The sequence below is a fragment of the Amycolatopsis stemonae genome, from assembly GCF_054781455.1.
In genome coordinates this window covers 1-111,630 of the sequence record NZ_BAAGUJ010000010.1, presented here as the reverse complement: position 1 = coordinate 111,630, position 111,630 = coordinate 1, and the positions used below count along the sequence as shown (strand labels likewise).

The window sequence follows — 111,630 nt, the reverse complement described above, 5'->3', positions numbered from 1 at the left end:
TCGGTGCGCCAGGGCGACACGGTCGGGCGGTTCGGCGGCGAGGAGTTCGTCGTGCTGCTGCCGGGGATCGGTCGTGCCGACGTGCTCGGGATCGCCGAGCGCGTGCGGGTGGCGGTGGGGGAGCTGAACGTCGTGATCTCGACGGGCAGCGGCACCGTCCGGGTGAGCGGCCTGTCGGTGTCCATCGGGGTCGCGCAGTACCCGGACGCCGGGCCGGCGCTGGATGACGTTCTGCGGGCCGCCGATGCCGCTTTGTACCGCGCCAAGGAGGCCGGGCGGAATCGCGTGGCGGTGTGAGAGGCGTGGCAGGTTGGTGACGCCGAGTGGGTTGCCGACGCCGGGTGGGTTGGCGACGCCGGGTGGGTAGTAACGCCAGGTGGGCTGGCGACGCCGGGTGGGTGGCGACGCCGGGTGGGTTGGCGAGGCCAGGCGGGTGGTGACGCCAGGCGGGGTGGCAACGCCGGGTGGATGGCGACGCCAGGGCTGAGCCGTGTGATGTACGGCGCGAAATACCCTCGGCTGTGGGCCGTTGGACTCGTCATGGGCGGTGCGGATCACGAGACCGATGTGGTGGTGATCGGTGCCGGGCAGGCGGGGCTCTCGGCGGCCTACCACCTGCGCCGGGCCGGGTTTGGCAATGGCTCCGGGTTCGTCGTGCTCGATCACGGCAAGCGGGCCGGGGGTGCGTGGCAGTACCGGTGGCCGTCGCTGGTGCTCGGCAAAGTGCACGGCATCTACGACCTGCCGGGCATGGCCTTCGGCAGCCCGGACGTGACGCGTCCGGCTTCCGAAGTCGTCTCGGAGTACTTCGCGCGCTTTGAAAGCGTCTATGACCTCCCGGTTTTCCGGCCCGTCGACGTCCAGTCCGTGACGCGTGCGGGGGAGCGGTTGCTGGTTTCGAGCCCGGCCGAGTCGTGGGCGGCGCGGGCCGTGATCAGTGCGACCGGGACCTGGGACCGGCCGTTCTGGCCGCACTACCCCGGCCAGGAGACGTTCGCCGGCCGGCAGCTGCACACGGCCGACTACACCGGGCCGGAGGACTTCCGCGGCCGGCGGGTCGTCGTGGTCGGGGGCGGGGCTTCAGCCGTTCAGCTCCTCATGGAGTTCGCTCCTCTCGCCCGCGCGACGGCGTGGGTGACTCGGCGTCCGCCCGTGTGGCGCGACGAACCCTTCAGCGAGGACTGGGGACGCCACGCCGTCGCGAAGGTCGACGAACGTGTGCGAGCCGGGCTGCCGCCCGAAAGTGTCGTCAGCGTGACCGACCTCGCCGTGACGCCGGAGGTGCGGGCCGCGCGCGCTGCCGGGATCCTCGACCGGCGGCCGATGTTCGAGCGCATCACGCCCGGCGGGGTCGTCTGGGCCGACGGCTCGCGGTTCGACGCCGACGTCATCCTCTGGGCGACGGGTTTCCGGGCCGCGATCGAGCACCTCGCGCCGTTGCACGTGCGCGAGCCGGGTGGCGGGATCCGGGTGGACGGCACGCGCGTGGTGCGCGAGCCGCGGCTGCATCTGGTCGGGTACGGGCCTTCGGCGAGCACAGTCGGGGCCAACCGGGCGGGGCGCGCCGCGGTGTCGGAGATCCGGAAGCTGCTGAGCTGAGTCGGTCATACATCCGAAGCTACCGAACAACTGTGCGAAAGATCATCACCGGATCGGGTGAAGCGCGGGGCCCGATTTTTGTTGTGCGACAACGGGAAGCGATGGGCGCTGCCCCCGGTTCCCATGCTACCGGCGACCACCGACAGAACGGGAAAGGTCGGAGGGTTCCGCCGGGCGATCCCGGGCGGCGGGGCAGTGCGCCGCTGAGTGAGAACGGTTCTGAGCTGGGGAAACCCGGTGAAACTCACTCTCTTGACCGATTCAAGGGCCGGACACGTCTTGTCAGTCGAATCCGATCATCGCTACTCTTCCAGTAGTTAGGAAACTTTCCTAACAGTTCAACTCCCGTTCACCAACGCCGCAGCCCACCCAGCCCTCCGCCAGGCCCAGAAGGAGCGCGACGTGCCGTCGACCCGCCTACGCACATTCACCCGGCTCACGCCCGTGATCGCGGCGATCACCCTGCTGCCCTCCGCGATCGCCGCGGCCAGTACCGCCGATGCCCCAGCCGATGTCCTGCTCTCGCAAGGAAAACCGGTCGCCACCTCGACCGTCGAGAGCTCGTCCTACGCCGGTGCCAAAGCCGTCGACGGCAATGCCGCCACCCGGTGGGCCAGCGCCGAAGGCGCCGATCCGCAGTGGCTGCGGATCGATCTCGGCCAGTCCGCCGCCGTCCACCGGGTGGTCCTCACCTGGGAAGCCGCCTACGCCAAGAAGTACCGCATCGAGGTCTCCGACGACGGCACGCAGTTCACCCCCGCCGCCACCGTCGACAACGGTGACGGCAAAACCGACGACCTGACCCTGAACGCGCACGGCCGGTACGTGCGCTTCGTCGGCGTCACGCGCGCCACGAACTACGGCTACTCCTTCTGGGAGATGCAGGTCTTCGGCAGCACGGACTCCTCCGGCGACACCCAGCCCCCGACCACCCCGGCCGGTCTCACCGCCGGTGCGACCACCGCCACCAGCGCGGCCCTGACGTGGAGCGCCGCGACGGACAACGTCGGTGTCGTCGGGTACGACATCCTGCGCAACGGCACGCCCGTCGCGACCAGCACGACCACGTCCTACACCGACACCGGCCTCACGCCCGACACGAGCTACACGTACGCGGTCCGCGCGCGGGACGCCGCCGGGAACGCCTCGGGCGCCAGCGCCCCGATCACCGTGAAGACCCAGGCCGGCAGCGCGAGCGGCTTCGTCCTCGCCGCGGCGGGGGACATCGCCGAACGCTGCACCTCGAGCAGTTCGAGCTGCGCCCACGTCAAGACCGCCAAGCTCGTCGAGACCATGAACCCCGCGGCCGTGATCACCATGGGCGACAACCAGTACGACGACGCCCACCTGGCGGACTTCAAGTCCTACTACGACAAGACGTGGGGCAGGTTCAAGAACATCACCCACCCGATCCCGGGCAACCACGAAACCTACGACGACACGCCCTACCAGGGGTACGACGACTACTTCGGCGCCATCGCCAAGCCGCAGGGCCAGCGCTACTACAGCTGGGAAATGGGCAACTGGCACTTCATCGCCCTGGACTCCAACGACTTCGCCACCCACGAGTTCGGCCCGAGCGAGCAGCTGGCGTGGCTGAAGCAGGACCTGGCGAACAACAAGAAGGGCTGTGTCGCCGCGTACTACCACCACCCGCGGTGGAGTTCCGGCGACCACGGTGACAACCCCGACAGCATCGAGCTGTGGAACCTGATGGTGGCCAACAAGGTCGACCTCGTCCTCAACGGGCACGACCACGACTACGAGCGGTTCCTCCCGCAGAACGCCGACGGCAAGGCCGACGCGAACGGCCCGGTCGAGATCGTCGGCGGCAGCGGCGGCGCGAGCCTGTACGACATCCACGCCGCGCACCCGACGACGGCCAAGCTGCTCAAGACCTACGGCGTCCTCAAGCTTTCGATGACCGACACGTCGTTCCAGACGCAGCTCCTCGGCGTCGACGGCAAGGTCCTCGACAGCAGCCCGACCTACATCTGCCACTAGGAGCCGGCATGTACATCGCGGCAAGCCGTACCTCGGACCTGGCGGCGGGCGAAGACCGGAAGCCCGCGTTGAAGCGGGTTTCCGCCAACGTCGTGGCGCTCGGCATGGTCAGCCTGGTCACCGACGTCTCCTCGGAGATGGTCACCGCCGTCCTCCCGCTCTACCTGGTGCTCGGCCTCGGCCTGAACCCGCTGCAGTTCGGGCTGCTCGACGGGCTCTACGCCGGCGCCACGGCCCTCGTGCGGGTGCTCGGCGGGCACCTGGCCGACCGGTGGCGGCGGCTCAAGGCTGTCGCCGGGTTCGGGTACGGCTTGTCCGCGGTGGCCAAGCTCGGGCTGATCGCGGCCGGCTCGTCGGTCGCCGCGATCGGCGTCGTCCTCGCCGCCGACCGCACCGGCAAGGGCCTGCGCACCGCCCCGCGCGACGCCCTGATCTCGCTCAGCAGCGAGCCCGGCGCGCTCGGCCGGTCGTTCGGCGTGCACCGCGCGCTCGACACGGTCGGCGCGTTCCTCGGCCCGCTGGTGGCCATGGCGGTGCTCGCGCTGAGCCTCGGCAGCTACACGAGCGTGTTCTTCACCAGCTTCTGCGTCGCGGCGATCGCCGTGCTGCTGCTGGCTTTGTTCGTGAAAGACCACGCCGGATCGGTCGAACGCGCGGCCGTCTCCGCGCGGGCCGCGTTCGGGCTGCTGAAACAGCGCGACTTCCGGCGCGTGACGCTCTGGGCCGCGCTGCTCGGCCTGGTGACGGTCGGCGACTCCTTCGTCTACCTCGTCCTGCAGCGGCGCTGGGAGATCGCGGCGACGTTCTTCCCGCTGCTGCCGCTCGGCACGGCCGGCGTCTACCTGGTGCTGGCCGTGCCGCTGGGCAAGCTCGCCGACCGCGTCGGCCGCTGGCCGGTGTTCCTCGGCGGGCACGTCGCGCTGTGCCTGGCCCTGCTGCTGCTCTGCGGCCCGGCCGCGCTGCCCTTCGCGGTCGTCGCGCTCGGCCTGCACGGCGTGTTCTACGCGGCCACCGACGGCGTCCTCATGGCCGCCGCCGGCCCGCTCATCCCGGCCGGCCTGCGCGCCACCGGGATGGCGGTCGTGCAGACCGGGCAGGCGGGCGCGCGCATGCTCTCGTCCGTCCTCTTCGGACTGGCGTGGACGGTCTGGGACCTGCGGCCCGCGGTGCTCGTCGCCGCGGGCTGCCTGGCCGCCGTCGCCCTCGCCGCCGCTCTCGTGAAACCGGTGCGCCCGTGAAGAAACTCGTCCTCGCCGTCACCGGCACGGTCCTCCTGGTGGCCGCGGCCGTCACGTACACCGTCAGCGCCCGCCACGACACCGCCGCCGCCGAACCTGCCGCGCAGCTCACGCTGAGCCCCGGACAACTGTTCTTCCGCGACACGGCCACCGGCCGCGTCGGCGTCGAGAACCAGGGAAAACGCCGGCTGAGCGGCCTGAAGTGCGACCGGTTCGCGGTCGCGAAGCAGACCGCGGTGTGCCTCGCGGTGCAGCCGGGCACGCTCCCGGCCGTGACCGACGTCCTCGTCCTCGACGACCACCTCGACGTCCGCCACACCGAAACCCTGCCGGGGACGCCGAGCCGCGCCCGGGTCTCCCCGGACGGCAAGCGCGTCTACTGGACGTTGTTCGTCACCGGCGACTCCTACGCGCAGACGGGGTTCTCGACGCGCGCAGGACTGTACGAAGTGGACACCGGACGCCTGGTCAAGACGATCGAGGAGCTGCCGGTCTTCCTCGACGGCAAGCGGTATTTCGCCGCGGACGTCAACTACTGGGGCATCACCTTCGCCCCGGACGGCAACCGCTTCTACGCCACCCTCGGCAGCAAGGGAAAGACCTACCTCGTCGAAGCCGACTACGCGCGTTACCGCGGGAAGGTCCTCAGGGAGAACGTCGAATGCCCGTCGCTGTCCCCGGACGGCACGCGGGTCGCGTTCAAGAAGAAGGTCGGCGAAGGCGTCTGGCGGCTGTCCGTGCTGGACCTGAAGAGCATGGAGGAGACCGCGCTGGCCGAACAGGGCAGCGTCGACGACCAGGCGCTGTGGCAGGACGACCACACCGTGCTCTACGGCCGGGACAACGCCGTCTGGGCGATCCCGGCGGACGGCTCCGGCGCGCCGCGGAAGCTGGCCGACGGCGCCGCCTCGCCGGCCGTCACGGGGTGACGCCGACCGCCGCGAACAACGTCCGCACGCACAGGTCGCGCAGCTCCTCCTGGGTGACTTTCGGCTGGTCGAGCCACTCGAGGATGGTCGTCGCGACGAACGCGAGCCAGCCGCGGACGGCCAGCCGCGTCACCTCGGTGACCGGGGTCAGCGGGCTCACGGCGTCGAGGATGCGGGCGGCGTTCGCGGCCTTCCCGGCCTCGCGGATCTCCCGGATCTCGCGGTCGGCGTCGCCCGCGGCGCGGTGCACGACCCGGTAGCCGTCCGGGTGGGTGCGGGCGAACTCGAGGTAGACGTCCAGCCCCCGGCTGAGCTGCTCGGCGACGGGCAGCGCCGGGTCGGGCTCGCTCATCGCCAGGAGCTGGTCGCGCTGGGCGCGGACGATCGAGGCGAAGAAGTCCTTCTTGGTGGGGAAGTAGTGGTACAGCAGGCCGCGCGAGACCTGCGCGATCTCGGCGACCTCTTCGATCCACACCTCGTCGTACGGCCGCTGCGCGAACAACCCGGCCCCGATCGTCAGGAGTTGCTCGCGCCGCTGTTCGGTGCTCAGCCTCGTCCGCATCCCCCGACCTTACTTGACACGGGTTCAGCAGCGGGGGATCGTGACCCTATTGGATCCGGGTTCAATAGGGGGTACGTCGTGGACACCACCGGGATTCCGCACCGGCCGGGCCGGTTGCCGGTGATCGGCGACCTCATCGGCGCCAACCCGCGCACGCCGCTGCAGGACACCCTGCGCATCGGCAAGCGGATCGGCCCGATCTTCACGCGCAAGATCTTCGGCTTCGAGATCGTCTTCGCCGGCGGGGTCGACCTCGTCACGCAGCTGAACGACGAGACCAAGTTCGGCAAGCACGTCGGCATGGGCATCGAAAACCTGCGCGCGCTCGCCGGCGACGGCCTGTTCACCGCCCACACCCACGAACCGAACTGGCGGCTCGCGCACGACATCCTGCAGCCGGCCTTCTCGGCCGAGGCGATGCGCCGCTACCACCCGGTCATGCTGGACGTCGCCCGCGAGCTCGTCGCGAGCTGGGACGCCGCGACCGGGCCGGTCGACGTCTCCGCCGACATGACCCGGCTGACCCTCGAGACGATCGGCCTCGCCGGGTTCGGCTACCGCTTCGGCTCGTTCGAACGCGCCGAGCCGCACCCGTTCGTCACGGCGATGCTCCGCGCGCTGCGGTACGCGCAGATGCAGAACGTCAAGCTGCCGTTCGTGCGGCGCGCGTTCGCCGGCACGGCCGAGCAGAACCGGGCCGACCTCGCGACCATGACGAACCTGGTCGACGAGGTCATCCAAGCCCGCCGCGAAGACGGCGGGGAGAGCCGCGACCTGCTCGGCCTGATGCTCACCGAAGGCCACCCGGCCACGGGCGAGCGCCTCGACCCGGTGAACATCCGCAACCAGGCCATCACGTTCGTCGTCGCCGGCCACGAGACGACGTCCGGCGCGCTGTCGTTCGCGTTGTACTACCTGACGCGCCATCCCGAGCTGCTCGCGAAGGCACGCGCCGAGGTCGACGCGGTGTGGGGCGACCGCGAGCCCGCCTTCGGGGACGTCGCGAAGCTGCGTTACGTGCGTCGCTGCCTCGACGAGGCGATGCGGCTCTGGCCGACCGCGCCCGGCTACGCCCGCGAAGCGCGCGAAGACGTCGTGCTCGGCGGGAAGTACCCCATGGCCAAGGGCGATTGGGTGCTCGTGCCGCTCCCGCTGGTGCACCGCGATCCCGCGGTCTGGCCGGACCCCGAGCGGTTCGACCCGGACCGCTTCGAGCCCGCCGCGGTGAAGAAGCGGCCGGCGCAGGCGTACAAGCCGTTCGGGACGGGCGAGCGCGCCTGCATCGGCCGGCAGTTCGCCCTGCACGAAGCCGTGCTGGCGCTCGGCATGGTGCTGCAGCGCTACGACTTCGACGTCGACCCGGCGTACGAGCTGGAGATCGCCGAGTCGCTGACGCTCAAGCCGAGCGGCTTCACCTTGCGGCCCCGCGTCCGCGCCGCCGTCCTTCAGGGCTGCAGGTAGCGCACCTGCCCGGGCTTTTCGCGCGCGTACTCGTCGTGCCCGGCGAGGTGCTCGGGGACGCCGACCTCCCACCAGGCGCCCGCTTCGGTCCACGACGACGGCTGCGTCTTCACCACGACCACCGCCGGACGGCGCTCGGTCACGGCCGCCTCGCGCGCGGCTGCGTACGAGGTGCGCAACGAGTCCACTGTGGATGCCGAGAACGTCAGGCAGCCCAGGGACTCCGCGTGCCGTGCGAAGTCGACTCGCGGTGGCGAAGCGTGCGAAGTCGTGCAGTCGGCGTAGAAGTTGTTGAACGGCTTCCCGCCCTGTCCCTCCTGGAGCCGCGCGATCACCGCGTAGCCGTCGTTGTCGCACACGACCGCGACGAACGGGTGGCCCGCGAAAGCCGCCGAGAACAGCTCGGAGTTCAGCATCAGGTACGAGCCGTCGCCCAGCAGCGTCGTGACCAGACCCGGGTGCGCGATCGCCGCGCCCCACGCGCCGGACAGCTCGTAGCCCATGCACGAGAACCCGTACTCGACGTCCATCGAGAGCGAGCCGGAGCCGCGCCAGCCGCCGATCAGCTCGCCCGGCAGGCCGCCGGACGCCGTCATGACGTAGTCGTCCGCCGCCGACAGGTCGTTCACCACGCCCACGACCTGCGCGTACGACGGGATTTCGGCGGCTGCGGAACGCAGCGAGTCGATGTGCGCGTCCCACTTCGCGCGTTCGGCCGAGGCTTGCGACGTCCACGACGGGTCGACGCGCCAGCTCTCCAGCTGGGCGGCGAGGTCGGTCAGGCCCGCGTCGGCGTCGCCGACGACCGCCAGCGCGCCGTGCTTGACCGCGTCGAACCGGGCCGCGTTCAGCGTGACCAGCCGGACGTCGGGGGAGAAGACCGTCCAGGACGCCGTCGTGAAGTCCTGCAACCGTGTGCCGACCGCGAAGACCACGTCGGCGGCGGCCGCGACGGCGTTCGCCGACGTCGAGCCGGTGATGCCCAGCGGTCCCGCGTGCAACGGGTGCGCGTGTGGCACCAGCGTGCGACCCGCGGTCGTCTCCACCAGCGGAATGCCGTGCCTCTCGGCGAAGTCGAGGGCGCGCCGGCCGGCGCCGGAGTACCGGACGCCGCCGCCGAGCACCATGAGCGGGCGGCGGGAAGCGCGAAGGACGCTCGCCGCCTCGGTGACCGAGCGCCGGTCCGGGCGCGGCCGCAACGGCCGGTGCAGCACGGGTTCGAACAGCGCGTCCGGGAAGTCGTACGTCTCCGCCTGGACGTCCTGGGGCAAGGCGAGGACGACCGGTCCGGCGTCGGCCGGGTCGGTGAGCACCCGCGCGACCTGCGGCAACGTCGAGAGCAGCTGCTCGGGCCGGGTGATCCGGTCGAAGTAGCGCGAGACGGCGCGGAAGGCGTCGTTCACCGTCGCGGTCGCGTCGCCGAACGGCTCGATCTGCTGCAGCACCGGGTCCGGCGCGCGGCCGGCGAACGTGTCGCCGGGCAGCAGGAGCACCGGCAGCCGGTTCGCGTGCGCGACCCCGGCCGCGGTGACCGTGTTCAGCGCGCCCGGCCCGATCGACGTCGTCACGACGCCGACCTGCCGCCGGTGCGTGGCCTTCGCGTAGCCGACCGCCGCGAGGGCCATGCCCTGCTCGGTGTGCCCGCGCCACACGGGGATCTCGCCGCGGTGCTCTTCGAGCGCGGTGCCGAGGCCGAGGACGTTGCCGTGCCCGAAGATCGCGAACACCCCCGGGAACAGCGGGACTTCGCGGCCGTCGAGGGTTTCGGAGCGCTGCGCCAGGAGCCAGCGGACCAGCGCCTGCGCCGTCGTCAGCTTCACCGGACCCGCCCTTCGTGGCTCGTCACCGGGCAGCGCGGGTCGAGGTCCTGGCCGGCCCACGTGTCGCGGACCCAGCCGTGCGCGGGGTCGTCGCAGAACGCCATCGAGCGTTCGCCGGCCGGCCCGGCCAGGACGTTCAGGTAGTACATCGGGTAGCCCGGCGCGGCCACGCACGGTCCGTGGTAACCGCGCGGGATCAGGAAGACGTCGTGGTCGCGCACGGCGACGTCCTCGTCCAGGTCGCCGTCCGTCGTGTACGTGCGGTGCAGGCCGAAGCCTTCGCGAGACGGCGTGACGCCGTCGCGGCCCGCGATGCGGAAGTAGTAGATCTCCTCGTTGACGACCTCGCACTCGGTCGCTTCGTCGTGCTTGTGCGGCGGGTAGGACGACCAGTTCCCGCCCGGCGTGACCAGCTCGCACGCGTTGAGTTTGTCGGCGTGGTCCCACACCCCGGGCACGCCGAAGTTGGTCACCTGCCGCGTCGCCTGCCCGGCGCCGCGCACTTCGACCGGCACGTTCTCGGCCGGGCCGTAGCGCGCTTCGAGGCGACGCGTGCAGCGCGCCATCGGCAGCGCGACCGTCAGACCGTCCACTGTCGACAACTCGACTTCGGCGTCGCGCGGCACGTACGCGAAGTCCGTGACGCGCGTGAACACCGACTCACGGCCTCGCAGCTCGAAGACCTGGCCGTCGACACGGACCGTCGCCGAACCCGACAGCGGCAGCACGAACGCCTCGAACTCGCCGGTGTGCAGGATCCGCACTTCGCGTGGGGCCAGGGTCAGCACCCGCAGGCCGCAGTAGGTCCAGCCCGCGGTGTCGGGGGTGAGCCGGACCGGGTCGGCGTCGTCGGACAGCGTCCCGAACGGGCGGTGCAGTTTGCTCACTTCGCGGCCTCCAAGACCTTTCGCGGCGGCACGGGCGTTTCCGTCGGGCCGGGGGAGCGGGGTGCGGACGACCTCGGGCGGCGGCAGCGCGGTTCGCGCCGGCGTTCGTCCGTGCGGATCACAGCAGCTCCTCGATCTCCTCGGCGGTCGGCATCGCGTCGGCGCAGGCCAGCCGGGACGCGACCAGCGCGCCCGCCGCGTTCGCGTACCCGGCGAGGCGCACCGGGTCCCAGCCCGAGAGCAGGCCGTGGATCAGGGCGCCGCCGAAACCGTCGCCGGCGCCGAGCCCGCAGACGACCTCGACGCGTTGCGGCGGCACGGTCCAGCGCCCGTCCGGGGTCGCCACCAGGACCCCGTCCGCGCCCTTCTTGATCACCGCGAGCCGCAGCCCGCGCTCGAGCATGCGGTCCGCGGCGGTGTCCGGGTCGGCGGTGCCGACGGCGACCTCGGCCTCGGTCCGGTTGCCGACCGCGACCGTGACGTGGTCGAGCAGCCCGCCGATCTCTTCGCGCGCCTGGTCCACCGAAGGCCAGAACATCGGCCGGTAGTCGAGGTCCAGGACGGTGTGCTCGCGGCGGCCGCGGGTTTCGAGGATCTTCCGCTGGGTCGTCCGGGCGGGCTCGGTCGAGACACCCGTGCCGGTGACCCACAGCAGCGGCACCGACTCGACGACGTCCCACGGCACGTCCTCGTCGGTGAGCGTGAGGTCGGGCGCGATGGGGGAGCGGTAGAACAGCAGCGGCGGGTCCGCGGGCGGGTTCAGCTCGCAGAACACCACCGGCGTCTGCAGGTCTTCCGACGTGCCCACGAAGGCCGGTGAGACGCCGAAGCCGCCGAGGGCCTGCCGGACGTAGTCGCCGAAGCCGTCCGGGCCGACCTTCGTGAGGACCGCGGTCGACCGGCCGAGCCGCGCGGCGGCGACCGCGACGTTGGTCGCGGTCCCGCCGAGCGACTTGGCGAACGTGCTGACCCCGGCCAGGGGCACGCCGCTCTGCTCCGGGTAGAGGTCCACCCCGACCCGGCCGATCGTCAGTGCTTCCAGGTTCACGCCTTTTCCACCTGGCGCAGTTCGTGTTCGAGGGCTTCCAGTTCGGCACCGCCCGCCATCTGCCGGGTCAGCTCGTTGATGCCGATCTCGGACTTCTCGTACGACCCGAGCGCGGCACCCCGCTTGAGCAGCAGGAACCGGTCGGCGACGGGGTAGGCGTGGTGCGGGTTGTGCGTGATCAGCACGACGCCGAGCCCGCGGTCGCGAGCCTGCGCGACGTACTTGAGCACGACGCCGGCCTGCTTGACGCCCAGCGCGGCGGTCGGCTCGTCGAGGATCAGCACCTTCGCGCCGAAGTACACCGCCCGCGCGATCGCGACGCACTGGCGCTCGCCACCCGAGAGCGTCCCGACGGGCTGCTCGACGTCGCGCAGGTCGATGCCCATGTCGGACAACGCCTTCTTGGTCGTCTCGCGGCCCTTGCGCCGGTCCAGGAACCGGACCGGGCCGAACCCGGCCGTCGGCTCCGAGCCGAGGAAGAAGTTCCGCCAGACGCTCATCAGCGGCACCACCGCGAGGTCCTGGTACACGGTCGCGATGCCGTGGTCCAGGGCCTCACGCGGGGAGGAGAACCGCACCGGCTGCCCGTCGACGAGGAACTCGCCGCGGTCGTGCTGGTGCACCCCGGCCAGGATCTTGATCAGTGTGGACTTCCCGGCGCCGTTGTCGCCGAGCACGCAGGTCACCTCGCCCGCGTTGACCACAGTGGACACCTCGCGCAGCGCGATCACGCTGCCGTAGGTCTTCCCGATGTCCTTCACTTCGATCAAGCTCATCGGCGTACCCTCTCCGCGCGCCGCCGGAAGGCGTTGTTCACCAGGACCGCGGCCAGCAGCATGATGCCGAGGAACAGCATGAACCAGTCGCTGTTCCACTGCGCGAACACGATGCCCTGGCGCGCCATGCCGAAGATCAGCGCGCCGATCGCCGCGCCCACCGCCGAGCCGAACCCGCCGGTGAGCAGGCAGCCGCCGATCACCGCCGCGATGATGTACTGGAACTCCAGCCCGATGCCCTGGTTGGCCTGCACGCTGGTGAACCGCAGGATGTTGATCGAGCCGACCAGCCACGCGCCGAGCGCGGTGCCCATGAACAGCAGGATCTTCGTGCGCACCACCGGCACGCCGACCGAGCGGGCCGACACCTGCGACCCGCCGACCGCGAAGACCCAGTTGCCGAACCGGGTGCGCACGAGCAGCACCGCCGCGATCGCCGTGACGATCACCCACCACACGATCGACGCCTGGAACTCGGTGCCGCCGATGGTGAACGTGGACGCGAAGAGCGCGCCGGCCGACTCGTAGCCGCTCGTCGAGCGCATCCCCGACACCTGGACGGTGCCGGTGACCAGCCGCGTCACGCCGAGGTTCAGCCCCTGCAGGGCCAGGAACGACCCCAGCGTGACGATGAAGCTCGGCAGCCCGGTGCGCATCACCAGCCAGCCGTTGAACGCGCCCACGCAGAGCGCGAACACCAGCGAGGCGGCCAGCGCCGCCCAGACGTTCCAGCCCGCCTGCGTGGCCAGCGTCGCGGTGACCAGCGACGTCGACGCCGTCATCACGCCCGCCGAAAGGTCGAACTCGCCCCCCACCATGAGCAGCGCGACCACCACGGCCATGATGCCGAGCGTCGCCGAGTCGTCGAGCCAGGTCGCCACCCCGAGCGGGCTGAGGAACTGGCCGGTGACCACGGAGAAGAAGACGAAGACGAGCACGGCGCCGAGCAGCGCGCCGATCTCGGGCCGGACGACCAGCCGGTCGGTCAGGCCCTTCTTCCCCACGCGTTCGTCGGGCTGGGCTTGGATCGCCGCGGTCATCAGCGGGTGCCGCGCTGCGCGTACGGGGCCACGGTGTCGATGTTGGTCTTGTCGACGAAGCCGGGGCCGGTCTGCACCGGATGGCCGCCGCCGATGGTGTTGCCGTTCTCCTTGTACAGCTTGAGGAACACGATCGGCAGGTAGCCCTGCTCGTACTGCTGCTGGTCGACGGCGAAGAGGATGCTGCCGTCCTTGATGGCCGCGACGACGTCGGCGTTGAGGTCGAAGGTCGCCACCTGCGCCTTGGAGCTCGCCTCCTTGGCCGCGCTCACCGCGCGGGCCGCGACCTGCGAGTTCAGCGCCAGCACCGCGTCGATCGACGGGTCGGACTGCAGTGCGCCGCGGATGCGCGCCTGCGCGTCGGTCGGGTTGGAGATGTCGACCTGCAGCGTGGTGACGTTGCCGAAGGACTGCTTCGCGCCGTCGCAGCGCTGGTTCTGGCCGATGTTGCCGGCTTCGTGGATGACGCAGAGCAGCTTCGTCTTGCCCGCGGCCTTGAGCCGCTGCCCGGCGCCCTGGCCCGCGAGGCCTTCGCTCTGCCCGACGTGCGCGATCGCGCCGAACGCCGCGCTGGAGTCTTCGCCGGAGTTGATGGTGATCACCGGGATGCCGGCCTTGACCGCGTTCTGGATCGACGTCTGTAGGGCCTGCGGGTTCGCCATCGAAACGACCAGGCCGCCGACCTTCTGCGCGACGGCGTTGTCGATCAGCCGGGCCTGGTTGCCGGGGTCGCCGTCGGCGAAGTAGTCGACGCCGACGTTGAGGTCCTTGCCCGCCTGCTCGGCACCGTTCTTCACGACGTTCCAGAAGGCGTCACCGGCGGTGCCGTGCGTGATCACGGCGACCTTGAGCGGACCACCGGAACTCGGTGCCGCCGCCGGTGAACTCGAGCTGGAGCTGTTCGAGTTGTCGGCGCTCGGGCCACTGCAGGCGGCCAGTACGAGCCCGGCGGCGGCGATCGCCGCCGCCATCTTTTTGCCAGAGAACTTCGCCGCCATCTTTTTGCTGGAGAACACAGTCACTCCTTTGGGACCGATTACAGGGAGTCGATGATCGTCGAGAGGTGGGCCAGGCTGCGCTCGGTGTCCCGCCGGGGTACGTCGTCGGGGCTCGAGTCGCCGAGGGCGGTGTCCTGTTCGAGGACGTACCAGCCGTCGTAGCCGGCCGCCTGGACGGAGCGCACCATCGACGCCACGTCCACATCCCCCTCGCCGAGCGGGGTGTAGATGCCCCGTCCGACCGCTTCGGTGTAGGCCAGCCGGCCGCTTCGGACGTCGGCCGCCAGGTCTTCTCGGACGTCTTTCAAGTGCACGTGCCCCACTCGTTCGGGAAAGCGCTTCGCCAGCTCGACCGGATCCGTCCCGCCGATCATCAGGTGCCCGGTGTCCAGGCACAAGCCGAGATCGGAGTCGCGCAGGAACCGCTCGACCTCCGCCTGCTGCTCCACGTGCGTCCCGACGTGCGGGTGCAGCACGGTGCGCAGGCCGTGGCGGGCGGCGATGTCGCGGATCCTGCCCGCCGTGTCGACGAGCGTCGCCCATTCGGCGTCGGTGAGCTTCGGGCGTTCGTCGTAGCCGTCGAGCCCGGTCGCGGCGGCGAGCACGAGGACGTCACCCCCGCACGCGGCGAACAGCGCGGCCGACTCTTCGGCTTCCTTCAGCGCGTGGTCCTGATCGGCGTGCAACACGACGGCGAGGAAGCCGCCGACGAGCGTCAGGTCGTGCTTCCCGAGCAGCTCCCGCAGTTCGGCCGGGTCGCGCGGGAGGTACCCGGGCGGGCCCAGTTCGGTGGCCTGGACGCCGAGGGCCGCCATCTCGCCGAGCACGGTCGCCGCGTCCAGCACCCGGCCCCAGCCCGGGACTTCGCAGACGCCCCAGGAGATCGGGGCGGCCGCCACGCGGATCGTCGCTGTCACAAGGGGCCTCCGGTGGTCCGTTGGAGCGCTCTATTGATTAGAGCGCTCTAATCTTGTAGCGTCCGTCACACCAAGTCAAGGCCGAGTTTCCGGTGATCAGGGGAGGTGCACCGCATGCGTCCGACGATGGAGGACGTCGCCGCGCGAGCGGGGGTTTCCCGCGCGCTGGTCTCCCTGGTGATGAGGAACTCCCCGAAGGTCTCCGACGCCCGCCGCGCGGCCGTCCTGCGTGCGGCCGAGGAGCTGGGCTACCAGCCGCACGTCATGGCGCGGTCCCTGGCCAGCCGGACGTCGACGGTGCTCGGGGTGATGGTCAACGACCTGCGCAACGCCTTCTTCGCCGACGTCGTCGAGGGATTGGACGCGGCCGCGCAAGCGGCGGGCTTCGACCTCGTGCTGAACACCGGCGGCCGCAGCCCCGCGCGGGAGGGGAACGCCCTGCGCAGCCTGCTTTCCTTCCGCCCGGCCGGGGTCATCCTGCTCTCGCCGGTCGTGCCCGCGTCGGCCATCGAAGCCGCGGCGCGGCAGTGCCCGGTGGTGCTGGTTTCCCGTACGTCGCGGGCGTCCGGTGTGGACACGGTGAACGACGACGGCGAGGCGGGGTCGGGGCTGGCCGTCGACCACCTCGTCGGCCTGGGGCACCGGCGCATCGCGCACCTCGACGGCGGCGGCGCGGCCGGGGCGGCCCAGCGGCGCCGCGGGTTCCAGGCGGCGATGCGGCGCCACGGCCTCGAGCCGGTCGTGGTGCGCAGCGAGCACACCGACACCGCGGGCGAGAAGTCGGTGCGGGAGCTGCTGGCGACGTATTCACGCGCCGAGCTGCCGACGGGTTTGGTGGCGGGCAACGACTTCAACGCCGTCGGGGCCATCTCGGCCCTGGAGGAAGCCGGGCTGCGCGTGCCCGAGGACGTCTCGGTCGTCGGCTACGACAACACCTCGCTCGCGGCGCTGCGGCACCTGTCACTGACCACAGTGGACCAGCCGCGCACGGAAATGGGCCGGCTGGCCTTCGAAGCGCTGATCGAGCGCGTCCGCGGGGAGCGCACGGAGCCGGTCCGGCACCTGCTGCACCCGTCCCTGGTGGTCCGCGCGACCACCGCCGGGTTTTCTGCTACAGGAGGAGCACCACGATGAGGTTGGGACTGGCGGGCACCGGCCGGATCGGCACCGCGCACGCGGAGACGCTGAAGGGCTTCGAGGAGGTCGAGTCGGTCGTCGTGGCCGACGTCGACCCGGCGCGGGCCGCGTCCGCCGCCGCGAAGCTGGGCGTCGAAACGACTTCCCTCGGCGAGCTGTTCACCGCGGGGCTCGACGGGCTGGTCGTCACGGCGGCCACCGACGCGCACCCGGGCCTGATCATCGCGGCGGTCGACGCGGGCATCCCGGTGTTCTGCGAGAAGCCGGTCGCCGCGGACATCCCCGGCACCCTGGCCGTGATCGACCGCATCGACGCCTCGGACGTCCCGGTGCAGATCGGCTTCCAGCGCCGGTTCGACGCGGGCTACGCGGCGGCTCGCGCGGCCGTCGCGTCCGGCGAGCTGGGCTGGCTGCACACGCTGCGCGCGACGACGTTCGACCCGGCGCCCCCGCCGGCGGAGTACGTCGCGCACTCGGGCGGGCTCTTCCGCGACTGCGGCGTGCACGACTTCGACGTCGTCCGCTGGGTCAGCGGCCGCGAGATCGACGAGGTCTACGCGATCGGCGCCAATCGCGGCGAGCGGTTCTTCGCCGACGCGGGCGACGTCGACACGGCGGCGGCGACGCTCACCCTGGACGACGGCACCCTGGCGACGGTGTCCCTGACCCGCTACAACGGCGCGGGCTACGACGTGCGGCTGGAGGCGCTGGGCTCGGTGTCCGGCGTGGTGGTCGGCCTGGACGACCGCGCCCCGCTGCGGTCGGTCGAGCCGGGCGTCGCGCCGCTGCCCGGCCCGGCGTACCCCGGGTTCATGGAGCGGTTCCGCCCGGCGTACACGACGGAGCTGCGGGCGTTCCTGGACGTCGTCGCGGGCCGTTCGCCTTCGCCGTGCGTCGCGGCGGACGCGCTGGAGGCGTTCTACATCGCGGAGGCCTGCGAGGTGTCCCGCCGCGAACGGCGGCCGGTGAAGCTGACCGAAGTCCGGCGCTGATCAGGGCGCGGGAGCAACGTCCGCGGCACGCCCGAAACCCGCCTGGGCCGGTGGCGGCGCGACCCGCCTCTACAGCCGGGCCTGACCCCGCTCGCCGGCCCCGGCCAGCCGCGGCAGGATCTCCGTCCGGACGTACTCCAGCGCGTCGCGGTCCGGCAGGATGTGCGGCCCCTGCACCCAGCGCACGCCGTGCCGCACGGCCGCCGCCGTGACGCGCTCGCGCAGCGGGCCCGCCACCCCCGCGCCCAGGACCAAGGCGTCCACCAAGCCCAAACGCGAAAGGACAGCTTCCTCCGAAGCGACGCCGTCCGCGGCGAGACCCGCCGCGGACAGCGCCGCCGTCACCCTCGAGACCGTGGCCGGGTTGCGGCCGAACAGGAGCACCTTCATGCTCCCGAGCCTCACACCTCAAGGGCACTCGAAGTCAAGACAGCTGCAGCTCCGGCCGGTACATGTCGATCCAGTGGTACAGGTCGAGCAGCCGGTCCAGGCCGATGCGCATCGCCGGGTCCATGGTCGCCGAGTCCACTTCGGACGCGCGGTGCGCCCAGGCGCGGTCGACCAGGTCGAACACCTGGTGGCCCGGCTCGGCCAGCACCTCCTTGACCTGCTGCTGCAGCGCCGCCGCGTAGCCCGGGTCCTGCGTCGAGGGGTACGGGCTCTTCACGCGGTCGCGCACCGAGTCCGGCAGCACGTGCTTGGTCGCGTGGCGCAGGAGGCTCTTCTCCCGGCCGTCGAACGTCTTCAGCGACCACGGCGTGTTGTAGACGTACTCGACCAGCCGGTGGTCGCAGAACGGCACGCGGACCTCCAGGCCCACCGCCATCGACGCGCGGTCCTTGCGGTCGAGCAGCATCCGCACGAACCGGGTCAGGTGCAGGTTGCAGATCGTCCGCATCCGGGCTTCCCGCTCCGACTCGCCGTCCAGGTGCTCGACGCCCGCGACCGCGGTCTTGTACTGGTCGGCGATGTAGGACTCGACGTCGAGGTTCTTCACCAGCTCCGGCGTGTAGAGCGACGACCGCTCGTCCATCATCGAGTTCCGGAACGCCAGCCACGGGAACGTGTCCGCGTTGACGGCCTTCTCGTCGTGGAACCAGCGGTAGCCGCCGAACACCTCGTCGGCCGACTCGCCCGACAGCGCCACCGTCGACTCGCCGCGGATCGCCTTGAACAGCAGGTACAGCGACGTGTCCATGTCGCCGAGCCCGGCCGGGATGTCCCGTGCCCGCAGCACCGCGCGCCGGACCTCGGGGTCGGTCAGGTCGCCCGGGTTGAGCACGACGTCCTTGTGCGCCGAGCCGACCAGGGACGCGACGTCGCGCACGAACGGCGAGTCCGCGGTGTCCCGCATCTCGTCCGGCTTGAAGTTCTCTTCCTGGCCGAAGAAGTCGACCGAGAACGTCCGCAGCCGCTCGCCCTGCTCGGCCAGCCGCGCGGCGGCGAGCCCGGTGACGGCACTCGAATCGAGGCCGCCGGACAGCAGCACGCACCGCGGGACGTCCGCGACGAGCTGGCGGTGCACGATGTCCGTCATCAGCTCGCGGACGCGCGCGACCGTGGTCTCCTGGTCGTCGGTGTGCTGCTTCGCGTCGAGCTTCCAGTACGTGCGGGTCCTGATGCCCTCGCGGGACACCGTGACGAGCGTGCCCGGCTGGACCTCTTCCATGTCCTTCCACAGCGACCAGCCCGGCCGCTTGGTGAAGCCGGCCAGCTCGCGGAAGCCGTCGAGGTCGACGACCTTCTTCGAGATCGGGTTCGCCAGGATGGCCTTAGGCTCGGAACCGAACAGCACGCCGTCGGGGGTCGGGTAGTAGTAGAACGGCTTGATGCCCATCCGGTCGCGGATCATGACGAGCTTGTCGTCGCGCTCGTCCCAGATCGCGAAGGCGTACATGCCGTTGAGGTGGTCGACGACCTCGTCGCCCCACTGCAGGTAGCCGTGCAGGACGACCTCGGTGTCGCTGTCGGTCTCCCACTGGTGGCCGAGCTTCGTCAGCTCTTCCTTCAGCTCGGTGAAGTTGTACGCCTCACCGCTGTAGACCATCGCGACGTCGCCGTTCGGGGTGCGCACCGACATCGGCTGCCGCCCGCCGGGAAGGTCGATGATGGCCAGGCGCCGGTGCCCCAGCGCGACGTGCGTGCGCACCCAGGTGCCTTCGTCGTCCGGGCCGCGGCAGGACATGGTCGCGGTCATGGCGTCGACCACGTCGCCGCGGCGGGTGAGGTCGGCGTCGAAGGAAACCCAGCCGGCGATACCGCACATAGTTGCCCCTCCCTGAATTTGCTTAGCCAATACAACTATCGGTAACACAGGTGTAACACGCTCTGTCGATCTTGTCTGCCCGAATTGCACTTTCCGCACTTGTTCGGTCACGCGGTGTGTCGCGAGTCACTGACCAACTGCATACAGTGATTAATCGGCAAACGTTTGCGTGACCGGCGCCACCGGCCATAAAGACGCCGTAAACGCGTGTCAGGAACGCATCAAGGCACCATCAGCCGCAGGTCGCGACCGGGTCCCGGAGCCGCACAGTGAACGCGTCCGGTCACCGAACCCGGTGACCCGTCTTGAGAGGTGCCTGTGGCCGACTTGCTCTACGCCGTCCTGCTGATCGGCGTGTTCGTGGTGCTCGCACTGGCGCTGCGCGGGCTGGAGAAGCTGTGAGCGGCGCCGGAACTCCTGCCAACGTCGTCGGCGGACTGCTGGCGCTGGGCCTTCTCGTCTACCTGTTCATCGCGCTGATCCGGCCGGAGAAATTCTGATGTCCGACACCGCGGCCGGGCTCATCCAGCTCGGCCTCCTCCTCGCCGCCCTCGCCGCGGTCTACAAACCGCTCGGCGACTACCTGGCGCACGTCTTCTCGACCGAGAAGCACCTGAAGTTCGAGAAGGGCCTGTACAAGCTCTTCCGCGTCAACCCGGACTCCGAACAGCGGTGGCCGACCTACGCCGCGGGCGTGCTGGGCTTCTCGTTCGTCTCGATCGTCCTGCTCTACTTGCTGCAGCGGCTGCAGCCGCTCCTGCCGTGGAACCTGGGGCGCGGCTCGGTGAGCCCGGCGGTCGCCTTCAACACGGCGGTCTCGTTCGTCACCAACACGAACTGGCAGTCCTACGTCCCCGAGACGACGATGGGCCACTTCGTGCAGATGGCCGGGCTGACCGTGCAGAACTTCCTGTCGGCCGCCGTCGGCCTCGCCGTGGCGATCGCCGTCACGCGCGGGTTCGTCCGCGCGAAGACCGACCGGCTCGGCAACTTCTGGGTGGACCTCACGCGCGGCACGATCCGCGTGCTGCTGCCGATGGCGTTCGTCTTCGCGATCGTGCTCGTGGCCCTGGGCGTCGTGCAGAGCCTCAAGGCCGGCGTCGCCGTCACGAACCCGGACGGCAGCCACAGCACCCTCGCCCTCGCGCCCGCCGCGAGCCAGGAGGCGATCAAGGAACTGGGCACCAACGGCGGTGGCATCCTCAACGCCAACTCCGCGCACCCCTTCGAGAACCCCAACGCCTGGACCAACCTCATCGAGCTGTTCCTGATCCTGGTGATCCCGGTCAGCCTCACCCGCGCGTTCGGCAAGCTCGTCGGCAAGCCCAAGCAGGGCTACGTCCTGCTCGGCGTGATGGGCCTGCTGTGGGCCGCCTCGCTGGTGATCATCTGGTTCTCCGAAGCCAAGGCGAGCAACCCGGCGGCCCTGGCCGCGGGGGCGAGCATGGAGGGCAAGGAGCAGCGGTTCGGCATCGGCCTGACGTCGATCTTCGCCGACACGACCACGGGCACGTCGACCGGCGCGATCAACGGCGCCCACGACAGCCTGTCGAGCCTCGGCGGCGGCGGACCGCTGCTGAACATGCTCTACGGCGAGATCTCGCCGGGCGGCGTCGGCACCGGCCTCTACGGCATCCTCGTGATGGCGATCATCGCGATGTTCCTGGCCGGCCTGATGGTCGGGCGGACGCCCGAGTACCTGGGCAAGAAGCTCGGCAAGCGCGAAGTCACGGCAGCGGCCATCTCGATGCTCGCGATGCCCACGGTGGTGCTGCTCGGCGCCGGGATCGCGTTGCTGCTGCCGGACACCGCCGGTGCGCTGGGCAACGGCGGCGCGCACGGGCTGTCCGAAATCCTCTACGGCTACGCGTCCACCGGCAACAACAACGGCAGCGCGTTCGGCGGCCTGACCGCGACGAACGACTGGTTCCAGTCGTCGTTCGGCGTGGCGATGCTGCTCGGCCGGTTCGTCCCGATCATCGCCGTGCTCTGCCTGGCCGGGTCCCTGGCCGAGCAGCGCAGGGTGCCGGAAACCGCCGGCACCCTGCCCACCACCGGGCCGCTGTTCGCCACCATGCTCACCGGCACGGTGGTGCTCGTCGCGGCCCTCACGTTCATCCCGGCGCTCGCGCTCGGGCCAATCGCGGAGGCACTCGCATGACCGTCACCGAAGAACGACCCCAGGTGACTCCCCCGTCCGAAGCCACCGGCCGCGTCGGCGCCGGGGTGTTCAGCCCCCGCCAGCTCTGGACGTCGCTGCCGGACGCCTTCCGGAAGCTCAACCCGAAGCACCAGCTCGGCAACCCGGTGATGTTCGTGGTGTGGGTGGGCTCCGCGCTCACCACCGTCTTCGCGATCACCGACCCGAGCGTCTTCACCATCCTCATCGCCGTGTGGCTGTGGTTCACGGTCCTGTTCGCGAACCTCGCCGAGGCCGTCGCCGAAGGGCGCGGCAAGGCGCAGGCGGAAAGCCTGCGGCGGTCGAAGAAGGAGACCGTCGCCCGCCGGCTCACCGACGCCGGCGAGGAGCAGGTCCCGGGTGTCGAGCTGAAGATCGGCGACCTGGTCGTCGTCGAGGCGGGGCAGGTCATCCCGGGTGACGGCGATGTCGTCGAGGGCATCGCGACCGTCGACGAGTCGGCCATCACCGGCGAGTCCGCGCCGGTCATCCGCGAGTCCGGCGGCGACCGCAGCGCCGTCACCGGCGGCACGACCGTGCTGAGCGACCGGATCGTCGTGAAGATCACGACCAGGCCGGGCGAGTCCTTTGTGGACCGCATGATCGCGTTGGTGGAAGGCGCTTCGCGGCAGAAGACGCCGAACGAGATCGCGCTGACCATCCTGCTCTCGACGTTGACGATCATCTTCCTGCTCGCCGTCGTCGCGCTGCAGCCGATGTCCCGCTACTCCGGGTCCGAGCAGTCGGTGATCGTGCTGACGGCGTTGCTCGTGTGCCTGATCCCGACGACGATCGGCGCGCTGCTGAGCGCCATCGGCATCGCGGGCATGGACCGGCTGGTGCAGCGCAACGTCCTCGCGACGTCCGGCCGCGCGGTAGAAGCCGCGGGCGACGTCTCGACACTGCTGCTCGACAAGACCGGCACCATCACCTTCGGCAACCGCCGGGCCACCGAGCTGATCCCGGTCGGCACGGCCACCCCGGACGAGCTGGCCCGGGCCGCGCGCCTGGCGAGCCTCGCCGACGAGACCCCCGAAGGCCGCAGCGTCGTCGAGCTGACGTCGGAGTACGCGGACCAGGACGTGCGCGGCGAGTTCGTCCCGTTCACCGCCCAGACCCGGATGTCCGGCCTCGACGTCGGCGACCGGCGGATCCGCAAGGGCGCCGCGTCCGCGGTGCGCGCGTGGGTGCGCGAAAACGGCGGCGACTACCCCGACGAGACCGAGCGCGTGGTCGACGAGATCAGCGCCCAGGGGGGCACCCCGCTGGTCGTCGCCGAGGACTCCGTGGTGCGCGGCGTGATCCGGCTGTCCGACGTCGTCAAGCCGGGCATGAAGGAGCGCTTCGGGGAACTGCGCACGATGGGCATCAAGACGGTGATGATCACCGGCGACAACCCGCTCACGGCCAAGGCCATCGCCGAGGACGCGGGCGTCGACGACTACCTCGCCGAGGCCAAGCCCGAAGACAAGATGGCGCTCATCAAGAAGGAGCAGGAGGGCGGCCGCCTGGTCGCGATGACCGGCGACGGCACCAACGACGCGCCCGCGCTCGCGCAGTCCGACGTCGGCGTCGCGATGAACACCGGCACGTCGGCCGCGAAGGAGGCCGGCAACATGGTCGACCTCGACAGCGACCCGACGAAGCTGATCGAGATCGTCGAGATCGGCAAGCAGCTGCTGATCACCCGCGGCGCGCTGACGACGTTCAGCGTCGCCAACGACCTCGCGAAGTACTTCGCGATCCTGCCGGCGATGTTCACCGGCATCTTCGCCCAGCTCGGCGCGCTGAACATCATGCACCTGGCGACGCCGAAGTCGGCGATCCTGTCGGCGGTCATCTTCAACGCGCTGATCATCGTCGTGCTCATCCCGCTGGCCCTGCGCGGCGTGCGGTACAAGCCGTCGTCGGCCTCGGCCCTGCTGCGCCGCAACCTGCTCGTCTACGGCCTCGGCGGGATCGTCAGCCCCTTCCTCGGGATCTGGCTGATCGACCTGCTCGTGCGCCTCATCCCTGGAATCGGGTGACCCGAAGTGAACACTCTCGTCAAGCAGACCTGGGCCGGGCTGCGCGTCCTCGTCGTGCTGACCGTCCTGCTCGGCGTCCTCTACCCCCTGGCGGTGTGGGCCGTGGCCCGGATCCCGGGCCTGGAGGGCAACGCCGAAGGCTCGGTCGTCACGCAGAACGGCCAGGCGGTCGGGTCGTCGCTCATCGGCGTCGACCCGGTGCCCGCCAACCCGGCGAAGGACCCGTGGTTCCACAGCCGCCCGTCGGCGGTCACCCCCGAGATGCCGTCCGGCGCGTCCAACAAGGGCCCGTACGACGAGGGCCTGGTGAAAACCATCCAGGAGCGCCGGACCGCCATCGCCCAGCGCGAAGGCGTGTCACCCGACCAGGTGCCACCGGACGCCGTGACCGCCTCGGGCTCGGGTCTCGACCCGGCGATCAGCGTGGCCTACGCGGACCTCCAGATCGCCCGCGTGGCCCGCGTGACCGGCCTGCCGGCCGACCGCGTGCGCCAGTTGGTCGAGCAGAACACCTCCGGAGCGGGAATCGGCGTCCCCGGGGTGAATGTGCTCCAGCTCAACTTGGCCGTGCAAGCCGCGGCCGGAGGGGCACACTGACAGCGTGACCAGTGCAAAGAAGCCGCGCCGGGGGGAACTGCGGATCTACCTCGGCGCGGCTCCGGGCGTCGGCAAGACCTTCGCGATGCTCGGCGAGGCGCGGCGGCGGCTGGACCGCGGCACCGACGTCGTCGTCGGGCTGGTGGAGACCCACGGCCGTGAGAAGACGGCCGCGCTGCTGAACGGCCTCGAGACCGTCCCGCGGCGCCACGCCGAGCACCGCGGCCGCGCCTTCGACGAGATGGACGTCGACGCCGTGCTGGCCCGCGCGCCGGAGGTCGCCGTCGTCGACGAGCTCGCGCACACCAACGTGCCCGGCTCGCGCAACGCCAAGCGCTGGCAGGACGTCGAGGAGCTGCTCGAAGCCGGCATCGACGTGCTGTCGACGGTCAACGTGCAGCACCTGCAGAGCCTCAACGACGTCGTGGAGCGGATCACCGGCGTCACCCAGCAGGAGACGGTGCCGGACGAGGTCGTCCGCCGCGCCGAACAGCTCGAGCTCGTCGACATCACGCCCGAGGCCCTGCGGCGGCGGCTCGCGCACGGCAACGTCTACCCGGCCGAGCGGATCGACGCCGCCCTCGGCAACTACTTCCGCCCCGGCAACCTGACCGCGCTGCGCGAACTCGCCTTGTTGTGGGTGGCCGACCAGGTCGACGTGGCGCTGCAGCGCTACCGCGCCGAACAGCGCATCACCGACACGTGGGAGGCACGCGAACGCGTCGTCGTCTCCATCACCGGCGGCCCGGAGAGCGAGACGCTCATCCGCCGCGCCAGCCGGATCGCCACCCGCGCCGGCGCCGAGCTGCAGGTCGTCCACATCCTGCGCGGCGACGGCCTGTCGGGGCTCGGACCGGCCGCGATCGCCCGCTGCCGGACGCTCGCCGAAGAGGTCGGCGCGACCTTCCACACCGTCGTCGGCGACGACGTCCCGACCGCGCTGCTGGACTTCGCGCGCGGCGTCAACGCGACCCAGCTGGTCATCGGCACCTCACGGCGTTCGCGCGTGGCGCGGCTGTTCGACGAAGGCATCGGCGCCGGCGTCGTGCGGCACTCCGGGTCGATCGACGTCCACATGGTCACCCACTCCGAGGCCGGCGGGAAGCTGCGGGCCCGGCTGAGCGCGAGCCCGCTGGGCCTCTCGCGGCTGGTCGCGGGCTGGGTGCTCAGCGTCGTGCTGCCGGTCTTGGTCACCGCCATCGGCTTCTTCGTCCCGACCGGGCTCGACTTCGCCACCGACGTCATCTCCTACGTGCTGGCGACGGTCGTCGTGGCGCTGGTCGGCGGCCTCGGCCCGGCGCTGGTCGCCGCCGTGCTCGGCGCCGGGCTGCTCAACTTCTTCTTCACCCCGCCGCTCTACACGCTCAACGTGCACACCCCGCAGAACCTCGTGACGCTGATCGCGATGGTCGTGGTCGCGGTGCTCGTCGCGCTGGTCGTCGACCAGGCCGCGCGCCGGGCCACGCAGGCGGCGCGGGCACGGATGGAGGCGGCGCTGCTCGCCTCCTACGCCCGGACCGTGCTGACCGACCCGAACCCGATCGAGCGGCTGCTGCAGAAGGTGCGGGAGAACTTCGCCCTGACTTCGGTGACGCTGTTGGAGAAGCAGGACGGCGAGTGGCGCGCGGTGGCGACCGCGGGGGAGCACCCGTGCGCCGACCCGGACGAGGCCGACGTCGACATCGCCGTCACCGCCGACGTCCACCTGACCCTGCGCGGGCGGGCGCTGCCCGCGGCCGACCGGCGGGTGCTGGAAGCCGTGGCCGGGCAGGCGCTGCTCGCCCTGCGCCAGCAGCGGACGGCCGCCGCCGCGGCCCGCGCCGAGCGCAAGGCCGAGGCGACCGAGCTGCGCACGACGTTGCTCTCGGCGGTCGGGCACGACCTGCGCACGCCGCTGACGTCGATCAAGGCGTCGATCGGCAGCCTGCGCGCGCCCGATCTCGAACTGTCCGAAGAGGATACGGCCGAACTGGAAGAGGCGATCGAGCTGTCGGCCGACCGGCTGGCCGGGCTGATCGACAACCTGCTCGACTCGTCGCGGCTGGCCACCGGCGCGGTCAAGCCGCACCTGCGGCCCGTCGGCTACGACGAGGTCGTCGCGCACGCTCTGTCCACTGTAGACTCCTCCGGTGCGGTCGAGGTGGCGGTCGACGACCGGCTGCCGTCGGTGCTCGCCGACCCCGGCCTGCTGGAACGGGTGGTGGCGAACGTGCTGGACAACGCGATCCGCCACGGCGGGGGCGTGGTGTCCGCGCGGGCCAGCGCGCACTCGGGCCACGTCGAGCTGCGGATCGTCGACCACGGCAAGGGTCTGCGCAAGGGCGCGGCGGAGTCGGCGTTCGCGCCGTTCCAGCGCCTCGGCGGCGACCGGGACACGACGCCGGGCGTCGGGCTCGGGCTGTCGGTGGCGAAGGGGTTCACCGAGGCGATGGGCGGCACGATCCGCGCCGAGGACACCCCGGGCGGCGGGCTGACGGTCGTGGTCTCGCTGCCCGCATTCAGCGTCGAGTTCCAAGAGGAGGGGGTGCGATGAGCGACCCGGGCGCCACCGTGCTGGTGGTGGACGACGAGCCGCAGATCGTGCGGGCGCTGCGGATCAACCTGAACGCCCGCGGCTACAAGGTGATCACCGCGCACGACGGCACGGCGGCGTTGAAGGCGGTGGCCGAGACCAAACCGGACGTGGTCGTCCTGGACCTCGGCCTGCCGGACCTGGACGGCACGGAGGTGATCGCCGGCCTGCGCGGCTGGACGACGGTCCCGATCATCGTCCTGTCCGCGCGCGGCGACTCGGCGGACAAGGTCCAGGCGCTCGACGCGGGCGCGGACGACTACGTCACCAAGCCGTTCGGCATGGACGAGCTGCTGGCCCGCCTGCGCGCGGCGGTCCGCCGCTCGGCGGTGGCGGGCGCGGACGGCGCGGACGCGGTGGTGGAGACGTCGTCGTTCTCGGTCGACCTGGCGGCGAAGAGGGTCCGCCGCGCCGACGGCACCGAAGTCCACCTGACGAAGACGGAGTGGGGCGTGCTGGAGCTGCTGGTCCGCAATCGCGGCCGGCTGGTGGCGCAGAAGCAGTTGCTGCACGAGGTGTGGGGCCCGTCGTACGAGACGGAGTCCCACTACCTGCGCGTGTACCTGGCCCAGCTGCGGCGCAAGCTGGAGCCGGAGCCGTCCCGGCCCCGGCACCTGCTCACCGAACCCGGGATGGGCTACCGCTTCGAGGCCTAGCCGCGGCAGCCCCTAGAACCAGAAGGTCGGCTGGTCGATTCCGAAGCGCAGCTTGGCGTACCGCTTCGACGCCGCCGCGGAGAAGTAGATGTGCTGGGATGCCGCGTGGAGGTCGCGGAAGCAGCGCTGCATCGGCTGGTCCGCGTGCAGCGCGCCCGCGCCCGCGAAGCCGAACGCGATGTTCACCGCACTCAGCGAGGCGCGCATCGCCTGCTGCGTCGACAGCAGGAACTGCCCGCGCTGCCGCACGTCCGGCACGTCGCCCGCGCACGCCGTGTCCCACAGCGAGCCGAGGGCGTCGAAGACGAACGCGCGGGCCGAGCACAGCCGTCCTTCGGCGCGGGTCAGCGCGATCTGGACGTCGCCGTCCTTGGCGATCGGGCCCGGGCCCGGCGGGCGGATCTTCGCCGGCGCGAACGCGGTGAACTCGTCCAGCGCGCGCCGCGCGATGCCGAGCGGGACACCCGCCATCAGCGTGCCGATGAAGGTGAAGAACGGGAACCGCCACAACGGCCCGTCGTGGCGCGCCGGGGTCGTGAACGGCGAGATCGTGTGCTCCGCCCGTACGACGGCCTCGATCTCGACGTCGTGGCTGCCCGTGCCGCGCAGGCCGCTGACGTCCCAGTTGCCGACCACCCGCACCCCGGCGGCCGGGACGACGGCCAGCCGCCAGTCGCGCGGGTCGCCGTCGGCGAAGGCGCCGTTGAAGAACAGGTCGGCGTGCGGGCTGCCGCTGCAGAACGCCCAGCGCCCGGCGAGCCCGAACTTGCCGGTGCCGTCCGAGGTGAGCCGGCCCGTCGGCGCGAAGACCCCGCCGCCGACCGGGTCCGGGACGCCGGTCAGCAGGTCCGTCGCGACGGCCGGGTCGAGCCAGGCGAGGAACGCCGACCCGTTGCCGATCGTGATCGTCCAGCCCGCGGAGCCGTCCGCGCGCGAAAGTTCTTCGATCACCTCGACGAGCGTGGCGGGCGGCAGTTCCTGCCCGCCGAGCGCCCTGGGCGTCGCGAGGCGGAAGAGCCCGGCTTCCCGCGCTCTTTCGACCAGGTCGCGCGGCAGCGTCCGCAGCTGTTCGGCTTCGACCGCGCGCGCACTCAGCTCGGGTGCGAGCTCCCGCGCGGCGGTCACGGCGTCGGTGGTGGCTTGTCCCATCATGGTCAACGCCCCCTCAGGGTGTCATGATAGATGGACGTCTATTCGATAGAGGAGTCTCTACTTAAATGGCCGAGCCTGTCAAGCGCCGATACGACACGTCGCGGCGTCAGGAGCAGGCGCGCGAGAACCGCCGCCGGATCCTGACGGCGGCGTCCGGGCTCTTCCGGGAGAAGGGCTACGCGGGCACGGCGATGCCCGAGGTGGCGAAGGAGGCGGGCGTCGCGGTGCAGACGGTCTACAAGGCCTTCGCCAACAAGGCGACCCTGCTCAAGGCCGTCTTCGACATCACGGTGGCGGGCGACGACGAGGACGTCCCCATCGCCGGCCGCGACTTCATCGCGGCGATCCAGGCCGAGCCGGACGCCGCCCGGAAGATCGAGATGTACCTCGAGCACCTGGTCACCGTGGTCCCGGCCGTGACCCCGGTGCAGCTGCTGGCCCGCGACGCGGCCGCCGCCGACCCCGCCGCCGCCGAGGTGTGGGCGCAGATGCGGCAGGAGATGCTGACGGCGATGACGTACTTCTCGGCCGACCTGATGGCCACCGGCCAGGTCCGCGCCGGGCTCTCGGCCGACGACGTCCGCGACATCCTGTGGACCTACCACGGCCCGGAGCAGTACGAGCTGCTGTGCCTGGAGCGCGGCTGGCCGCCGGAGCGCTACGGGCGGTTCCTGCGCGACGCGATCATCGCCGCCGTCCTGGTCTAGACACGCCGAAGGCCACCGCCGCGGCGGTGGCCTTCGGGGAGCTCACTGGGCGTGCGTGGGGCCCGCGGTCGAGGCGGTGGCGCCCCCGGAGGCGGACGTGCCCGTCGTGGTCGGCGACGGCGAACCCGCGGTGCTCGTCCCGCCGCCGCTCGGCGGGGTCGAGGTCGGCGCGGGCGACGTCGTCGGGTCGGGCGACGAGGTCGGCGGCGTCGTCGTCTTGGTCGTCGTCGGCGGCGGCTTCTGCGACGAGGGCGGCGGCGAGTTCGGCGGCGGGTTGCCCGTGTCGTCGCGGGGCGGGGGCGGCGGCTGGGTGACGAGGGTGGTCGTCGTCTTGCCGTCCGGGCTGACCGACACCACCGTGGTCGGCACGCTCGACGGCGTCGTGGCCGGTGCGCTCGTCGGGATGCCGCCCAGCGTCGACGGGGTGGCCGACGACGGGGTGTTCGACACCGTCTGCAGACCGCCGAGGGAGGTGCCCTGGCCACCGGTGCCGCCGGTGCCGCCCGCGGTGCCGGCGATGTCCGGGCCGGCCAGCTCCGCGACCGCGGCGAACGCGGTCGCGACCACCAGTCCGGCCACCCCGAGCACGACGTACCCGGTGCGGTTCGGTTTGCTGCTCTTCGGCGGTGCGGTGTCGATCCTGGTCACGGGGGAGTTCGAGGCGGACCCGTCGGGGCGGGGCATTGCAGGCTCCTCGGGGGTTCGGGAAAGCGCGGGGTGAGGCCGTGAATCGATCACTGCCTTCCCGGGTGGGGGAACCCCGGGAGGACGACCTCGGCGCGGAGGTTATCACCGTCGGTGCCCCATTCGCCCAGGTAGTGGGCCTGTGCGATCACTGTGCGCAGTCGATCTGTCCGGAAAGGATGAAAGCGTGAGTGAGGAACAAACGAACACCCGGTTGACAGCGTGGGTGCGCGGACGCGTCCAGGGCGTCGGTTTCCGCTGGTGGACCCGGAGTCGGGCGCTCGAGCTCGGGTTGGTCGGCAGTGCCCGCAACATGCCTGATGGGCGTGTCGAGGTCATAGCGGAGGGTGATCGAAACCACTGTGAGCGGTTGCTGACCGCCCTGCGGTCCGGAGAATCACCCGGAAGTGTGGAGAACGTCGTCGAGCGCTGGTCCGACCCGAAAGGGGGACTCAGCGGGTTCGTCGAGCGGTAGCGGACGCCTTGGTACATCCGGGGCCGGTGTGGTTCGTGAGGTTGCTGGGACCGTCCGGCCTGTGCTAAGGCGCGCCGATGAGGGGGCGCGTCCGGCGGTCCCCGGAGACCCCCAGGTAGCCTGGGACGATTGAAACGCCAGTAATCGCGGCCGGAGGGGTCAGCACCCAGTGCACCTGAAAAGCTTGACGCTGAAGGGCTTCAAGTCCTTCGCCTCGGCCACCACGCTGCGCTTCGAACCGGGCATCACCTGCGTGGTCGGGCCGAACGGCTCGGGCAAGTCCAACGTGCTGGACGCGCTGCGCTGGGTCATGGGCACCCAGGGCGCGAAGGACCTGCGCGGCGGCAAGATGGAAGACGTCATCTTCGCCGGCACCGCGGGCCGCGCGCCGCTCGGCCGCGCCGAGGTCACCCTCACCATCGACAACGCCGACGGCGCCCTCCCCATCGAGTACGCCGAGGTGTCGATCACCCGCCGGATGTTCCGCGACGGCGCCAGCGAGTACGAGATCAACGGCGACCGCTGCCGCCTGATGGACGTCCAGGAACTGCTCTCGGACTCCGGCATCGGCCGCGAGATGCACGTCATCGTCGGGCAGGGCCAGCTCTCCGCGATCCTCGAGTCCAAGCCCGAGGAGCGCCGCGCCTTCATCGAAGAGGCCGCCGGCGTCCTCAAGCACCGCAAGCGCAAGGAACAGACCCTGCGCAAGCTGGCCAACATGCAGGGCAACCTCGACCGCCTCGGCGACCTCACCACCGAGTTGCGGCGCCAGCTCAAGCCGCTGGGCAAGCAGGCCGAGATCGCCCGCAAGGCCCAGTCCGTGCAGTCCGAACTGCGCGACGCCCGCCTCCGCCTGCACGCCGACGACCTCGTCACCCAGCGGGACGCCATCGCGCGCGAAGAGGCCGACGAGAAGACGGCCCGCGCCCGCCGCGCCGAGGTCGAGCAGACCCTCGAGGTCGTCGCCGCCGAGGAAGCCGAGCTGGAGTCCTCGCTGGCCGAGGACGCGCCGCTGCTGCAGACGGCCCAGGAGACCTGGTACAAGCTTTCGGCCCTGGCCGAGCGCCTGCGCGGCACCGTCCGGCTCGCGATCGAGCGGCAGCGCCACCTCTCGGCCGACGTTTCGACGTCGACCGGCGGCCGCGACCCCGAAGAGCTGCTCGAAGAAGCCGAGCGCGTCGCGGAGCAGGAAGAGGAGCTCAACGAGGCCGTCATGGAGGCCCGGGAGCTGCTGGCCCAGACCGTGCTGCGGCGCGAAGACCTCGAACAGCGCGTCCAGGCCGCCGAACGCGCGCACTGGGCCGCCGTCCGCGCCATCGCCGACCGCCGCGAGGGCATGGCCAAGCTGACCGGCCAGGTCGAGGCGCTGCGCAGCAAGAACGGCGCGACCTCCGACGAGATCGACCGCCTCAGCGTCTCCCTCGAAGAGGCCGCCGAGCGCGCCGAGATCGCCGTCGAAGAGCTGGAAATGGCCAAGGCCGAAGGTGGCGTCGAGGAGTCCGACGACGCCGGCCTGATGGACCGCCACGACCGCGCGGTCGAGGCCAACAACGCGGCCAAGGCGCGCGTCGAAGAGCTGGTCAAGGCCGAGCGCGCCGCCGAGCGCGAGATCGCGTCGGAGAAGGCGCGCGTCGAGGCGCTGTCCATCGGGCTCAAGCGCAAGGACGGCGCGGGCGCACTGCTCGGCGCGTCCCACGAGCTGCCGGGCCTGCTCGGCTCGGTCGCCGCGCTGCTGACCGTCGAGCCGGGGTATGAGGTGGCACTGGCCGCGGCCCTCGGCCCGGTCGCCGACGCGGTCGCCGTCACCGGCGGCGAAGACGCCCTGCGCGCCCTGAAGTACTTGAAGGACACCGACTCCGGCCGCGCGGGCATCCTGCTCGGCGGGCCCGAGTCCACTGTGGACACCTACGCGTGGCCGTCGCTGCCGGACGGCGCGCGCTGGGCGCGTGAGGTCGTCACGGCGCCCGCGCAGCTGCGGCCCGCCGTCGAGCAGGCCCTCGACAGGCTGGCCGTCGTCCGCGACCTCGAAGCGGCGCGCCACCTGGTCGCGGTGCACCCGGAGGTCCGCGCGGTCACGGCCGAAGGCGACGTCTTCGGCGCCCGCTGGGCGATCGGCGGCTCGGGCAAGCGCGAGAGCGTCATCGAGGTCCAGGCCGCCGTCGACGAGGCGGGGGAGCGGCTGCGCACGGCCGAACGCTCGCTGGAGCGCTACACGGCCGAGCTGGAAGGTGCCCGCGCCGAGCAGCAGGCGCGCCGTGAAGAGGTGTCGCAGGCCAAGGACGCCCTCGGCGAGGCGAAGGTCCGCAAGGCCCGGTCGTCGGAGCGGCTCAACCGGCTGCAGCAGGCGGCCCGACAGGCCCAGGCCGAGGTCGAGCGCTTCACCGGCCAGCGCGCGAAGGTCGAGCAGAGCCGTGAACAGGCCCTGGCCCAGCTCGCCGAGCTGGAGGAACGGCTCGCCGCCGTCGCCGAGCAGCCGGTCGAGGACGACCCGGACACCGCCGAGCGCGACGCCGCCGCCGAAGAGCTGGCCGTCGTCCGGCAGGAGGAGATGGAGGCGCGGCTCGCGCAGCGCACCGCCGAGGAGCGGGCGCGCAGCATCGCGGGCAAGGCCGAGGGGCTTCGCCGCGCCGCGCACGCCGAACAGCAGGCCCGTGAACGCGCCGAGCGCGCCGCCGCGGCCCGCAAGCGCGGCGCCGAGATCGCGAACGCCGTCGTCAACGGCGGCGAGATCGCGCTCGAACGCATCGAGCAGTCGGTGCAGCGCGCGGCCGCCGAGCGCGACCAGGTCCAGGCCCGCCGCCAGAGCCGTGAGGCCGCGCTGACCGGCGTCCGCGCGAAGGTCCGCGAACTGACCGGCGAGCTGGAAAAGCTGACCGACGCCGTCCACCGCGACGAGGTCCTGCGGGCCGAGCAGCGGCTGCGCCTGGAGACCCTCGAAGCGAAGATCGCCGAGGACTTCGGCATCGGCCTGACCGACCTGGTCCAGGAGTACGGCCCGGACGTCCCGGTCCCGCCGAGCGCGGGCGAGATGGCCGAGTACGAGGCGGCGAAGGACCGCGGCGAGGACGTCACCCCGCCGCCGCCCATGCCGTACGACCGCGACACCCAGGCCCGCCGCGCCAAGCGCGCCGAGAAGGACTTGTCCTTGCTGGGCAAGGTGAACCCGCTGGCGCTCGAGGAGTTCGCGGCCCTGGAGGAACGGTACAAGTTCCTCTCGACGCAGCTGGAAGACCTCAAGGACACCCGCAAGGACCTCGAAGCCGTCATCAAGCAGGTCGACGAGAAGATCCTCGAGGTCTTCGCCGGCGCCTACGCGGACGTGGCCCGCGAGTTCGAGACGGTTTTCGGCGTCCTCTTCCCAGGCGGCGAAGGCCGGATGGTCCTCACCGAGCCGGACGACCTGCTCTCGACGGGTGTCGACGTCGAGGCGCGCCCGCCGGGCAAGAAGGTCAAGCGGCTTTCGCTGCTGTCGGGTGGCGAGAAGTCGCTGGTCGCGGTCGGCATGCTGGTCGCGATCTTCCGCGCCCGGCCCTCACCCTTCTACGTCATGGACGAGGTCGAGGCCGCGTTGGACGACACCAACATGCGCCGGCTCATCGGGCTGCTGGAGCAGCTGCGGGACTCGTCCCAGCTGATCATCATCACCCACCAGAAGCCGACCATGGAGATCGCCGACGCGCTCTACGGCGTGAGCATGCAGGGCGACGGCATCACGAAGGTGATCTCGCAGCGCCTGCGCACGGCCGAGGAGGAGCCGGTCCCGGCCGGCTGAGGCGTCACATCTCGTCTTCCCGCGGTGCGCGGCGGTCTTCGCCCCGCACGCGTGGTTCGTAGTGCCTGAGGTCGTTGCCGACGCCGCCCGCGTCGCCGATGGTCGGACGCCGCCCGCCCGGGCGGAGCATGCCGTGCTTGACGCCGCGCTTGCGGTCGAGCCGGTCCATGACCAGGGCGATGACGAGCAGGGCGGCGAGCACCCCGCCGATCCCGATGAAGAACCCCATGTGATCCCCCTCCCGCGCCCAGGCTACGGGAGGGGGCCGCACATCCGCTTATCCGGCGACCCAGAAGGCGTAGTCGGCCGAGTAGCGCACCGCGGTCTGCGCGCCGTCGGTGCAGGTCCCGGCCGGTGCCACCCCGCCTCGCGTGTTCAGCCGCTGGACGTAGGTCACCTTGCCGAAGATCCCGTCACCGGTGTTCAGGTTCGCCTTGAGCAGCAGCTCCGGGATCGCGCCCGCCCGCGGCGCGTTGGCCACCGCGGCCGCCCCGACCGTGCTGCCGTCCACGATGGACGTCCAAACCGGACCCTTGCTGTGCAGAGCCACCGGCCTGCCGTGTTTCGACAGCACCGCGGCGGGCTGGAGCAGCGTCCAGGCACCCGCGGTGCAGCCGTAGATCTGCACGCCTTCGGCCGGGTAGCTCGCCAGCGCCACGTTGCCCGCCGGCACCTTGATCGCGTCCGGCACCTTCGGGCCCGCCGGGCTGGCCGAAGCCGTCGCCGCGCCGCCGAGGACCAGGGCGCCGACCGCGAGCGCCACCGTCATCCGTTTCATGAACCCACCTTCGATCCTTCCCGCCGCTTCCCGGCGGGCACCCGATCACCGACACGGGCGCCCGCCGGAAACGGTTCAGAAGGATCAGGCGGTGGTGACCTCTTCGGCCTCACCGGCTTCGGCCTCGGCCGCCTTCGGGTCCGGCGTCCGGTGCCGCAGCGCCAGCAGCCCGCCCACGACCAGCGTGATCACCACGCCCAGCAGCGTGTACCACGGGTAGGCCAGCGCGACCTTGTCCCCGGCGGCCTTGCTGAAGTCGACACCGATCAGGTCGCCGGTCTTCGCGCTGAACTTCACGCCGAGGATGACGAACGCCATCACGACGACCGTCGCCACGAACGCGATGATCGCGTCCACCTGCCGGGCCTTCTTGATCAGCAGGCCGAGCACGAACGCGCCGAGCAGCGCGCCGTAGGTGTACCCGGTGATGGCGAGACCCAGCTCGATGACCGAGTTCTTCGTGGTGGAGAACAGCGACGCGAACACCGCGAAGACGACCGCCCAGATCAGTGTCCACATGCGACCGTGCTTGAGCAGCTTCGAATCCTCCGGCGACCGCTTGGTGAAGCGCTGGTAGAGGTCGGCCACGGTGGACGTCGAGAGGGCGTTGAGCGCCGAGGCCAGCGCGCCCATGGTCGAGGCGAGCACACCCGCGATGAGCAGGCCCGACACCCCGACCGGCAGGTCGTCGATGATGAACCGCGAGAACACGTCGTCCGGGCTCTGCAGACCGAGCTGCGCCACCGACTTGCGGCCGTCGAACACCCACAGCATGGCCCCGACCAGCAGGAACAGCGCGAACTGGATGGTCACGATGATGCCGCTGCCGATGAGCGCCTTCTGGCCGTCGCGCAGGCTGCGGGTGGCCATCAGCCGCTGCGCGATCAGCTGGTCGGCACCGTGCGACGCCATCGAGAGCGCCGCGCCGCCGAGCACCGCCGTCACGAACGCGTACGGGCTGGTCAGCAGGTTCTTCGTGAAGTCGACGAGCATGAACTTGCCGTCCGCGGACGCCTGCGAAGCCCAGTCGCCGGGCAGCTTGTTCAGCAGCACGATCGCGGCGACCGCCGCGCCGCCCAGGTACAGCGTCAGCTGGATGACGTCGACCCAGACGACCGCCTTGATCCCGCCGATGTAGGCGTAGACCAGCGTCAGCGCGGTCAGGATCACCACGATCACCCAGTAGTCCAGGTGGATGTTGTAGTGCCCGAGGATCACCTTGATCGGGATCGCGCCGGCGAACAGGCGCACGCCCTCGGCGAGCAGCCGCGTGATCACGAACGTCACCGACGCGGTGCCCTGCAGGCCCGGCCCGAACCGCTTGCCCAGGAACGCGTACGCGCTCACGAGGTTGCCCTTGAAGTACCGCGGCAGCAGCACGAACGCGGCGATGGTCCGGCCGATGATGTAGCCGAAAGCCAGCTGCAGGAACAGGAACGCGTTGCCGAAGACCAGCCCCGGCGTGCTGATCACGGTGAGCGTCGAGGTCTCCGTGGCCACCACGGACAACATCACCGCGCCCCACGGGAGGCTGCGCTCGCCGACGAAGTAGTCGGCCGCCGACCGTTGCTTCCGGCCGACGAGCACGCCTATCAGCGGCATCGCCGCCAGGTAGACCACGATGATGGCGAGGTCAACACCGCGCATGGACTTCTCCTACTGTCATGTCATCCGGCCTTCTCCGCGATTCGCAACCGCGTCACGGTGCCCCCCAGCGGGGCGGGAAGGATCAGGGGACCGGCGCCCGGGACGAGCGCGCCGAGCAGGCGCGGCCCGCGGGCGCCCGTCGCCGACGGCACCGTACCGGGCACGCCGCACCAGGTCAGCCAGCCGAGCAGCGCGGTCAGGTACGCCTCCTTGCCGGCGCCGGGCAGGCCGAGGTCGTCGCTGGTCTTGAGCACGGCTTCCGGGAGGTTGCGCGCCAGCGCCGCCATCAGCGCCGGGTTCGCGACGCCCCCGCCGGACGCGATGACCGTCGTGACGCCGTGGCGGAGGCACTGGTCGGCGACGGTCACCGCGGTGAACTCGGTCAGCGTCGCCAGCAGGTCGCCGGGATCGATCGGCTGGAGCCCGTCGAGGGCGGCGTCGAGGTAGGGCCCGTTGAAGTGCTCCTTGCCGGTGGACTTCGGTGGCGCGGCGGCGAAGTACGGGTCCGCGAGCAGCCGCAGGAGCAGGTCGGAGCGCACCGACCCGCCGAGCGCGAGCCGTCCGTCGACGTCGCTGCGCCGCCCGGTGACGCGGTGGGCCGCGAGGTCGAGCAGCGCGTTGGCCGGGCCGGTGTCGTAGGCGATCGCCGGTTCGCCGTCGGCGACGACCGTGATGTTCGCGATGCCGCCGAGGTTGAGCGCGGCCACCGTCCGGCCGGTGTCTTCGGCGAGACCGCGCAGCCACAGCTGGTCGAGCGTGCCGGCCAGGGGAGCGCCGTGGCCGCCCGCGGCGACGTCGCGGACGCGCAGGTCGGCCACCACCGGCAGCCCGGTGCGCTCGGCGATCCACGCGGGCTGGCCGAGCTGGAGGGTGCCGCGGACCTCGCCGCCCTCGACCCAGTGGAACACCGTCTGGCCCAGCGACGCGACGAGGTCCGCGCCGCCCAGCTCTTCGGCGCCGCGCGCGGCCGCGCCGGCGAACGCCTGGCCGACGCCGGTGTCGAGCCGCGTCAGCTCGCCGGCGGTGCACGGGTTCGGCGGCAGCGCGGCGAGCAGGCCCTCGCGCAGGGGTTCGGGGTAGGGGATTTCGAGCTCGCCCAGCGGCGTCAGGACGACCGTGCCGTCCTCGGCGTGCAGGTCGGCCGCGGCGACGTCGATGCCGTCGACCGACGTGCCCGAAAGCAACCCGATCACCCGGAATCCGTGACTCGCGCTTTTCCCCATCCGGTGGGGTTTAGTGCAGCCCCCGGGGTGGCGCAACCCCGCGTGGTGAAGTCTTGTCCCGATCGGGACCAAGGTCGTGATGAATTGCCTGTGCGGACGGGGTGTCCGGGCCCGGCGGACGCGGATGAAAGGATGGGCGGGTGTCGAGCACCTGGTTCCTGTTCGTAGTCGTCGCCGTCGTCGTGCTGGTCGCCCTCCTGGTGACCGGCCTGCTGGTCGCGCGCAAGCGCCGGATCAGCCTGGACGCCCAGCGCGAGGTCGAGGAGAAACCGAAGGGCGGCTCGTACGCGGCCAGCGGGGGCATCGCGCTCGCGCCCGGCGGCACCGAGGTCGAGCACCCCGTCGAGGACCGGCCGGAGACCGACGGCCAGCCCGCGGTGGGCGACGACGCCGCCGTGCCGCGCGACTCGCCGCAGCGCACGGTCAAGGACGTCAAGCTGCCCGACGAGCCGGCTCCCGTCGTCGAGGAGATCGAGCCCGCGACCGGCCGCATGGAGCGGCTGCGCGGCCGGCTGTCGAAGTCGCGCTCGGTGTTCGGGACCAGCCTGCTCGGCCTGCTCGGCGCCGGCGACCTGGACGAGGACTCCTGGCAGGACGTCGAGGACACGCTCCTGATGGCGGACCTGGGCGCGGCGACCACGACCCAGATCGTCGACCGGCTGCGCGACGAGCTCTCCCGGCGCGCGGTGCGGTCATCGGCCGAGGCGCGCGAGGTGCTGCACGAGGTCCTGACGGCGCAGCTGTCAACCGACTCGGAGCGTTCGGTGCGGGCCCTGCCGCACATCGTGGACGGCAAGAAACAGCCCGCGGTGGTGCTGGTGGCGGGCGTAAACGGCACGGGCAAGACGACCACGACGGGCAAGCTCGCGCGGGTCCTGGTGGCCCAGGACAAGTCGGTGGTGCTGGGCGCGGCGGACACGTTCCGCGCGGCGGCGGCCGACCAGCTGCAGACGTGGGCCGAGCGCGTGGGCGCGGAGGTCGTCCGCGGCAAGGAAGGCGCGGACCCGGCGGCGGTGGCGTTCGACGCGGTCAAGCGCGGCGTGGACACGGGCGTCGACGCGGTCCTGGTCGACACGGCGGGCCGGCTCCACACGAAGACGGGCCTGATGGACGAGCTGGGCAAGGTCAAGCGCGTCGTGGAGAAGCAGGCGAAGGTCGACGAGGTCCTGCTGGTCCTCGACGCGACGACGGGCCAGAACGGCCTGATGCAGGCGCGGGTGTTCGCCGAGGTCATCGACGTGACGGGGATCGTCCTGACCAAGCTGGACGGCACGGCCAAGGGCGGGATCGTGTTCCAGGTCCAGCGCGAGCTGGGCGTGCCGGTGAAGCTCGTCGGGCTCGGCGAGGGCCCGGACGACCTGGCGCCCTTCGAGCCGGGCGCCTTCGTGGACGCCCTGCTCGGCTAGAGCCGGAAGAGCGGCGTCCCGTCCGTCTTCCGCAGGCCCAGCTGGAAGATCACCTGCGCCGACGGGCGCTGGGCCGGGATGACCAGCGGGCACGTCCGCCGGGCCCCGACCGCGAGCTTGGACCAGCCGATCCCGTCGAGGGTGCGGCGCGCCGGGTCGACGACCATCGCCGCCCCGAAGTAGCGGCCGCCCGGCATCGTGATGCGGGCCGTGTGCCCGAGGACCACCGAAAACGCCGTGCCGGTGCGGCTGTCCTCCTCCTGCAGCGTGAGGATCACCGGCGTGCGGACCTTCGCCGCCGAGTGGTGGCGGACGGTGATCTCGACCGTCCCCGCGGCCGTCTTGGGCGGGTGCGGCCACACCGCCGGGGACGGCAGGCCGTCGAGCGCCCGGTCGACGAGCCGGTCCACGTGCGCGGCGGCGAGCCAGGTCAGCTGCGGTTCCATCGAGGGCTCCCTCCGGCGGAATCCAGGTGACGAGCCGGGCCCGGCGGCGCAGAATCCGGGTATGCCCGGTTGACGCACTTCCGCTCGTGCCCCTCCTCGTAGCAGACGCCCCGAAGCCGTCGTCCGCTACAAGAGTGAGGAACCATCATGACTGCCATCACCGGCGAACGGGTGCGGCTGCGCCCGATCGTCGCAACGGACCGCGCCCGCGTCCGGGAGATCCTGGCCACGCCGGAGGTCGCCCGCTGGTGGGGCGACCCGGACCGCGAAACCGAAGGCCTGTACGTCGCCGAAGAGGGCTACACGGTCTACGTCATCGAGTTCGACGGCGAAGTCGTCGGCCTGATCCAGAGCTGCGAGGAGCTGGACCCGCAGTACCGCCACGCGGGCATCGACATCTCGGTCCACCCGCACTTCCACGGCCGCGGCCTGGGCACGGACGCGGTCCGCACCCTGGCCCGCCACCTGCTCGACCAGGGCCACCACCGTCTGACGATCGACCCGGCGGCATCCAACGAGACGGCGATCCGGGTGTACACGAAGGTGGGTTTCCGCCCGGTGGGCCGGCTGCGCGACTACGAGCGCGCCCCGGACGGCACCTGGCGCGACGGCCTGCTGATGGACCTGCTGAAGGGGGAGCTGACCTGAGTCAGTCCTTGTCGACGACCTGCTGGAGGAGCTGGGAGATCCGGTCCGTGCTGACGTTGATCTTGGTGAAGCCGCTGTCGACTTTGGTTTCCAGCTGGTCGAACCTGGCGTCGAGGCCGTCGAGACGCTGCCCGTGCTCGATCTGCGTTTCGCGCAGGGCGTTCAGCACTTTGACCTGGGCGTAGAAGAGCTGCTTGAACTCGGAGACATCGCGGTCCGCCGCGCCGGCGAGCACGCGAGCCGCGGTGGCGTCCTCGCGGGACTGGCGCACCTGCTCCTCCAACGCGGTCACGCGGGCTTCGAGATCTTCGAGGCTGGCCATGTCGCGTACTTTACCGGCGGCCTCGGAGCCCTCAGCATCGGGGTTACGTTCAGTCACGAGATATCACCTAGGGTCACACTGATAGGGGTGCCTGGGAAAGGCTCGCACCCAGGGCCTCCGCCACCCGCTGCACCGCCGGGGCGATGTGCGACACCGCCTCGGCGGTCAGCCGCCCTGACGGCCCCGACACCGAAACCGCCGCCGGGACCGGCGCGCCCGGCACCGCCACCGCGACGCATCGCACGCCCAGCTCCTGCTCGGCCTCGTCCAGCGCGTACCCCTGCGAAGCGATCCGCGAAAGCTCCACGGCCAGTGCGTCCGCGTCGGTGAACGTGTGCTCGGTGTACGCGGGCATGCCCGTCCGGGAAAGCAGCTCGCGGACGTCGTCCGCCGGCAGGTGGGCCAGCATCGCCTTGCCCACGCCGGTGCCGTGCGGCAGCAGGCGGCGGCCGACCTCGGTGAACATGCGCATCGAGTGCTTCGAGGGGACCTGGGCCACGTACACGACCTCGTCGCGCTCCAGGACCGCCAGGTTGGCCGTCTCGCCGACCTCGTCGACCAGCTCCGCCAGCAGTGGCCGCGCCCAGGCGCCGAACTGCATGCTCGCGTTCTCGCCCAGCCGGATGAGCCGGGCGCCCAGTGCGTAGCGGCGGTTGGTGTTCTGCCGGACGTACCCCAGGTCGACCAGGGTGCGGATGAGCCGGTGGATCGTCGGCATCGGCAGCCCGGACAGCGTCGCCAGCTCGGACAGGCTGGCTTCACCGCCGGTGTCCGCGAGGTGTTCCAGCAGCTCGAAGGCGCGCTGCAGGGACTGGACGCCACCGTCGCGCCCGTTCTTCTCCGCTGCCACCGGTGGTCCTCCTTACGTCGGCGTTGAGGTTCCGCTATGCAGAAACTATAGTCCGGCTGGTAGAAAACCGTAGGGCCGTTATCCAAAGATCCGAACCCTCGAGGTGTTCCACTATGTCTTCTGAAGTCCAGGTGCTGGGCGGCGCGGTCGAGCGCGGCGACGAGATCCTCACGCCGGAGGCGCTCGACTTCCTCGCGGGCCTCCACGACGCCTTCGCCGGCCGGCGCGACGAACTGCTCGAAGCCCGCGGCAAGCGCCGCGAAGAGGCCCGCACCACCGGCAGGCTCGACTTCCTGCCGGAGACGAAGGAGATCCGGGAGGGCGACTGGACCGTCGCCGGCGCGCCGCCCGCGCTGCGTGACCGCCGCGTCGAGATCACCGGGCCGACCAGCCGCAAGATGACCATCAACGCGCTCAACTCCGGCGCGAAGGTGTGGCTGGCCGACCTCGAGGACGCCAACACCCCGCACTGGGCCAACGTCGTGTCCGGACAGGTCAACCTGTACGACGCCGTCCGCGAGACGATCTCGCTGGAGAGCGGCGGCAAGAGCTACGCGCTCAAGGACGACGTCGAGCACGCCACGATCGTCGTCCGCCCGCGCGGCTGGCACCTGCCCGAGCGCGGCCTGTCCTTCGGTGGCCGCCAGGCCGTCGGCGCGCTCGTCGACTTCGGCCTGTACTTCTTCCACAACGCGGCCGAGCTGCTCAAGCGCGGCAAGGGCCCGTACTTCTACCTGCCGAAGATGGAGAGCCACCTCGAAGCGCGGCTCTGGAACGACGTCTTCACCCACGCCGAGAAGACCCTCGGCATCGAGCACGGCACCGTCCGCGCGACCGTGCTGATCGAGACCATCCCGGCCGCGTTCGAGATGGAGGAGATCCTCTACGAACTGCGCGAGCACGCGTCGGGCCTCAACGCCGGCCGCTGGGACTACCTGTTCAGCGTGATCAAGTACTTCCGCGACGCGGGCGAGAAGTTCGTGCTGCCGGACCGCAACTCCGTCACCATGACCGCGCCGTTCATGCGCGCCTACACCGAGCTGCTGGTGCGCACCTGCCACAAGCGCGGCGCGTTCGCGATCGGCGGCATGGCCGCGTTCATCCCCAGCAAGGACCCCGAGGTCAACAAGGGCGCCTTCGAGAAGGTGCACGCGGACAAGTCCCGCGAGGCCGGCGACGGCTTCGACGGCTCCTGGGTCGCGCACCCCGGCATGGTCGAGCTGTGCAAGGAAGAGTTCGACAAGGTCCTCGGCGACAAGCCGAACCAGCTCGACCGCACCCGCGACGACGTCAGCGTCACGGCCGACCAGCTGCTCGACGTCGCTTCGACGCCGGGTGGCGCGACGGCGGCCGGCCTGCGCGCCGCGGTGGACGTCGGCGTCCGCTACATCGCGTCCTGGCTGGGCGGCAACGGCGCGGCGGCGATCCACAACCTGATGGAGGACGCGGCGACCGCGGAGATCTCGCGCTCGCAGATCTGGCAGTGGGTCAAGAACGGGACCACTTTGGACACCGGCGACGTCGTGACGTCCGAGCTGGTGCGCGGCGTGCTGACCGACGTCCGCGGCGAGCTCGCCCGCGAGCTCCCGGCCGACCTGCTGGTGCCGGCGATCGAGCTGTTCGAAGAGGTCGCGCTGGCCGACGAGTTCCCGGACTTCCTCACGCTGCCCGCGTACGAGCGGATCAAGTAGTGCGCCTTCCCGAGGACGTCTACGCCGCCGCCGACGCGCGCCTGGCTTCGGCCGACGCGCGCGTCGCGGCGGCGTACCCGGGGGAGCGACCCGGACGGCAGCCGGTGCACACGGTGTACGTGCCGGCGTCGCGGTACAAGACCCGCCTGGTCGCCGACTGGGGCAAGCAGGCGATGCGGGTCTTCATCGAGCACGGTGACCTGCTGGGCGCCGACGCGGACGTGTACGAGCGCGTGCGCGCGAAGCTGCTGACCGAGCCGATCGAGGACCTGCGGATCGACTTCGAGGACGGCTTCGGCCGCGTGCCCGACGACGTCGAGGACGCGGCCGCGCGGGCGGCGGGACAGACCCTGGCGACCACCGGCGGGACGCCGTTCTGCGGGATCCGCTTCAAGAGCTTCGAGGCGGCGACGCGCCGGCGGGGCATCCGCACCCTGGACCTGTTCCTCGGGTCGCTGCTCGAAACCGGCCCGCTGCCGCCCGGGTTCGTCGTCACGCTCCCGAAGGTGACGGCGGTCGAGCAGGTGGACGTGGCCGCGGAAGTGTTGTCCCGGCTCGAATCCGCCTACGGGCTCGCCGCGGGCACGCTGCGCTTCGAGGTCCAGATCGAGACCGCCCAGTCCATCGTGGACCTGGACGGGACGCTGTCGGTCGCGCGGATCGTGCAGGCGGCGGCCGGCCGCTGCACGGGCCTGCACTACGGGACCTACGACTACAGCGCGGGCCTGGGCATCGCGGCGGAGTACCAGAGCATGGCGCACCCGGCGGCCGACCTGGCCAAGGGGCTGATGCAGGTGGCGGCGGCGGGCACCGGCGTCCGGCTGTCCGACGGCTCGACGAACAAGCTGCCGATCGGCGAAGCGCTGCCCACGGCGTGGGCGGAGCACTCGAGGTTGGTGCGCCGCTCGCTCGAGCGCGGCTTCTACCAGGGCTGGGACCTGCACCCCCACCAGCTGCCCACGCGCTTCGCGGCGACGTACGCGTTCTACCGCTCGGGTTTCCCGGCGGCGGCGGACCGGCTGCGCGCGTACGCGGAGAAACAGTCCGGGGGCGTGCTGGACGAACCGGCGACCGCACAGGCCCTGGCGGTGTACCTGCTGCGGGGGCTCGACTGTGGCGCACTGGACGAGGGCGAGCTGTCGTTCGGACGGCCGGAGCTGGAGAAGTACGCGCGCCGCGAAAGCTGACGCCGCGTCTAGCGCAGCCGCGGCAGGGCGTCGCGGGCGAAGTGGCTCAACGTGCGCAGGTCCTCGGCGAACCGTTCGCGGTTCTCCGGTGGCAGCGGCCGGAAGAAGTACTGCTCGATGTTCTCGACGTGCAGCCGGCTGGCGCGCACGGTCGTCTCCTCGCCCAGCGGGGTCAGCCGCACCAGCTGGACGCGCCGGTCGCGCGGGGACGCCGTGCGCGTCACCAGGCCCAGCGTCTCCATCCGGTCGACCAGCCGGGTCGCGCCGCCGGTCGTCAGGACCTGCTCCTGGGCGATCGAGCGCATCGTGAGCCCGTCCTCACCCGTGCGCCCGACGATCAGCAGCACCTCGTACATCAGGTGCGTGATCCCGCACTCCCGTTCCAGCGCCCGCCCGAGCAGGTACTCCAGCCGGTTCGCCGCGCCCTGCAGCCGCCCGAAGGCCAGCACGCGCGGGTCGTACCCCGCCTGCCGGGCCGACGTGATTTCGGGATCCACGCCGCCCATCATCCAGCCCGGTCGCCGGGGCGCGACGCCAGGTGCGGCTAGAGGTAGCCGTGCAGGTCGGCGCCGATCCGCGGTGGCGTCCGCAGGAACGTCCGGAACGCGGGGGAGAGCAGCTGGGCGATCGTGCCCTCCGTCAGGCCGGCGGCCGCCAGGTCGGCGCCGGGGTCCGTCGTGCCGGACGCCGCCTGCTCCAGCAGCTCCAGGACGGTCCTGCCGTCCTGGGCCGGCCCGGCGAGCACCGGGACCAGGGTGGGCCACCGCACGGCGAGCACCGCGAGCTTGGCCAGCGCGTCCAGCGAGGCGGGCGCCGGCAGGTCCAGCATCCGCCGTTCCGTGGCGATCATGACGAAGAACCGGAACACGTTCGCGAACCGCTTGAGCTCGCGCGGGTTCGGCGCGAGGATCCGCGCGCTGTACTCGATCACGGCCTGCAGGCCCGGCGTGTCGAGCGAGAGCTGCCGGTCGATCCCGGCGCGCACCGCCTTCTTCGTCGCCTCGCCGGATCCGGCCGGGACGGCGTCCGCCAGCTGGACGGCCTCGTCCAGCGAGGTCGGCGGCCGGAACGCCGGCGTGGCCGGAGCCGTGCCCGGCTCCGGCTCGGGGCCGGCCTCCGGCGCCGGGAAGAGCGAGCGCAGCAGGGACGCCGACTGGTTTCGCACCATCACCGGCAGGGTCAGCGGCAGCTGGATGAACTTGTCCAGGAACTTCCAGCCGAGGTCGAGGCCTTCGTCGGCGTGCCCGGCCGTTTCCCGGATCTTGGCGACGAGGTCCTGGTACACCGTCTCGACGTGCGCGGCGACCATCCGCGGCTCCATCGCGACGACGAAGATCGCGGCGCCGAACTCGCCGGAGAGGAACGTGTTGATCGCTTCGATGACCTGGACGACCGTGCCGGGCGTGCACCGGTCGAGGTCGTCGATGAAGACCACGAGCGGCCGCTCGCGCGTCGCGACGAGCGCCAGCACTTCGGTCAGGTCCTGCCGGAGCGCGGCGAAGTAGCCCATGTCCTTCGCGTAGTCGGGCGTGCGGAGGAGCTTCGCCGGGGCGTCCTTGAGCTCGCCCTCGGCGACCGTGCGCAGCGGTCCGGCGATCCGGGACCGCAGCACCGCCCACGCCTGGCCGGAGCCCGCCGCGGTCAGGAGCACCGGGCTGCCGGCGGCCAGCGAGATGCCGCCCACGGGCAGCCCGGCCGCCAGCAGCACGAGCCCGGCGACCAGCAGGACCACCGCGGCGATCGCGAACGGCACCACCCGCCCGGCGATCAGGGCGTGGACCCGCTGCCGGACGGCCTGCTCGTCGATCCGCCGCCGGTTGAGCCGGAGCCAGAACCGCTCGCGCTCCACCGGGCTCATCCGCGCGGTCGTCTGGCCGATGATCTCGTGCGCGAGACCGGCCCAGACCTGCTGGCCGGTCTGGTACGTCCACGGGTTGAACCAGACCGTGGGCCGCCACTGGTCGTCCGGCGGCTCCAGCCGCTGCCGCTTCCCGGCCCGGTCCGGTTTCCGCAGCAGCTTCAGCAGCTCGCCGTTGGTGACCTCCGCCGCCGGCGCGCCGGTCAGGTGGAGCTCGCGGAGCGCGCCGGGGGTGGCCGTGCCCGACGGCCACTCGAGCCGGTCGCGGATCATGTGCATCAGTGACGTCTTGCCGGCGCCCCACTGCGCCTTGATGCCGATCGTCAGGGGCGGGCTGGTGCCGCGGTGGCGGATCCCGCGGGCGATGGCCTCGGCGTGCGCGGCGTTGCCGAGCTTGTCCTGGACCGTCCAGAGGTCGCTGGTGATCGCCTCCTGGCGGTAGTGGTCGAAGGCGGGCTCCGGCGGCTCCCAGCCCCGGCCGGTCCAGGGTTCCGCGTCCTCGCGCGGGTCGCGGCCGGCCGCCGGGATCGCCAGGAGTGCCTCGGCGCCTTCGAGGAGCCGGTCGAAGTCCGCCAGGCTGATCAGGGCCTGCCCGTCCTCGCCCCACGCCCGGCCCCAGCTGTTCTTGAACCGGAGGAACCCCCGTTCGGAACCGAGCTCGAGGTCCAGGGAGAGGCCGTTGACGAGGATGGCGTGCCCGCCCCGCACCTCGGAGTCGCCGGGGCGGCAGACGGCCCGCCCGTCGATCTCCGCCGGGCTGTCCATCCCGGCGTGCCAGGTCACGCCGACGACGAGGGGGCCACGTTCCAGCAGGGCGAGCCGGAACACCGCCGGATCCGGGCAGGAGAAGCAGTCCCGCACGAGCCCGCGCCGCTGCAGGGCCAGCCCGCCGCTCCACAGGAAGGCGCCCGCGTTTTCCGGCAGTTCGCTGAGCCGGCCCGCTTCGTCCTGCAGCGCCTGCGCGTAGCCGGCGTCCGCGGTCGTCCCCTCGGGGAGGACTTCGCGGTCGGCCAGCCAGTGGGTCCAGGCGAACCCCACCGCGGACCCCGTCGGGCCCTGGTCCAGCCGGGTGCCGCCGGAGAACCAGAAGCGTTCTCGCCGGTCCGACGAGCTCACGCGGTACTCGGAGTCGGCGAGGGACCTGAAGGGGGAGGACGGACCCGCGTCGGACATGGCGCCCTCCCTCGCCCCCGGACGACGGGATTCTAGTCCTCCGTGCGCAGTGCCAGGTAGACGTCGAGCTGGTCGGTGAACTCGGTCAGGTCCGCGCCGAGCAGCTCGCCCGCCCGGCCGATGCGGTAGCGCAGCGTGTTGACGTGGACGTGCAGCGCCTTCGCCGCCCGCGTCGGGGAGCCCGAGCACTCGAGGAACACCCGGACCGTGTGCACCAGGTCGGTGTGCTGGTCGGCGTCGTAGTCCAGCAGGGGCCCGAGAACCCGCCGCCGCACGGCCGCGCGCAAGCCGTCCGGGGCGCCGGCCAGCAGCAGCCGGTGCACGTCCACCTCGGCGGCCGGGACGACCGCGACGCGGCCGGTGCGCCGCGCCGCCACCGCCAGGGCGTACCGCGCGGACTCCCGTGCCTCGTCACGGGGGGCTGGATCGCCGACGCCGCAGAGGATCCGCCTCGCGCGCAACAGAGGCTCCACAGTGGACAGCTCGGCCGCGGACGGCGACAGCGTCGTCACCACGTACGAAGTGTCCCCTGTGGACTCGAGCAGGAGACCGCCGGGAAGCAGCTCGGTCAGGACGTCCCGGCTCTCGTCGCTGCCTTCGGTCCGCAACGCGACAACGCGCGCTTCGGCGGGCAACTCGGCTTCGGGCTGCGAGGAACGCGCCCGCGTGACGCCGATGAGCCCGGCCAGCTCCTCCGCCAGTTCGGCCTGCGCGGTGCTCAACGGCCCGCCGACGGCGATCAGCCACGGCACGGCGTGGCGGCCCTCGACCGGGACCACCGTGAGCGACCCGGGTTCCTTGGCGGCGTACCGGCGGATGACGTCCGCCGCCGGGACCGGCAGCGGCGTCGTCCCGGCGATCACCCGGCCGAGGCCCGAGAGCACCCAGCAGGGCAGGCCGAGCTCCGCCGACGCGCGGTCCAGGAGGGTCTCGACCGGCGCGTCCGCCGCGGCCTGCAAACGTTTGCGGGCGCTCTCGGACGCCGCGGCCAGCGCCAGCACCACCTGCTCGGTGATCACCGAGAACGACAGGTCGGCCGGCACTTCGAGCAGTGGGATCCGGTGCCGCTCGCAGGCCTCGACGACGTCGTCGGGGATGCCGCCCGAGTCGGCGCCGGACGCGGCCAGCGCGGCCGCGCCCGAGCGGGCCAGCGCGGCGACGAACGGCTCCGCGTCACCCGGCCGGCGCCACCACAGCAGGCCGGAAAGCACCAGCTCACCGGCCGACAGGTACCGTCCGGGGTCGGGCAGCTCCGTGACGTAGATGCGCGTCACGGGCCGGTCGAGCAGGCCGGCCCCGGCCAGCGGGCGCAGCCGCAGCCCCGGCAGGCCCAGCAGAGTTTTCACGGTCGTCATCAGGCTTGTAGGAAAGCACAAACGCGGCGGGTTCCGCTCCTGTGCGTTTCATGCGTGGTGCCGTTGCCGCCCCGGCCCCCTTCGGCGTCTACTGGTCTATCGCCCGCACGAAGGAGCAACAGCAGTGGAGTTCCTGCGTCCCACGACGCTCGCCGAGGCCCTGGCCCTCAAGGCCGAGCGGCCCGACGCCGTGCCGATCGCCGGCGGCACCGACGTCATGGTCGAGCTGAACTTCGACCACCGCCGTCCCGAAGCCCTGCTCGACCTGACCCGGGTCGGGGAGCTGACGGAGTGGTCCACATCGGACGGGACGGTCCGGCTCGGCGCCGGCGTCCCGTACACCCGCGTCATCGCCGAACTGGGTGAATCCGTCCCGGCGCTGGCCATGGCCTCGCGCACGGTCGGGTCGCCGCAGATCCGCAACCGCGGCACCGTCGGCGGCAACCTCGGCGCGGCGTCCCCGGCCGGCGACACCCACCCGGTGCTGCTGGCCCTGGACGCGCGGGTCGAGGCGGCCTCCGTCCGGGGGACCCGGCTCCTCCGCGCGGAGGAGTTCTACATCGGGGTGAAACGCCACGCGCTGGACCCCGACGAGCTGATCACCGCCGTCCACCTGCCCGCGCACGCCGGGCCGCAGCAGTTCGCCAAGGTCGGGACGCGCAACGCCATGGTCATCGCGGTCTGCTCGTTCGCGCTGGCCCTGCGGAACGGCGTGGTCGGCGCGGCCATCGGCTCCGCCGCGCCCACCCCGCGCCGTGCCCGCGAAGCCGAGGAGTTCCTCGCCGCCGAGCTGCCGTGGGGTTCGCCGGAGGCGTTGCCGGACTCGCTGAAGCGCCGCTTCGGCGAGCTGGTGGCCGAAGCGACGTCGCCGATCGACGACGTCCGGGGCAGCGCCGCGTACCGGAAGCACGCGCTGGCGGTCCTCGCGCGGCGTACGTTGACCTGGGCTTGGGACGACCACCGGACGGGGGAGCGCGCATGCGCCTGAATGTCACCATCAACGGCCAAAAACGCGAGGCGGACGACGTCTGGGAGGGCGAAAGCCTGCTCTACGTCCTGCGCGAGCGGCTCGGCCTGCCGGGCTCGAAGAACGCCTGTGAGCAGGGCGAATGCGGCTCCTGCACGGTCTACCTCGACGACGTTCCGGTGTGCGCCTGCCTGGTCGCGGCCGGGCAGGCCGAGGGCCGCGTCGTGCGCACGGTCGAGGGCCTGGCCGACGGCGACGCGCTCGACCCGGTCCAGCAGTCCTTTGTGGACCAGGGCGCGGTGCAGTGCGGCTTCTGCACGCCGGGCCTGGTCGTCGCCGCGCACGACCTGCTGAACCGCGTTCCCGACCCGTCCGACGAGGAGATCCGCGAGGCGCTGGCCGGCAACCTCTGCCGCTGCACCGGCTACGAGAAGATCCTCGACGCCGTGCGCGCGGTCGCGAAGGGAGGCGTCGCGTGAGGACGCTCATCAGCGGTGGCGCGGTCGCCACGGTCACCGGTCCCGAACACGAGTCCGGCTACGTCGTCATCGAGAACGACCGGATCGCCGAAGTCGGCGAAGGCGTCTACACCGGCGAGTTCGACGAGCGTGTCGACGCGACGGGCTGCCTGGTCACGCCCGGCCTGATCAACACCCACCACCACCTCTACCAGTGGGCGACCCGCGGCCTGGCCGCCGACCACACGCTCTTCGAGTGGCTGGTCGCGCTCTACCCGGTCTGGGGCCACCTCGACGCCGAGATCACGCACGCGGCGGCCACGGCCGGGATGGCGCGGCTGGCGCTGACGGGCTGCACGACCGTCGCCGACCACCACTACGTCTTCCCGCGCGACGGCGGCGACCAGGTCGCGGCGCTGGCCGCGGCCCGGCAGCGGATCGGCGTCCGGCTGCACGTCGTGCGCGGGTCGATGGACCGCGGCGAGTCCGACGGCGGCCTCCCGCCGGACAACCTGGTCGAGTCGACGGAGGACGCGCTGACCGGCACCGAAGCGGCGATCGACCGCTTCCACGACTCCGCGCCGGAGGCGCACCTGCAGATCGCCGCGGGCCCGTGCTCGCCGTTCTCGGTCACCGAGCGGCTGATGTCCGGCGCGGCCGAACTGGCCCGCCGCAAGGGCGTCCGCCTGCACACCCACCTCGCCGAGACCCTGGACGAAGAACGCCAGTGCCTCGCCGAAGTCGGCTGCACGCCCGCCGAGTACGCCGACAAGCTGGGCTGGCTCGCCGACGACGTCTGGCTCGCGCACACCATCCACCTCGCCCCCGACGCGATCCGCCGCTTCGGCGCGACGGGCACGGGCTCGGCGCACTGCCCGACGTCCAACGGCCGCATCGGCGCCGGCATCGCCCCGGTCCGCGACCTCCTCGACGCCGGCGTGGCGGTCGGCCTCGGCGCCGACGGGGCCGCGTCCAACGAGTCCGGCGGCCTCGGCGAAGAGCTGCACCAGGCGTTGCTGCAGGCCCGGCAGCGTGGCGGCCCCCGCGGGCTGACCACGCGGGAAGCGCTGTGGATGGGCACGATGGGCGGCGCCCGCTGCCTCGGCCGGGACGGCGACCTGGGCTCGATCGAACCCGGGAAGCTCGCCGACCTCGCCGTCTGGGACCTGACCGGGCTGAACTACGCGGGCATCACCGACCCGGTCGCGGCCCTGGTCCTGGGCACGACACCGCCGGTGCGGCGGCTGTTCGTCGGGGGCACCGCCGTCGTCGAGGACGGGGTGCTGCGGGAGGCCGACGAGGCGGACATCGCCGGCGAACTGGCGTCCGCGAGCGCCCGGCTGCGGGAGGACCGATGACCACCACGGTCGGCACCCAGACGGTCAACGGCGTCGGCACCTCCCCGCAGCGTCCCGACGGGACGGTGAAGGTGCGCGGCGAGTTCGCGTACTCCTCGGACCTGTGGCACGAAGACATGGTGTGGGGCGTGACCCTGCGCAGTCCGCACCCGTACGCGCGGATCACGGCGATCGACATCGCCGAAGCCCTCGCCGTGCCCGGGGTGTACGCGGTGCTGACGCACGAAGACGTCCCGGGCGTCAACCGGTACGGCCTCGAGCACGCCGACCAGCCGGTGCTCGCCTCCGAAGTCGTGCGGTACCAGGGCGAACCGGTCGCGCTGGTCGCCGCCGACCACCCGGAGACCGCGCGTCGCGCGATGAAGCGGATCTCTGTCACCTACGAAGAGCTTTCTCCGGTGACGGACTCCGAAGCGGCTGTCGCGGGCGAAGGGCCTTCGCTGCACGAAGGCGGCAACGTCGTCCGGCACGTGAAGATCCGCCGCGGTCCCCAGGACGTCTCAGCCGACGTCGTCGTCTCCGGCGTCTACGAAGTCGGGATGCAGGACCAGGCGTTCCTCGGGCCGGAGTCCGGGCTCGCCGTGCCGGACACCGAAGGCGGCGTAGACCTGTACGTCGCGACGCAGTGGCTGCACGTCGACCAGCAGCAGATCGTCGCGGCTCTGGGGCTGCCGGTCGAGAAGGTGCGGCTGACCCTCGGCGGCGTCGGGGGAGCCTTCGGTGGCCGGGAAGACCTCTCGATGCAGGTGCACGCGTGCCTGCTGGCCTTGCACACCGGTAAGCCGGTGAAGATGGTCTACAACCGCGAAGAGTCCTTCTACGGTCACGTCCACCGTCACCCGGCGAAGATGTACTACGAGCACGGCGCCACTCGCGACGGGCGGCTCGTGTACGTGCGTACGCGGCTGTACCTGGACGGAGGCGCGTACGCGTCCTCGACCGGTGCGGTGGTCGCTAACGCGGCTACGCTCGGCGTCGGGCCGTACAAGGTGGACAGTGCGTCGGTGGACTGCTGGGGCACGTACACGAACAACCCGCCGTGTGGCGCGATGCGTGGCTTCGGCGCGGTGCAGGCGGCGTTCGGCTACGAGTCGCAGATGGACAAGCTCGCTCTCGCCTGCGGCCTCGACCCGGTCGAGATCCGCGTCCGCAACGCGATGAGCGAAGGCGACCTGATGCCGACCGGCCAGGTCGTCGACTCCGCCGCGCCCGTCGCGGAGCTGCTGGAGCTGGTGCGCGCCAAGCCGATGCCGCCGGAGCGGCCGTTCGACCTGCGGCACATGCCGGGCGGGGTGTCGAACACGACGCACGGCGAAGGCGTCGTCCGCGGCGTCGGGTACGCCGTCGGCATCAAGAACGTCTGCTTCTCCGAGGGCTTCGACGACTACTCGACGGCCCGGGTGCGCCTGCAGCTGGTCGGCGGCGAACCCGCGGCGACCGTGCACACCGCGGCCTGCGAGGTCGGCCAGGGCCTGGTGACGATCATGCAGCAGATCGTCCGGACCGAGCTGGGTGTCGACCAGGTGACGATCCTGCCGATGGACACCTCGATCGGCAACGGCGGCTCGACGTCGGCGTCCCGCCAGACCTACGTCACCGGCGGTGCGGTGCACGCCGCCTGCGCGGCGGTGCGCTCGCGCCTGCTTTCCCGGTTCGGCCAGCGGGTGCGGGTCGTCGGCGGCAAGCTCGTCGCGGCCGACGGCCAGGTGCTCGCCGACCTGGCGGACGTCCTCGGCGACGACGTCTACGACGAAACCGTGGAGTGGCGGCACCGGCCGACGTCCGCGCTGGACCCGGAAACCGGACAGGGCACCGCGCACGTCCAGTACGCGTTCGCCGCGCACCGGGCGGTCGTCGACGTCGACGTCGAGCTGGGCCTGGTCAAGGTGGTCGCGCTGGACTGCGCCCAGGACGTCGGCAAGGCGCTGAACCCGCAAGCCGTGCTGGGCCAGATCCAGGGCGGCTCCGCGCAGGGCCTGGGGCTCGCGGTGATGGAGGAGATCCAGACCTCCGGCGGGAAGATCCGGAACCCCTCCTTCACCGACTACCTGATCCCGACGGTCCTGGACATGCCGCCGATGAGCATCGACGTCCTGGAACGCCCGGACCCGCACGCGCCGTACGGCCTGCGCGGGGTGGGCGAGCCGCCGACGATCTCGTCGACGCCCGCGATCGTGGCGGCGATCCGCGCCGCGACCGGTCTCGCGCTCACCCGCGTCCCGGTGCGGCCGGAGCACCTGACCGCTACTTGAGCGTCCAGTTCTGGTTGGCGTCGTCGTTGCAGCCCCAGAGCTCGAGCTGGACGCCGTTGACGTTGCCGGCGGGCTTGTCGCCGCCGGTGACGTCGACGCACAGGCCGGTCTGGGTGCCGGTGACCGAGCCGTCCGGGTTGAGCTTGAACTGCTGGTTGGCGCCGCCGTGACAGGTCCAGGCGATGAGCTTGGTGCCCGCGGTGGTGCCGCCTTCGCTGGCGTCGAGGCAGAGGCCGTTGGCGGCCTTGAGCTCACCGGCGCTGGTGAACGTCCAGGTCTGGTTCGGGCCGCCGTCGCAGTCCCAGATGTCGACCTTCGTGCCGGGCGTGGTGACGTTGCCGTTGATGTCGATGCAGCGTGACGACGACGCGCCCTGCAGCGGGTGGGCGGTGCTGCTGCCGCTCGCGCCGGCCTTGACGCGGTAGATCACGGTGCTGTGCGACGGGACGTTCGCACTGATCGTGCCGGTGCTGGTGGTCTGCTCCTTCGACCACAGGTTGGTGAGCCGGTAGCTCGACGCGGTGGGTAGCCCGGCCGCGGCCGTGGTCGTCGAGACGGTCTTCGTGGTGCTGTTCTCGTTGAACAGCACGACCGCGACATCGCCGTCCTGGAGCGGCTTCTTCAGGACGTCGAGGCCGCCGCTGGACGAGATCCGCGTGGCCTGCTTGCCGAGCGCGTCCTGATCGACGGCGATGACGTCGCTGTTGAGGTACGTCGAGAAGGTGGCCACGCTGGCGCTGCGGAGGTCGGCACCCGCGATCAGCGGCGCGGCCATCGCGGCCCAGAGCGTGAAGTGGGCGCGGTCCTCCTGGAAGTCCATGCCGTCACCGACTTCGAGCATGTCGGGGTCGTTCCAGGCGCCGGGTTTCGCGGCGGAGGCGAGGCCGACGTTCTGGCGGTAGATCGAGTCGATGCTGCCCCAGTTGTTGGTGATGTCGCCGGTGGTGCGCCAGAGGTTGCCGACGTCCGGCGCCCAGGTCGAGGGGCTGAAGTTGCCCCATTCACAGATGCTGTAGGCGATCGGGCGGCCGGTGGCCTTGAGCGCGTCGCGCATCGCGGAGTAGCGGCGGACGTAGTCCTGCTGGGTTTCACCGGCCGGGCTGCCGCAGTTGTCGTACTTGAGGTAGTCGACGCCCCAGCTCGCGAAGCTGTTCGCGTCGGTCTGCTCGTGGCCGAGGCTGCCGGGGTAGTGCTGGCAGGTCTCGGTGCCGGCGCTTTCGTAGATGCCGAACTTCATCCCCCGGGCGTGGATGTAGTCGCCGAGGGCCTTGAGGCCGCTGGGGAACTTGGCGGAGTCGGCGACGAGGTTCCCGTTGCCGTCCCGCGACTGGGTCATCCAGCAGTCGTCGAGGTTGACGTAGGTGTAGCCGCGGTCGCGCATCCCGGAGCTGACCATGAGGTCGGTGGTCTGCTTGACGAGCGTTTCGTTGATGTCGCACTCGAAGGTGTTCCAGGTGTTCCAGCCCATCGGCGGTGTCCTGGCGAGCCCGTTTTCGAGGGCTCCGGCGGGTGAGTTGACGAGGGTCGCGGCCGCGAGGGCGGTGGCGAGGACGGCGAGGAATCGGCGCATGGCAGCTCCAACCGACAGCGGTGGGGGAGGAGGAGATCAGCCTCCGTGTCCGCTGCTGGTCGGTCAAGCGCCATCTTGAGTATTCTTGTTGGATTCCCGACTAAAGTTGTGTGTTTTCTTGAAGCAGTCGCCGGGCGACGTCGACGGTCGCGGCCCCGGCGACGGCCATGGCTTCGGTGTCCCGCAGCGACCGGCAGAGGACGAAGGCGCCCTCGAGGCCGTTGACGGCGGTGATGGTCAAGGTCCGCGCGGCGTCCTTCGAGAGCCCGAACTTGCCGAACTTCTCGGTCCCGGCGTCGATCCAGGCGGTGAAGACGTCGGCGGTGGCTTTCCGCAGCGGCTCGTTGGTCGAGGCGACCTCGAGCGCGACGGTCGCGATCGGGCAGCCTTCGACGTAGTCGGTGGCTTCGAGCGTGGCGATCCCGGCGGCGAAGAAGGCTTCGATCCCGCTGACGACGTCCGGGGCGGGCGCGATGAAGAGGTCGAAGAGCTGGATGTAGGCGAGCCCCGAAGTCCGGATGACCTCTTCGCCGAGCTGCTCCTTGCCCCCGGGGAAGAAGTGGTAGAGCGACCCGAAAGGCGCACTCGCCTCGGCGACGATCTGCTTCAACCCGGTCCCGGTGTAGCCGTTGCGCCGGAACAGTTCCGCGCCGGCGGCCATGATGCGTTCCTTGGTCCCTGCCACGGATCCACGATACGCCGCACTCTGTAGAACGTTCTATCAACTGGCCGGCTTGTCCACAGCATGGCCGTGATGTGGACAAGCCGGCACCGGCGGGCCTCGGTCAGTGGATGTCCCAGGCCGGACCCGCGTCCTCGGCGTCGTCGCGCAGGATCGTGCCCTCGATCAGTCCGTACGGCCGGTCGGCGGCGTAGAACACCTCGTTGTCGTTCTTCAGCCCGAACGGGCTCAGGTCCACCAGGAAGTGGTGCTTGTTCGGCAGCGAAAGCCGTACCTCGGCGACCTCTTCGCGAGCCTTCAGCACCGCCTCGCCCATCGCATACAGCGTCTGCTGCAGCGAAAGACTGTGCTTCGTCGCGAAGGTTTCCAGCATCAGGCGCCGGGCCTGGCGGTGGCTCTCCGCCCAGTCGATGCCCTCGCCCTGGTAGCGCCACCGCGCCGTCACCGCCGTGGCGAGGATCCGGTCGTCGGTCTCGGCGAGCGTCGTGTACTGGTCGCGCGGGAAGCCGTGGAACTCCGAGCCGGTCGACTTCAGCAGCGTCAGGCCGTCGATGCCGGACACGACCCACTCCCGGCCGTTCTGGATCGTCACGGCCGTCGTGCGCCGTTCGTCGCCGGAGCGGCTGAACGCGTGGTCGTGCGGCTCGCCGCCGACGGTGATCCGGTCCCAGCCGTGCTCCTCGATCTTGACGCGCGCGCCGGTGATGTTCCCCTGCGTGCCGGTGAAGTGCCGGGCCAGGCGCAGTGCGAAGTCCTCGATTTCGCCGACCGGCGCCTCTTTCGCGAAGGCGTACACGGTGTTCTTCTGCGTGTCGGTCGCGAGCACGCCGGCGTTGTCGCCGGTGAGGTGCGTCGCGGCCAGTTCGCCGCGCAACGACGTCGACACGGTGAGGTCCTTCAGGTGGTGCACGGGGCCGTCGCGGCGCACCGAAACCAGGCGGACCTCCGCCTTGCCGTACTGGTTGGGGCCCAGGGTGATGGCCACGGTTCAGCTCCCTCGGTAGGTCGAATAGGCGAACGGGCTGAGCAGGAGCGGCACGTGGTGGTGCGCGGTGCCGTCGGCAATCCGGAAAGTGAGCGCGACTTCCGGGAAGAACGCGTCCGGGCCCAGGTAGGCGCCGGTGTCGAAGACCAGGCGGTAGACACCGGGGTCCAGGGTTTCGGGGCCGAGGTCGCGGATCCGGCCGTCGTCGTCGGTGCGCCCGTCGGCGATCGGTTTGCCCTCGCCGGTCTCGAACCGGACGGCGATCCCGGCCGCGGGGCGGCCCTTCGCCGTGTCGAGCACGTGGGTGGTCACGAGACTCACGCGGTCACCGCCTTCGCGAGCCGGAGTTCGGCGATCTTCAGGAGTTCTCGGCCGGCGACCGCCAGTTCGGTCGCGGGATCGTTGTCCAGGCGGCTCTCGAGGATCTTCAACAGTTCCTCCCCGCTGCGACCGCTGGCGCAGACCAGGTAGACGTGCCCGAACTTGGCTTCGTACTCGGCGTTCGCGGCGGCGAACGCGTCGGCGTTGTCCACACCGGACTGTTCGCTCCGGGACCAGTCGCCTTCGGTACCAGCCTGTTTCGGCTTTTCGCCGATCCGGGGGTGCGCGGCCATGGCCTGGCGGATCTCGTCGCTGCTCAAGGGCAGGTCGGCGGCGGCCTGCAGCGCGCCGAGGCTCGCGTAGGGCCGGTGGTCGAGGATCGCGTCCACCCAGCGGGGGACGGCGAGGCAGGCGGTCAGCGCCGGACGCACCTCGGTGGCGTCGGCGGTGTTGAAGTCGGTGAGGGTGAGCGGCACGGGGAACTCCTCGTGAGTGGCGTCCCGCTGACCGTACGTCGGCGCCGGAGTTCCGTCAACATTTTGTTGAAAGGCCTGGTCAGTCCGCTTCGCGGTTGAGGTAGTTGTAGACCGTGAACCGCGTGACGCCCAGCGCGTCGGCCACCGAGGAGACGGATTTCCGCAGGCCGAAGGCTCCGCGTTCCCGCAGGAGCCGGACGGCGCGCTGCTTCCCGGGACGGTCGAGCTCCCCGAGGTCGGCACCCAGTTCGCGCTCGACGTCGGCGATGAGCCGGGCCAGGGCGTCGTTGAGTTCGACGACGGTCTTCGGCGAGCCGGCCTTCGCGGCGTCCGGCGGTTTCGGATCGGCGGCTTCGGCCTTGTCCGCACCGGCTCGGCGCACCTGCAGCGTCACCTGCGTCGCGCCACCTTCGAGTGCCGCCTTCGCGATGGCCGGGATGGCGTCGAGCAGGGCCTTCGCCTCGCCCCTCGCGAGGGTCCCGAGCGGCCCGAAGTCCGTCTCCAGCCCCGCTTCCGCGGCGGCGTCGCGCGCGGCGAGCGCGTGCTCGGGCGGCGAACCCTCGCCGTGGAACGGTTCGCTGGTGAACTCCGCTTCAAGCCGCACGAGGATGACCGTAACGCGCCGCGTCCGTCGTTGACGAGCGGCGCGCGCCGTGGTTACTGTCGTTGTGCGAAACCGTCTTTCCGTACTGCGAAATCGGCGGTGGTCATTCCTCCCGGAGAAGGGGTTTCGGATGGATCTTGTGGTGCGCGCGGCCCGAGCAGTCACGGCCGAGGGCGAAGTTCCGGCGACCCTCGGCGTCGACGGCGGCCGGATCGTCGCGGTCGAGCCCGGCGGCGCTTCGCTGTCCGGTGACCGCGAAATCGACCTCGGTGACGACGTCGTGCTGCTGCCGGGGCTCGTCGACACGCACGTCCACGTCAACGACCCCGGCCGCGCCGAGTGGGAGGGCTTCGAGACGGCGACCCGCGCGGCCGCCGCCGGCGGCGTGACCACGATCGTGGACATGCCGCTCAACAGCCTGCCGCCGACGGTCGACGTCGCCGCGCTGGAGGTCAAGCGCAAGGCGGCGACCGGCCGGGTGCACGTCGACGTCGGTTTCTGGGGCGGCGCCATCCCGGGCAACGTCGCGGACCTGCGCGGCCTGCACGACGCCGGCGTGTTCGGCTTCAAGTGCTTCCTGCTGCACTCAGGCGTCGACGAGTTCCCGCCGCTCGACCCGGCGGGGCTCGACGAAGCGTTGCGGGAGCTGAGTTCCTTCGACGCGCTGATGATCGTCCACGCCGAAGACGCGCACGAGATCGACGAAGCGCCGGAGCCGCACGGCGGACGCTATGTCGACTTCCTGCGGTCCCGGCCGCGCGCGGCCGAGAACCTCGCGATCACGCACGTCATCGACGCCGCCCGCCGCAACGACGCGCGGGCGCACATCCTGCACCTGTCCTCGGCGGAAGCCCTGCCGCTGGTCGCCGCCGCGCGCCGCGACGGCGTCGCGCTGACGGCCGAGACGTGCCCGCACTACCTCAGCTTCATCGCCGAGGAAATCCGCGACGGCGCGACGCAGTTCAAGTGCTGCCCGCCGATCCGCGAGGCGGCCAACCGCGAACTGCTCTGGCAGGGACTCGCCGACGGCGTGATCGACACCGTCGTCAGCGACCACTCGCCGTGCACGCCGGAGCTGAAACGCTTCGACAGCGGCGACTTCGGCCTCGCGTGGGGCGGGATCTCCAGTCTCCAGCTGGGGCTCCCGGCGATCTGGACGCAGGCGCGGCAACGCGGGTTCGCGCTCACCGACGTCGTCCGGTGGATGGCCGAGCGGCCGGCCGCCCAGGCCGGGATGCGCCGCAAGGGCCACCTGGCGGAAGGCTACGACGCCGACTTCTGCGTCTTCGCGCCGGACGAGGCGTTCGTCGTCGACGTCGCGAAACTGAAGCACCGCAACCCGGTCAGCGCCTACGACCGCCGCCCGCTCGCCGGCGTCGTGCGCTCGACGTGGTTGCGGGGCACCGAAATCACGGGCGACGAGCCACACGGCGCGTTGCTGACCCGGGGGGACTGCTGAAATGGAGGCTGCCTTGTCCGACCGTCCTGAGTGGACCGAACTGCCCGACCTCGCGTCACGCCGCTTCGGCGGGACGGTGATGTGGGCGACCGACGAGTTGTTCGCCGAGAAGGAGAACCTGGTCAACCCGTGGACGCCGGCGCACCGCGCCGAGACGTTCGGCCCGAAGGGCCAGGTCTACGACGGCTGGGAGACCCGCCGCCACCGCGAGCCGGGCGACGACCAGGCCGTGGTGCGGCTCGGCCTGGCCGGCACGGTCACCGGCGTCATCGTCGACACGGCGTTCTTCAAGGGCAATTACCCGCCGTTCGTCTCGGTCGAGGCGGCCTCGGTGCCGGGTTACCCGTCGGCGGCGGAGCTGGCGTCGGCGGACTGGGACACCCTGGTCGACCACGCCCCGGCGGCCGGCCACACGGAGAACTTCTACGCGGTCAACGGTTCCCGCCGCTACACGCACGTCCGGTTGACGCAGCACCCCGACGGCGGTGTCGCGCGTCTTCGCGTGCACGGCGCGCCGATCCCGGACCCGGAGCTGCTGGACATGGACGCCCTCGACCTGGCGGCGCTGGAGAACGGCGCGCTGGTCACGGGCTGCAGCAACAGGTTCTATTCGTCGCCGAACAACATTCTTTCGCCGGGCTTGGCGGCCCACCAGGCGGAGGGCTGGGAGACGGCCCGCCGCCGCGACGACGGCAACGACTGGGTGACGCTGCGCCTGGCCGGCGCGGGCATCGTCCGCTTCGCCGAGCTGGACACGAGCAACCTCAAGGGCAACGCACCGGGCTGGGCGTCGGTGAGCGGCCGCGACACGTACGGCGAGTGGGTCGACCTGCTGCCAAAGACCCGCCTGCAGCCGGACACCCGCCACCGTTTCGCCCTGAAGGACGGCCCGGAGGTGACGGAGGCCCGCTTGGACATCTACCCGGACGGCGGCCTGGCCAGGCTGCGGCTGTTCGGCCGCCTCACCGAAGCGGGCCGGACGAACCTGAAGGCCCGGTTCTCGAAGACGCGCTGAAGCCGCCCGCGAGCCGCCGTCCCAACCAGGCGGCTCGCGGTCAGCCCGCGTCCGGACGGTTCAGGTAAGCGGAGGCCAGCGACAGCACGCACGCGCAGCCGACGATCGCACTGACCCACCACGGCAACCCGGCCACGATGCTCCAGACAAAGCCCGCCGCCGCCAAGAGGGCGACGAGAAGGTTTCGGAACTGCAGCGGAGTGGGTTTGGCCATACGGCCAGCCTCTCACGGCCGAGCCGAGGCCTGCCGCCCGCTCCCGAGTTGCGGCCGGTGCCGCCTGAGTCGCTGGGCGCCGTCTGCTTGCGGGTGGTGGTCGGCTCGCCCGAGTCGCTGGGCTCGGCCCCGCTCCCGGGGCAGTGGCCGGATAGGCCTGAATCGCCCGACACCGCTCGCCGAATCCACCGCCGCCCGTTCCGTCTGGTTCCCGGGTCGCGGTCGAGTGCGTTCGCTCGTGCCGGACTTGCGCCAACCAGTCGGTGCCACTCCCGCGAGTGCCGGGCTGGTGTCAGACCTCCGCGCGCTCGCCGGGCTCCAGTAGCACCAGACGGTCGGCAAGGCCCGCCGTCTCGAACTCCTTGCGCAAGGTGTCCGGGCCCTCGCTGAAGTGCTGCCAACCGCGGAAGTGCAGCGGTACCACCTTCGGCACGCCCAGCACCTTCGCCGCTTCGACGGCGTTCGCACTGGTCAGCGTCAGGGGAGCGCCGTCGAAGAGCGCCGTCCGGGCGGCGCCCGCGAACAGCACCGCGATGTCCACGCGGAACCGCGACGCGATCTCCCGCACCAGGTCGACCGACGCGTTGTCGCCGCTGACGTACACCGTTGGCAGGTCGTCGCCCGTGAGGACGAAGCCGGTGACCTCGCCGATCGTCGCCTCCGCGCCCTCCGGTCCGTGCAGTGCCGGGACGGCGGTGACCGTCAGCGGACCGACGCTCGCCTCCTCCCACGGCCGCAGGCCTCGCGCCGTCCCGCCCAGCCGTTCGGCTCCGCTGGGCGTGACCAGCGTCAGCGGCACCGCCCCCAGGTAGGCGCGACCGCGGTCGTCGAGGTTGTCGGGGTGCTGGTCGTGGGACAGCAGCACGGCGTCCACCACACCGACCGCGTCCTCGGTCAGCACCGAGTCTTCGGTCTTGACCAGCACACGCTCGCCGATCGAGTGATCGCCCGGAGCGTCGAAGGTCGGGTCGGTGAGCAGCCGGACGCCGCCCAGTTCGAGCAGCGCGGTCGGGCCGCCGGACAGAGTGATCCCCAGGTTTTCGGTCATACTCCGACCAACAGCGGGATCGGACCGTCTCTTCCCTAGGGTGCCGACTGCCTCCGGGAGCTGATCACGCCGGTGTTGAACCCGGCCAAGTGGAGCCCGCCGGCGAAGCGCGCGTGTTCGATCTTCACGCACCGGTTCATCACGACGTCCAGCCCGGCTTCCCGCGCCCGGTCGGCCACCGGCTCGTGCCACAACCCCAGCTGCAGCCACAGCGTTCGCGCGCCGGCGTCGATCACCTCTTCGGCCACCTGAGGCAGGTCGTCGTGCTTCCGGAAGACGCTGACCAGATCCGGTTCACCCGGGACGTCCTTCAAGGAGGCGTACACCGGTTTCCCGAACAGCGTGTCCAGCCGCGGGTTGACGAAGTTGACTTCGTAGCGCGTCGACGAGAGCAGGTACGTCGCCACGAAATAGCTCGGCCTCGCCGGATTGGCCGACGCACCCACCAGCGTCACCGACTTGGTCCGGTTGAGGATCGCACGCCGCTCGACGGCACCGGCCGCGTAGGTCATCCGGCCACCGCCTTGCCCAGTGCCTGGTCGAGATCCCAGAGGATGTCGTCCACGTCCTCGAGCCCGATCGACAGCCGGATCAGGTCGGGACCCACGCCCGCGGCCGCGAGCTGGTCCTCCGACAGCTGGGCGTGCGTGGTCGAAGCCGGGTGGATCACGAGGGTCCGCGCGTCGCCGACGTTCGCCAGGTGCGACAACAGCTCCACCGATTCGACGAACTTCTCGCCCGCCGCCCGCCCGCCGTCGATGCCGAACGAGAACACCGCCCCGGGGCCCGCGGGCAGGTACTTCTTCGCCAGGTCGTGGTGCGGGTGCGAAGGCAGGCCGGCGTAGGACACCCAGGCCACCCGTGGGTCGGATTCGAGGTACTCGGCGACCGCCCGGGCGTTGGCCACGTGCGCGTCCATCCGTTGCGGGAGCGTCTCGACCCCTTGCAGCAGCAGGAAAGCCGAGTGAGGCGACAGCACCGCGCCGATGTCCCGCAGCTGTTCGGCGCGCAACCGCGTGCAGAACGCGTACTCGCCGAAGTTCTCCCAGTACCTGAGGCCGCCGTAGCTCTCGACGGTCTCGGTCATCCGCGGGAACTTCCCGTTGCCCCAGTCGAACTTCCCGGACTCGACGACGATCCCGCCGAGTGTCGTCCCGTGCCCGCCGAGGAACTTCGTCGCCGAGTGCAGCACGATGTCGGCACCGTGCTCGATCGGCCGGCAGAGGTAGGGCGTTGCCAGCGTCGCGTCCACCACGAGCGGGATGTCGTGGGAGTGCGCGAGATCCGCCAGCGCCGTGAGGTCGGCGATGCCGCCGCCGGGGTTGCCGATCACCTCGGTGTAGAGCAGCCGGGTCCGGTCGGTGACTGCCGCCGCGTAGTCGTCGATGCCGCCGCTGACAAACGTGGTTTCCACGCCGAACCGCTTGAGCGTGCCGGTGAGCTGGGTGACCGTGCCGCCGTAGAGGCCGCTCGCCGACACGATGTGGTCGCCCGCCTCGGTGAGCGCGCTGAAAGTGAGGAATTCCGCGGCCTGCCCGCTCGCGGTGCCGACTCCGCCGATGGCGCCTTCGAGGCTGGCGATCCGCTCCTCGAACGCGGCCACGGTCGGGTTCCCGATGCGGCTGTAGATGTTGCCGTACTTCTGCAGCGCGAACAGGTTGGCCGCGTCGGCCGCGTCCTCGAAGACGAAGCTCGTGGTCTGGTAGATCGGCACGGCCCGCGCGCCGGTCGCCGGATCGGGGGTGCCGCCCGCGTGCAGGGCGCGGGTGCGGAAGCCCCAGGTGCGTTCACTCATCGGTCCTCACCGTAACCGTCCTCCCCTTCGCATGGCCACGCCTCCCAGGTCGTGGGCGAGGCCATTTCGTGCTGTCCACGTTAGCACGATTTGAAATTCCGTGCGCTACACTCGAAAGCATGAAATGTGCTGCCTGCGGCAAGCCGCTGCCACCTCGGCGCGGAGCTGGTCGAAACCGCCAGTACTGCGACGCAACCTGTCGGAGCGCCGCCCGTCGGCAGCGAGCGCACGTAAAGAATGACTTGACAACCGGGCCGCGTCAATCCAATCTTGACGTCGTGCCGGGAGGACCTTTGGTCGCGGTCGGCGAAGCGTTGCGGAAAGTCCGCGACGCGGAGGCGACGCTGCGGGACGCCGTGGACGCGGCCAGGGCCGCCGGGCACACGTGGCAGGAGATCGGTGACCTGCTCGGCACCAGCCGGCAGGCCGCCTTCCAGCGGTTCGGCCGGCCGGTCGACCCGGCGACGGGAGTGTCGATGACGGAGCTGAAGCCGCCGGACGCGATCCACCGCGCCGAGGGGCTCGTGGCGGAGCTGGTCGGCTGTCAGTGGCACGAGGTGCGCCGGGACTTCGACGACCGGATGCAAGCCGCGGTCGGCGAGGACGAGCTGCGGCTCGCCTGGGCCCAGGTCGCCGGAGCGGTCGGCCGTTACGAGGGGATGGGCGAGCCGTACGCGCGGTCCACGGGCGACTACACCGTCGTCCACATGCCGCTGGCCTTCGAGGCCGGCGAGCGGACCGTCCAGGTGACCTACCGCGAGAACGGCCAGGTGGTCGGGCTCTGGATCCGGCCGCCCGAACAGTAGGCGCGACACCAGGGGGAACCATGACGACAGGGGGAAAGATGAAGACGGCGATAGCGGGCGTGCTCGTGGTCCTCGCACCGCTGGTGGCTCCGGCCGCCCAAGCGGCCGAAGTGCCCACGGCGACGCAGCAGCTCGAGTGGGTGGTCGACGCGACCGGGCGGGTCCCGGTGTCCGATGCCGAGGTACGCGGACACGTCGCCCAGGTCTTCCTGACCGCGGTGGGCGGCACAGCGGGCGTCAACGGCGCGTTGACCCAGCTCGGCCGGCTCGAGGTGAAACGGGTCGTCACCGAGGCGCCGGACCACGTCGAGGCCGCCGTCCACGGGACCGTCGACGACTACCTGCTCGACCTCCACGTCGACCAGGCCGGGCTGATCGACGGGCTCAAAGCGAGCCCGGACGACCCGGTTCCGGCCTCCTGGCAGGAGCTCGACACCCAGCTGGCGGCGCTCGGTGGCCGCGTGTCGTTCGGCGCGTCGGAAATCCTGCCGGACGGGCGCTGTCGTGACGTGCACGGCGTGCGCGACGACGTGCAACGGCCGCTGGGGTCGGCGTTCAAGCTCTACGTGCTGGGAGCGCTCGGCAAGGCGGTCGCCGAGCACAAGGCGTCCTGGACCGAGCAGCTGGCGATCCGCGACGACTGGAAGAGCCTGCCGTCCGGGGTGCTGCAGAACGAACCGGCCGGCACGCGGCTCCCGCTGTCGACGTACGCCGACAAGATGATCTCGATCAGCGACAACACCGCGACCGACCACCTGATCCACCGGCTCGGCCGCGACACCGTGCAGCGGCAGCTCACGGCGTTCGGCAACCAGCGGCCGTCGGCGAACATCCCGTTCCTGACGACGAAGGCGTTGTTCGAGCTCAAGGCCACGCAGTACCCGGCTCGCGCCGACGCTTACCTGGCGCTGCCCCGATGGGCGCGGCCCGCGGCGCTCGCCGGCCTGGAGCGGCTGCCGCTCACCGGTCTCACCTCCTGGCAGGCACCCGAGAAGATCGACGACCTCGAGTGGTTCGGTTCGCCGGACGACATCTGCCGTGCGTTCTCCGGGCTGCAGAAGGAGAACCAGCCGGAGATCGGGCACGCGCTGTCGCTCAACGACGGCGGCCTGGGGCTCGACCGGGCGAAGTTCCCGGAGGTCTGGTTCAAGGGCGGCAGTGAACCCGGTGTGCTGACCTTGAACTACCTGGCGCGCACGGCGGACGGCCGCTCACTGGTCACCAGTGTGATGGTGTCGGATCCGGCCGCTCCGTTGAACGAGAGCCACGTCGCGGCCCGGGGAATCGCCGTCGCGAAGGGTGCGGTGGCGCTTCTCGCGGCTACGCTTCGTCCGTGACGGTGCGGTGGAGCCTGACGATCGATTGCGCGGATCCCCGCGCGCTGGCGAGGTTCTGGGCGGTGGCCCTCGGCTACATCGAACGGCCGCCGCCCGCCGGCTTCGCGACCTGGGAGGCCTGGTTCGTGCACCACGAGGTGCCCGAGGAGGAATGGGACGACGGCGCCTACCTGAGCGATCCGGAAGGCGTGCTGCCGAACCTGAGCTTCCTCAAGGTGCCCGAGGCCAAGGTCGTGAAGAACCGCCTCCACCTCGACGTCCAGGCCGGCGGCGGCCGGGAGGTCCCATGGGAGACGCGGTGGGAGCGGGTCGTCGAAGCGGTCGCCCGGCTCACCGCGGCGGGTGCCACGGTGGTGCGGGAGTACGAGCTGGACGGCCGTCCGGACCACATCGTGATGGCGGACCCGGGCGGCAACGAGTTCTGCGTGCTCTGAGCCGCCGGCCCGGATGATCGAGATCACTCGCGACGTCGGGTGTTCCGGTCACATCGGCCGCCGCTGTGGGGTCTACTGCTCTGACTGCGGCGGAAGGAACGGGACACGGTGGACACGCTGACCGGGCGGTTCGAGCTTGAGCGGCCGCGGCTGCGTGCGGTGGCCTACCGGATGCTCGGCTCGGCGAGCGAGGCCGACGACGCGGTCCAGGAGGCCTGGCTGCGCTTCGACCGCACCGACATGGGCGAGGTCGAGAACGTCGGCGCGTGGCTGACCACCGTCGTCGCGCGGGTGTGCCTGTCGATGCTCCGGACGCGTCGCAACCACCGCGAGGAGCCTCTCGACGGCCGGCCCGAGCCGGGCGAGGAGCGCCGGGACCCCGAGGAGGAGGCCGAGCTGGCCGACTCGGTCGGACTGGCGCTGCTGGTGGTGCTCGACACGCTGGCGCCGGCGGAGCGGGTCGCGTTCGTGCTGCACGACATGTTCGCCGTGCCGTTCGACGAAATCGCGCCGATGCTCGACCGGACCCCGGCCGCGGCGCGGCAGCTCGCGAGCCGCGCCCGGCGCCGGGTCAAGGGCGGCGCCGCGACGGACGCGGACCTGCCGAGGCGGCGGAAGGTCGTCGAGGCCTTCCTGGCGGCGTCGCGAGGTGGCGACTTCGAGGCGCTGCTCACCCTGCTCGATCCGGAGGTGGTGCTGCACGCCGACCGGTTCGTCGGTCCCAGTCCGGCGCCGGTCGTGCTGCGCGGCGTCGAGAACGTGCGCAAGGGCGCGGTGCTGGCCTCCGAACGGGCCCGCACGAGCGAGCTGGCGCTCGTCGACGGCTCGCCGGGGCTGCTCTGGGTGCGCGACGGCCGGTTGTCGGTCGTCTTGGCGTTCCAGGTCGACGGCGACCGGATCAGCGGCATCGACGTCATCGCCGACCCCGAGCGGCTGCGGGGGCTGGAGCTGGCCGTCCTCGACTGAGCCGGGTCAGCCCAAGGCGGCGCGCAGCCGGGCTTCACGTTCGGCGGGGGTCTGGCGCGGGCAGCTCACGCACTTCGGGTTGCCGACTTCGTAGATCAGGCAGCACGACGCCCGGCGTACGGCGGGCGTCCGGCCGACGTGCACGAAGCGCGGCTTCGGCAGACCCAGACCGATCGCGGCCACGAGTGGTTCGGCGAGCGCCATGGCCCGCTCGGGGTCGGGCGTCCACAGCAGCCGGTTGCCGATCGAGTCGGTGGCAATAGCGCCGAGCGCCCGTTCACGCGCCCCGGTGACGGCGGCGATCGTCGTGATGGCGGCACCGAGTGCCTTGCCGAACGCGGCGCCGAGCTCGGGCAGCCCGCCGGACAGGCGCCGGGTGGACCGGGCGCCGAGGAAGCGGCCGTCGGCCACGAGGTCGAGTTCCATGGCGTCCAGCGACGGGTCCGCGAGCGCGGACAGGTCGCTCGGAGCAGGCGCCGCGGCGTCCGGCGGCGGTTCACCAGGCGGTGTGAAACCGCCGCCAGTCAAGGCAGGCGCCGCGGCGACCAGGCTTTCCACCGCCGGAGCGACGAGGACCGACGAGAGCGAGTACCACCAGATCGTGCCGAGGACCTCCGGTGGGGCGCAGCCGTAGAGCTTGGCCGCGCCGCCGATGCGGGCGCGTACCCACTCCGCGTCCGCGAGCAGGGTCGCAGGGGCGGTCCAGTCGGGCTTCACCTGTCCCAGCCTTCCAGACCCCGTAGAACAAGACCGGGGACAGGCCGTCAGAGGCGCCGGTAGGTGGAGACCGAAAAAGACACCGTCACGGTCTGGGGCTCAGCCAGCGCGTCGAGGCGTGCTCGACGGTTGCCGCGGTCCAGGTGGAAGGCCGTCGGGCCCATCTCCACCGCCTGGCGGACCTGCGCGGGCGTCAGCGACGCCGTGCGCCGGATCTCCGTGCGGCCCGTGCGGGCGAAGTACTCGCCGAGGGTGCCGTCCAGGCGCTCCTCCTTGCGCTCGTCCACCGCCAGGACCAGGTCGCCCAGCTCGGCGAGGTGGTCCGGGGCCGGGGCGGCGACCACGAGCAGGCCGCCCGGGGCCAGCACGCGGTGGAACTCCGGGCCGTTGCGCGGCGCGAAGACGTTCAGCACCACCGACGCCACCTCGTCGCCCACCGGCCACGGCTCCCACAGGTTCCACACCGCCGCGCCCAGGCGGGCGTGCGCACGGGCCGCGCGGCGCAGTGCGACCGCCGAGACGTCCAGTGCGAGGCCGTACGCTCCGGAAGCGTCCAGGACGTGGGCCAGGTAGTAGCCCGTTCCGGCACCCGCGTCGATCACCAGGCTGTCGGCCTCCGCGCACACCCGGGCCAGCTCGTCCGCCAGCGGGCGGTACGCGCCCGACGCCAGGAAGTTCGCGCGGGCCGCGACCATCGGTGCCGTGTCCGCGGTCCCGGCCGGGATTCGCGCGTGCAACAGGTTCACGTACCCCTGGCGGGCTAGATCGAACGAGTGGCGGTTTTCGCAACGCAGCGTGCGCTCGACCGCCTTCAGTGGCGCTGCGCACACCGAACAGCGCAACGCGGCCACGACCGGGGGTGGCAGTGGGTCATTCCCGTGGTCGGTCGAGGTCATGGGGATATTCGACCACGACGTAACGCAACCGGACACTCCGGTACACGCCCCGGGAAACGTGGCCGTAACAACCGGGTGCGGACAGTTCACGCGGGCGAAACCTCGCACGCCGCCCCGTGAAACACCGCGCGCCAAAACTGCCATCGCACAGACCCAGGGCACGGGAGGACGATGTGCTGAACGCAGGAGACACCGCATGGGTACTGGCCAGCGCCGCGCTGGTCATGCTCATGACACCGGGATTGGCCTTCTTCTACGGCGGTATGGTCCGCGCGAAGAGCGTCCTGAACATGCTGATGATGAACTTCATCGCGCTGGCCGTGGTGGGGGTGCTGTGGGCGCTGTACGGCTTCTCGATGTCGTTCGGCGACGACGCCTTCGGCGGGCTGGTCGGTAACTTCCACTTCGCCGGTCTCGGCGACTCGATCGGCAAGCTGGTCGGTCTCGCGACGGCCGCCAGCGGCTCGTCGCCCGCGGTCGCGTGGCCGGGCTCCGACGCGCTGCCGGTGCTCGCGTTCGTCATGTTCCAGCTGATGTTCGCCATCATCACGCCCGCGCTGATCTCCGGCGCCATCGCCGACCGCGCGAAGTTCTGGGGCTGGACGCTGTTCGTCGTCATCTGGGTGACGGTCGTGTACTTCCCGGTCGCGCACTGGGTGTTCTCGTTCGACGGCTTCACGGGCGCGGACTTCAGCGGCGGCTGGATCGCCAACAAGCTCAAGGCGTTCGACTTCGCCGGTGGTACGGCGGTCCACATCAACGCCGGTGCGGCGGGTCTCGCGCTGGCGATCGTGCTCGGCAAGCGCAAGGGCTGGCCGAAGGACACCGGCCGCCCGCACAACGTGCCGTTCGTGCTGCTCGGCGCGAGCCTGCTGTGGTTCGGCTGGTACGGCTTCAACGCCGGCTCCGCGCTGGCCGCCAACGACCTCGCGGCCGTCGCGTTCACCAACACGACCGTCGCCACCGCCGCCGCCGTGCTCGGCTGGCTGATCGTGGAGCAGCTCAAGTTCGGCAAGCCGACCACGCTCGGCGCCGCGTCCGGCGCGGTCGCCGGCCTGGTCGCGATCACCCCGGCGTGTGGTTTCGTGAGCCCGCTCGGGGCCATCGCCATCGGCGTCATCGCCGGTGCGGTCTGCGCGCTGGCCATCTCGCTCAAGTTCAAGTTCGGCTTCGACGACTCGCTCGACGTCGTCGGCGTCCACCTGGTCGGCGGCATCGTCGGCACCCTGCTCATCGGCTTCTTCGCCACGACCGACGCCAACAGCGCGGGCGGCAACGGCCTCTTCTACGGCGGCGGCTGGAGCCAGCTGGTCAAGCAGGCGGCGGCAGCCGGTGCGGTACTCGCGTACTCGTTCGTCCTGTCCTTCATCATCGCCTTCGTGATCAAGAAGGCGGGCGGCTTCCGCGTCAGCACCGAGGACGAGGTCGCCGGCATCGACGAGGCGCAGCACGCGGAGAGCGCGTACGACTTCACCGGGTTGTCCGGCGGTGGCGCACCGTCCACCATTCCGGTCAAGACCGCTCCGGCCGCGAAACTCGAGGAGAGCAAGGCATGAAGCTCATCACGGCGATTGTCAAGCCGTTCACGCTCGACGACGTCCGCTCCGCGCTGGAGCAGCTGGGCGTGCTGGGCATGACGGTCAGCGAGGTCCAGGGCTACGGCCGGCAGAAGGGCCACACCGAGGTCTACCGCGGTGCCGAGTACTCGGTCGACTTCGTGGCCAAGCTGAAGATCGAGGTCGTCACCGACGACACCAACGTGGAGAAGGTCCTCGAGGCCGTCACCACCGCCGCGCACACCGGCAAGATCGGCGACGGCAAGGTGTGGGTGACGCCGGTCGAGACGGTCATCCGGGTACGGACCGGTGAGCGCGGCACGGACGCTCTATAGGCGTCCGGGATGGCCGACGGGGGCGAACTGGTCAAGGCCACCGAGCGACTGCTCGAGGGCAGGCACGGGAGGCTGGGGGCGTCCGCACTGCGGGCGGCCCTGGTCGACCTCTACGAGTTCTGGCTGGGCAGGGGAGCCTCGGCGGCCGGCGTCGACACCGCGGAACCGGGTGTCGCGCTGGTCGCCGTGGGCGGGCTCGGCCGCCGGGAGCTGGTGCCGTTCTCCGATCTCGACCTGCTGCTGGTGCACAACGGCAACAGCGGCGTCGGCGAGATCGCGGACGCGCTCTGGTATCCCTTGTGGGACGCGAAAGTCGGGCTCGACCACTCGGTGCGCACGCCCGGCGAAGCGCTGAAGGTCGCTTCGGAGGACCTTCGCACCGCGATGGGCTTGCTCGACGCCCGGCACCTCGCCGGGGACGCCGAGCTGTCGAGCCGGCTGGTCTCCGCGGCGCGGGACCAGTGGCGCCGCACGGCGCGCAAGCAGCTGCCCGACCTGACGGCGTCGGTCCGGCAGCGCTGGACCCGCAGCGGGGAGATCGCGCAGTCCGCCGAACCCGACCTGAAGCACGGCCGGGGCGGGTTGCGGGACTTCGCCGTCCTGGAAGCATTGGCCGCGGCGCAGCTCACCGCTCGCCCCGGCGAAGAACTCCTTGATGCGAAAGGGCTTCTGCTCGACGTCCGCACCGAGCTGCGGCGCGAGATCCGGCGCGAACGGGACGTCCTGGCCGCGCCGGAGGCCGAGCTGGTCGCCGCCGAACTCGGCTTCGGCGACCGGTTCACGTTGGCGCGCAAACTGTCCGGCGCGGGCCGCACCATCGCGTACGCGCTGGACGTCGCGCTCCGGTCCACTGTGGAGCCGCCGAAGCCACGGTTCGGGCGACGGCCGTCGCGGACCCCGCTCGCGGAAGGCGTCGTCCTGCACGGGAACGAGGTCGCGCTGGCCCGCGACGCCGTCCCGGCGAAGGACCCCGCGCTGCTGCTGCGGGTGGCCGCGGCGTCGGCCCGCACCGGCAAGCCGATCGCGCTCGGCACGCTCAAGGCACTGGCCGAATCGGCACCCGAGCTGCGGGCGCCGTGGCCGCCGGAGGCGTTGAACGCGCTGGTCGAGCTGCTGGGCGCGGGGGAGGGGCTGGTCGACGCGGTCGAGTCGCTCGACCGGACGGGGCTGTGGGCCCGGCTGTTCCCCGAGTGGGGCGCGGTCCGCGACCTGCCGCCGCGCTCGCCGGTGCACCAGTGGACGGTCGACCGGCACCTCGTGCGCACCTGCGTCGAGGCCGCGAAGCTGACCACCACGGTGTCGCGGCCGGACCTGCTGCTGATCGGCGCGCTGCTGCACGACATCGGCAAGGGCCGCGACGTCGACCACTCCGAGCTGGGCGCCAAGATCTCCGCCCAGGTCGCGACGCGGCTCGGGCTGAACCCGGCGGACGCGGGCACGGTGTCGGCGGTCGTCCGCCACCACCTGCTGCTGCCGCACACCGCGACGCGCCGCGACATCAGCGAGCCGGAAACGGTGGCGCGGGTGGTGAAGACCCTGGACAGCGACATCGTCCTGGTCGAGCTGCTGCACGCGCTCACGCAGGCGGACTCGCTGGCCACCGGCCCCGGCGTCTGGACGGACTGGAAGGCGCGGCTGCTCGCCGAGCTCGTCACCGGCTGCGAGGAAGTCCTGCGCGGCAAGGGGTTCACCGCGCCGGAGCCGATGAACGACGAACAGCGCGAGCTCGTCGCGCAGGCCGTGGCCTCGGGCACCGGCGAGATCCGGATCAGCGCGCACGGCAAGGTCGTCACGGTCCTGCTGGCCGTGCCGGCCCGCGCGGAACTGCTCGCCCCGGCGGCGGGCGTGCTGGCGCTGAACTCCCTGGAGGTGCACTCGGCGGTCCTGCGCGGCCACGACGGCGGACGCGCGGGCGTCTTCACCGCGTCCCCGAAGTTCGGCTCCCTGCCCGACGCGACGCTCCTGCGCGAGCAGTTCGCTCGCGCGGTCGCCGGCACGCTCCCCCTCACGCAGCGCCTGGCGGCGAAGGAACGCGACTACGGCTCGCCCGACGCGGTCGCGCCGAAGGTCCTCTGGTTCGACGACGAGACGAGCGGCCCCGACACGGTGGTCCTCGAGCTGCGTGCCGCCGACCGGATCGGCCTGCTGTTCCGGGTCGCCGGGGCGCTGCGCCGCTGCGAGGCGGAGGTCCGCTGGGCGAAGGTGTCGACGCTGGGCGGTGCCGTCGTGGACTCCTTCGCCGTGACGCCCCGCAGCGGCCGGATCGAGCCGGGGTGGCGGCGCGAGGTGGAGCAGGCGATCCTGGCCGCGGCTTCCTAGGCGGGCGCGCCGAGCCACCGGTGGAGTGCGTCTTCCAGGCCCGGTCCGCCCGCCCACGCGACGTACCCGTCGGGCCGGACGAGCCGAGGTGCCGCCCCCTCGCGGCCCTCGACCCGGCCGGCCCACCCGGCGGGCACGGACGTGCCGACCAGGACCGCGCGGCCGTCGGGGCTCGCCGGGACGTCGGTGGCACGCCCCGTCGTTCCCGGGTACGTCACCCCGAGACCGGAGAGCTCCGAGGCGACGGCGCGGCGGGCTTCGGGGACCGCCAGCAGCCCCGTGACGACCTCCCGGACGGCCGCCGCGTCCGGGTCCGGGACGCCGAGCACCGCCTGTGCGCGGGTGCTGACCAGCACGCGCGCCGCGACCGGGTGGCGCTCGTCGTGGTAGCTGTCGAGCAGGTCGCTCGGCGCCGTGCCGCGGACCGTCGCGGCCAGCTTCCAGCCGAGGTTCGCCGCGTCCTGCAGGCCCAGGTTGAGGCCCTGGCCACCCACCGGGAGGTGGACGTGCGCGGCGTCACCGGCGAACAGCACCCGGCCGTGCCGGTACCGCTCGAGCTGCCGGGCCGCGTCGCCGAAGCGCGACGCCCACAGCACCTCGCCGACGAGCAGCTCCGGTCCGTGCGCCGCGGTCAGGGCGCGCTGCAGCTCGTCGGCGCCGACCGGTTCGTCGCGGCCGAGCCGTTGCTGCTCCTCGCCGTAGACGATCGTGCGGTAGCGGCCTCCGGACAGCGGCAGCAGGTAGCCCGACGCCGACGACGGCAGCTGCCAGGCCTCGGCGAGCCCGGCGGGCTTGGCGGACAGGGTGATGTCGGCGACGACCAAGGAGATCCGCGCCGCGCTGCCGGGGAACGCGGCGCCCAGCAGCGCCCGGACCGTGCTGTGCCCGCCATCGGCGGCGACGAGCCAGCCGGCCCGGTGCTCGCGCCCGCCCGCGGTGACGGTGACGCCCTCGTCGTCCTGGGCCACCGCCGTGACGGCCGCGTCGCGCAGCACCGGGGTCCGCAGCCGCGCCTCGATCGCCGCCGCGACGTGGGCCTGCTCGACGCCGAGCTGGTACGGGAACGGCGTCGGCAGGTCGGCGTAGTCGATCGGGAGGCCCGAGAAGTGCCCGGCGGGCAGCCTCGCCTGGACGTGCGGCTCGATCGCGGCGAGCAGGCCGCGGTCGGCCAGCACCTCGACCGACCGCGGCTGCAGGCCGAGCGCCTTCGACTGTGCCGGCGGCTCGGCGTCCCGCTCCAGGACCAGCACGTCGAGCCCGGCGCGTTCCAGCTCGAACGCGGTCAGCAGGCCGGTCGGGCCCGCGCCCGCGACCAGGACGTCAGGCATCGAGGTTCTCCTTGCGGAGGTACCAGACGTGCCAGGCGATCAGGACGGCCAGCGCACCGAACCACGCGAGGTTGGTGACCAGCGCGATGAGGTCGATCGGCAGCGTGTAGACGAGCACGACGTGCACCACCGCACTGCCCAGCAGCACCGCGCCCCAGGCGGCCGTGTTGATCCGCAGGCCGCGGCGGAACCGGGCGTCGGTGTCCCAGCGGCCCGCCCACGCCTCCGCCCCTTCGGCGCCGCGCTTGACCTCGGCGATGGTGCGGCCCAGCGTCAGCTGCGCGGGCCGGCCGACGAACACCGTGACCAGCATCCACGCGCCGAACAGGCCACCGAGCGCCGCTGTCCAGCCTTCGCGGATCACCAGCGTGCGCGGGTCGTCGGAGAGCAGGCCGAGCACCACCGACAGCACCAGGACGCTCAGCGTGACGAGGGCGACGAGGTCGACCTTGCGGGTGCGCGCGATGGTCCACAGCACGTACGGCGCGGCCACCAGGACACCCGCCATCAGCGCCCACCACTGGCTCACGCCGGCGATGCGCAGGCCGTAGAACAGCGCCATCGGCACGACCACTTCGAACACGACGTTCAGCACGTTGGCGCGGACGACCCGGCGCAGGCCGGCGTCGGGTTCGGACTTCTGCTCGATCATCATGCGGTTCCCCCAGTGGATTCCGGTGCGGTCGCCCGCACGTACAGGTCGGCGAGCTCACGGCCGATGCGCGTGAGCTCGGTGGGCGCCAGCCCGGCGGCGGCCGCCGTGGCGACGACGGCGTCGAGGCCGGCGGTGAAGGCGAGCGCCGTGGTCCGGGCGTCGAGCGGGCCGAATGCGCCCGCCGCCTGCCCGGTCCGGAAGTGCTCTTCGAACAGCGCGAGCCGCCCGTTGACGCTCGCGCTCTGCGAGCCGGCGTTCTTCACCAGGTCGATCAGCGCCCGGACCTCGGCGGGGTGCTCCCCGACGAGGTCGACGTTCGATTCGACGTAGGCGCGCAACTGCGCGACGTGGCCGACGGCCGCGTCGATGCGGGGCTGCATGTACGCCCCGGTGATCTCTTCGATCTCGGTGACGCAGGCCGCGAGCAGGTCGTCCTTGCCGGCGAAGTGGTAGCTGATCATGCCGGTGCTCGACAGGCCCGCCTGCTTCGCGATCCGGCTGAAGGACGCCTTCGCGTACCCGGCCTCGGCGATCACGGCGATCGCCGCTCGCACGATCTGTGCTCGGCGGCCGGACTCGGTGAAGGTTCTTGCTCGCATGAGCAAAATTTAGCTCAGCCGAGCAAAAATAACAAGTCGCCTGGTCAAGGGCGGGAAACAACGGGGTGGGTCAGGCGGGTGCGGTGCCGTCGACGACCTGGTTGCGGCCCGCGTCCTTGGCCCGGTAGAGGGCCTTGTCCGCTGCCTGCAGCAGGCGCTCGACGGCCGTGCCGCCGTCCGGGTAGGTCGCCACGCCGATCGAGGCCGACAGGGCGCCGATGACGCGGACGCGGCTGCCGTCCTCGTACTCGACCTTCAGGCTCTCGATCGCCGCCCGGATGCGCTCGGCCACCGCGAGCACCGCCGCCGGGCCGATGTCCGGGAGCAGGACCACGAACTCCTCACCGCCGAAGCGGCCGACCGAGTCGTAGTCGCGGACCGCGTTCTTGATCGTCGTCGCGACCGCGCGCAGGACCGTGTCGCCGGCCAGGTGGCCGTGCTCGTCGTTGATCAGCTTGAAGTAGTCCAGGTCGATCATCAGCACGCCGAACGTGCTTCGCGTGCTGCGCTGGGCGCGCGCCAGTTCGCGCGACGCGAGCAGGTGCCACCCGGTCGTGTTGAACAGGCCCGTTTTCTCGTCCGTCGTCGCGGCGATCTCCAGCTGCTTGATCAGCACCGCCCGGTGCAGCACCAGCAGCGGCGGCACGATCGCGACGGCCAGTGCGGGCAGCGTCGCCAGCGTCAGCGCCGTGAGCAGGCCCAGGCACAGCGTCGCGACCTCGAGGAGGTTGTCCCCGAGGCCGCCGAAGAACGCCTTCACCGAGCGCTTCGTGATCGTCAACGCCGGGACGATCGTGATCGCCGCGACCAGGAAGTAGGTCGCCGCGGCCAGCGCGATCGCCGTGACGCCGCGCCAGCCCGACGTCAGCGCCGAGTACATGTCGGGCACGTGGAGCCTGCTCAGGACCAGTTCGGCCGAGTAGCAGGTGATGACGACCAGGGTCGCGTTCAGCGTGGTCCGGAACGGCGGGACGCGCTTGATGCGCGCCAGGCTGCGCGTCGCCAGGTGCACGTACAGGACGGCCACGAGGGCCGTGACCAGCGCCGGCGGCAGGAGCAGCACGCCGGCGAACGTCCAGACCGACGTCAGGTTGATGTGCGGGGTGTCCGACACCAGCCGGCGGACGCGCTCGATCTGCCGGCCCAGTTCGGCCTGCAGCACGCCGAGGCCGGCGAGGACGCCGAAGACGGCCAGGTCCCACGCCCGGACGGGCACCGCGGCGGCCGTCCAGACGGTGGCCACGAGCGCCACGGACTCGACGAGGAAGCAGTAGAAGATCAGCGACCCGCGCTGCTGCCAGAGGGTCCAGCGAGCAGGGTTCAGCGCCCCTCGGATCCGGCCCGCGTGGCGTTCCGCCGGTCGGGCGCCGTCCATACTCAAGGCGGTGCAACTCCCCTGGGTGATCCGACGATCCGCGTCCACCCCATCACACCGGGCGGCCGCGATCGATGATTGCCACACGATCGGAGCAGCGAAGGGAGGCCGCCGCCATGCGCAACCGCGAGTCCTGACGCCTTGACGCCCGTTCCTTCGCCCGAGAGGAGCAGTGCCGTGCGCAACCGCGAGTCCTGAGCCCGTGCTGACCGATCCCGACGCCCGGAGAGGAGAAGCCCGTGCGCAACCGCGAGTCCTGAGCCCGTGCTGACCGATCCCGACGCCCGGAGAGGAGAAGCCCGTGCGCAACCGCGAGTCCTGATCGCCGTGCCCGCCCCCCGCGCCAGGAAGGAGTACCGCCGTGCGCAACCGCGAGTCGTGAACCCATGCTGACCAGCCCCTGCGCCCGGAAAGGAGAGCCCCGTGCGCAACCGCGAGTCCTGACCACGTCCGGCACCAGTCCGTCCCAGCACGAGAGGGGAACGTCACCATGCGCAACCGTGAGTCGTGAACGTCCGCCGGAGGAGTTCCGGCCACTCCGAACGCGGGTCCGGGTGGGGCCGCTCAGGCGGTCGCGCCGCCGTCGACGACCAGGTCGTGCCCCACGGTGAAGGCGGCTTCGTCCGAAGCCAGCCACAGCACCGCGGCGGCCACCTCGGCGGTGGCCCCCACCCGGCCCAGCGGGATCGCGTCCTTCAGCCGCGCGGCGCGGTCCGCGGCCGTCTCACCGGGCCGCAGTGACATGTCCGTGTCGGTCGCGCCCGGGCTGACCGCGTTGATGCGGACGCCGTCGGCGATGTGGTCACGCGCCGCCGTGCGCGTCAGCACGCTGACCGCGGCCTTCGACGCCGCGTAGGCCGCCATGTTCGGCAGGCGGCCGTGCGCGCCGATGTTCGACGCCATGTTGACGATCGCGCCGCCGCCGTGCGCCCGCATGTGCGCGACCTCGTGCTTCAGGCACAGCCACGTCCCGGTGACGTTCGTGTCGAGCACCGCGCCGAAGTCGTCTTCGTCGAGGTCCGCGAGCGGGGCCGGCGACCCGAGGATGCCCGCGTTGTTGAACGCGACGTCCAGTCCGCCGTGCCGCGAGACGACCGTCTCGACCATCCGCGCGACGTCCGCGGAGTCGGTGACGTCCACGGTGACCGCGCTCGCGTCCCCGCCGATCTCCTGCACCGCCGACGCCAGCCGCTGCTCGTCCCGGCCCGCGACGACGACCGTCGCGCCCTCGGCCGCGAACGCCCGCGCCGCCGCCTTCCCGATGCCCGAGCCGCCGCCCGTCACCAGGACGACCTTGCCCGTGAACCGTGCCCCCATTGCCCGCCTTCTTTCTGGTCCGATCAGTCTTGAATAAGCCGCATCGCTTGTGAGATGGCGGCGTCCAGCCGGTTCGCCGCGTCCGCGCTCTTGCCCAGGACGCGCAGTCCTTGCAGCACGGTGAGCAGGAACCGCGCGAGCATCGCCGGGTCGCTGCCGCCGGGAAGTTCGCCTTGGGATCGAGCGCGTTCCAGCGTCATGGTGAGGGCGACCTCGAGGGTGTCCCAGCTGCGTTCCACCAGCCGTGCGACGTCGGGGTCGCGGGGGAGCAGCTCGATCGCCGCGTTGACGACGAAACAGCCCATCCTTGTCTCGTCGCCGAGGATTTCCGCCCGGTAGCCGTCGAAAAGCCGGCGCACCGCGGCCACGCCGGACCCCGGCTCGGACAGCTGGGCCAGCACTCGCGCGTCGGTCCGCTCGGCGTAGCGCTTCAACGCCGTCAGGTAGAAGTCGTGCTTCGTGCCGAACGTGGCGTACAAGCTCGCCTTAGCGACGCCGAGGTGCGTGACGAGGTCGTTGACCGACGTCGCCTCGTAGCCCTGGCGCCGGAAGAGCGTGAGCGCGGCGTCGCAGGCTTCGCCGACGTCGAACTCCTTGACCCGGGACATGATCGAAACCCTAGCCCTATCGAGAACGATCGGTCAAATATCCGGACGGCGGTGTGTCGTCTCCGGTGCCGGCGGGTGCGGTGGCACTATGGCTGCTCTGACGGGCCCGAGGGGGTGAGTGATGCAGGACCTGACGCTGCCGCCGACGGTCGTCGCCACCCACCTGCGGTCCTGCGCCGAGGAGCTCGCCGCGGGCCTGCGCTGCGGCGGCCCGGGCGCCACGACCGCCGAGCTCATCGACGTCATCGCGGACCTGGTCGCAGGCCAGGAGGCCATCTCCCACGCGCTGGCCGGCCTCGCCGCCCGCGTCGAAGGCGGTTCGAACGCGCTCGTCGCGGCCCCGCCGCTGGACGTCGAGGTCGTCACCGAGGTGCTCCGCGCGGCGGCCATCGCGGCTCGCTGTTCGGCCGAGGCGCTCGACGAGGTCACGCCGTCGTTCGAATGTGTGAGCGAATCCGTCGCACCTGACACCCGTTTGTAGCTGTTTTCGCGCGAGGGCGGCTGACTAGCCTGGGAGCTGCGGAGGTGGCTCGCATGCGCGCGGTGTGGACGGGCACGATCGGGTTCGGCAGCTACGCCATTCCGGTGAAGGCGTACGGCGCGACCGAGGACCGCGAGATCCCGCTGCACCAGGTCCACGAGGCCGACGGCGGGCGCGTGCGGGTGAAGCGGGTGTGCGAGGTCGACGGCGCCGAGGTGCCGCCCGAGGAGATGGTCCGCGGCTACCCCGTCCCCGGTGGCGACGTCGTGCTGCTGTCGGACCACGAGCTCGCGTCGCTCCCGATGCCCGGCCGCACGATCGCCATCCGCGGCTTCGCGCCGCTCGCCGAGGTCGACCCGATCTGGTTCGCGAAGAGCTACTACCTCGAGCCGGAGCCGGCGGGCACCAAGCCGTACGTGCTGTTCAGCGAGGCCTTGCAGCAGTCCGGGCGGATCGCGCTCGTGACGGTCGCGCTGCGGCGGCGCGAGACGCTCGGCGCGCTGCGGGTGCGCGACCAGGTGATCGTCCTCGAGACGATGCTGTGGCCGGCCGAGGTCCGCACGCCCGACTTCCCGTTCCAGCACGCCGACGTCGACATCCGGCCCGGCGAGCTGCGGCGCGCGGTGAACCTCGTCGAGGAGCTGACCGGCGAGTTCGACCCGGGCCGCTACCCCGACCGTTACCGCGAGGCGTTCCAGGCGCTGGTGCAGGCGAAGATCGACGGATCCGAAGTCGTCCAGCCGACGGCCGCCGAGCAGGCCGAGGGCGTCACGCGGCTGCTGGCGGCGCTGCAGGAGACCGCGGCCGAAGCGGAGGACGCGCGCAATGCGGCCGTCGCGAAGGCCAAAGCCGCAGCATCGAGGGCCGCGAAGGCGCGTACGACGGCGAAGCGAGCTGCGTCGCGAGGGCGCGCGAAGACGTCTTGAGTATTACTACCCACGGGTAATTGAGGGTTCTCCCACTGCTGGCCGGGTGCCTCCGGGCGGCAGACTTCGTCCTGCCGGCGGATACCGGATCGCCGGCAGAGGGGGGGAAGTCCGGACGGCCCCTGGGGAGGTGAGCCGTCCGGGCGGCCAGGGTTCCGGGGCGGGCCGACAGGAGGAGCGGCCCGTTCCGGGACCCGTGCCGCACCACGGGGAGGTGGTGCGAACAGGGGGTGTCGTGAAGGTCGCCGCGGAGGGATCGAGGGGTCTCCGCGGCGGCTTTCAGGCGTCCGCGACGCGGAGCATCAGCTCCGACGCCAGGCTCAGCAGCTGCCGCTCGGTCGGCGACAGCGTCGACTCGATCGCGCCGGCCAGCCAGCGCTCCCGCCGGATGCTGTACTCGCGCAGCACGTCCAGCCCGGCCGGGGTGATGCTGACCAGCGACCGGCGCCCGTCCGCCGGATCGGGCGAGCGCGTGACGAGCTCGCGTTCGGTCACCCACGCGAGGATCCGGGTCAGCGACTGCGGCTGCAGCCGCTCGGCCTCGGCCAGCTCCGTCGGCGTGTGCGTGCCCGCCCGGTAGAGCCGGCTCAGCACCGCGAGCACCGCCGGGCCCGGCCCGTTCGGGTCCCGTTCCGCCCGCATCCGCCAGTTCAGCCGCCCGACGCCCTCGCGCACCCGGCGGGCCAGGTCGGCCAGCTCGGGGTCCGCGCTGACCGGGGGAGCGACGTCGGGTTCGGGGTGCATGGCCCCCAGATTAGGCGGTTCCCCGGACCAGCCGGGCATAACGCCCGTCGCGCGCCAGCAGCTCCTCGTGCGTCCCGCGCTCGACGATCCGGCCCTCGTGCAGCACCACGATCTGGTCGGCGTGCTCCACAGTGGACAGCCGGTGCGCGATCGTCAGCGTCGTGCGGCCCGCGGCCAGCCGGTCGAGCTCGGCCTGCACCGAGCGTTCGGTGCGGGTGTCGAGCGCGCTGGTCGCCTCGTCGAGGATGAGCACCGGCGGGTTGCGCAGCAGGATCCGCGCGATCGCCATCCGCTGTTTCTCGCCGCCGGAGAACCGGTAGCCACGCTGGCCGACGACGGTGTCGTACCCCTCGGGCAGCCCGGCCAGGGTGTCGTGGATGTGCGCGGCCTTCGCGGCGGCCTCGATCTCCTCGTCGGTCGCGTCCGGCTTCGCGAAGCGCAGGTTCTCCCGCACGGTGTCGTGGAACAGGTACGTCTCCTGCGACACCATCCCGACGCCCGCGGCCAGCGACGCCAGGGTGACGTCCCGGACGTCGGTGCCGTCGATCTCCACGGACCCGCCGCTCACCTCGTACAGCCGCGCGACCAGGTACGCGAGCGTCGTCTTGCCCGAGCCGGTCGAGCCGACCAGCGCCGTCGTCGTCCCGGCGGGGACGTCGAGGTCGATGTCCGTGAGCGTCAGCGGCCCGTCTTCGTCGTAGCGGAAGGAGACGCCGCGCATCGAGACGTCGCCGCGGCGCACGTCGAGCGTGCCCGCGCCCGGCTTGTCGGTGATCTCCACCGTCAGGTCCAGCACTTCGAAGATCCGCCCGAACAGCGCCTTCGACGTCGCCACGTTCTGCCCGATCGTCTGCATCGCGCTGGCCGGCGCGACCAGCCGGTTGAGCATGCTGGTGAACGCCACCACGGTGCCGAGCGAGATCGGCGACGCGCCGCCCGCGATCGCCAGCCCGGCGATCCAGTAGACCAGCGCGGGGATCACGGTCAGGCTCATCGCCCGCGACGCGATCTGCCAGCGTCCCGCCAGCGCGGCGGCGCGTTCCAGCGAAGCGATCTCCCGCGACTCTTCGCCGAAGCGCTCGCGCATCGCCCGCTCGTTGCCCATCGTCTTGGCGAGCAGCACACCGGTGACGGACAGGGACTCCTCGACCATCGTCGTCAGCCGGGCCATCCGCCGGGTCCGGCCGCGGGCCAGGTGCCGCCGCTTCTTGCCCAGGCGCAGGGTGAACAGCAGGAACAGCGGCACCACGATCAGCGACAGCGCCGCGAGCTGCCAGTCGAGCAGGATCAGGGCGACCGTGATCGCGGTCGTCGTCGTCAGGTTCTGCACCATCGACCCGGCCGTGGTGGTGATGACGTTGTCGACGCCGCCGATGTCGTTGAACACCCGCGAGAGCACTTCGCCGCTCTTCGTGCGGGTGAAGAAGCCGAGCGACATCCGCTGCAGGTGCCCGTAGACCGACACGCGCAGCTCGTTCATCACGCGCTGCCCGATCGTGTTGGACAGCCCGGTGGTGGCGACGCCCAGCGAGGCGCTGCCGGCCGCGCAGGCGATCATCCCCCCGGCCAGGAAGCTGAGGAGCAGCGTGTCGCGGTGCGGGAGGGCGTCGTCGAGGATCTCGCGCAGCAGGAACGGCGAGGTCACGCCGAGCCCGGCCTGCACCACGATCAGCGCGAACAGCGCGGCGAGGGCCCCGCGGTGCGGGCGGAACAGGCCGGCGATCCGCCGCAGGGGGACCGGTTCGTCGGCGTCGGCGGCCGGTTCGGCGAGCGAAGGCCGGGGTCTGGTCGCGGAAGTCATACACGTATGTTTACCGAATCATCGACGACTATCCAGTCATTTTCCCGAAGCTGCCATGGAGGTAGTACGCATGTACGTACTACCTGTACGTGCGACCTTCGCGTACCCGTGAGGCGGGGGAGCCGGAGCGACTACCCTCGGAAGGGCCGGCCTCGTCCGGCGCGCCACTCTCGACCCAGCTGGAGCGTGCACACCCGTGTTCGACACCCTCTCCGATCGGCTCACCGCCGCCCTGCAGACGCTCACGCGCAAGGGCAAGCTGTCCGACGCCGACATCGACGCCACCGCGCGCGAGATCCGCATCGCGCTGCTGGAGGCCGACGTCGCCCTCGGCGTGGTCAAGACCTTCATCGCGAGGATCAAGGAGCGGGCGAAGGGCGCCGAGGTCTCCCAGGCGCTGAACCCCGCCCAGCAGGTCGTCAAGATCGTCAACGAGGAGCTCGTCGGGATCCTCGGCGGCGAGACGCGCCGGCTGAACCTGGCGAAGAACCCGCCGACCGTGATCATGCTCGCGGGCCTGCAGGGTGCCGGTAAGACGACCCTCGCCGGCAAGCTCGCGATGTGGCTGAAGAAGCAGGGCCACGCGCCGATGCTGGTCGCCTGCGACCTCCAGCGCCCGAACGCCGTCACGCAGCTGCAGGTCGTCGGCGAGCGCGCCGGCGTCGTCACCTTCGCGCCCGAGCCGGGCAACGGCGTCGGCGACCCGGTCGACGTCGCCCGCCGCGCCATCGAAGAGGCCAAGCACGCGCAGCACGACGTCGTCGTGGTCGACACCGCCGGTCGCCTGGGTGTCGACGAAGAGCTGATGAAGCAAGCCGCGGACATCCGGGACGCGGTCAGCCCGGACGAGGTCCTGTTCGTCGTCGACGCGATGATCGGTCAGGACGCCGTCACCACGGCGGAGGCGTTCCGCGACGGCGTCGGCTTCACCGGTGTCGTGCTCACGAAGCTCGACGGCGACGCCCGCGGTGGTGCCGCGCTGTCCGTCCGCGAGGTCACCGGTCAGCCGATCCTCTTCGCGTCCAACGGTGAGAAGCTCGAGGACTTCGACACCTTCCACCCGGACCGGATGGCTTCGCGCATCCTCGGCATGGGTGACGTGCTGACCCTGATCGAGCAGGCCGAGCAGGCCTTCGACCAGCAGCAGGCCGAGAAGGCCGCGGAGAAGCTGTCGAGCGGCCAGCTCACCCTGGAGGACTTCCTCGAGCAGATGCTCGCGGTCCGCAAGATGGGCCCGATCGGCAACCTGCTCGGCATGCTGCCGGGCGCGGGCCAGATGAAGGACCAGCTCGCCCAGGTGGACGACAAGCACCTGGACAAGCTGCAGGCGATCATCCGCGGCATGACGCCGGCCGAGCGCGACAACCCGAAGATGATCAACGGGTCGCGCCGGCTGCGCATCGCCAACGGTTCCGGCGTCACCGTCCGCGAGGTCAACGACCTGGTCAACCGGTTCTTCGAGGCCCGCAAGATGATGGCCCAGATGGCCGGCCGGTTCGGCTTCGGCGGCGGGGGCGGCAGCTCCAAGCGCAAGGGCAAGAAGGGCAAGAAGGGCGGGCGCGGCCCGACTCAGCCCAAGATGCGCGGCGGGCTGCCCGGTGGCATGCCGATGCTGCCCCCGGGCGGGATGGGCGGCGGCATGCCGGACCTCTCCCAGCTGGGCGGCATGAACGACGTCCCGGGCTTCGACCCGTCGAAGTTCAAGTTGCCGAAGAACCCGAAGGACAATTGAGCACCGCGCTCCACGCCGCCGGGGTGGTGCTGCCCGGCGGCGAGTCCCGCGAGCTGTGGATCACCGGCGGCCGGATCTCGTTCGAGCCGGTGCCGGACGCCGAGACGCTCGGGCGTGACGTCTTCCTCGTGCCCGGCCTGGTCGACGCGCACTGCCACCCCGGCATCGGCGTCGGCGGGCCCGTGTCCCTGGAGGAAGCGGCTGCGCAAGCCGCGGCCGATCGCGACGCGGGCACGTTGCTCATCCGCGACTGCGGCCTGCCGATCGACGTCCGGCCGTTGCAGGCGCGGGCCGACCTGCCGACGATCATCCGCGCCGGGCAGCACCTCGCCCTGGCCAAGCGGTACATCCCCGGGCTCGGCATCGAGCTGGAGGACCCGTCGCAGCTGCCGGACGCCGTCGCCGAGCAGGCCCGCGACGGCGACGGCTGGGTCAAGCTCGTCGGCGACTGGATCGACCGCGGCGCGGGCGACCTCGCGCCGCTGTGGCCCGACGACGTCCTGGCCGAAGCCGTCAAGGTCGCGCACGACCACGGCGCCCGCGTCACCGCGCACGTGTTCGGCGAAGCCGCGCTGCCCGGGCTCATCGCGTCCGGCATCGACTGCCTCGAGCACGGCACCGGCCTGAGCGCGGACCAGCTCGCGGAGCTGGCGCGCAACGACGTCGCGCTGGTGCCGACCCTGATCAACATCGAGAACTTCCCCGCCATCGCGGACAAGGCCGGCAAGTACCCGGCGTACGCGGCGCACATGCGCGCGCTGCACGCCGGCGTCGGCGAGATGGTCGCGACGGCCATCGAAGCGGGCGTACGCGTCTTCGCGGGCAGTGACGCCGGAGGCATGGTCGAGCACGGCCGGCTCGTCGACGAGATCGAAGCCCTGCACCGCGCCGGCATGACGCGCGAGGCGGCGCTTGCGAGCGCGTCGTGGGCCGCCCGCGACTGGCTCGGCCACCCCGGCATCGCCGACGGCGCGCCCGCGGACCTGCTCGTCCACGCGAGCGACCCGCGCGAAGACCTGGGCGTCCTGCGGCATCCCGAGCACATCGTGCTGGGCGGCGCCGTCTACGCGTGACCCCGCCGATTTCCTTGCGGGGTCGGCACTTTAGCGTTGGGGCCGTGACGGACGACGACGGCGCGCGGCGCGTGCTCGGAGCGCACTGGTGTTTCGTCGCGTTCTTCGCGGGGATCGCGGGCTACTACCTCATCAACCTGATCATCGCCGCCGCCGTCAACCGCAACGTCGGCGAATTCGACCCCCTCGAACTGCACGACATCGGCCCGCTGCTGCTCCTGGCGTTCGTCCCCAACCTGCTGCTCGGCCTCGGCCCGGCGGCCGGCTCGTGGCTCTGGGGCCACGGACTGCGCGCGGACTTCGGGCTCAAACCGACCTGGCGCGACGTCCGGATCGGCCTCGCCTGCGGCGCGCTCGCCCTGGTCGTCGGGTACGGGCTCAACCTGGTGCTGATCGCCGTCTACGGCGCTGACGACGTCTCCGACAGCCCGCTCTCCGACCTCGCCGACACCTTCGACGGCGACACCGTCTGGCTGGTGCTCGCCGCGGTGATCGTCATCGCCGGCGCGCCGATCACGGAGGAGCTGCTGGTCCGCGGCACGCTGTGGAACGCGCTGTCGTTCCACCGCATCCCGCCGTGGGTCGTGCTCATCCTGACGTCGCTGGTGTTCGCGCAGCTGCACGGCGAGCCGACGCGCACGATCGCGTTGTTCGGCCAGGGCATCGCGATCGGGCTGGCCCGGCACCTGTCCGGGCGGGTGAGCGCCGGGGTGATCGCCCACGCGGCCAACAACCTGCCGCCGGCGGTCCTCCTGTTCGTCGCCCACTGAGCGTTACGAAGATCGATGGACAGTAGCCGTGCGGATACTGTGCGATCACTTTCCGGCGGCTAGGCTCGGAACCTGGAGCCGAGCGACCGCGGAGGGCAAGGCGTGACCACTTCCCAGCCCCGGGACCCGGCTTCCGACGCGCCTCCGGAGCCGGAGGAGCCAGCCGCGACGGCCTTCCTCCCGCCGGTGCGGCGCCACCGGTGGGGCTTCGGGGCCTTCCTGCTCGTCGAAGCCGTGCTGCTGGCTTCGGCGGCGTTCGTGTCGGTGCTGGTCGGCGACACCGGCCCCGGCCCGCTGCCGATGCGGGTCGTGCTGCTCGGCACCATGCTCCCGACGATGATCGCGGCCGGTGTCGCCGTGCTGATCACCTGCGTGCGCGGCAACGGCCCGGTCGTCGACCTGCGGCTCCAGTGGCGCTGGGCCGACGTCCGCACCGGGTTCCGCTACGGCTGCATCGGGCTCGTCTTCACGACCATCGCCGCCTACCTGTGGACGCGGCTGGTCGGCAACGCCAACGCCACCTCCGCGATCAGCTCCCTGGTCGAAGACCGGAAGATGTCCCTCTCGGCGGCCGTCGTGATGTTCGTCTATCTGTGGCTGCTCGGCCCGATCTGCGAGGAGATCATCTACCGCGGCCTGCTCTGGGGCGCCGTCGAGCAACTGCAGTGGCGCAGCGAACGCTGGGGGCGCGTCGCGGCGTTCCTGCTGTCCACGGCGGTCTTCGCGGCGAGCCACCTCGAGCCCCTGCGGACGACGTTGCTGCTGGTCATCGCGGTCCCGATCGGCCTGGCCCGGCTGGTCACCGGGCGGCTGCCGGGCAGTATCGTGGCGCACCAGGTGAACAACTTCCTCCCGGCGCTGACCATCCTGCTCGGGGCGCTCGGGGTGGCCTCTTTCTGAGTGCGCGAGTGTCATCTGGCAGAATGGTTCACTGCCTGCTTCCGCCGGACCCTCTCACCGCGCGAAAGCTCCTGACCTTCGGGTGCCCGCGTCCGTGTCCCCACTCGGCTCGCGTGCGCCCACCCCAGCACCAGAGAGACTCGAGGAGAACCCACACCCGTGGCCGTCAAGATCAAGCTGCAGCGCCTCGGCAAGATCCGTGCGCCGTACTACCGCATCATCGTCGCCGACGCGCGCACCCGCCGGGACGGCAAGGCCATCGAGACGATCGGCAAGTACCACCCGAAGGAAGAGCCGAGCCTGATCGAGGTCGTCTCCGAGCGCGCCCAGTACTGGCTGGGTGTCGGCGCGCAGCCGACCGAGCCGGTCCAGCGCCTGCTGGAGATCACCGGTGACTGGCAGAAGTTCAAGGGCCTGCCGGGCGCCGAGGGCACCCTGAAGGTGGCCGAGCCGAAGCCGTCGAAGCAGGACCTGTTCAACGCGGCGCTGGCCGCGGCCGGCGAGGAGCCCTCCACCGAGGCCACCACGCCGAAGAAGAAGTCCGCCCCGAAGAAGGCCGAGGCCGAGAAGGCCGAAGCCGCCGAGGGTGAGAAGGCCGAGTGAGCTTTCTGGCTGACTCCCTCGAGCACCTGGTGCGCGGGATCGTCGACAACCCGGACGAGGTCCGGGTCGAGCTGCTGACCACGCGCCGTGGCCGCACGCTCGAGGTGCACGTGCACCCCGACGACCTCGGCAAGGTGATCGGCCGGGGTGGTCGCACGGCGACCGCCCTGCGCACCGTCATGGGCGGCATCGGTGGCCGCGGCGTCCGCGTGGACGTCGTCGACACCGATCGCTGAGCCCCTTTCGGAACACGGTCAGGATGGACGTCGTAGTCGGCCGCATCGCCAAGGCGCACGGCATCCGCGGGGAACTCGCGGTGGACGTGCGCACGGACTCGCCGGAAGAGCGGTTCAAGGTCGGTGCGGCCGTGACGACGAAGCTGCGTGACGGCAGCACCAGGGAACTCACCATCGCAGCCGCCCGCGAACACAGCGGGCGGCTGCTGGTGCGTTTCGAGGAGGTGCTGACCCGCGACGTCGCCGAGACGCTGCGAGGGGCGCTCCTGCTCGCCGACACGGACACGCTGCCGCCGACGGGCGACCCCGAGGAGTTCTACGACCACGAGCTGGCCGGCCTGCGCGCCGAGCTGCTCGACGGCGCGGTCGTGGGCAAGGTCGTCGAGGTCGTCCACTCGCCCGCGGGCGAGTTGCTGGAGCTGGACGTCGACGGGCGCGCCGTGCTGGTGCCGTTCGTCCGCGCGATCGTCCCCACGGTGGACGTCGCGGGCGGGCGGGTCGTGCTCGACCCGCCGGAAGGCCTGCTCGACGCATGAGGCGCTGGACAGCCGTTCTCGCGGCCCTGCTGATCGCCCTGACCTTCGCGCCCGCCGCCCGGGCGGCGAGCCCGACCTACGGCGACTTCTCGATGATGTTCCAGCGCAGCGCGGGCCAGTACGCGCCGCCGGGGGAGAAGGCGTTCCAGTGGGCGTGGTCGCCGCAGTCGGCCACGGAGTCGCAGATCTCCTGGGGCGACCCGGCCGCGTGGCCGCCGTCGTACGCGGAACATTTCCTTCGATCGGGTGATTGGGTGCTGCTCGACGGCTGGGGCGGCAACGGCACGTACTACACCCAGCGCGTGACCGCCGAGTCGTTCTGCCGGGCAGGCGTCTGCACGCCGATCGCCTCCGACGGCGGGCGCCAGCACTACGTGCGCTGGACCGTGCCCTCGACCGGTTACCGGCTGGTGGCGGAGGGGACCGTCACCGAGCAGAGCAGCGGTAAGTCGTTCCGGTTCAAGCACGAACAGACCTGGGGCGCGCCCGCGCCGTGCAGCTCGGCCCGCTTCGGCGCGCGGACCTGCGTCACGCAGAGCGAATCCTGGTCCGACGACAAGGACCTGGCCGCCGGCTCGCCCGTCCGCGAGACGCTGCGCCGGGACATCAAGATCGCCCAGGGCCTGGGCATGGCCTTCCTGATCGACCAGCAGGTGCCGTCGCCCTGGCACGCCGAGGCCACCGAATACTGGAAGTGGTGACCGGGTGCGCATCGACGTCGTCACGATCTTCCCCGAGTACCTCGACCCCCTGCGCGCGGCGCTGCTGGGCCGGGCGATCGACCGCGGCCTGATCGAGGTCGGCGTGCACGACCTGCGCGACTGGACGCACGACGTGCACCGCGCGGTCGACGACGCGCCGTACGGCGGCGGGCCCGGCATGGTGATGAAGCCGCAGATCTGGGGCCCGGCCCTGGACGACGTCTGCGGCGACGGGACGCGCCTGGTCGTCCCGACGCCGGCCGGCAAGCCGTTCACCCAGGAGCTGGCGCACGAATACGCCGCGGAGAAGCACCTGGTGTTCGCCTGCGGCCGCTACGAAGGCATCGACCAGCGGGTCGTCGACGACGCCGCGCGCCGGATGCCGGTCGACGAGGTGTCGATCGGCGACTACGTGCTGGTCGGCGGCGAAGCGGCGGTGCTGGTCATCGTCGAGGCCGTCGTCCGGCTGCTGCCCGGCGTGCTCGGCAACGCGCGCTCGGCCGCCGAGGACTCGTTCTCCGACGGCCTGCTCGAAGGGCCCAGCTACACGCGCCCCGAGGTCTGGCGGGACCTGGCCGTCCCCGACGTCCTGCGGTCCGGCAACCACGCCCTGATCGACCGCTGGCGGCGTGACCAGGCCCTGGAGCGGACCGCCCGGCGCCGCCCCGATCTCCTCGCGGCGCTGCCGGAAGGTAGTCTCGACAAGCACGACCGCGGGGTCCTGGAGGGCTTGGATCCCGAACAGGCTTAGCCCGGTTACCCGACGCGTGGCAGGGTCTGTAATACTTGACAGGTTGGCGTGAGTGGACCTCGTCGTTCACGAGCCCGCCATCAGCCCCCTGGGTCGCCCGCAGCGGCACCGTTGCGCGCCCGGGGACGTGTACGCAAGCCATACGAAGACGAGGACGGACCACCGATGAACACCCTGGACGCGCTGGACAAGCAGTCGCTGCGTTCCGACATCCCGGACTTCCGCCCGGGCGACACGCTCAAGGTGAGTGTCCGCGTCATCGAGGGCAACCGCGAGCGCAACCAGGTCTTCCAGGGCGTGGTCATCCGCCGTCAGGGCGGTGGCATCCGGGAGACCTTCACCGTCCGCAAGGTTTCGTTCGGCGTCGGCGTCGAGCGCACCTTCCCGGTGCACTCGCCGAACATCGCCTCGATCGAGGTCTTCAAGCGCGGTGACGTCCGCCGGGCGAAGCTGTACTACCTGCGCGACCTCCGCGGCAAGGCCGCCAAGATCAAGGAGCGGCGCGAGAACCGCGAGACGGCCTCGGCTAACTGAGTCACCACTCGGTTACCGGTAGCCTGACGACGTGGCCGAACCCGTGTCCCAGAACGCTCCCGAGGATGACCCCGATCGCTCCGAAGAGGACAAGCCCAGGCTGTCCCGATCCGAAGAGCGCGGGGGATCCCGTCGGCGGCGAGCCAAGCCCGCCAAGAAACGGTCGTTCTGGAAGGAACTGCCGATCCTGCTCGTGATCGCCCTGGTGCTCACGATCTTGATCCAGACATTCCTCGCGAAGGTCTTCATGATCCCCTCGGGGTCCATGGAGGCGACGCTGCACGGGTGTCCCGGCTGCACCGGCGACCGGATCCTGGTCGACCGGGTCACCTACGACTTCACCGAGCCCTCGCCGGGCGACGTGATCGTGTTCAAGGGCCCGCAGGCGTGGATCAACAACGAGATCGCGCCCCAGGAGTCGAGCAACATCATCGTGCAGGGCCTGCGCGGGCTCGGCTCGCTGGTCGGGTTCGCCCCGCCGGACGAGCGCGACTTCGTCAAGCGCGTGATCGCGGTCGGCGGCCAGACCGTCCAGTGCTGCGACCCGCAGGGCCGCATGATCGTGGACGGCAAGGCGCTCGACGAGCCCTACATCTACTGGGAAAACCCGTCCAACCAGGAGCAGAAGACCTTCGATCCGGTCAAGGTCCCGGCCGGCACCGTCTGGGTGCAGGGCGACAACCGGAACAACTCGGACGACTCCCGGTTCCAGGGCGGCGGCGGCGTGAACGGCGCTGTTCCCGTGGACAACATCATCGGCAAGGCGCGGATCATCGTCCTGCCGCCGAGCCGGTGGGGCGGGATCACCGACCACAACCCGCAGGCGTCGGCCCAGCCGGTGGCGCTCGGTGCGCCGGCCTGGCAGAGCGGCATCCCGCTCGGGGCCGGGATCGCGGCGGCGTGGCCGGCGTTGTTCTTCGGGCGCAAGCTCAAGTCCGGACTGCTCCGGGCGGCCGGGCGGAAACGCTAGCCAGCCCGGTCCGTGTCGGCAGACGGGTGATCCAGCTTTGACTCTTCCCGGTCCCCTCACCGCGGCCGAGCCGATCCGGCCGCCGCGGGCCGTGGTGCGCGGCGACCTCTTCTGGGGTCTGCAGGGCGCGCTCGACCGCCGTGGGCTCGGCCCGGTCGCCGGTGTGGATGAAGCCGGCGCCGGGGCGTGCGCGGGTCCGCTGGTGGTGGCGGCCTGCGTGCTCAAGCAGGGCGACGCGAAGCTCACCGAGCTGACGGACTCCAAGCTGATGACGGCCAAGGCGCGCGACCGCGTCTACGACCTGGTGCTCAAGCGGGCGGTCGACTATTCGGTGATCGTCATCCCGACCGCCGAAGTCGACCTCTACGGCATCCGGGTGATGAACCTGGAGGGCATGCGGCGCGCCGCGGCGGCGCTGCGCGTGCACCCGGGCTACATCCTCACGGACGGGTTCCGCGTCCCGGGCCTGACGGCCCCGAACGCGGCGGTGATCAAGGGCGACCGTTCGGTGGCGTGCATCGCGGCCGCGTCGGTGCTGGCGAAGGTGACGCGCGACCGCATCATGGCGGGCCACCACGACGACCTCCCGCACTACGGTTTCGACGTGCACAAGGGGTACAGCACGACGGACCACCTCGCGGCGCTTCGCGAACACGGCCCCAGCGACGTCCACCGCTGGTCGTACACGAACGTCGCCACGGTGGCCATCAAGCGTGGCCTGCGGCCCTCGCGGCCGGTCCTGCTGACCTACGCGGCGCTGGAGAAGGCGATGGAGCCCGGGGCGTCCGCGGGGCTGGCGGCGGTCCTCGACGAGGCACTCGAGCCACAACTCAGCCTGCCGCTGGCTGCCCCGGGCGCGGCTGTGGGTCACAATGAACGCTCCGCCGGCGGAGCAGCGGCACGATCCCGAGGAGGGGCGCGGATTTCATGAGCGCAGAGGATCTCGAGAAGTACGAGACCGAGATGGAGCTCTCGCTGTACCGCGAGTACCGCGACATCGTCGGACAGTTCTCGTACGTGGTGGAGACCGAGCGGCGGTTCTACCTGGCGAACGCGGTCGACGTCCAGGTCCGAGACGGCGGCGGCGAGGTGTACTTCGAGGTCCGCATGTCCGACGCGTGGGTCTGGGACATGTACCGCCCGGCCCGGTTCGTCAAGCACGTCCGGGTCATCACGTTCAAGGACGTGAACGTCGAGGAGCTCGACAAGCCGGACCTCCGGCTCCCCGAGGACGGCCCGTTCTCGGGCTGATCCCGGTCCTGTTCTTCGCCGCGCCGGCTCGTCTCCTCGACGGGCCGGCGCGGTCCGTTTTCGCGTGATCTTTTCGCGCTCTAGCACAACACCCCGACAGTTCTGCTCGTTCCGCCGCGATCCGTGGACGGGTTGTCCACATACCCCCGGTTGTCCACAGACGGATGATTCCGCTCTGGTTTCGCCGCCCCGCTCGCTGGCATCGTCGAATGCACACGCACTGTGATCACCGGGATCGCCCCGGTGACCGACGAGGGGGCGAACACGATGACGGGCACCGACGAGCTCGCAAGACACCGCCGCGACCTGGGCGCGTGGGGCGAAGACCTCGCCGCCCGCCACCTGCAGGAGCGCGGCCTCGTCCTGCTCGGCCGCAACTGGCGCTGCCGCGAAGGCGAGATCGACCTGATCCTGACGGACCGGACCCGAGTGGTCTTCTGCGAGGTGAAAACCCGCACGAGCACGGAGTACGGCCTCCCGTCGGAGACGGTCTCGGAGGAGAAGGCAGGCCGAGTCCGCCAGGCTGCCCAACGCTGGTTACGAGAGTTCCGCATCGGCTGGTGCCCAGTCCGCTACGACGTGGTGACGATCCTCGCCGAGCCGGGAACAAGCCCCCGAGTCCAGCACATCGAGGCGGCGTTCTGATGCCCATCGCCAAAGCCTGGTCCGCGGCTCTGCTCGGTATCGACGGCAGGGTCATCGAGATCGAAGCCGACCTCGGCGGCGGGCTGAGCCGGGTCACCCTGGTCGGGCTTCCCGACGCCGGGTTGCGGGAGGCGAAGGATCGCGTCCGGTCCGCGGTGCGCAATTCCGGGCAGCCCTGGCCCGACGGCAAGGTGACCCTCGGCCTGTCTCCCGCGAACCTGCCGAAGGTCGGCTCGGCGTACGACCTGGGGATCGCTGCGGCCGTGCTGGCGGCGACCGGAGCTGTACCGGCCACCCGGCTGCTCGGAACCGTGCTTCTCGGCGAACTCGCTCTGGATGGTCGAGTGCGGGCCATCCGAGGGGTTCTCCCGGGCCTCCTGGCGGCGCGGGCGGCCGGCTACGAGCGAGCGGTCGTGCCGGCGGATTCCCTCGCCGAAGCGGCGCTCGTGGACGGCATCGACGTGGTTGGCGCCCTTCACCTGCGCGATCTCGTGGCCTGGCTGAAAGGTGACGCCGACCTGGCGAGTCCCGAACCGCCCGGCCCGACGGCACCACCGCAGGTACCCGATCTCGCCGATGTCGTCGGCCAGCCCGAAGCACGGTGGGCTCTTGAGATCGCCGCGGCGGGCGGGCACCACCTGCTGCTCACCGGGCCGCCGGGAGTGGGCAAGACGATGTTGGCGAAGCGCCTACCCAGCCTGTTGCCGCGATTGTCGCCCGAGGAGTCCCTGGAGGTGACAGCCGTGCATTCCGTCGACGGTTCGTTGTCCAAGGCTTCGCCCCTGGTGGTCGTGCCGCCCTTCGTTGCGCCGCATTATTCGATCTCGATCGCGGCCTTGGTCGGCGGGGGCACCGGGATCGCGTTGCCCGGCGCTATCAGCCGGGCTCATCGTGGTGTGCTGTTCCTCGACGAAGTCTGCGAGTTCGGTGCGCAGTGCCTCGAGTCGCTGCGGACTGTCCTCGAAGAGGGCGAGGTGCGCATCGCCCGGGTCCGGGGCTCGATCACTTATCCAGCACGGTTCCAACTCGTCCTGGCCACCAACCTGTGCGCGTGCGCGCCTCCGAAGGACGCCGACTGCGTGTGCTCTCCGACAGCTCGCCGCCGTTATCTCGGCCGGCTGTCCGGACCTCTGCTCGATCGCGTCGATCTGCGGGTGCAGTTGCGGCCGCTCAGCGCGATCAGCGCACACGACGCCGGGACGGCCGAGTCGTCGGAAACCGTCCGCGAGCGTGTACTCGAGGCCCGCGAACGCGCCGCCCACCGGTGGCGTGAGCACGGCTGGCTCTCGAACTCGGAGGTGCCGGGGCCGGCTCTGCGGCGTCAGTTCGCGCTTCCCTCGAGCGCGACGGCCGTACTCGACCGGGCCATGGACCGCGGGTCGTTGAGCGGCCGAGGAGCAGACAGGTGCCTGCGGATCGCCTGGACCTTGGCCGATCTGGATGGCGAAGATCGTCCAGGAATGGACCAGGTCAGCTCGGCTCTGGCGTTCCGCGAACGGGTTCCGGCATGACCCCCGACAAGCTGCACCGAGCCCGCGCCTACCTCCTCCGCGTGGCCGAACCCCCGGCCCCGGCCTTGGTCGCCTTCGTGGCCGAACACGGGCCCATCGACGCGGCCGCCCGGGTGCGGTGCGGTGACTGCCCGCCCGAGGTGCTGAAAGCGACCGAAGCCCGCCGTGAGTACGACCTCGTGGAGCAGGACTTCGCGCGCGCCGCCGCGGTTGGTGCTCGGCTGGTCGTGCCCGAGGACGACGAGTGGCCCGGCTGGCCGTTGCTCGCGCTCGAGCAGGCGGCCCGGCGTGGGGTGGCCGAAGCCGTGCCGCCGCTGGCTTTGTGGGTTGCCGGCGATGTCGCGCTCGGCGCTGCCGCCGATCGGGCCGTGGCCGTGGTGGGGGCTCGTGCGGCGACCAGTTACGGCGAGCACCACGCCGCCGAGCTGGCGTACGGGCTGGCCAGCCGGCGCGTCCCGGTGTTCTCGGGCGCGGCCTACGGCATCGACGGTGCCGCGCACCGCGGCGCGCTCGCCGCCGGCGGGGTCACCGGTGCCGTGCTCGGGTGCGCCGTCGACGCGGGCTACCCAGCGGGCCACGTCGGGCTGCTGAACCGGATCGTCCGCAACGGCGGCGTCGTGGTCAGCGAGTACCCGCCCAGCACCCCGCCGGCCCGGCACCGGTTCCTCGTCCGCAACCGGCTCATCGCCGCCCTCACCGAGGGCACCGTGGTGGTCGAAGCCGGCCGGCGCAGCGGCGCGCGCAACACGGCGAGCACCGCCGGCGCCCTCGGCAAGGTCGTCATGGCGCTGCCAGGTCCCGTCTCGTCGGGGATGTCCGTCGGCTGCCACGAGCTGATCCGCGACGCGCGCGCGACGCTCGTCTCGACCGTCGACGAGATCCTCGAGACCGTGGGCCGCTTCGGCATCGCCGAGGACCAGGCCGCCCGGCCGAGGCGGCCCACCGACCGGCTGGGGCCCGATGCGCTCCGTGCGTACGAGGCCTTGGTCGCGCGCGCCGACCGGTCCGATGCCGAGATCGCGGTCGAATCCGGGCTGCCGCTGCGAAAGGTGCGGGCGCTGCTGCCGGCACTGGAGATCGACGGATTCGCCGTCCGCGGGGACGGCGGTTGGCGACGACGGAGGGAAAGCGCGTGAGGACCACGAATTCCGCCCGAAAACGTCGAATCCGTTCGGCCGGTCCGGTGGGCCCGCGTGGCGATCCTTGACCGGCGGCGGTTGTTCGCGCAGCGTGACACCATGCCGCCACCACGCTCCGGCCGGGGAGGCCGTCCGGACCTGCGCGCGCTCCGGGCCGCGCTGCCCGAGCCGGTCCAGGCCGTCGTCACCGGCTACGAACGGCACCTCCGGCTCGAACGGGGGCTGTCCGAGCACACCGTTCGGGCCTACATCGGCGACGCCGTGTCGCTGCTGGGGTTCCTCGTGGACGGCGGGGGCGCGCTCGCCGAGCTCGACCTCGCGCGGCTGCGGGCGTGGCTCGCCGCCCAGCAGACCGGCGGGGCGAGCCGGACGACGCTCGCGCGGCGGGCCGCGTCGGCCCGGACGTTCACGGCCTGGGCGCACCGCACCGGGGTCCTCACCACCGACCCGGGCGGGCGGCTCGCCGCCCCGCGGGCGCACCGGACCCTGCCCGGGGTGCTGCGCACCGGGCAGGCGGGGGAGGTCATGCAGGCGTCGGCGGCCGGCGCGGCCGAGCGTGATCCGGTCGCGCTGCGTGATCGCGCGATCGTCGAGCTGCTCTACGCGACCGGCATCCGCGTGTCCGAGTTGTGCGGGCTGGACGTCGGTGGCGCCGATTTCTCCCGTCGTGTCGTGACGGTCCTGGGCAAGGGCGGCAAGGAGCGCGTGGTGCCGTTCGGGGTCCCGGCGGCCGGCGCGCTGCACGACTGGATCGACGAGGGGCGGCCGAAGATCTTGGCCGAAACCGCCGGTGGCGGCGTCGAGCCCGCGCTTTTCCTCGGCGTCCGGGGCAAACGCGTCGACCCGCGCGCGGTCCGGCGTGTCGTGCACGACGCGGTCTCCGCGGTGCCCGGAGCACTCGACATGGGGCCTCATGGCCTGCGGCATTCGGCCGCGACGCATCTGCTGGAGGGGGGTGCCGATCTCAGGAGCGTTCAGGAACTGCTTGGTCACGCTACGCTTGCCACGACGCAGCTCTACACTCATGTGACCGTCGACCGGTTGAAAGCGATCCATGACCGAGCGCATCCCAGGGCCTGAGGCGGCCCGGGGAGTCTCGCCGGGGTCGTGGCCAGCGGGCCCGGCGGCGCACGCGCATCCGCACGAGCACGGAGACGATACTGAGCCGCATGCCGAGAACGACTGTGCAATGACCGCAGGACCGCACGTGACCGAAGCCGCCGGAGTGACCACTCACGGTGAGGCCGCCGTGCCCGCGGAATCGCGCGCCGGCTACGACGTCGACGCCGGGATCGCGGCGCTGTGGCGGCAGTTCGCCGACAGCCCCGACCAGGCGTCACGCGATCGGCTCGTGCTGCACTACGCCCCGCTGGTCAAGTACGTCGCGGGCCGGGTCGGCACCGGTCTGCCCACCCACGTCGACGTGGGTGACCTCGTGCAGTCCGGCATCTTCGGGCTCGTCGACGCGATCGAGAAGTTCGACCCCGAGCGCGGCCTGCGCTTCGAGACCTACGCGATGCAGCGCATCCGCGGCGCGATCCTCGACGACCTCCGCTCGCAGGACTGGGTGCCGCGCGCGGTCCGCAGCAAGGCCAAGGAGGCCGAGCGGGCGATGGAGCGCCTCGGCGCCCGCCTCAACCGCACCCCGACCGACGCGGAGCTCGCCGCCGAGCTCGGCATCGGCCTCGACGACCTGCGTGACTTCTACGGCCAGCTGCAGCTCACCAGCGTCGTCGCGCTGGAGGACCTGGTGGCCGCGGGCAAGGACAGCGGTTCGCTGGTGGACACGCTGCCCGACGACGACGCCGTCGACCCGGTCGCGGTGCTCGTCGACCAGGACAACCGCCGCCAGCTCGCGCAGGCCATCGCGCAGCTGACCGAGCGCGACAAGATCGTGGTCAGCCTCTACTACTTCGAGAGCCTGACGCTCGCCGAAATCGGCAAGGTCCTGGGCGTCACGGAGTCGCGGGTCAGCCAGCTGCACACGCGCGCGGTCATGCGGCTGCGGGCCAAGCTGGTCGAGCAGACCGGCGGCGCCTGATCAGGGGCCACCTCCCCACGGCTTGAGCCGGAACTCGCCCACCTCGCCGGTCAGGGCGAGGGGATCGACGTATTCGTCACCGCGCCGTACGCCCCAGTGCAGACAGGCGGCGACCGCGCAGCCGGGATGCCCGGCGAGCACGCTCCCGAGCACCTGTCCCCGGTAGACCTGGTCGCCGACGGCCACCTTCGGCTCGACGGGCTCGTAGGTGGTGCGCAGGCCACCTTCGTGGTCGACGGAGATCACGGGCCGCCCGGCCACGACCCCGGCGAAGACGACGACCCCGGCATCGGCGGCCAGCACGTCCTGCCCGGGTACGGCGGCGAGGTCGACGCCGCGGTGCCCGGCGCCGTAGGGGGTCTCCGGGGCGTCGAAGTACTTCGTGACCACCGGTGTGGGTGACAGTGGCCAGGACAGTCGCGTCTGCTGTGTGGCGTCGCGGCCGCTCGCCGGGGAGACGCGAGGTGGCCAGGTCGGGGTGGTGCCGAGGGGCGATGTCCAGGGTTCGGCGGCCCAGGGATCGGGGGACGCGAACTCGCGGCCGGCGGTAGCCGCGCCGAAGCCGATGGCCGAGGCGATGAACGGGCCGGGCGCGGTCGGCCGGCTCGAATCCGAGCCGGGTGCCGCGGCCCAGGGCCCGACGGGCACCGGCTCGCTCGCAGGCCCGGGTGTCCACGGCGCGGCGGGATCGCTCGCAGGCTCGGGTGTCCGCGGCGCGGCGGGCTCCTTGACAGGCCCGGGTGGTTCGGCGGGCTTGTGGGCTGGCTCGGGTGGTTCGGCGGGCTTGTGGGCTGGCTCGGGTGGTTCGGCGGGCTTGTGGGCTGGCTCGGGTGGTTCGGCGGGCTTGTGGGCTGGCTCGGGTGGTTCGGCGGGCTCGCGTGCAGGCCCGGGTGGCTCGGCGGCCGCGGAATCGCTCGCCCGCCTCGGTGCCCGTGACTTGGCCGCTGCCGGCCCGGTCAGCCGCGCTGCCGCATCCGGCGCCGTGGCCGCCACGCTCGGGACCTCCCCGGCCGGCCAGGGTCTTCGGTCCTCCCTCGCAGGCGGGCCGAGGTCGCTCACCGCCCCTCCGAACAGCGCCATGACCAGGGCAAGCAGCACCCCGGCCCCATCCCGGACCCGGCTTCGACGTCGCATGATCGACTCCATGTCCCCAGCCTGCGACACCGCCGGGCTTCGTGGGGGCCGGCCCGGGAATCTGTGGATAACCGGAGGCGATGTGGACAACTGCGTCGGTGAGCGGCCGCCGGTGGGGGAGGGGCTGGTGGCAGGGGGTAGAATCTTCTGCGCGGTCCGCGTGAGCGGGCTGACTTCGCGTGCACGTGCGCGTTCCCCCGGTTTTCGAGCTTCACCGGCCGGGCGATTCGCACGGTGTCCGGCGGTCCCGCGGGTTCCTTCGCCCCGGGTCCGGACACCGGCACGGGCACCAGGGCGAGCGGCCACCCGGCCGCGAGCGACAAAACCGAGCAGCGCGTCCAAGGAAGCTACCGCGGGCGCGCACGACACAGAAGAGGTGTGATTCCGGCAATGGCCGTCGTCACCATGAAGCAGCTGCTCGACAGCGGCGTGCACTTCGGGCACCAGACCCGCCGGTGGAACCCGAAGATGAAGCGCTACATCTTCACCGAGCGCAACGGCATCTACATCATCGACCTGCAGCAGACGCTGACCTACATCGACCGTGCCTTCGAGTTCATCAAGGAAACCGTCGCGCACGGTGGCACGATCATGTTCGTCGGCACCAAGAAGCAGGCGCAGGAAGCCATCGCCAACGAGGCCGCGCGCGTGGGCATGCCCTACGTCAACCAGCGCTGGCTCGGCGGCATGCTGACCAACTTCCAGACCGTGCACAAGCGCCTTCTCCGCCTGAAGGAGCTCGAGGCCCAGGAGCAGACCGGCGGCTTCGCCGGCCTGACCAAGCGCGAGATCCTCACGCTCACCCGTGAGAAGGAAAAGCTGGAGAAGACCCTCGGCGGTATCCGCGACATGGCGAAGGTGCCGAGCGCGGTGTGGATCGTCGACACCAAGAAGGAGCACATCGCCGTCGGCGAGGCTCGCAAGCTGAACATCCCGGTCGTCGCGATCCTGGACACCAACTGCGACCCGGACGAGGTCGACTACCCGATCCCGGGCAACGACGACGCGATCCGCTCGGCCGCGCTGCTGACCAAGGTCGTCGCCGAGGCCGCGGCCGCCGGCCTGATGGCCCGCTCCAGCCGCAACGGTGCTTCGGCCGACGCCAAGCCGGAGCCGGGCGTCGCCACCGACGAGCCGCTGGCCGAGTGGGAGAAGGAGCTGCTCGCCGGCTCCGAGACCGCCTCCGCCGACGCGACCGAGGCCGCTGCCGCGACCGAGGCCGCCACCGAGCCCGCCACCGAGCAGGCGACCGCCTCCTCCTGATGTCCCACCGTCCGTGCGGCCGGCCCTCGTGGCCGGCCGCACCGGCGTAGCAACCCACAGATTTCCTGCAAAGGACGGATTTACCAGAATGGCGAACTACACCGCCGCTGACGTGAAGCGCCTGCGCGAGATGACCGGCGCCGGCATGATGGACTGCAAGAAGGCGCTGGAGGAGAACGACGGCGACTTCGAGAAGGCCGTCGAGTTCCTCCGCATCAAGGGCGCCAAGGACGTCGGCAAGCGCGCCGAGCGCGCCACCGCCGAGGGCCTGGTCACCGGCGACGGCGGCGTCCTGATCGAGCTGGACTCCGAGACCGACTTCGTCGCGAAGAACGCCGACTTCCAGGCGCTCGCCGCGAAGATCGTCGAGGTCGCGAAGACCCTCAAGACCAACGACGTCGAGGCCCTGAAGGGCGCCGAGCTCGAGGGCAAGACCGTCAACGAGGTCGTCCAGGAGCTGTCGGCCCGCATCGGCGAGAAGCTCGAGCTGCGCCGCGTCGTGGCCTTCGAGGGTCAGACCGCGACCTACCTGCACCGCCGCGGTTCCGACCTGCCGCCGGCCGTCGGCGTGCTCGTCGAGTTCACCGGTGACGACGTCGACGCCGCCCGCGGTGCCGCCATGCAGGTCGCCGCGCTGCGCGCGAAGTACCTGACCCGCGACGAGGTGCCGGCCGAGATCATCGAGAACGAGCGCCGCATCGCCGACCAGACCGCCCGCGAGGAAGGCAAGCCGGAGCAGGCGCTGCCGAAGATCGTCGAGGGCAAGGTCAACGCGTACTACAAGGACAACGTCCTGCTCGAGCAGCCGTCGGTCAAGGACAACAAGAAGACCGTGAAGGCGCTCCTGGACGAGGCCGGCGTGACGCTGACCAAGTTCGCGCGCTTCGAGGTCGGCCAGGCCTGAGGCCAGGTCCGGGCGTAGGTTTCACCCAGTGCCCCGTCTCCGTCCATCGGGGACGGGGCACTGTCGAATCTGAAGAACAGAAAAACGGTCGAGGGGCGTAGGAGGCGACATAGATGGGTGACCGGGTCGAAGGTGGCTACCGGCGGGTGCTGCTGAAACTGGGCGGCGAAATGTTCGGCGGTGGTTCTATCGGCGTCGATCCGGATGTCGTCCACTCGGTCGCGCAGCAGATCGCCGACGTCGCCCGCACCGGCGTCCAGGTCGCGGTCGTGATCGGGGGCGGCAACTACTTCCGCGGCGCCGAGCTCTCCCAGCGCGGCATGGACCGCGACCGCGCCGACTACATGGCGATGCTGGGCACGGTGATGAACTGCCTGGCGCTGCAGGACTTCCTGGAGAAGGAGGGCCTGCCGACACGCGTGCAGACCGCCATCACGATGGGCCAGGTCGCCGAGCCCTACATCCCGCGCCGCGCCGAGCGGCACCTGGAGAAGGGCCGCGTCGTGATCTTCGGCGCCGGGGTCGGCATGCCGTACTTCTCCACGGACACCGCGGCCGCGCAGCGGGCGCTGGAACTGGGCTGCGAGGCCGTGCTGATGGCGAAGGCCGTCGACGGCGTCTACACCGCGGACCCGAAGAGCGACCCCACCGCCGAGATGTTCCGCGAGATCACCCACCGCGAGGTGCTGGAGCGGGATCTCAAGGTCGCCGACGCGACGGCGTTCAGCCTCTGCATGGACAACAACATGCCGATCATCGTGTTCAACCTGCTCACCGAGGGGAACATCGCCCGCGCGGTGAGTGGTGAAAGAATCGGCACGTTGGTCAGCACCCCCGCCGACGGGGTGCCGGCCTAGACCTGCTGGGATCAGCAAGCGCCACCCATCACAACAACGGGAGTAGCCGTGATCGACGAGACCCTCCTCGACGCCGAGGAGAAGATGGAAAAAGCGGTGTCCGTCGCCAAGGACGAGCTGACGTCGGTACGCACCGGCCGGGCTTCCTCGACGATGTTCTCGCGGATCGTCGTCGAGTACTACGGCTCGCCGACCCCGCTGAACCAGCTGGCCAGCGTCAACGTGCCCGAAGCCCGCATGGCGCTCATCAAGCCCTACGACCAGAGCCAGCTCGGCGCCATCGAGAAGGCGATCCGGGAGTCGGACCTCGGCGTCAACCCGAGCAACGACGGCCAGGTCATCCGCATCGTCATCCCGCAGCTCACCGAAGAGCGGCGCAAGGAGATGGTGAAGGTCGCGAAGAGCAAGGGCGAGGACGCCCGTGTCTCGATCCGCAGCGTCCGCCGCAAGGCCAAGGACGAGCTGGACCGCATCGCCAAGGACGGCGAAGCCGGCGAGGACGACGTTGTGCGGGCGGAGAAGGAACTGCAGAACCTGACCGACACCTACGTGCACAAGGTCGACGAGCTGGTCAAGCACAAGGAAGCCGAGCTGCTCGAGGTCTGATGGCACAGGTGAGCGAGGAACGCGAGGACCGGGTGGACGCCACCGGGGAACAACCGGCGGGCACCCCCGGGACGCCGGAGCCGGCCGACGCCCCGGCCACGCCCGAGTTCCCGGGAACCGCCGACACCGGCCGCACGCGGGCGGGAGAGGTGGGTTCGGGACCCGCGGCCTCGGGTTCGAGTGCGGCGGCACAGTCTGCGGCGTCGGGATCGGGTGCAGCGGCCTCGGGATCGGGCGCCTCGGGCGCGGCGACCACATCCGGCGCGGCGGCGAGGTCCGCGGCTTCGGGAGCGAGTGCGGCTTCGGCGGAGACGCCGGTCGTGCCGGAGACCTCGGGGACCGGCGAAGCAGACCGCTTGTCGGCCGCCGGGGCTGCCGAGGCTACTTCGGTGCCCGCCGCGGACAGCCCGGCGGGCAAGAAGGCCTCCAAGGCCGGCCGGAACCTGCCCGCGGCCATCGGCGTCGGGCTGCTGCTCGGGGCCGCGATCATCGTTTCCCTGCTCACCGTGCGCTTCCTGTTCATCGGGATCATCGCGATCGCGATCGCGGTCGGCACCTTCGAGTTCGCCGGGGTGCTGCGCCGGGTCGCCGACATCCGGGTCGCGATGATCCCGGTGCTCGTCGGCGGGCAGGCGATGATCTGGCTCGCCTGGCCGTTCGGCCGCGAAGGCGCGCTCACCGCGTTCGTCCTCACCGTGCTCGCCTGCCTGCTGTGGCGCCTGCCCGGCGGCGCGAAGGGCTACCTGCGCGACATCAGCGCGTCGACGTTCGCCGCCGCCTACCTGCCGCTCTTCGGCGCGTTCGCGGCCATGCTCGTGCCGCCGTCGGACGGCGTCGGGCGTGTCCTCACCTTCCTGATCGGCGTCGTCGCTTCGGACACCGGGGGCTACATCGCCGGTGTGCTCGGCGGCAAGCACCCGATGGCGCCCTCCATCAGCCCGAAGAAGACCTGGGAAGGCTTCGCCGGTTCGCTGGTCGGCGGGGTCGTGGCCGGGGCGCTGACGCTCAGCCTGCTGCTGGACGGTCACGTCTGGCAGGGCGTGTTCTTCGGCGTCGCGATCGTGCTGACCGCCACCCTGGGCGACCTCGTCGAGTCGCTGATCAAGCGCGACCTCGGCGTCAAGGACATGGGGACACTGCTGCCCGGGCACGGCGGGATCATGGACCGCCTCGACTCCCTGCTGCCTTCAGCCGTGGTGTCCTGGCTGCTGCTCTCGGCCTTCGTGCCGCTCGGCTGAGGCGGCGTCCCAGCGCATCGTCGCCCGCAGGCCGAGCACTCGCTCGACGACCAGGGCGACCTCCGGGCGATCGTCGTCGCGCCGGTGCACCAACGACCACGGCCAGCGCGCCGGGGTACCGACCGGGCGGCGCACCAGGCTCGGCGGGAACGGTGCAGTGTGCCGCTTCGGCGACTGCAGCACCGGGACCCGCAGCCGCGTGACGTGGTCGAAGAACGCTTGGCCGGTGACGCCGCCGTCGTCGATCCGGACGACGCGCGCACCGCTCGCCGCCGCGTAGTCCAGCGCGAACTCGTTCCACGCCTGCCACGACGACTGGTCCGAGTCCACCAGCACCGACAGCGCGGACGCCGGCACCGCGTCGGCCCGCGCGAGGCGGTGGTCGCCCGGCAGGACCGCGGGCAGGGTCTCGACGCGCACCAAGTGGGCCGCCAGGCCCAGCTCCGTCAGCCGCGGCTCGTCGATCCAGGCCAGCGCCAGGTCCAGGGTCCCTTCGGCGACGCGGACCACCTGCGTGTGCGACGGCAGCACCCATTCGTCGAGCCGGACGACGTCACCGAGCAGCCGCGTCAGCTCCGGCGGCAGCCAGCTCACGTGTCCCAGGCGCAGCTTCGTCCGCGCGATGCCGCGCACGCGCCGGGCGGCGGCGTCGGCCAGCTCCAGGATCTGGCGCGCGTCGCCGACCAGGGCCGCCCCGGCGCGGGTCAGCTCGACGTGCCGCCGGTCGCGGACGAACAGCGCCGCGCCCAGTTCGCGTTCCAGCTTCTTGATCTGCTGGGGCAGCGACGGGCTCGCGATGTGCAGGCGCTCGGCGGCCCGCGTGAAGTGCAGTTCCTCCGCGACCGCGAGGAAGTACCGCAGCTGCCGCAGTTCCATGCGACCACGGTAGACCTGCGGTGGGAGGTTTCGCCTAACAGAGGTAGGCGATGGTTCGTGGACCACCGAAGCGTCCGCGGGCTTGACTCGGGGCATGCTCACCGAAACCCGTGCGCCGGCGAAGCTGGCGTTGTCCGCCGTCTGCCTGGGCTTCCTGATGATCACGCTCGACGCGACCATCGTGAACCTGGCCCTGCCCGCGATCGGCGCCGACTTCGGCGAGCCGTCGACGGCGGCCCTGCAGTGGGTCGTCGACGCCTACACCGTCACGCTCGCCGCGTTCCTGCTCACCTGGGGCGCCGCCGGCGACCGGTGGGGCGCCCGCCGGGTTTTCGAAGCCGGTGTCGCGGTCTTCGTCGTCGCGTCCGTCGCCTGTGCGCTCGCCGGGGACACCACCTGGCTGATCGCCGCGCGGGCGGTGCAGGGCGCCGGGGCCGCCGCGCTGCTGCCGTCGTCGCTTTCCCTGATCGTGCACCAGTTCCCGGACGCGCGGGAGCGGGCCCGCGCGCTCGGCGTCTGGGGCGGCATGAGCGGTGTCGGGCTCGCAGCCGGGCCGATGCTCGGCGGGCTCGCGGTCGGCCTCGCCGACTGGCGGCTCGTCTTCGCGGTCAACGTCCCGGTCGGGATCGTCGCCATCGTGCTGACGCGCCGGGCGGTCGGGCACCCGCCGCGCCACGAGTCGACCCGCCTGGACCTGGCCGGGCAGCTGACCGGCACGGCGTCGCTGGCCGCGTTCGTCGCCGGGTTCATCGAATCCGGGCACGCGGGCTGGTTCGCGCCACCGACGCTCGCCCTGCTCGCCGGGGGCGTGGTGACCGGGGTGGCGTTCGTGGTCGCCGAGAAGCGGGTGCCGGATCCCGTGCTCCCGCTGGGGATCCTGAAGATCCGGAACTTCGCGGTGGCGACCGGGATCGGCGGCCTGTTCAACTTCTGCCTCTACGGCACGCTGTTCTGCCTGGCGCTGTACCTGCAGCGCGAGTGGTCGCTCGGCGCGCTCGCCGCCGGGCTCGCGCTGGTGCCGCTCACGATGGCGGTCGGGCTCAACGCGTTCTTCAGCGGACGGCTCACCGGGCGGTTCGGCCCGCGCGTGCCGATGGTCGCGGGCGCGCTCGCCGGGCTCGCCGGCTCGGTGGGTTTCGCGCTGCTGCCGGCGGATCGCGCGCTCGTGCCGTTCCTGGTGGTCTCGGTCGTCTTCGGCTGCGTTTCGCTGGCGATGCCCGCGATGACGGCGCTGGCGATGAACGCCTTGCCGGGCAAGGCCGGGCTCGCCGCCGGCGTGCTCAACGCGTCCCGCCAGACCGGCGGGGCGATCGGGGTCGCGCTCGTCGGCGGGCTGCTCCCGGCCGCCGGGATGTGGCTGGTGGCGGCCGGGTACGCGCTCGTCGCGGGGCTGGCGTTCGCCGAGCGTCAGTCGTCGTAGGGGTCGTCGACCTCGGCGCGTCCCCAGTCTTCGGAGACGCGCGAGTGGTCGATCACCGCGAAGACGAAGCCCTCGGGGTCGGCGAGGATCGCCATCCGGCCGAACGGTGTGTCGTAGGGCTGGATCACGACCGCGCCGCCGTTCATGAGCGACTCGCCGGCGACCGCGTCGACGCCGCGGGCAGGATCGATGTCGAAGTAGACGAGCCAGTGCGGCGGGGTGTCGATGCTGTACTCCGACCCCATCACGTACCGGTAGAGCACCGGCTCGTGCTCGATCAGCCATTCGACGTAGTTCAGGGACTCGCCGTCGCCGATCTGGTGGCTCGAGTAGGTGAAGAGCTTGGTGTAGAAGTGATCCGCGGCCGCGCCGTCGTGGGTGTTGAGGTCCGCGCCGCTGAAGGTGTTGGGGATCCCGGTGACGAACTCCCAGTCCGGCGGCACCTCCCAGAAGACCACCGGCGCGCCGCACGCGTCGAAGGCGTGCAGGATCGTGCCGCGCCGCGGGATCGGCATCGGGCCGAGCGTCAGCCGTCCGCCGAGGTGCTCCACCCATTCGGCCGCGCTCGCGGTGTGCGGCACGGACAGGTGCGGCATCCAGCCCACCGGCGCGCCGTGGGCGGCGCGGTAGAGCCCGCCGACCGGGAGGTCGTTGAGCGTCGCGATCGCGTACCGCCCGTCGGACGTCGCCGGGTCCCGTTGAGTGGTGTAGGTCCAGCCGAAGAGCGCCCCGTAGAATCTTTCCGCCACGGCCTGCTCGCGGCAGGCCAGCTCGATCCAGCACGGAATTCCGGCCGGGACCGGGGACGGGGTACTGGACGGGCCGATCGCCATGTGTGCTCCTCCTCCGAACCCACCGAATTCTAGGCGTGATCCGTAAGTTTTCCGCCAAGAAACGGCCGCCGGAAAATCACCGGCGGCGATGTCGGCCCCGGAAGGAGCAGCGGTGCGGTGGTCGTCCCGGCGCGCGGAGGTCGTGCCGAGCCCGAACATCTGGTACTACCAGGCCGAATACGAGCTGGAGAACCGGGCGCAGGACAGGGGTGGCGAGATCTGGCGCGTGCTGCGCGAGGAGTGCGACTGGGCGGGCCGGGACGTGCTGGACGTCGGCTGCGGTGACGGCTTCCACCTGCCGCACTTCGCGCGCGAGGCGCGCTCGGTGCTCGGGGTCGAGCCGCACGAGCCGCTGGTGCGAAGCGCGCTGAAGCGCGTGCACGGGCTGTCGAACGTGGAAGTGAAGATGGGCCGTGCGCAACGGCTGCCGGTCCGCAGCGCGAGCGTCGACGTCGTCCACGCGCGTACGGCCTACTTCTTCGGGCCCGGCTGCGAGCCCGGACTGGCGGAAGCCGAGCGCGTGCTTCGGCCGGGCGGGGTGCTGGTGATCGTCGACCTCGACGCGACCTGCGAGCCCTACGGCGGCTGGATGCGTGCCGACCTACCGCACTACGACCCGGCGGCGGTGGAGCGGTTCTTCGCCCGGGCCGGGTTCGGCTGCCGCCGGGTCGTCACGGAGTGGCGTTTCGCGACCGCCGCCGACCTCGCCGCGGTGCTGAAGATCGAGTTCAGCAAGCGGGTTGGCGAACAGGCGGTCGCGGAGTCCTTGCAGCGTAACGGGAATCGTGCGCAGGACCTGACGCTGCCGGTGGGCTACCGCGTCCACACGCGGGTGAAGCCCACCGGCCTCGTCCTGCCTGGTCACTCGGCCGTCTCGGGCGACGGGGACTCGTCCTCGTCCTCACCGAGGATGCCGTAGAGCGAGCGCCGGGCGTCGTTGAGGACCTCGGCCGCGCGGGCCTGCTGGCTCTCGGTGCCCGCCCGCATGATCTGCACGACGGCCGCGGCGAGGTTCTTGCCCGCCTTGGCCAGCCCGACCTCGGTCGGGTCGACGTCCTGCGCGATCTGCTCCCACGGCGGGGTGCTGTCCTGCTCTTCCGCGGCGGTGCGGCCGGCGTCGGTCAGCTCGAAGAGCTTCTTGCCGTGCTCGTCCTTGCTGATGACCAGGCCTTCGTCGGCCAGCAGCTGCAGCGTCGGGTAGACCGAGCCGGGGCTGGGCCGCCAGAAGCCGCCGGAGCGCTCGCCGATTTCGCGGATGATCTCGTAGCCGTGCCGGGGCTGCTCGGCGAGCAGCGCCAGGATCGCGGCGCGGACGTCACCGCGGCGGCTGCGCCGTCCGCCGTGACCCCGCCTGCCCGGTCCGTGGCCGCGACCGCGTCCACCGCCGGGGCCGAAGCCCGGGGGGAACTCGCCGAAACCACCGAAGGGGCCGAAAGGTGCGCGCCCACGCTCGTGGGCGAAGGGGTGTCGTTGCCTACGCATGTCTGTGTTCCTTTCTCGAACTGTTGCGACACGTTCACGATATATCGGAAACAGTCGGATGGCAACCTTGCTGTGGTGACGCCGCTCACGGCCGCAGCCGGGTGGGAAGATCGGCGGCGTGCCGGAAACCATCGACGAGATCGACGCGCGCCTGCTCCAGGCCCTCGGCGAGGACCCCCGGTCCACGGCGGTCGCGCTGGCCGAGCGCCTGGGCCTGTCCCGCAACACGGTCCAGGCCCGGCTCGCGCGGCTCGAACAGCGCGGCGTGCTCGGGTCCTTCGAGCGCCGCATCGACCCGGCCCGGCTGGGCTACCCGCTGCGCGCGTTCGTCAACGCGCAGGTCGACCAGCGGCGCCTCGCCGAGATCGCCGACGCGCTGGCGACCATTCCCGAGGTCACCGAGGTGTGCGGACTGACCGGGGCGAGCGACCTGATGGTGCAGGTGGTGGCCGTCGACGCCGACGACCTCTACCGCATCGCCGGGCACATCCTCGCCTCGCCCGGCGTCGAGCGGACGAACATCTCGCTCGTCATGCGCGAGCTCGTCCCGTACCGCCTGACGCCCCTGCTGGAGCGCGTGCATTCTGCGCACCCGGAGGCCTGAGCCGTCCGGCTGGAGCGTGCATTCTGCGCACTCCCGGCGGCATCGGTTGTGCGAAGCGTCCACCAGTGCTGTTCTTGGGGGTGCTTCCTGCACGAAAGGTGTCGACGATGACCCATGCCCCCGTGACCGCGCCGGCGCTCACCGCGATCGAGCAGCGGGTCCTGTGGCTCGCCACCGCGATCGTGCACCAGGCCAACCGCGTCCGGCCGAACCCGTCCGGACTCAAGGTGGGCGGGCACCAGGCGTCGTGCGCGTCGCTGGTCTCGATCATGACGTCGCTGTGGTTCCGGCACCTGCGCCCCGAGGACCGCGTCTCGGTGAAGCCGCACGCGTCGCCCGTGCTCCACGCGATCAACTACCTGCTCGGCGAGCTGGACGAGGCCTACCTGCCGACGCTGCGCGAGTTCGGCGGGCTGCAGAGCTACCCGAGCCGCGCCAAGGACCCCGACCCCGTCGACTACTCGACCGGCTCGGTCGGCATCGGCGCGACGGCCCCGATCTGGGGCGCGCTGGCCCGCCGCTACCTGACGGCCCGCGGCTCGTCGGCCGGGACCGGGCGGCAGTACTCGCTGGTCGGCGACGCCGAGCTGGACGAGGGCGCGATCTGGGAGGCCATCCTCGACCCGGGCGTCGCGGACCTGGGCGAGATCGTCTGGATCGTCGACCTCAACCGCCAGTCGCTCGACCGCGTCGTCCCGAACATCGCGGCCGGACGGCTGCAGGGCATGTTCGACGCGGCCGGCTGGCAGGTCCTGACGCTCAAGTACGGGCGGCTGCTGGAGGAGCTGTTCACCCGGCCCGGCGGCGCCGAGCTGCGCTCGCGCATCGACGAGATGCCCAACCCCGAGTACCAGCGCCTGCTGCGGTGCGACGCCGCCCAGGTCCGTGACCGGCTGCCGGCCGGGAACGCCGCGTTGGGCGAGCTGGTGGCGTCGCTCGACGACGAGACGCTGCTCGCCGCGATCCGCAACCTCGGCGGCCACGACCTCGGCTCGCTAGACGACGCCTTCGCGTCCATTTCGGACAGCCGGCCGACGGTGATCTTCTGCTACACGGTCAAGGGCCGTGGCCTGCCGACGCAGGGGCACCCGCAGAACCACTCGTCGCTGCTGACCGTCGCGCAGATGGAAGAGCTGGCTTCGTCGTTGGGGACGGACCTCGCCTCGCCATGGCAGAGCTTCGCCGAGGGGTCGCCTGAAGCCGCGTTGTGCGCCGAAGTCGCTTCGCGCCTTCGCCGTCCTGAGATCCCTTCGGCGCCTTCGCTGGAACTGCCGGTCGACATCGGGCGTACGCCGTCCGGGACCGCTACGACGCAGGCGGCGCTAGGTGTACTGCCCTGTGAGGTTGGGGACGCGGCTGACCGGTGGGCGGCCTGCGAGCGCGGTGTGTCCGCGGTGGTGATTGTAGATGTGCAGCCATCGCGGTAGCGCTGCCCGGCGTTCGGTGTCGGTGCGGTAGGGCTGGGCATAGGCCCATTCCTCCAGCAAGGTGCGGTTGAAGCGTTCGACTTTCCCGTTCGTTTGCGGCCGGTAGGGCC

Annotated in this window: 109 protein-coding genes and 1 pseudogene (1 of these 110 only partly in view); 63 read left to right on the top strand and 47 right to left on the bottom strand. The window is 71.5% G+C overall.

What is annotated here, in order from left to right:
• From ACYVLJ_RS32335 to ACYVLJ_RS32315, 5 genes are all read left to right on the top strand, one after another.
• A protein-coding gene (locus ACYVLJ_RS32335) for a GGDEF domain-containing protein (RefSeq protein ID WP_460441621.1) crosses the window boundary here: on the top strand, positions 1-297 show its 3' portion. It extends 930 nt beyond the left edge of the window; 297 of the gene's 1,227 nt are visible here — the last part of the coding sequence; the start codon falls outside the window, past its left edge; it ends in the stop codon at positions 295-297.
• Between the two features lie 243 nt (positions 298-540).
• Positions 541-1,599, top strand: coding sequence for an NAD(P)-binding domain-containing protein (locus ACYVLJ_RS32330; RefSeq protein WP_460441517.1), 1,059 nt, complete (start codon positions 541-543; stop codon positions 1,597-1,599).
• Between the two features lie 444 nt (positions 1,600-2,043).
• On the top strand, positions 2,044-3,603 hold the full coding sequence (locus ACYVLJ_RS32325) for a discoidin domain-containing protein (protein ID WP_460441620.1): 1,560 nt from the start codon (positions 2,044-2,046) through the stop codon (positions 3,601-3,603).
• A gap of 8 nt (positions 3,604-3,611) precedes the next feature.
• The gene (locus ACYVLJ_RS32320; RefSeq protein ID WP_460441516.1) at positions 3,612-4,841 is read left to right on the top strand and encodes an MFS transporter; all 1,230 of its coding nucleotides are present in this window, start codon (positions 3,612-3,614) and stop codon (positions 4,839-4,841) included.
• Positions 4,838-5,770 (top strand): TolB family protein, encoded by a 933-nt coding sequence (locus tag ACYVLJ_RS32315; protein WP_460441515.1) that lies wholly within the window; start codon positions 4,838-4,840, stop codon positions 5,768-5,770. Before ACYVLJ_RS32320 ends, ACYVLJ_RS32315 begins: the two co-directional genes overlap by 4 nt.
• Here ACYVLJ_RS32315 and ACYVLJ_RS32310 read toward each other — a convergent pair.
• A complete protein-coding gene (locus ACYVLJ_RS32310; protein WP_451974786.1) occupies positions 5,760-6,332 on the bottom strand; it encodes a TetR/AcrR family transcriptional regulator in 573 nt (190 codons plus the stop codon). The genes ACYVLJ_RS32315 and ACYVLJ_RS32310 overlap by 11 nt on opposite strands.
• A 78-nt stretch (positions 6,333-6,410) precedes the next feature.
• On the opposite strand from ACYVLJ_RS32310, the gene ACYVLJ_RS32305 reads away from it, so the two are divergent.
• Entirely contained in the window at positions 6,411-7,793 is a 1,383-nt protein-coding gene (locus ACYVLJ_RS32305; protein WP_460441514.1) for a cytochrome P450, read from the top strand.
• On the opposite strand, the gene iolD is transcribed toward ACYVLJ_RS32305, so the two are convergent.
• From iolD to ACYVLJ_RS32270, 7 genes are all read right to left on the bottom strand, one after another.
• Entirely contained in the window at positions 7,778-9,613 is a 1,836-nt protein-coding gene (gene iolD / locus ACYVLJ_RS32300; protein WP_460441513.1) for a 3D-(3,5/4)-trihydroxycyclohexane-1,2-dione acylhydrolase (decyclizing), read from the bottom strand. The two genes, ACYVLJ_RS32305 and iolD, sit on opposite strands and share 16 nt — an antisense overlap.
• Positions 9,610-10,500 carry a 5-deoxy-glucuronate isomerase gene (gene iolB / locus ACYVLJ_RS32295; protein ID WP_451975187.1) on the bottom strand — a complete coding sequence of 297 codons (891 nt, stop codon included), beginning with the start codon at positions 10,498-10,500 and terminating at the stop codon, positions 9,610-9,612. The genes iolD and iolB overlap by 4 nt, the downstream gene beginning before the upstream one ends.
• A gap of 118 nt (positions 10,501-10,618) precedes the next feature.
• Entirely contained in the window at positions 10,619-11,548 is a 930-nt protein-coding gene (gene iolC / locus ACYVLJ_RS32290) for a carbohydrate kinase family protein (protein WP_460441512.1), read from the bottom strand.
• Positions 11,545-12,324, bottom strand: coding sequence for a sugar ABC transporter ATP-binding protein (locus ACYVLJ_RS32285; RefSeq protein WP_460441511.1), 780 nt, complete (start codon positions 12,322-12,324; stop codon positions 11,545-11,547). Before ACYVLJ_RS32285 ends, iolC begins: the two co-directional genes overlap by 4 nt.
• Positions 12,321-13,364 (bottom strand): ABC transporter permease, encoded by a 1,044-nt coding sequence (locus tag ACYVLJ_RS32280; protein ID WP_451974776.1) that lies wholly within the window; start codon positions 13,362-13,364, stop codon positions 12,321-12,323. The genes ACYVLJ_RS32285 and ACYVLJ_RS32280 overlap by 4 nt, the downstream gene beginning before the upstream one ends.
• Positions 13,364-14,362: a sugar ABC transporter substrate-binding protein gene (locus tag ACYVLJ_RS32275; RefSeq protein WP_460441619.1), complete on the bottom strand. Its 999-nt coding sequence runs from the start codon at positions 14,360-14,362 to the stop codon at positions 13,364-13,366. Before ACYVLJ_RS32275 ends, ACYVLJ_RS32280 begins: the two co-directional genes overlap by 1 nt.
• Positions 14,363-14,400: 38 nt before the next feature.
• Entirely contained in the window at positions 14,401-15,279 is an 879-nt protein-coding gene (locus ACYVLJ_RS32270; protein WP_451974774.1) for a TIM barrel protein, read from the bottom strand.
• Positions 15,280-15,393: 114 nt separating this feature from the next.
• Here ACYVLJ_RS32270 and ACYVLJ_RS32265 point away from each other — a divergent pair, with 114 nt between their 5' ends.
• Both ACYVLJ_RS32265 and ACYVLJ_RS32260 read left to right on the top strand, forming a co-directional pair.
• On the top strand, positions 15,394-16,413 hold the full coding sequence (locus ACYVLJ_RS32265; protein ID WP_460441510.1) for a LacI family DNA-binding transcriptional regulator: 1,020 nt from the start codon (positions 15,394-15,396) through the stop codon (positions 16,411-16,413).
• Positions 16,410-17,408: a Gfo/Idh/MocA family protein gene (locus tag ACYVLJ_RS32260; RefSeq protein ID WP_451974770.1), complete on the top strand. Its 999-nt coding sequence runs from the start codon at positions 16,410-16,412 to the stop codon at positions 17,406-17,408. Before ACYVLJ_RS32265 ends, ACYVLJ_RS32260 begins: the two co-directional genes overlap by 4 nt.
• Before the next feature lie 69 nt (positions 17,409-17,477).
• On the opposite strand, the gene ACYVLJ_RS32255 is transcribed toward ACYVLJ_RS32260, so the two are convergent.
• Both ACYVLJ_RS32255 and asnB read right to left on the bottom strand, forming a co-directional pair.
• Positions 17,478-17,798 (bottom strand): hypothetical protein, encoded by a 321-nt coding sequence (locus ACYVLJ_RS32255; protein WP_451974768.1) that lies wholly within the window; start codon positions 17,796-17,798, stop codon positions 17,478-17,480.
• 34 nt (positions 17,799-17,832) lie between these two features.
• Entirely contained in the window at positions 17,833-19,674 is a 1,842-nt protein-coding gene (asnB, locus tag ACYVLJ_RS32250; RefSeq protein ID WP_460441509.1) for an asparagine synthetase B family protein, read from the bottom strand.
• A gap of 398 nt (positions 19,675-20,072) precedes the next feature.
• Between asnB and kdpF the strand changes: the two genes are divergently transcribed.
• Genes kdpF through ACYVLJ_RS32220 form a run of 6 tightly spaced genes read left to right on the top strand, consistent with a single transcriptional unit; the run spans position 20,073 to position 27,705 of the window.
• Positions 20,073-20,174, top strand: coding sequence for a K(+)-transporting ATPase subunit F (gene kdpF, locus ACYVLJ_RS32245; RefSeq protein WP_451974764.1), 102 nt, complete (start codon positions 20,073-20,075; stop codon positions 20,172-20,174).
• Positions 20,174-21,835 (top strand): potassium-transporting ATPase subunit KdpA, encoded by a 1,662-nt coding sequence (gene kdpA, locus ACYVLJ_RS32240; protein ID WP_460441508.1) that lies wholly within the window; start codon positions 20,174-20,176, stop codon positions 21,833-21,835. Before kdpF ends, kdpA begins: the two co-directional genes overlap by 1 nt.
• Positions 21,832-23,880 (top strand): potassium-transporting ATPase subunit KdpB, encoded by a 2,049-nt coding sequence (gene kdpB / locus ACYVLJ_RS32235; RefSeq protein WP_460441507.1) that lies wholly within the window; start codon positions 21,832-21,834, stop codon positions 23,878-23,880. Before kdpA ends, kdpB begins: the two co-directional genes overlap by 4 nt.
• 6 nt (positions 23,881-23,886) lie before the next feature.
• A complete protein-coding gene (locus ACYVLJ_RS32230) occupies positions 23,887-24,477 on the top strand; it encodes a potassium-transporting ATPase subunit C (protein WP_460441506.1) in 591 nt (196 codons plus the stop codon).
• Positions 24,425-27,010 (top strand): sensor histidine kinase, encoded by a 2,586-nt coding sequence (locus tag ACYVLJ_RS32225; RefSeq protein WP_460441505.1) that lies wholly within the window; start codon positions 24,425-24,427, stop codon positions 27,008-27,010. The genes ACYVLJ_RS32230 and ACYVLJ_RS32225 overlap by 53 nt, the downstream gene beginning before the upstream one ends.
• Positions 27,007-27,705 carry a response regulator gene (locus tag ACYVLJ_RS32220; protein ID WP_451974754.1) on the top strand — a complete coding sequence of 233 codons (699 nt, stop codon included), beginning with the start codon at positions 27,007-27,009 and terminating at the stop codon, positions 27,703-27,705. The genes ACYVLJ_RS32225 and ACYVLJ_RS32220 overlap by 4 nt, the downstream gene beginning before the upstream one ends.
• Before the next feature lie 12 nt (positions 27,706-27,717).
• On the opposite strand, the gene ACYVLJ_RS32215 is transcribed toward ACYVLJ_RS32220, so the two are convergent.
• A complete protein-coding gene (locus ACYVLJ_RS32215) occupies positions 27,718-28,857 on the bottom strand; it encodes an acyl-CoA dehydrogenase family protein (RefSeq protein ID WP_460441504.1) in 1,140 nt (379 codons plus the stop codon).
• 65 nt (positions 28,858-28,922) lie between these two features.
• Here ACYVLJ_RS32215 and ACYVLJ_RS32210 point away from each other — a divergent pair, with 65 nt between their 5' ends.
• A complete protein-coding gene (locus tag ACYVLJ_RS32210; RefSeq protein WP_451974750.1) occupies positions 28,923-29,564 on the top strand; it encodes a TetR/AcrR family transcriptional regulator in 642 nt (213 codons plus the stop codon).
• Positions 29,565-29,606: 42 nt separating this feature from the next.
• Here ACYVLJ_RS32210 and ACYVLJ_RS32205 read toward each other — a convergent pair whose 3' ends face one another.
• A complete protein-coding gene (locus ACYVLJ_RS32205; RefSeq protein WP_460441503.1) occupies positions 29,607-30,248 on the bottom strand; it encodes a hypothetical protein in 642 nt (213 codons plus the stop codon).
• A gap of 187 nt (positions 30,249-30,435) precedes the next feature.
• On the opposite strand from ACYVLJ_RS32205, the gene ACYVLJ_RS32200 reads away from it, so the two are divergent.
• Together ACYVLJ_RS32200 and smc are read left to right on the top strand one after the other, a co-directional pair.
• The gene (locus tag ACYVLJ_RS32200; protein ID WP_451974746.1) at positions 30,436-30,723 is read left to right on the top strand and encodes an acylphosphatase; all 288 of its coding nucleotides are present in this window, start codon (positions 30,436-30,438) and stop codon (positions 30,721-30,723) included.
• Between the two features lie 169 nt (positions 30,724-30,892).
• A complete protein-coding gene (gene smc, locus ACYVLJ_RS32195) occupies positions 30,893-34,495 on the top strand; it encodes a coiled-coil domain-containing protein (protein WP_460441502.1) in 3,603 nt (1,200 codons plus the stop codon).
• Positions 34,496-34,499: 4 nt separating this feature from the next.
• Here smc and ACYVLJ_RS32190 read toward each other — a convergent pair whose 3' ends face one another.
• From ACYVLJ_RS32190 to ACYVLJ_RS32175, 4 genes are all read right to left on the bottom strand, one after another.
• Positions 34,500-34,724 (bottom strand): hypothetical protein, encoded by a 225-nt coding sequence (locus ACYVLJ_RS32190; RefSeq protein WP_460441501.1) that lies wholly within the window; start codon positions 34,722-34,724, stop codon positions 34,500-34,502.
• Positions 34,725-34,772: 48 nt separating this feature from the next.
• Positions 34,773-35,273 (bottom strand): DUF3455 domain-containing protein, encoded by a 501-nt coding sequence (locus ACYVLJ_RS32185; RefSeq protein ID WP_451974740.1) that lies wholly within the window; start codon positions 35,271-35,273, stop codon positions 34,773-34,775.
• 84 nt (positions 35,274-35,357) lie between these two features.
• Complete coding sequence (locus ACYVLJ_RS32180) at positions 35,358-36,920, bottom strand: sodium:solute symporter (RefSeq protein ID WP_451974738.1); 1,563 nt, start codon at positions 36,918-36,920, stop codon at positions 35,358-35,360.
• Positions 36,921-36,940: 20 nt separating this feature from the next.
• Positions 36,941-38,143 carry an anhydro-N-acetylmuramic acid kinase gene (locus tag ACYVLJ_RS32175; RefSeq protein ID WP_460441500.1) on the bottom strand — a complete coding sequence of 401 codons (1,203 nt, stop codon included), beginning with the start codon at positions 38,141-38,143 and terminating at the stop codon, positions 36,941-36,943.
• Between the two features lie 140 nt (positions 38,144-38,283).
• Between ACYVLJ_RS32175 and ftsY the strand changes: the two genes are divergently transcribed.
• Complete coding sequence (gene ftsY, locus ACYVLJ_RS32170) at positions 38,284-39,549, top strand: signal recognition particle-docking protein FtsY (RefSeq protein WP_451974734.1); 1,266 nt, start codon at positions 38,284-38,286, stop codon at positions 39,547-39,549.
• Here ftsY and ACYVLJ_RS32165 read toward each other — a convergent pair.
• A complete protein-coding gene (locus ACYVLJ_RS32165) occupies positions 39,546-39,995 on the bottom strand; it encodes a hypothetical protein (protein ID WP_451974732.1) in 450 nt (149 codons plus the stop codon). The genes ftsY and ACYVLJ_RS32165 overlap by 4 nt on opposite strands.
• Positions 39,996-40,142: 147 nt before the next feature.
• On the opposite strand from ACYVLJ_RS32165, the gene ACYVLJ_RS32160 reads away from it, so the two are divergent.
• Positions 40,143-40,643 (top strand): GNAT family N-acetyltransferase, encoded by a 501-nt coding sequence (locus tag ACYVLJ_RS32160; protein ID WP_451974730.1) that lies wholly within the window; start codon positions 40,143-40,145, stop codon positions 40,641-40,643.
• A 1-nt stretch (position 40,644) separates the two neighbouring features.
• On the opposite strand, the gene ACYVLJ_RS32155 is transcribed toward ACYVLJ_RS32160, so the two are convergent.
• The gene (locus ACYVLJ_RS32155; protein ID WP_460441499.1) at positions 40,645-40,965 is read right to left on the bottom strand and encodes a hypothetical protein; all 321 of its coding nucleotides are present in this window, start codon (positions 40,963-40,965) and stop codon (positions 40,645-40,647) included.
• Between the two features lie 73 nt (positions 40,966-41,038).
• Positions 41,039-41,815 carry an IclR family transcriptional regulator gene (locus tag ACYVLJ_RS32150; protein ID WP_451974726.1) on the bottom strand — a complete coding sequence of 259 codons (777 nt, stop codon included), beginning with the start codon at positions 41,813-41,815 and terminating at the stop codon, positions 41,039-41,041.
• 113 nt (positions 41,816-41,928) lie between these two features.
• Here ACYVLJ_RS32150 and aceB point away from each other — a divergent pair, with 113 nt between their 5' ends.
• Positions 41,929-43,506: a malate synthase A gene (gene aceB, locus ACYVLJ_RS32145; protein ID WP_451974724.1), complete on the top strand. Its 1,578-nt coding sequence runs from the start codon at positions 41,929-41,931 to the stop codon at positions 43,504-43,506.
• Positions 43,506-44,693, top strand: coding sequence for a DUF6986 family protein (locus tag ACYVLJ_RS32140; protein WP_460441498.1), 1,188 nt, complete (start codon positions 43,506-43,508; stop codon positions 44,691-44,693). Before aceB ends, ACYVLJ_RS32140 begins: the two co-directional genes overlap by 1 nt.
• Before the next feature lie 8 nt (positions 44,694-44,701).
• Here the strand turns inward: ACYVLJ_RS32140 and ACYVLJ_RS32135 are convergent, their stop codons facing one another.
• The 3 genes from ACYVLJ_RS32135 to ACYVLJ_RS32125 are packed head-to-tail and all read right to left on the bottom strand — an operon-like array spanning position 44,702 to position 49,079.
• The gene (locus ACYVLJ_RS32135; protein ID WP_451974720.1) at positions 44,702-45,190 is read right to left on the bottom strand and encodes a MarR family winged helix-turn-helix transcriptional regulator; all 489 of its coding nucleotides are present in this window, start codon (positions 45,188-45,190) and stop codon (positions 44,702-44,704) included.
• A 47-nt stretch (positions 45,191-45,237) separates the two neighbouring features.
• Positions 45,238-47,724: a P-loop NTPase fold protein gene (locus ACYVLJ_RS32130; RefSeq protein ID WP_460441497.1), complete on the bottom strand. Its 2,487-nt coding sequence runs from the start codon at positions 47,722-47,724 to the stop codon at positions 45,238-45,240.
• Positions 47,725-47,756: 32 nt separating this feature from the next.
• Positions 47,757-49,079 carry a PucR family transcriptional regulator gene (locus ACYVLJ_RS32125; protein WP_460441496.1) on the bottom strand — a complete coding sequence of 441 codons (1,323 nt, stop codon included), beginning with the start codon at positions 49,077-49,079 and terminating at the stop codon, positions 47,757-47,759.
• A 124-nt stretch (positions 49,080-49,203) separates the two neighbouring features.
• Here ACYVLJ_RS32125 and ACYVLJ_RS32120 point away from each other — a divergent pair, with 124 nt between their 5' ends.
• From ACYVLJ_RS32120 to pucD, 4 genes are read left to right on the top strand one after another with little or no spacing between them, the layout of a single operon-like run.
• Complete coding sequence (locus ACYVLJ_RS32120) at positions 49,204-50,067, top strand: FAD binding domain-containing protein (RefSeq protein ID WP_460441495.1); 864 nt, start codon at positions 49,204-49,206, stop codon at positions 50,065-50,067.
• Positions 50,058-50,525, top strand: coding sequence for a (2Fe-2S)-binding protein (locus tag ACYVLJ_RS32115; RefSeq protein WP_451974712.1), 468 nt, complete (start codon positions 50,058-50,060; stop codon positions 50,523-50,525). The genes ACYVLJ_RS32120 and ACYVLJ_RS32115 overlap by 10 nt, the downstream gene beginning before the upstream one ends.
• The gene (locus tag ACYVLJ_RS32110) at positions 50,522-51,862 is read left to right on the top strand and encodes an 8-oxoguanine deaminase (protein WP_460441494.1); all 1,341 of its coding nucleotides are present in this window, start codon (positions 50,522-50,524) and stop codon (positions 51,860-51,862) included. The genes ACYVLJ_RS32115 and ACYVLJ_RS32110 overlap by 4 nt, the downstream gene beginning before the upstream one ends.
• On the top strand, positions 51,859-54,114 hold the full coding sequence (gene pucD, locus ACYVLJ_RS32105) for a xanthine dehydrogenase subunit D (RefSeq protein WP_460441493.1): 2,256 nt from the start codon (positions 51,859-51,861) through the stop codon (positions 54,112-54,114). Before ACYVLJ_RS32110 ends, pucD begins: the two co-directional genes overlap by 4 nt.
• On the opposite strand, the gene ACYVLJ_RS32100 is transcribed toward pucD, so the two are convergent.
• The 6 genes from ACYVLJ_RS32100 to ACYVLJ_RS32075 all read right to left on the bottom strand — a co-directional run bounded on the left by ACYVLJ_RS32100 (position 54,107) and on the right by ACYVLJ_RS32075 (position 58,752).
• Positions 54,107-55,684, bottom strand: a complete 1,578-nt coding sequence (locus tag ACYVLJ_RS32100; RefSeq protein WP_460441492.1) for a glycoside hydrolase family 27 protein — start codon at positions 55,682-55,684, stop codon at positions 54,107-54,109. The genes pucD and ACYVLJ_RS32100 overlap by 8 nt on opposite strands.
• A gap of 100 nt (positions 55,685-55,784) precedes the next feature.
• A complete protein-coding gene (locus ACYVLJ_RS32095; protein ID WP_460441491.1) occupies positions 55,785-56,369 on the bottom strand; it encodes a TetR/AcrR family transcriptional regulator in 585 nt (194 codons plus the stop codon).
• Positions 56,370-56,469: 100 nt separating this feature from the next.
• Complete coding sequence (gene pucL, locus ACYVLJ_RS32090; RefSeq protein WP_460441490.1) at positions 56,470-57,351, bottom strand: urate oxidase; 882 nt, start codon at positions 57,349-57,351, stop codon at positions 56,470-56,472.
• A gap of 3 nt (positions 57,352-57,354) precedes the next feature.
• Positions 57,355-57,672: a hydroxyisourate hydrolase gene (uraH, locus tag ACYVLJ_RS32085; protein WP_451974700.1), complete on the bottom strand. Its 318-nt coding sequence runs from the start codon at positions 57,670-57,672 to the stop codon at positions 57,355-57,357.
• Positions 57,669-58,148: a 2-oxo-4-hydroxy-4-carboxy-5-ureidoimidazoline decarboxylase gene (gene uraD, locus ACYVLJ_RS32080; RefSeq protein WP_460441489.1), complete on the bottom strand. Its 480-nt coding sequence runs from the start codon at positions 58,146-58,148 to the stop codon at positions 57,669-57,671. Before uraD ends, uraH begins: the two co-directional genes overlap by 4 nt.
• A 79-nt stretch (positions 58,149-58,227) precedes the next feature.
• The gene (locus ACYVLJ_RS32075) at positions 58,228-58,752 is read right to left on the bottom strand and encodes a helix-turn-helix domain-containing protein (RefSeq protein WP_451974696.1); all 525 of its coding nucleotides are present in this window, start codon (positions 58,750-58,752) and stop codon (positions 58,228-58,230) included.
• Between the two features lie 130 nt (positions 58,753-58,882).
• Between ACYVLJ_RS32075 and allB the strand changes: the two genes are divergently transcribed.
• The gene (gene allB, locus ACYVLJ_RS32070) at positions 58,883-60,211 is read left to right on the top strand and encodes an amidohydrolase family protein (protein ID WP_460441488.1); all 1,329 of its coding nucleotides are present in this window, start codon (positions 58,883-58,885) and stop codon (positions 60,209-60,211) included.
• 1 nt (position 60,212) lies between these two features.
• The gene (gene alc / locus ACYVLJ_RS32065; protein ID WP_451974692.1) at positions 60,213-61,226 is read left to right on the top strand and encodes an allantoicase; all 1,014 of its coding nucleotides are present in this window, start codon (positions 60,213-60,215) and stop codon (positions 61,224-61,226) included.
• A 40-nt stretch (positions 61,227-61,266) separates the two neighbouring features.
• Here the strand turns inward: alc and ACYVLJ_RS32060 are convergent, their stop codons facing one another.
• From ACYVLJ_RS32060 to ACYVLJ_RS32045, 4 genes are all read right to left on the bottom strand, one after another.
• Positions 61,267-61,440: a hypothetical protein gene (locus ACYVLJ_RS32060; protein WP_451974690.1), complete on the bottom strand. Its 174-nt coding sequence runs from the start codon at positions 61,438-61,440 to the stop codon at positions 61,267-61,269.
• A 292-nt stretch (positions 61,441-61,732) separates the two neighbouring features.
• On the bottom strand, positions 61,733-62,488 hold the full coding sequence (locus tag ACYVLJ_RS32055; RefSeq protein ID WP_460441487.1) for an MBL fold metallo-hydrolase: 756 nt from the start codon (positions 62,486-62,488) through the stop codon (positions 61,733-61,735).
• A 35-nt stretch (positions 62,489-62,523) separates the two neighbouring features.
• Positions 62,524-63,000: a CoA-binding protein gene (locus tag ACYVLJ_RS32050; RefSeq protein ID WP_451974686.1), complete on the bottom strand. Its 477-nt coding sequence runs from the start codon at positions 62,998-63,000 to the stop codon at positions 62,524-62,526.
• Positions 62,997-64,283, bottom strand: a complete 1,287-nt coding sequence (locus ACYVLJ_RS32045; protein ID WP_460441486.1) for an O-acetylhomoserine aminocarboxypropyltransferase/cysteine synthase family protein — start codon at positions 64,281-64,283, stop codon at positions 62,997-62,999. The genes ACYVLJ_RS32050 and ACYVLJ_RS32045 overlap by 4 nt, the downstream gene beginning before the upstream one ends.
• A 278-nt stretch (positions 64,284-64,561) precedes the next feature.
• On the opposite strand from ACYVLJ_RS32045, the gene ACYVLJ_RS32040 reads away from it, so the two are divergent.
• The 4 genes from ACYVLJ_RS32040 to ACYVLJ_RS32025 all read left to right on the top strand — a co-directional run bounded on the left by ACYVLJ_RS32040 (position 64,562) and on the right by ACYVLJ_RS32025 (position 67,826).
• The gene (locus ACYVLJ_RS32040) at positions 64,562-65,089 is read left to right on the top strand and encodes a DUF3887 domain-containing protein (RefSeq protein ID WP_460441485.1); all 528 of its coding nucleotides are present in this window, start codon (positions 64,562-64,564) and stop codon (positions 65,087-65,089) included.
• A gap of 20 nt (positions 65,090-65,109) precedes the next feature.
• Positions 65,110-66,426, top strand: coding sequence for a serine hydrolase (locus ACYVLJ_RS32035; protein ID WP_460441484.1), 1,317 nt, complete (start codon positions 65,110-65,112; stop codon positions 66,424-66,426).
• Entirely contained in the window at positions 66,423-66,860 is a 438-nt protein-coding gene (locus tag ACYVLJ_RS32030) for a VOC family protein (RefSeq protein ID WP_451974678.1), read from the top strand. Before ACYVLJ_RS32035 ends, ACYVLJ_RS32030 begins: the two co-directional genes overlap by 4 nt.
• Positions 66,861-66,968: 108 nt before the next feature.
• Entirely contained in the window at positions 66,969-67,826 is an 858-nt protein-coding gene (locus ACYVLJ_RS32025) for a sigma-70 family RNA polymerase sigma factor family protein (RefSeq protein ID WP_460441483.1), read from the top strand.
• 6 nt (positions 67,827-67,832) lie between these two features.
• Here the strand turns inward: ACYVLJ_RS32025 and ACYVLJ_RS32020 are convergent, their stop codons facing one another.
• Both ACYVLJ_RS32020 and ACYVLJ_RS32015 read right to left on the bottom strand, forming a co-directional pair.
• Positions 67,833-68,543, bottom strand: coding sequence for a (2Fe-2S)-binding protein (locus ACYVLJ_RS32020; protein WP_460441482.1), 711 nt, complete (start codon positions 68,541-68,543; stop codon positions 67,833-67,835).
• A gap of 47 nt (positions 68,544-68,590) precedes the next feature.
• A complete protein-coding gene (locus ACYVLJ_RS32015) occupies positions 68,591-69,439 on the bottom strand; it encodes a class I SAM-dependent methyltransferase (protein ID WP_460441481.1) in 849 nt (282 codons plus the stop codon).
• 173 nt (positions 69,440-69,612) lie between these two features.
• Between ACYVLJ_RS32015 and ACYVLJ_RS32010 the strand changes: the two genes are divergently transcribed.
• Genes ACYVLJ_RS32010 through ACYVLJ_RS32000 form a run of 3 tightly spaced genes read left to right on the top strand, consistent with a single transcriptional unit; the run spans position 69,613 to position 73,649 of the window.
• The gene (locus ACYVLJ_RS32010) at positions 69,613-70,995 is read left to right on the top strand and encodes an ammonium transporter (RefSeq protein ID WP_451974670.1); all 1,383 of its coding nucleotides are present in this window, start codon (positions 69,613-69,615) and stop codon (positions 70,993-70,995) included.
• Positions 70,992-71,330, top strand: a complete 339-nt coding sequence (locus ACYVLJ_RS32005; RefSeq protein ID WP_072480971.1) for a P-II family nitrogen regulator — start codon at positions 70,992-70,994, stop codon at positions 71,328-71,330. Before ACYVLJ_RS32010 ends, ACYVLJ_RS32005 begins: the two co-directional genes overlap by 4 nt.
• 9 nt (positions 71,331-71,339) lie before the next feature.
• Entirely contained in the window at positions 71,340-73,649 is a 2,310-nt protein-coding gene (locus tag ACYVLJ_RS32000) for a bifunctional uridylyltransferase/uridylyl-removing protein GlnD (RefSeq protein ID WP_460441480.1), read from the top strand.
• Here ACYVLJ_RS32000 and ACYVLJ_RS31995 read toward each other — a convergent pair.
• The 6 genes from ACYVLJ_RS31995 to ACYVLJ_RS31970 all read right to left on the bottom strand — a co-directional run bounded on the left by ACYVLJ_RS31995 (position 73,646) and on the right by ACYVLJ_RS31970 (position 79,531).
• Positions 73,646-74,977 (bottom strand): FAD-dependent oxidoreductase, encoded by a 1,332-nt coding sequence (locus ACYVLJ_RS31995; protein ID WP_451974666.1) that lies wholly within the window; start codon positions 74,975-74,977, stop codon positions 73,646-73,648. The two genes, ACYVLJ_RS32000 and ACYVLJ_RS31995, sit on opposite strands and share 4 nt — an antisense overlap.
• A complete protein-coding gene (locus ACYVLJ_RS31990; protein WP_451974664.1) occupies positions 74,970-75,632 on the bottom strand; it encodes a VC0807 family protein in 663 nt (220 codons plus the stop codon). Before ACYVLJ_RS31990 ends, ACYVLJ_RS31995 begins: the two co-directional genes overlap by 8 nt.
• Positions 75,629-76,231 carry a TetR/AcrR family transcriptional regulator gene (locus ACYVLJ_RS31985; RefSeq protein WP_451974662.1) on the bottom strand — a complete coding sequence of 201 codons (603 nt, stop codon included), beginning with the start codon at positions 76,229-76,231 and terminating at the stop codon, positions 75,629-75,631. The genes ACYVLJ_RS31990 and ACYVLJ_RS31985 overlap by 4 nt, the downstream gene beginning before the upstream one ends.
• Before the next feature lie 70 nt (positions 76,232-76,301).
• Positions 76,302-77,606 carry a GGDEF domain-containing protein gene (locus tag ACYVLJ_RS31980; RefSeq protein ID WP_460441479.1) on the bottom strand — a complete coding sequence of 435 codons (1,305 nt, stop codon included), beginning with the start codon at positions 77,604-77,606 and terminating at the stop codon, positions 76,302-76,304.
• A 564-nt stretch (positions 77,607-78,170) separates the two neighbouring features.
• Positions 78,171-78,923, bottom strand: a complete 753-nt coding sequence (locus ACYVLJ_RS31975) for a Rossmann-fold NAD(P)-binding domain-containing protein (protein WP_460441478.1) — start codon at positions 78,921-78,923, stop codon at positions 78,171-78,173.
• 23 nt (positions 78,924-78,946) lie between these two features.
• Positions 78,947-79,531, bottom strand: a complete 585-nt coding sequence (locus tag ACYVLJ_RS31970) for a TetR/AcrR family transcriptional regulator (RefSeq protein WP_460441477.1) — start codon at positions 79,529-79,531, stop codon at positions 78,947-78,949.
• A 121-nt stretch (positions 79,532-79,652) separates the two neighbouring features.
• Here ACYVLJ_RS31970 and ACYVLJ_RS31965 point away from each other — a divergent pair, with 121 nt between their 5' ends.
• Together ACYVLJ_RS31965 and ku are read left to right on the top strand one after the other, a co-directional pair.
• The gene (locus ACYVLJ_RS31965) at positions 79,653-80,012 is read left to right on the top strand and encodes a hypothetical protein (protein ID WP_451974654.1); all 360 of its coding nucleotides are present in this window, start codon (positions 79,653-79,655) and stop codon (positions 80,010-80,012) included.
• A gap of 53 nt (positions 80,013-80,065) precedes the next feature.
• A complete protein-coding gene (gene ku / locus ACYVLJ_RS31960; protein WP_460441476.1) occupies positions 80,066-80,938 on the top strand; it encodes a Ku protein in 873 nt (290 codons plus the stop codon).
• Between the two features lie 279 nt (positions 80,939-81,217).
• Here the strand turns inward: ku and ACYVLJ_RS31955 are convergent, their stop codons facing one another.
• Complete coding sequence (locus ACYVLJ_RS31955) at positions 81,218-81,682, bottom strand: MarR family winged helix-turn-helix transcriptional regulator (protein ID WP_451974650.1); 465 nt, start codon at positions 81,680-81,682, stop codon at positions 81,218-81,220.
• A 10-nt stretch (positions 81,683-81,692) separates the two neighbouring features.
• Positions 81,693-83,483, bottom strand: a complete 1,791-nt coding sequence (locus ACYVLJ_RS31950) for an ABC transporter ATP-binding protein (protein ID WP_460441475.1) — start codon at positions 83,481-83,483, stop codon at positions 81,693-81,695.
• A gap of 196 nt (positions 83,484-83,679) precedes the next feature.
• On the opposite strand from ACYVLJ_RS31950, the gene ffh reads away from it, so the two are divergent.
• From ffh to ACYVLJ_RS31860, 18 genes are all read left to right on the top strand, one after another.
• Positions 83,680-85,215: a signal recognition particle protein gene (gene ffh / locus ACYVLJ_RS31945; RefSeq protein ID WP_451974646.1), complete on the top strand. Its 1,536-nt coding sequence runs from the start codon at positions 83,680-83,682 to the stop codon at positions 85,213-85,215.
• Complete coding sequence (locus ACYVLJ_RS31940; protein ID WP_460441474.1) at positions 85,212-86,288, top strand: amidohydrolase family protein; 1,077 nt, start codon at positions 85,212-85,214, stop codon at positions 86,286-86,288. The genes ffh and ACYVLJ_RS31940 overlap by 4 nt, the downstream gene beginning before the upstream one ends.
• A 44-nt stretch (positions 86,289-86,332) precedes the next feature.
• Complete coding sequence (locus ACYVLJ_RS31935) at positions 86,333-87,058, top strand: CPBP family intramembrane glutamic endopeptidase (protein WP_451974642.1); 726 nt, start codon at positions 86,333-86,335, stop codon at positions 87,056-87,058.
• A 102-nt stretch (positions 87,059-87,160) separates the two neighbouring features.
• Positions 87,161-87,958 carry a CPBP family intramembrane glutamic endopeptidase gene (locus ACYVLJ_RS31930; protein WP_451974640.1) on the top strand — a complete coding sequence of 266 codons (798 nt, stop codon included), beginning with the start codon at positions 87,161-87,163 and terminating at the stop codon, positions 87,956-87,958.
• A 159-nt stretch (positions 87,959-88,117) separates the two neighbouring features.
• On the top strand, positions 88,118-88,561 hold the full coding sequence (rpsP, locus tag ACYVLJ_RS31925; protein WP_086680523.1) for a 30S ribosomal protein S16: 444 nt from the start codon (positions 88,118-88,120) through the stop codon (positions 88,559-88,561).
• The gene (locus ACYVLJ_RS31920) at positions 88,558-88,797 is read left to right on the top strand and encodes an RNA-binding protein (protein WP_003103110.1); all 240 of its coding nucleotides are present in this window, start codon (positions 88,558-88,560) and stop codon (positions 88,795-88,797) included. Before rpsP ends, ACYVLJ_RS31920 begins: the two co-directional genes overlap by 4 nt.
• 23 nt (positions 88,798-88,820) lie before the next feature.
• A complete protein-coding gene (gene rimM, locus ACYVLJ_RS31915; RefSeq protein WP_451974638.1) occupies positions 88,821-89,333 on the top strand; it encodes a ribosome maturation factor RimM in 513 nt (170 codons plus the stop codon).
• Positions 89,330-90,034 carry a hypothetical protein gene (locus ACYVLJ_RS31910; RefSeq protein ID WP_460441473.1) on the top strand — a complete coding sequence of 235 codons (705 nt, stop codon included), beginning with the start codon at positions 89,330-89,332 and terminating at the stop codon, positions 90,032-90,034. The genes rimM and ACYVLJ_RS31910 overlap by 4 nt, the downstream gene beginning before the upstream one ends.
• 4 nt (positions 90,035-90,038) lie before the next feature.
• Positions 90,039-90,785 (top strand): tRNA (guanosine(37)-N1)-methyltransferase TrmD, encoded by a 747-nt coding sequence (gene trmD, locus ACYVLJ_RS31905; RefSeq protein ID WP_451974634.1) that lies wholly within the window; start codon positions 90,039-90,041, stop codon positions 90,783-90,785.
• A gap of 165 nt (positions 90,786-90,950) precedes the next feature.
• Positions 90,951-91,319, top strand: a complete 369-nt coding sequence (rplS, locus tag ACYVLJ_RS31900) for a 50S ribosomal protein L19 (RefSeq protein ID WP_072480952.1) — start codon at positions 90,951-90,953, stop codon at positions 91,317-91,319.
• Between the two features lie 31 nt (positions 91,320-91,350).
• A complete protein-coding gene (gene lepB / locus ACYVLJ_RS31895; protein WP_451974632.1) occupies positions 91,351-92,289 on the top strand; it encodes a signal peptidase I in 939 nt (312 codons plus the stop codon).
• Between the two features lie 91 nt (positions 92,290-92,380).
• Positions 92,381-93,220, top strand: coding sequence for a ribonuclease HII (locus ACYVLJ_RS31890; RefSeq protein WP_451975183.1), 840 nt, complete (start codon positions 92,381-92,383; stop codon positions 93,218-93,220).
• A complete protein-coding gene (locus ACYVLJ_RS31885) occupies positions 93,217-93,540 on the top strand; it encodes a DUF2469 domain-containing protein (protein WP_003096226.1) in 324 nt (107 codons plus the stop codon). Before ACYVLJ_RS31890 ends, ACYVLJ_RS31885 begins: the two co-directional genes overlap by 4 nt.
• Before the next feature lie 267 nt (positions 93,541-93,807).
• The gene (locus ACYVLJ_RS31880; RefSeq protein WP_460441618.1) at positions 93,808-94,185 is read left to right on the top strand and encodes a YraN family protein; all 378 of its coding nucleotides are present in this window, start codon (positions 93,808-93,810) and stop codon (positions 94,183-94,185) included.
• On the top strand, positions 94,185-95,696 hold the full coding sequence (locus ACYVLJ_RS31875) for a YifB family Mg chelatase-like AAA ATPase (RefSeq protein WP_460441472.1): 1,512 nt from the start codon (positions 94,185-94,187) through the stop codon (positions 95,694-95,696). Before ACYVLJ_RS31880 ends, ACYVLJ_RS31875 begins: the two co-directional genes overlap by 1 nt.
• Positions 95,693-96,832, top strand: a complete 1,140-nt coding sequence (dprA, locus tag ACYVLJ_RS31870; RefSeq protein ID WP_460441471.1) for a DNA-processing protein DprA — start codon at positions 95,693-95,695, stop codon at positions 96,830-96,832. The genes ACYVLJ_RS31875 and dprA overlap by 4 nt, the downstream gene beginning before the upstream one ends.
• Before the next feature lie 102 nt (positions 96,833-96,934).
• Positions 96,935-97,915 (top strand): tyrosine recombinase XerC, encoded by a 981-nt coding sequence (locus ACYVLJ_RS31865; protein ID WP_460441617.1) that lies wholly within the window; start codon positions 96,935-96,937, stop codon positions 97,913-97,915.
• Positions 97,916-98,024: 109 nt separating this feature from the next.
• Complete coding sequence (locus ACYVLJ_RS31860) at positions 98,025-98,876, top strand: FliA/WhiG family RNA polymerase sigma factor (protein WP_451974626.1); 852 nt, start codon at positions 98,025-98,027, stop codon at positions 98,874-98,876.
• Here the strand turns inward: ACYVLJ_RS31860 and ACYVLJ_RS31855 are convergent, their stop codons facing one another.
• On the bottom strand, positions 98,877-99,524 hold the full coding sequence (locus tag ACYVLJ_RS31855) for a M23 family metallopeptidase (protein ID WP_460441470.1): 648 nt from the start codon (positions 99,522-99,524) through the stop codon (positions 98,877-98,879). It lies immediately after the preceding gene.
• Positions 99,525-100,400: 876 nt separating this feature from the next.
• Here ACYVLJ_RS31855 and rpsB point away from each other — a divergent pair.
• The 5 genes from rpsB to ACYVLJ_RS31830 all read left to right on the top strand — a co-directional run bounded on the left by rpsB (position 100,401) and on the right by ACYVLJ_RS31830 (position 104,878).
• Entirely contained in the window at positions 100,401-101,273 is an 873-nt protein-coding gene (rpsB, locus tag ACYVLJ_RS31850; RefSeq protein ID WP_460441469.1) for a small ribosomal subunit protein uS2, read from the top strand.
• 88 nt (positions 101,274-101,361) lie between these two features.
• Positions 101,362-102,177 (top strand): translation elongation factor Ts, encoded by an 816-nt coding sequence (gene tsf, locus ACYVLJ_RS31845; protein WP_451974620.1) that lies wholly within the window; start codon positions 101,362-101,364, stop codon positions 102,175-102,177.
• A 113-nt stretch (positions 102,178-102,290) separates the two neighbouring features.
• Positions 102,291-103,034, top strand: a complete 744-nt coding sequence (gene pyrH / locus ACYVLJ_RS31840) for a UMP kinase (protein ID WP_072480944.1) — start codon at positions 102,291-102,293, stop codon at positions 103,032-103,034.
• Positions 103,035-103,082: 48 nt separating this feature from the next.
• Positions 103,083-103,640, top strand: coding sequence for a ribosome recycling factor (gene frr / locus ACYVLJ_RS31835; RefSeq protein WP_451974618.1), 558 nt, complete (start codon positions 103,083-103,085; stop codon positions 103,638-103,640).
• Between the two features lie 389 nt (positions 103,641-104,029).
• Positions 104,030-104,878 carry a phosphatidate cytidylyltransferase gene (locus ACYVLJ_RS31830; RefSeq protein WP_460441616.1) on the top strand — a complete coding sequence of 283 codons (849 nt, stop codon included), beginning with the start codon at positions 104,030-104,032 and terminating at the stop codon, positions 104,876-104,878.
• Here the strand turns inward: ACYVLJ_RS31830 and ACYVLJ_RS31825 are convergent.
• A complete protein-coding gene (locus tag ACYVLJ_RS31825) occupies positions 104,828-105,754 on the bottom strand; it encodes a LysR family transcriptional regulator (protein WP_460441468.1) in 927 nt (308 codons plus the stop codon). The genes ACYVLJ_RS31830 and ACYVLJ_RS31825 overlap by 51 nt on opposite strands.
• Before the next feature lie 94 nt (positions 105,755-105,848).
• On the opposite strand from ACYVLJ_RS31825, the gene ACYVLJ_RS31820 reads away from it, so the two are divergent.
• The gene (locus ACYVLJ_RS31820; protein ID WP_460441467.1) at positions 105,849-107,174 is read left to right on the top strand and encodes an MFS transporter; all 1,326 of its coding nucleotides are present in this window, start codon (positions 105,849-105,851) and stop codon (positions 107,172-107,174) included.
• On the opposite strand, the gene ACYVLJ_RS31815 is transcribed toward ACYVLJ_RS31820, so the two are convergent.
• Positions 107,162-108,007, bottom strand: a complete 846-nt coding sequence (locus ACYVLJ_RS31815; RefSeq protein ID WP_451974612.1) for a VOC family protein — start codon at positions 108,005-108,007, stop codon at positions 107,162-107,164. The two genes, ACYVLJ_RS31820 and ACYVLJ_RS31815, sit on opposite strands and share 13 nt — an antisense overlap.
• 112 nt (positions 108,008-108,119) lie before the next feature.
• Here ACYVLJ_RS31815 and ACYVLJ_RS31810 point away from each other — a divergent pair, with 112 nt between their 5' ends.
• Positions 108,120-108,926: a class I SAM-dependent methyltransferase gene (locus ACYVLJ_RS31810; RefSeq protein ID WP_460441466.1), complete on the top strand. Its 807-nt coding sequence runs from the start codon at positions 108,120-108,122 to the stop codon at positions 108,924-108,926.
• On the opposite strand, the gene ACYVLJ_RS31805 is transcribed toward ACYVLJ_RS31810, so the two are convergent.
• Positions 108,869-109,489 (bottom strand): PadR family transcriptional regulator, encoded by a 621-nt coding sequence (locus tag ACYVLJ_RS31805; RefSeq protein ID WP_451974608.1) that lies wholly within the window; start codon positions 109,487-109,489, stop codon positions 108,869-108,871. The genes ACYVLJ_RS31810 and ACYVLJ_RS31805 overlap by 58 nt on opposite strands.
• Before the next feature lie 118 nt (positions 109,490-109,607).
• Between ACYVLJ_RS31805 and ACYVLJ_RS31800 the strand changes: the two genes are divergently transcribed.
• Both ACYVLJ_RS31800 and ACYVLJ_RS31795 read left to right on the top strand, forming a co-directional pair.
• Complete coding sequence (locus tag ACYVLJ_RS31800) at positions 109,608-110,093, top strand: Lrp/AsnC family transcriptional regulator (RefSeq protein ID WP_451974606.1); 486 nt, start codon at positions 109,608-109,610, stop codon at positions 110,091-110,093.
• A 107-nt stretch (positions 110,094-110,200) separates the two neighbouring features.
• Positions 110,201-111,487: pseudogene (locus ACYVLJ_RS31795) on the top strand (thiamine pyrophosphate-dependent enzyme); the annotation flags it as partial.
• Here ACYVLJ_RS31795 and ACYVLJ_RS31790 read toward each other — a convergent pair.
• Positions 111,416-111,630 (bottom strand): integrase core domain-containing protein (locus ACYVLJ_RS31790; protein WP_460438610.1); only part of this gene is annotated, 215 nt, incomplete at its 5' end. The pseudogene ACYVLJ_RS31795 and the gene ACYVLJ_RS31790 sit on opposite strands and share 72 nt — an antisense overlap.

Coding starts and splice junctions, on each gene's coding strand:
- kdpA (WP_460441508.1), top strand. CDS start 20,174: ATGTCCGACACCGCGGCCGGGCTCATCCAGCTCGGCCTCCTCCTCGCC.
- alc (WP_451974692.1), top strand. CDS start 60,213: ATGGAGGCTGCCTTGTCCGACCGTCCTGAGTGGACCGAACTGCCCGAC.
- allB (WP_460441488.1), top strand. CDS start 58,883: ATGGATCTTGTGGTGCGCGCGGCCCGAGCAGTCACGGCCGAGGGCGAA.
- pucD (WP_460441493.1), top strand. CDS start 51,859: ATGACCACCACGGTCGGCACCCAGACGGTCAACGGCGTCGGCACCTCC.
- ACYVLJ_RS32035 (WP_460441484.1), top strand. CDS start 65,110: ATGACGACAGGGGGAAAGATGAAGACGGCGATAGCGGGCGTGCTCGTG.
- ACYVLJ_RS31885 (WP_003096226.1), top strand. CDS start 93,217: ATGAGCGCAGAGGATCTCGAGAAGTACGAGACCGAGATGGAGCTCTCG.
- ACYVLJ_RS32330 (WP_460441517.1), top strand. CDS start 541: ATGGGCGGTGCGGATCACGAGACCGATGTGGTGGTGATCGGTGCCGGG.
- rimM (WP_451974638.1), top strand. CDS start 88,821: ATGGACGTCGTAGTCGGCCGCATCGCCAAGGCGCACGGCATCCGCGGG.
- ACYVLJ_RS32285 (WP_460441511.1), bottom strand. CDS start 12,324: ATGAGCTTGATCGAAGTGAAGGACATCGGGAAGACCTACGGCAGCGTG.
- ACYVLJ_RS31815 (WP_451974612.1), bottom strand. CDS start 108,007: ATGGCGATCGGCCCGTCCAGTACCCCGTCCCCGGTCCCGGCCGGAATT.
- ACYVLJ_RS31980 (WP_460441479.1), bottom strand. CDS start 77,606: ATGGACGGCGCCCGACCGGCGGAACGCCACGCGGGCCGGATCCGAGGG.
- ACYVLJ_RS31955 (WP_451974650.1), bottom strand. CDS start 81,682: ATGCACCCCGAACCCGACGTCGCTCCCCCGGTCAGCGCGGACCCCGAG.
- aceB (WP_451974724.1), top strand. CDS start 41,929: ATGTCTTCTGAAGTCCAGGTGCTGGGCGGCGCGGTCGAGCGCGGCGAC.
- ACYVLJ_RS32215 (WP_460441504.1), bottom strand. CDS start 28,857: ATGATGGGACAAGCCACCACCGACGCCGTGACCGCCGCGCGGGAGCTC.
- rpsB (WP_460441469.1), top strand. CDS start 100,401: ATGGCCGTCGTCACCATGAAGCAGCTGCTCGACAGCGGCGTGCACTTC.
- ACYVLJ_RS31950 (WP_460441475.1), bottom strand. CDS start 83,483: ATGACTTCCGCGACCAGACCCCGGCCTTCGCTCGCCGAACCGGCCGCC.
- ACYVLJ_RS32190 (WP_460441501.1), bottom strand. CDS start 34,724: ATGGGGTTCTTCATCGGGATCGGCGGGGTGCTCGCCGCCCTGCTCGTC.
- ACYVLJ_RS32055 (WP_460441487.1), bottom strand. CDS start 62,488: ATGACCGAAAACCTGGGGATCACTCTGTCCGGCGGCCCGACCGCGCTG.
- asnB (WP_460441509.1), bottom strand. CDS start 19,674: ATGTGCGGTATCGCCGGCTGGGTTTCCTTCGACGCCGACCTCACCCGC.
- ACYVLJ_RS31990 (WP_451974664.1), bottom strand. CDS start 75,632: ATGATGATCGAGCAGAAGTCCGAACCCGACGCCGGCCTGCGCCGGGTC.
- ACYVLJ_RS32000 (WP_460441480.1), top strand. CDS start 71,340: ATGGCCGACGGGGGCGAACTGGTCAAGGCCACCGAGCGACTGCTCGAG.
- tsf (WP_451974620.1), top strand. CDS start 101,362: ATGGCGAACTACACCGCCGCTGACGTGAAGCGCCTGCGCGAGATGACC.
- dprA (WP_460441471.1), top strand. CDS start 95,693: ATGACCCCCGACAAGCTGCACCGAGCCCGCGCCTACCTCCTCCGCGTG.
- ACYVLJ_RS31805 (WP_451974608.1), bottom strand. CDS start 109,489: ATGCGTAGGCAACGACACCCCTTCGCCCACGAGCGTGGGCGCGCACCT.
- ACYVLJ_RS32205 (WP_460441503.1), bottom strand. CDS start 30,248: ATGCCCCGCCCCGACGGGTCCGCCTCGAACTCCCCCGTGACCAGGATC.
- ACYVLJ_RS31820 (WP_460441467.1), top strand. CDS start 105,849: ATGCTCACCGAAACCCGTGCGCCGGCGAAGCTGGCGTTGTCCGCCGTC.
- ACYVLJ_RS32180 (WP_451974738.1), bottom strand. CDS start 36,920: ATGCGCGGTGTTGACCTCGCCATCATCGTGGTCTACCTGGCGGCGATG.
- ACYVLJ_RS31865 (WP_460441617.1), top strand. CDS start 96,935: ATGCCGCCACCACGCTCCGGCCGGGGAGGCCGTCCGGACCTGCGCGCG.
- ACYVLJ_RS32260 (WP_451974770.1), top strand. CDS start 16,410: ATGAGGTTGGGACTGGCGGGCACCGGCCGGATCGGCACCGCGCACGCG.
- ACYVLJ_RS32165 (WP_451974732.1), bottom strand. CDS start 39,995: ATGGAACCGCAGCTGACCTGGCTCGCCGCCGCGCACGTGGACCGGCTC.
- ACYVLJ_RS32115 (WP_451974712.1), top strand. CDS start 50,058: ATGCGCCTGAATGTCACCATCAACGGCCAAAAACGCGAGGCGGACGAC.
- ACYVLJ_RS32125 (WP_460441496.1), bottom strand. CDS start 49,079: ATGACGACCGTGAAAACTCTGCTGGGCCTGCCGGGGCTGCGGCTGCGC.
- ACYVLJ_RS31985 (WP_451974662.1), bottom strand. CDS start 76,231: ATGCGAGCAAGAACCTTCACCGAGTCCGGCCGCCGAGCACAGATCGTG.
- ACYVLJ_RS31825 (WP_460441468.1), bottom strand. CDS start 105,754: ATGGAACTGCGGCAGCTGCGGTACTTCCTCGCGGTCGCGGAGGAACTG.
- ACYVLJ_RS32060 (WP_451974690.1), bottom strand. CDS start 61,440: ATGGCCAAACCCACTCCGCTGCAGTTCCGAAACCTTCTCGTCGCCCTC.
- ACYVLJ_RS32310 (WP_451974786.1), bottom strand. CDS start 6,332: ATGCGGACGAGGCTGAGCACCGAACAGCGGCGCGAGCAACTCCTGACG.
- ACYVLJ_RS31910 (WP_460441473.1), top strand. CDS start 89,330: ATGAGGCGCTGGACAGCCGTTCTCGCGGCCCTGCTGATCGCCCTGACC.
- ACYVLJ_RS32225 (WP_460441505.1), top strand. CDS start 24,425: ATGTGCTCCAGCTCAACTTGGCCGTGCAAGCCGCGGCCGGAGGGGCAC.
- ACYVLJ_RS31970 (WP_460441477.1), bottom strand. CDS start 79,531: ATGTCCCGGGTCAAGGAGTTCGACGTCGGCGAAGCCTGCGACGCCGCG.
- ACYVLJ_RS32045 (WP_460441486.1), bottom strand. CDS start 64,283: ATGAGTGAACGCACCTGGGGCTTCCGCACCCGCGCCCTGCACGCGGGC.
- ACYVLJ_RS31975 (WP_460441478.1), bottom strand. CDS start 78,923: ATGGGGGCACGGTTCACGGGCAAGGTCGTCCTGGTGACGGGCGGCGGC.
- ACYVLJ_RS32265 (WP_460441510.1), top strand. CDS start 15,394: ATGCGTCCGACGATGGAGGACGTCGCCGCGCGAGCGGGGGTTTCCCGC.
- pyrH (WP_072480944.1), top strand. CDS start 102,291: ATGGGTGACCGGGTCGAAGGTGGCTACCGGCGGGTGCTGCTGAAACTG.
- ACYVLJ_RS32210 (WP_451974750.1), top strand. CDS start 28,923: ATGGCCGAGCCTGTCAAGCGCCGATACGACACGTCGCGGCGTCAGGAG.
- ACYVLJ_RS32100 (WP_460441492.1), bottom strand. CDS start 55,684: ATGCGCCGATTCCTCGCCGTCCTCGCCACCGCCCTCGCGGCCGCGACC.
- kdpB (WP_460441507.1), top strand. CDS start 21,832: ATGACCGTCACCGAAGAACGACCCCAGGTGACTCCCCCGTCCGAAGCC.
- ACYVLJ_RS32175 (WP_460441500.1), bottom strand. CDS start 38,143: ATGGGGAAAAGCGCGAGTCACGGATTCCGGGTGATCGGGTTGCTTTCG.
- ACYVLJ_RS32050 (WP_451974686.1), bottom strand. CDS start 63,000: ATGACCTACGCGGCCGGTGCCGTCGAGCGGCGTGCGATCCTCAACCGG.
- ACYVLJ_RS32220 (WP_451974754.1), top strand. CDS start 27,007: ATGAGCGACCCGGGCGCCACCGTGCTGGTGGTGGACGACGAGCCGCAG.
- ACYVLJ_RS32015 (WP_460441481.1), bottom strand. CDS start 69,439: ATGACCTCGACCGACCACGGGAATGACCCACTGCCACCCCCGGTCGTG.
- ACYVLJ_RS31860 (WP_451974626.1), top strand. CDS start 98,025: ATGACCGCAGGACCGCACGTGACCGAAGCCGCCGGAGTGACCACTCAC.
- ACYVLJ_RS31880 (WP_460441618.1), top strand. CDS start 93,808: ATGACGGGCACCGACGAGCTCGCAAGACACCGCCGCGACCTGGGCGCG.
- ACYVLJ_RS31995 (WP_451974666.1), bottom strand. CDS start 74,977: ATGCCTGACGTCCTGGTCGCGGGCGCGGGCCCGACCGGCCTGCTGACC.
- ACYVLJ_RS32155 (WP_460441499.1), bottom strand. CDS start 40,965: ATGGCCAGCCTCGAAGATCTCGAAGCCCGCGTGACCGCGTTGGAGGAG.
- ACYVLJ_RS32275 (WP_460441619.1), bottom strand. CDS start 14,362: ATGGCGGCGAAGTTCTCTGGCAAAAAGATGGCGGCGGCGATCGCCGCC.
- ACYVLJ_RS32130 (WP_460441497.1), bottom strand. CDS start 47,724: ATGTCCGACGCGGGTCCGTCCTCCCCCTTCAGGTCCCTCGCCGACTCC.
- ACYVLJ_RS31965 (WP_451974654.1), top strand. CDS start 79,653: ATGCAGGACCTGACGCTGCCGCCGACGGTCGTCGCCACCCACCTGCGG.
- ACYVLJ_RS32255 (WP_451974768.1), bottom strand. CDS start 17,798: ATGAAGGTGCTCCTGTTCGGCCGCAACCCGGCCACGGTCTCGAGGGTG.
- ku (WP_460441476.1), top strand. CDS start 80,066: ATGCGCGCGGTGTGGACGGGCACGATCGGGTTCGGCAGCTACGCCATT.
- ACYVLJ_RS32160 (WP_451974730.1), top strand. CDS start 40,143: ATGACTGCCATCACCGGCGAACGGGTGCGGCTGCGCCCGATCGTCGCA.
- ACYVLJ_RS32280 (WP_451974776.1), bottom strand. CDS start 13,364: ATGACCGCGGCGATCCAAGCCCAGCCCGACGAACGCGTGGGGAAGAAG.
- ACYVLJ_RS32185 (WP_451974740.1), bottom strand. CDS start 35,273: ATGAAACGGATGACGGTGGCGCTCGCGGTCGGCGCCCTGGTCCTCGGC.
- rplS (WP_072480952.1), top strand. CDS start 90,951: ATGAACACCCTGGACGCGCTGGACAAGCAGTCGCTGCGTTCCGACATC.
- ACYVLJ_RS32320 (WP_460441516.1), top strand. CDS start 3,612: ATGTACATCGCGGCAAGCCGTACCTCGGACCTGGCGGCGGGCGAAGAC.
- ACYVLJ_RS32005 (WP_072480971.1), top strand. CDS start 70,992: ATGAAGCTCATCACGGCGATTGTCAAGCCGTTCACGCTCGACGACGTC.
- ACYVLJ_RS31875 (WP_460441472.1), top strand. CDS start 94,185: ATGCCCATCGCCAAAGCCTGGTCCGCGGCTCTGCTCGGTATCGACGGC.